Annotated in this window: 78 protein-coding genes and 1 tRNA gene; 40 read left to right on the forward strand and 39 right to left on the reverse strand. The window is 66.1% G+C overall.

What is annotated here, in order from left to right:
- Positions 1–320: 320 nt before the first annotated feature.
- From rsmB to def, 3 genes are all read right to left on the reverse strand, one after another.
- On the reverse strand, positions 321–1622 hold the full coding sequence (gene rsmB / locus V1318_RS13840; RefSeq protein WP_332940286.1) for a 16S rRNA (cytosine(967)-C(5))-methyltransferase RsmB: 1302 nt from the start codon (positions 1620–1622) through the stop codon (positions 321–323).
- On the reverse strand, positions 1619–2542 hold the full coding sequence (gene fmt / locus V1318_RS13845; RefSeq protein WP_332940287.1) for a methionyl-tRNA formyltransferase: 924 nt from the start codon (positions 2540–2542) through the stop codon (positions 1619–1621). Before fmt ends, rsmB begins: the two co-directional genes overlap by 4 nt.
- A 178-nt stretch (positions 2543–2720) precedes the next feature.
- Positions 2721–3242: a peptide deformylase gene (gene def / locus V1318_RS13850; protein ID WP_332940288.1), complete on the reverse strand. Its 522-nt coding sequence runs from the start codon at positions 3240–3242 to the stop codon at positions 2721–2723.
- 161 nt (positions 3243–3403) lie between these two features.
- Here def and V1318_RS13855 point away from each other — a divergent pair, with 161 nt between their 5' ends.
- The 10 genes from V1318_RS13855 (at position 3404) to V1318_RS13900 (ending at position 14785) form a co-directional block, all read left to right on the forward strand.
- On the forward strand, positions 3404–4567 hold the full coding sequence (locus tag V1318_RS13855) for a LysM domain-containing protein (protein WP_332940289.1): 1164 nt from the start codon (positions 3404–3406) through the stop codon (positions 4565–4567).
- Positions 4568–4656: 89 nt separating this feature from the next.
- Complete coding sequence (gene dprA / locus V1318_RS13860; protein WP_332940290.1) at positions 4657–5799, forward strand: DNA-processing protein DprA; 1143 nt, start codon at positions 4657–4659, stop codon at positions 5797–5799.
- Between the two features lie 78 nt (positions 5800–5877).
- Positions 5878–6366, forward strand: coding sequence for a DUF494 family protein (locus V1318_RS13865; protein ID WP_332940291.1), 489 nt, complete (start codon positions 5878–5880; stop codon positions 6364–6366).
- Positions 6367–6459: 93 nt separating this feature from the next.
- The gene (locus V1318_RS13870) at positions 6460–7248 is read left to right on the forward strand and encodes a pilin (RefSeq protein WP_332940292.1); all 789 of its coding nucleotides are present in this window, start codon (positions 6460–6462) and stop codon (positions 7246–7248) included.
- A gap of 6 nt (positions 7249–7254) precedes the next feature.
- Positions 7255–8187, forward strand: a complete 933-nt coding sequence (locus tag V1318_RS13875) for an RDD family protein (RefSeq protein ID WP_332940293.1) — start codon at positions 7255–7257, stop codon at positions 8185–8187.
- A gap of 204 nt (positions 8188–8391) precedes the next feature.
- Positions 8392–10947: a DNA topoisomerase I gene (locus V1318_RS13880; protein ID WP_332940294.1), complete on the forward strand. Its 2556-nt coding sequence runs from the start codon at positions 8392–8394 to the stop codon at positions 10945–10947.
- Positions 10948–11348: 401 nt separating this feature from the next.
- A complete protein-coding gene (locus V1318_RS13885; protein WP_332940448.1) occupies positions 11349–12431 on the forward strand; it encodes a lytic polysaccharide monooxygenase in 1083 nt (360 codons plus the stop codon).
- A gap of 403 nt (positions 12432–12834) precedes the next feature.
- Entirely contained in the window at positions 12835–13404 is a 570-nt protein-coding gene (locus tag V1318_RS13890; RefSeq protein ID WP_332940295.1) for a Sua5/YciO/YrdC/YwlC family protein, read from the forward strand.
- Between the two features lie 74 nt (positions 13405–13478).
- Positions 13479–14156 (forward strand): DUF4124 domain-containing protein, encoded by a 678-nt coding sequence (locus V1318_RS13895; protein ID WP_332940296.1) that lies wholly within the window; start codon positions 13479–13481, stop codon positions 14154–14156.
- Positions 14156–14785, forward strand: a complete 630-nt coding sequence (locus tag V1318_RS13900; protein ID WP_332940297.1) for a DUF4124 domain-containing protein — start codon at positions 14156–14158, stop codon at positions 14783–14785. The genes V1318_RS13895 and V1318_RS13900 overlap by 1 nt, the downstream gene beginning before the upstream one ends.
- Before the next feature lie 34 nt (positions 14786–14819).
- Here the strand turns inward: V1318_RS13900 and V1318_RS13905 are convergent, their stop codons facing one another.
- Positions 14820–15596, reverse strand: a complete 777-nt coding sequence (locus V1318_RS13905) for an SDR family oxidoreductase (protein ID WP_332940299.1) — start codon at positions 15594–15596, stop codon at positions 14820–14822.
- Positions 15597–15731: 135 nt separating this feature from the next.
- Between V1318_RS13905 and V1318_RS13910 the strand changes: the two genes are divergently transcribed.
- Positions 15732–15968, forward strand: a complete 237-nt coding sequence (locus V1318_RS13910; RefSeq protein ID WP_332940300.1) for a hypothetical protein — start codon at positions 15732–15734, stop codon at positions 15966–15968.
- A gap of 272 nt (positions 15969–16240) precedes the next feature.
- Here the strand turns inward: V1318_RS13910 and sppA are convergent, their stop codons facing one another.
- Together sppA and V1318_RS13920 are read right to left on the reverse strand one after the other, a co-directional pair.
- Positions 16241–18130, reverse strand: coding sequence for a signal peptide peptidase SppA (gene sppA, locus V1318_RS13915; protein ID WP_332940301.1), 1890 nt, complete (start codon positions 18128–18130; stop codon positions 16241–16243).
- A 105-nt stretch (positions 18131–18235) separates the two neighbouring features.
- The gene (locus V1318_RS13920; RefSeq protein WP_332940302.1) at positions 18236–19648 is read right to left on the reverse strand and encodes an MATE family efflux transporter; all 1413 of its coding nucleotides are present in this window, start codon (positions 19646–19648) and stop codon (positions 18236–18238) included.
- Positions 19649–19772: 124 nt separating this feature from the next.
- Between V1318_RS13920 and V1318_RS13925 the strand changes: the two genes are divergently transcribed.
- The gene (locus tag V1318_RS13925) at positions 19773–21266 is read left to right on the forward strand and encodes a DUF3667 domain-containing protein (RefSeq protein WP_332940303.1); all 1494 of its coding nucleotides are present in this window, start codon (positions 19773–19775) and stop codon (positions 21264–21266) included.
- Positions 21263–21574, forward strand: a complete 312-nt coding sequence (locus tag V1318_RS13930; RefSeq protein ID WP_332940304.1) for a DUF4286 family protein — start codon at positions 21263–21265, stop codon at positions 21572–21574. The genes V1318_RS13925 and V1318_RS13930 overlap by 4 nt, the downstream gene beginning before the upstream one ends.
- A 149-nt stretch (positions 21575–21723) precedes the next feature.
- On the opposite strand, the gene V1318_RS13935 is transcribed toward V1318_RS13930, so the two are convergent.
- Positions 21724–22383 carry a DUF3106 domain-containing protein gene (locus tag V1318_RS13935; RefSeq protein WP_332940305.1) on the reverse strand — a complete coding sequence of 220 codons (660 nt, stop codon included), beginning with the start codon at positions 22381–22383 and terminating at the stop codon, positions 21724–21726.
- The gene (locus tag V1318_RS13940; protein ID WP_332940306.1) at positions 22370–23398 is read right to left on the reverse strand and encodes a hypothetical protein; all 1029 of its coding nucleotides are present in this window, start codon (positions 23396–23398) and stop codon (positions 22370–22372) included. Before V1318_RS13940 ends, V1318_RS13935 begins: the two co-directional genes overlap by 14 nt.
- 440 nt (positions 23399–23838) lie before the next feature.
- On the opposite strand from V1318_RS13940, the gene V1318_RS13945 reads away from it, so the two are divergent.
- Both V1318_RS13945 and V1318_RS13950 read left to right on the forward strand, forming a co-directional pair.
- A complete protein-coding gene (locus V1318_RS13945) occupies positions 23839–26073 on the forward strand; it encodes a primosomal protein N' (protein ID WP_332940307.1) in 2235 nt (744 codons plus the stop codon).
- Positions 26074–26418: 345 nt separating this feature from the next.
- Positions 26419–26574, forward strand: coding sequence for a hypothetical protein (locus V1318_RS13950; RefSeq protein ID WP_332940308.1), 156 nt, complete (start codon positions 26419–26421; stop codon positions 26572–26574).
- A gap of 66 nt (positions 26575–26640) precedes the next feature.
- On the opposite strand, the gene V1318_RS13955 is transcribed toward V1318_RS13950, so the two are convergent.
- Positions 26641–29652, reverse strand: coding sequence for a two-component regulator propeller domain-containing protein (locus V1318_RS13955; RefSeq protein WP_332940310.1), 3012 nt, complete (start codon positions 29650–29652; stop codon positions 26641–26643).
- An 854-nt stretch (positions 29653–30506) separates the two neighbouring features.
- Here V1318_RS13955 and V1318_RS13960 point away from each other — a divergent pair.
- From V1318_RS13960 to V1318_RS14000, 9 genes are all read left to right on the forward strand, one after another.
- Positions 30507–31109 (forward strand): response regulator transcription factor, encoded by a 603-nt coding sequence (locus V1318_RS13960; protein WP_332940311.1) that lies wholly within the window; start codon positions 30507–30509, stop codon positions 31107–31109.
- A 128-nt stretch (positions 31110–31237) separates the two neighbouring features.
- Positions 31238–31894 carry a hydrolase gene (locus V1318_RS13965; protein ID WP_332940312.1) on the forward strand — a complete coding sequence of 219 codons (657 nt, stop codon included), beginning with the start codon at positions 31238–31240 and terminating at the stop codon, positions 31892–31894.
- A gap of 23 nt (positions 31895–31917) precedes the next feature.
- Entirely contained in the window at positions 31918–32886 is a 969-nt protein-coding gene (locus V1318_RS13970; protein WP_332940313.1) for an alpha/beta hydrolase, read from the forward strand.
- A gap of 67 nt (positions 32887–32953) precedes the next feature.
- On the forward strand, positions 32954–33238 hold the full coding sequence (locus V1318_RS13975; protein WP_332940314.1) for a DUF1427 family protein: 285 nt from the start codon (positions 32954–32956) through the stop codon (positions 33236–33238).
- Positions 33239–33336: 98 nt separating this feature from the next.
- Positions 33337–35196: an amidohydrolase gene (locus V1318_RS13980; RefSeq protein ID WP_332940315.1), complete on the forward strand. Its 1860-nt coding sequence runs from the start codon at positions 33337–33339 to the stop codon at positions 35194–35196.
- Between the two features lie 3 nt (positions 35197–35199).
- Positions 35200–35628 carry a DoxX family protein gene (locus tag V1318_RS13985; protein ID WP_332940316.1) on the forward strand — a complete coding sequence of 143 codons (429 nt, stop codon included), beginning with the start codon at positions 35200–35202 and terminating at the stop codon, positions 35626–35628.
- Positions 35625–37253, forward strand: a complete 1629-nt coding sequence (locus V1318_RS13990; RefSeq protein WP_332940317.1) for an MFS transporter — start codon at positions 35625–35627, stop codon at positions 37251–37253. The genes V1318_RS13985 and V1318_RS13990 overlap by 4 nt, the downstream gene beginning before the upstream one ends.
- The gene (locus V1318_RS13995) at positions 37240–38616 is read left to right on the forward strand and encodes an alginate export family protein (protein ID WP_332940318.1); all 1377 of its coding nucleotides are present in this window, start codon (positions 37240–37242) and stop codon (positions 38614–38616) included. Before V1318_RS13990 ends, V1318_RS13995 begins: the two co-directional genes overlap by 14 nt.
- A gap of 15 nt (positions 38617–38631) precedes the next feature.
- On the forward strand, positions 38632–39150 hold the full coding sequence (locus V1318_RS14000) for a DNA starvation/stationary phase protection protein (RefSeq protein WP_332940319.1): 519 nt from the start codon (positions 38632–38634) through the stop codon (positions 39148–39150).
- A 119-nt stretch (positions 39151–39269) separates the two neighbouring features.
- Here the strand turns inward: V1318_RS14000 and V1318_RS14005 are convergent, their stop codons facing one another.
- Complete coding sequence (locus V1318_RS14005; RefSeq protein WP_332940320.1) at positions 39270–39659, reverse strand: DoxX family protein; 390 nt, start codon at positions 39657–39659, stop codon at positions 39270–39272.
- Between the two features lie 15 nt (positions 39660–39674).
- Complete coding sequence (locus V1318_RS14010; RefSeq protein ID WP_332940321.1) at positions 39675–40376, reverse strand: pirin family protein; 702 nt, start codon at positions 40374–40376, stop codon at positions 39675–39677.
- A gap of 168 nt (positions 40377–40544) precedes the next feature.
- Between V1318_RS14010 and V1318_RS14015 the strand changes: the two genes are divergently transcribed.
- A complete protein-coding gene (locus tag V1318_RS14015; protein WP_332940322.1) occupies positions 40545–41459 on the forward strand; it encodes a LysR substrate-binding domain-containing protein in 915 nt (304 codons plus the stop codon).
- A 146-nt stretch (positions 41460–41605) separates the two neighbouring features.
- Here the strand turns inward: V1318_RS14015 and V1318_RS14020 are convergent, their stop codons facing one another.
- The 4 genes from V1318_RS14020 to V1318_RS14035 form a co-directional block, all read right to left on the reverse strand.
- Complete coding sequence (locus tag V1318_RS14020) at positions 41606–43408, reverse strand: ATP-binding protein (protein WP_332940323.1); 1803 nt, start codon at positions 43406–43408, stop codon at positions 41606–41608.
- Between the two features lie 53 nt (positions 43409–43461).
- Positions 43462–44151, reverse strand: coding sequence for a response regulator transcription factor (locus V1318_RS14025; RefSeq protein WP_332940324.1), 690 nt, complete (start codon positions 44149–44151; stop codon positions 43462–43464).
- 136 nt (positions 44152–44287) lie between these two features.
- On the reverse strand, positions 44288–46009 hold the full coding sequence (locus V1318_RS14030) for a VanW family protein (protein WP_332940325.1): 1722 nt from the start codon (positions 46007–46009) through the stop codon (positions 44288–44290).
- A gap of 85 nt (positions 46010–46094) precedes the next feature.
- Positions 46095–46865 carry an NYN domain-containing protein gene (locus V1318_RS14035; protein WP_332940326.1) on the reverse strand — a complete coding sequence of 257 codons (771 nt, stop codon included), beginning with the start codon at positions 46863–46865 and terminating at the stop codon, positions 46095–46097.
- Between the two features lie 149 nt (positions 46866–47014).
- Here V1318_RS14035 and tal point away from each other — a divergent pair, with 149 nt between their 5' ends.
- The 3 genes from tal (at position 47015) to V1318_RS14050 (ending at position 50844) form a co-directional block, all read left to right on the forward strand.
- Complete coding sequence (tal, locus tag V1318_RS14040) at positions 47015–47965, forward strand: transaldolase (protein ID WP_332940327.1); 951 nt, start codon at positions 47015–47017, stop codon at positions 47963–47965.
- 10 nt (positions 47966–47975) lie between these two features.
- Positions 47976–49253 carry an NAD(P)/FAD-dependent oxidoreductase gene (locus V1318_RS14045; RefSeq protein WP_332940328.1) on the forward strand — a complete coding sequence of 426 codons (1278 nt, stop codon included), beginning with the start codon at positions 47976–47978 and terminating at the stop codon, positions 49251–49253.
- Between the two features lie 100 nt (positions 49254–49353).
- Entirely contained in the window at positions 49354–50844 is a 1491-nt protein-coding gene (locus V1318_RS14050) for a hypothetical protein (RefSeq protein WP_332940329.1), read from the forward strand.
- 67 nt (positions 50845–50911) lie between these two features.
- Here the strand turns inward: V1318_RS14050 and rpoH are convergent, their stop codons facing one another.
- A complete protein-coding gene (rpoH, locus tag V1318_RS14055) occupies positions 50912–51790 on the reverse strand; it encodes an RNA polymerase sigma factor RpoH (RefSeq protein WP_332940330.1) in 879 nt (292 codons plus the stop codon).
- A gap of 774 nt (positions 51791–52564) precedes the next feature.
- On the opposite strand from rpoH, the gene V1318_RS14060 reads away from it, so the two are divergent.
- Entirely contained in the window at positions 52565–57829 is a 5265-nt protein-coding gene (locus V1318_RS14060; RefSeq protein ID WP_332940331.1) for a hypothetical protein, read from the forward strand.
- 122 nt (positions 57830–57951) lie between these two features.
- Positions 57952–59289 carry an RNA-binding domain-containing protein gene (locus tag V1318_RS14065; protein WP_332940332.1) on the forward strand — a complete coding sequence of 446 codons (1338 nt, stop codon included), beginning with the start codon at positions 57952–57954 and terminating at the stop codon, positions 59287–59289.
- 168 nt (positions 59290–59457) lie between these two features.
- Here the strand turns inward: V1318_RS14065 and V1318_RS14070 are convergent, their stop codons facing one another.
- Both V1318_RS14070 and V1318_RS14075 read right to left on the reverse strand, forming a co-directional pair.
- The gene (locus V1318_RS14070; protein ID WP_332940333.1) at positions 59458–59907 is read right to left on the reverse strand and encodes a hypothetical protein; all 450 of its coding nucleotides are present in this window, start codon (positions 59905–59907) and stop codon (positions 59458–59460) included.
- Between the two features lie 5 nt (positions 59908–59912).
- Complete coding sequence (locus tag V1318_RS14075) at positions 59913–64646, reverse strand: RHS repeat-associated core domain-containing protein (protein ID WP_332940334.1); 4734 nt, start codon at positions 64644–64646, stop codon at positions 59913–59915.
- A 433-nt stretch (positions 64647–65079) separates the two neighbouring features.
- Between V1318_RS14075 and V1318_RS14080 the strand changes: the two genes are divergently transcribed.
- Both V1318_RS14080 and V1318_RS14085 read left to right on the forward strand, forming a co-directional pair.
- Entirely contained in the window at positions 65080–65265 is a 186-nt protein-coding gene (locus tag V1318_RS14080) for a hypothetical protein (RefSeq protein WP_332940335.1), read from the forward strand.
- A 763-nt stretch (positions 65266–66028) separates the two neighbouring features.
- Positions 66029–67255, forward strand: a complete 1227-nt coding sequence (locus tag V1318_RS14085) for a hypothetical protein (RefSeq protein WP_332940336.1) — start codon at positions 66029–66031, stop codon at positions 67253–67255.
- Positions 67256–67470: 215 nt separating this feature from the next.
- Here V1318_RS14085 and V1318_RS14090 read toward each other — a convergent pair whose 3' ends face one another.
- The 6 genes from V1318_RS14090 to V1318_RS14115 form a co-directional block, all read right to left on the reverse strand.
- Complete coding sequence (locus V1318_RS14090; protein ID WP_332940337.1) at positions 67471–68418, reverse strand: TniQ family protein; 948 nt, start codon at positions 68416–68418, stop codon at positions 67471–67473.
- Complete coding sequence (locus V1318_RS14095) at positions 68418–69368, reverse strand: TniB family NTP-binding protein (RefSeq protein WP_332940338.1); 951 nt, start codon at positions 69366–69368, stop codon at positions 68418–68420. Before V1318_RS14095 ends, V1318_RS14090 begins: the two co-directional genes overlap by 1 nt.
- Complete coding sequence (locus V1318_RS14100) at positions 69361–69906, reverse strand: Mu transposase C-terminal domain-containing protein (RefSeq protein WP_332940339.1); 546 nt, start codon at positions 69904–69906, stop codon at positions 69361–69363. The genes V1318_RS14095 and V1318_RS14100 overlap by 8 nt, the downstream gene beginning before the upstream one ends.
- Positions 69896–71182, reverse strand: a complete 1287-nt coding sequence (locus V1318_RS14105; protein ID WP_332940340.1) for a DDE-type integrase/transposase/recombinase — start codon at positions 71180–71182, stop codon at positions 69896–69898. Before V1318_RS14105 ends, V1318_RS14100 begins: the two co-directional genes overlap by 11 nt.
- Entirely contained in the window at positions 71172–71672 is a 501-nt protein-coding gene (locus V1318_RS14110; RefSeq protein ID WP_332940341.1) for a hypothetical protein, read from the reverse strand. Before V1318_RS14110 ends, V1318_RS14105 begins: the two co-directional genes overlap by 11 nt.
- Positions 71673–71914: 242 nt before the next feature.
- Positions 71915–72181, reverse strand: coding sequence for a hypothetical protein (locus tag V1318_RS14115; protein WP_332940342.1), 267 nt, complete (start codon positions 72179–72181; stop codon positions 71915–71917).
- 399 nt (positions 72182–72580) lie between these two features.
- Between V1318_RS14115 and V1318_RS14120 the strand changes: the two genes are divergently transcribed.
- Positions 72581–73201, forward strand: a complete 621-nt coding sequence (locus V1318_RS14120) for a hypothetical protein (RefSeq protein ID WP_332940343.1) — start codon at positions 72581–72583, stop codon at positions 73199–73201.
- A 172-nt stretch (positions 73202–73373) separates the two neighbouring features.
- On the opposite strand, the gene V1318_RS14125 is transcribed toward V1318_RS14120, so the two are convergent.
- On the reverse strand, positions 73374–73616 hold the full coding sequence (locus tag V1318_RS14125; RefSeq protein ID WP_332940344.1) for a hypothetical protein: 243 nt from the start codon (positions 73614–73616) through the stop codon (positions 73374–73376).
- A 249-nt stretch (positions 73617–73865) separates the two neighbouring features.
- Positions 73866–74705 (reverse strand): hypothetical protein, encoded by an 840-nt coding sequence (locus V1318_RS14130; protein ID WP_332940345.1) that lies wholly within the window; start codon positions 74703–74705, stop codon positions 73866–73868.
- A 373-nt stretch (positions 74706–75078) separates the two neighbouring features.
- Here V1318_RS14130 and V1318_RS14135 point away from each other — a divergent pair, with 373 nt between their 5' ends.
- The 3 genes from V1318_RS14135 to V1318_RS14145 all read left to right on the forward strand — a co-directional run bounded on the left by V1318_RS14135 (position 75079) and on the right by V1318_RS14145 (position 81847).
- A complete protein-coding gene (locus V1318_RS14135) occupies positions 75079–75837 on the forward strand; it encodes a hypothetical protein (protein ID WP_332940346.1) in 759 nt (252 codons plus the stop codon).
- 103 nt (positions 75838–75940) lie between these two features.
- Positions 75941–80608: a hypothetical protein gene (locus tag V1318_RS14140; protein ID WP_332940347.1), complete on the forward strand. Its 4668-nt coding sequence runs from the start codon at positions 75941–75943 to the stop codon at positions 80606–80608.
- A 69-nt stretch (positions 80609–80677) separates the two neighbouring features.
- Entirely contained in the window at positions 80678–81847 is a 1170-nt protein-coding gene (locus V1318_RS14145) for a hypothetical protein (protein ID WP_332940348.1), read from the forward strand.
- A gap of 325 nt (positions 81848–82172) precedes the next feature.
- Here V1318_RS14145 and V1318_RS14150 read toward each other — a convergent pair whose 3' ends face one another.
- From V1318_RS14150 to V1318_RS14175, 6 genes are all read right to left on the reverse strand, one after another.
- Positions 82173–82610: a hypothetical protein gene (locus V1318_RS14150; protein ID WP_332940349.1), complete on the reverse strand. Its 438-nt coding sequence runs from the start codon at positions 82608–82610 to the stop codon at positions 82173–82175.
- A gap of 241 nt (positions 82611–82851) precedes the next feature.
- Entirely contained in the window at positions 82852–83379 is a 528-nt protein-coding gene (locus tag V1318_RS14155; RefSeq protein WP_332940351.1) for a hypothetical protein, read from the reverse strand.
- Between the two features lie 207 nt (positions 83380–83586).
- A tRNA-Ile gene (locus tag V1318_RS14160) sits at positions 83587–83689 on the reverse strand.
- 341 nt (positions 83690–84030) lie between these two features.
- Positions 84031–84522: a hypothetical protein gene (locus V1318_RS14165; RefSeq protein ID WP_332940353.1), complete on the reverse strand. Its 492-nt coding sequence runs from the start codon at positions 84520–84522 to the stop codon at positions 84031–84033.
- 497 nt (positions 84523–85019) lie between these two features.
- Positions 85020–86693, reverse strand: coding sequence for a phosphoethanolamine--lipid A transferase (locus V1318_RS14170; RefSeq protein ID WP_332940354.1), 1674 nt, complete (start codon positions 86691–86693; stop codon positions 85020–85022).
- On the reverse strand, positions 86690–87553 hold the full coding sequence (locus V1318_RS14175; RefSeq protein WP_332940355.1) for a phosphatase PAP2 family protein: 864 nt from the start codon (positions 87551–87553) through the stop codon (positions 86690–86692). Before V1318_RS14175 ends, V1318_RS14170 begins: the two co-directional genes overlap by 4 nt.
- A 295-nt stretch (positions 87554–87848) precedes the next feature.
- Here V1318_RS14175 and V1318_RS14180 point away from each other — a divergent pair, with 295 nt between their 5' ends.
- Entirely contained in the window at positions 87849–88556 is a 708-nt protein-coding gene (locus V1318_RS14180; protein ID WP_332940356.1) for a response regulator transcription factor, read from the forward strand.
- On the forward strand, positions 88546–89838 hold the full coding sequence (locus V1318_RS14185; RefSeq protein WP_332940357.1) for a HAMP domain-containing sensor histidine kinase: 1293 nt from the start codon (positions 88546–88548) through the stop codon (positions 89836–89838). Before V1318_RS14180 ends, V1318_RS14185 begins: the two co-directional genes overlap by 11 nt.
- A 3-nt stretch (positions 89839–89841) precedes the next feature.
- Here V1318_RS14185 and V1318_RS14190 read toward each other — a convergent pair whose 3' ends face one another.
- The 3 genes from V1318_RS14190 to V1318_RS14200 form a co-directional block, all read right to left on the reverse strand.
- Entirely contained in the window at positions 89842–90246 is a 405-nt protein-coding gene (locus V1318_RS14190; RefSeq protein ID WP_332940359.1) for a DUF3037 domain-containing protein, read from the reverse strand.
- Entirely contained in the window at positions 90224–91000 is a 777-nt protein-coding gene (locus V1318_RS14195; RefSeq protein ID WP_332940360.1) for a HipA family kinase, read from the reverse strand. Before V1318_RS14195 ends, V1318_RS14190 begins: the two co-directional genes overlap by 23 nt.
- A gap of 110 nt (positions 91001–91110) precedes the next feature.
- A complete protein-coding gene (locus V1318_RS14200) occupies positions 91111–91800 on the reverse strand; it encodes an NAD(P)H-dependent oxidoreductase (protein ID WP_332940361.1) in 690 nt (229 codons plus the stop codon).
- A 149-nt stretch (positions 91801–91949) separates the two neighbouring features.
- Here V1318_RS14200 and gcvA point away from each other — a divergent pair, with 149 nt between their 5' ends.
- Positions 91950–92846: a transcriptional regulator GcvA gene (gene gcvA, locus V1318_RS14205; protein ID WP_332940362.1), complete on the forward strand. Its 897-nt coding sequence runs from the start codon at positions 91950–91952 to the stop codon at positions 92844–92846.
- Here gcvA and V1318_RS14210 read toward each other — a convergent pair.
- Complete coding sequence (locus V1318_RS14210; RefSeq protein WP_332940363.1) at positions 92843–93241, reverse strand: 4-oxalocrotonate tautomerase family protein; 399 nt, start codon at positions 93239–93241, stop codon at positions 92843–92845. The genes gcvA and V1318_RS14210 overlap by 4 nt on opposite strands.
- Positions 93242–93370: 129 nt before the next feature.
- Between V1318_RS14210 and V1318_RS14215 the strand changes: the two genes are divergently transcribed.
- A complete protein-coding gene (locus V1318_RS14215) occupies positions 93371–94222 on the forward strand; it encodes a LysR substrate-binding domain-containing protein (RefSeq protein ID WP_332940364.1) in 852 nt (283 codons plus the stop codon).
- A 723-nt stretch (positions 94223–94945) separates the two neighbouring features.
- On the opposite strand, the gene V1318_RS14220 is transcribed toward V1318_RS14215, so the two are convergent.
- From V1318_RS14220 to V1318_RS14230, 3 genes are all read right to left on the reverse strand, one after another.
- Positions 94946–95140 carry a hypothetical protein gene (locus tag V1318_RS14220; protein WP_200943987.1) on the reverse strand — a complete coding sequence of 65 codons (195 nt, stop codon included), beginning with the start codon at positions 95138–95140 and terminating at the stop codon, positions 94946–94948.
- A 321-nt stretch (positions 95141–95461) separates the two neighbouring features.
- Entirely contained in the window at positions 95462–99178 is a 3717-nt protein-coding gene (locus V1318_RS14225; RefSeq protein ID WP_332940365.1) for a hypothetical protein, read from the reverse strand.
- 11 nt (positions 99179–99189) lie between these two features.
- The coding region (locus V1318_RS14230; protein WP_332940366.1) for an OmpA family protein at positions 99190–102435 on the reverse strand (3246 nt) is incomplete at its 5' end.

Below are 102435 nucleotides of genomic sequence, written 5' to 3' on the forward strand. Positions count from 1 at the left end.
CCGCAGTTCGCGATCGCGGCTCACGCCGCTCCCACAGAAAGCCAGCCCGTTCGGAACCAGCGACGGGGCCGGAATTCACGGTCGCGGCTCGCGCCGCTCCTACAGGGAGCCCGTTCAAGCCGAAACCAATGACGGAGCCGGAGTTCACGGTCGCGGCTTGCGCCGCTCCCACCGAAAGCGCCCCTGAGAGGAGTGGCGATATGCGATGCGGCTCGCCTGCGGCGCCGCATCCTGCGGAACGGGATCCACGCTTGGGCAAGAATGCCGGCGTGGCATGGCCACCGCTGCCGGACAGCGACAGCAGGCCGCGGCATCAACGCCTACCGCGCAGCCTTCCTCAAGCGCGAATAGAAGAAGCCGTCGTAGCCCAACTCGCCGGGCAGCCGCTGCCGGCCGACCTCGCGATCGCGCCCATAGCGCGCATCCAAGGCCTCGGCCTGCGCATCCCCGGTCCGCGCCAGAAACGCACGCACCTGCTCCTCGTTTTCTTCTTTCAGGATCGAACAGGTCGCGTACAGCAGCACGCCGCCGGGGGCCACGGTCCGCCACAGCGCGTCGAGCAGGCGCGTCTGCACCGCGGTCACCGCGGCGATGTCGGTTTCGCGCCGATGCATCAGCACGTCGGGCTGGCGGCGCACGATGCCGGTGGCCGAGCAGGGCGCGTCCAGCAGCACCGCGTCGAACGGCGTGCCGTCCCACCAGGCCGCCAGATCGGAGGCGTCGGCGGCGAGCAGGCGCGCGTCCGCGCCCAGGCGCAGGCGCGCCAGGCCGCTGCGCACCGTGTTCAGGCGCGTCGCGTCCACGTCGAGCGCGGTGAGGCGCAGGCCGGGATCGCGTTCCAGCAGATGCGCGGCCTTGCCGCCGGGCGCGGCGCAGGCGTCGAGCACGCGCGCGCCGGGCGGCGGCGCGAGCGCGTCGGCCACGCCTTGCGCGGCGCCGTCCTGGACCGAGACCGCGCCGTCGGCGAAGCCCGGCAGGGTGGCGATCGCAACCGCCTCGTCCAGGCGCAGCGCGTCGGGCAGGGCCTCGTCGATGCCGGCGGCCAGGCCCGCTTCGGCCAGGCGCGCGCGATAGGCGTCGCGCCCGCCCTGTTGGCGATTGACGCGCAGCCACAGCGGCGGCGCGCTGGTGCTGGCGTCCAGGATCGCGGCCTCGTCCTCGGGCCAGTCGCGGTGCAGGCGCGCGCGCAGCCAGGCCGGCCAGTGCGCATGCGCCTCGACCGTGGGGAAGCCCTCGCGCTGGGCGCGCCGCAGCAACGCATTGACCATGCCGGCCTGGTGGCTGCGGCCGATGGTGCGCGCGGCATCGACCGTGGCGGCGACCGCGGCGTGCGCGGGCAGGGCCAGATCGAGCTGGGCGAAGCCGACGAACAGCAGCGCGCGAAGATCGCTGTCGCGCTTGCCCAGCGGGCGCGGCATCCAGGCCTTGAGCGCGGCTTCGTAGCGGGCCGGACGGCGCAGCACGGCGAAGCAGATCGCCTCGACCAGGGCACGGTCGCGCGGATCCTTCAGCGCCGGCAGCGCATGGGCGAGTTCGGGCTTGAGCGAGCGGCCGCGGTGCAGCACCGCGTCGAGCACGCGCGCGGCGACCGCGCGGCTTTCGGCGCCGCTGGATGCGTTCACGCGCCGACCGCCAGGTCGCGGCGGCCGTTGAGGTAGTCGGCGGCGGTGATGGCCTTGCCGCCGTCGCGTTGCAGCACGCGGATGCGCAGCGCGCCTTCGCCGCAGGCGACGTCGATGCCGTCGCGGCCGGCCTGCAGCACCGTGCCGGGGCTGGCGCCGTGGGCCAACGGCAGCGCGACCGCGCCGTGCAGGCGCACGCGCTCGCCGGCGAGCACGGCTTCGGCCATCGGCCATGGATTGAAGGCGCGCACCTTGGCGACCAGCGCGGTCGCCGGCTGGTTCCAGTCCAGGCGCGCCTCGGCCTTGTCGAGCTTGTGGGCGTAGGTCACGCCCTCTTCCGGTTGCACCCACGGACGCGGATACAGCCCAGCGCGCAGCAGGCCCAGGCCGTCGCGGATCGTCTGCGCGCCGAGTTCGGCCAGGCGGTCGTGCAGTTGGCCGCCGGTTTCGCCGTCGCCGATCTCGGTGGTCTGGGCCAGCAGCACCGGGCCGGTGTCCAGGCCTTTTTCCATCTGCATCAGGCATACGCCGGTCTCGCGGTCGCCGGCCTCGATCGCGCGCTGGATCGGCGCGGCGCCGCGCCAGCGCGGCAGCAGCGAGGCGTGCACGTTCCAGCAGCCGTGGACCGGGATGTCGAGCACCGATTGCGGCAGGATCAGGCCGTAGGCGACCACGATCATCAGGTCGGGCTCGAGCGCGCGCAGCGCCTTGCGCGAGATCGCGGCCTTGAAATTTTCCGGCTGCAGCACCGGGATGCCGCGCAGCAGCGCTTCGCGCTTGACCGGCGACGGGGTGAGTTCGCGCCCGCGCCCGGCCGGGCGATCGGGCTGGGTGTACACGGCCACGACTTCGTTGTGCTGCGCGGCGGCGCGCAGGCTGGGCACGGCGAAATCGGGCGTGCCGGCAAAAACGATACGCATGGTGACTGGGATTCGAGATTGGGGATTCGCAAAAGCGAAAGGACGGCGCCGGAAGCGCCGCGGCAGAACGGTCAGATTACCCGCAAGCGGCGAACGGACGTTGCGGCGGAGCGCGGACTACGGGCACCGGCGAACCCGGCTTTGCGAATCCCGAATCCCCAATCCCGATTCCCGGCCCTTACGCCGCGTCGCCGGCGAGCTTGCGCTGCTTGGCCAGCTTCTTGCGCACCATCTCGCGCTTGAGCGGCGAGAGGTAGTCGACGAACAGCTTGCCGTCGAGGTGGTCCATCTCGTGCTGGATGCAGACCGCCAACAGGCCGTCGATCTGCAGCTCGAAGGGCTGGCCGTCGCGGCCGATCGCGCGCACCGTGATCTCGTTGGCGCGGGTCACGTCGGCGAAGATGCCGGGCACCGACAGGCAGCCTTCCTGGTAGACCTGCTCGCCGGCCTTGCTCAGGATTTCGGGGTTGATGAAGACCAACGGCCGGTCGTGCTCCTCGGACACGTCTATCACCATGAAGCGCTGGTGCACGTCGACCTGGCTGGCCGCCAGACCGATGCCCGGGGCCTCGTACATGGTCTCGAACATGTCGTCGAGCAGCGTCTGGAACGCCGGTTCGGTGACTCGGGCAGGATCGACGGGCACGGCTTTGGTGCGCAGCCGCGGGTCGGGAAATTCGAGGATCGGCAACAGAGACATGGCGTCGAAAAAAATGGGGGCGTCGGTCACATACACAAGCAAGAAGGGGATTGTAACCCCGTTTTGGGCGCTGAAAGCTTGCAAGCACAGGGTTCTTCTGGGCTATAGTTCCGAGGCCCGCAATGGGCAAACCTGCAAGGGGAATCAGGTAGATGGCCGCCATGTTTAAACCATTCCGCGCGGTTGCAACCGCCGCGTTGCTGACGATCGCCACCTACGCCCTCGCGGCGGAGATGCAGGGCGGTCACCCCGACACCTACGTGGTCAAGCGGGGCGATACCCTGTGGGACATCGCCGGTCGTTTCCTTAAGCGCCCGTGGCTGTGGCCGGAAATCTGGCAGGCCAACCCGCAGATCAAGAATCCGCACCTGATCTACCCGGGCGACGTGATCTCGCTGGCCTACCTCGACCGCCTGGGCGTGCAGCCCGGTCCGCGCGAGGAAGCACCGATCACCGGCATCCCGCTGGACCAGGTCGAGCCGTTCCTGAAGAACCTGCGCGTGGTCGACGGCTTCGAGCACCTGCCGTACGTGGTCAGCCTGGAGGAGGACCGCCTGCGCGGCTCCCAGGGCCAGGTCGCCTACATCAAGGGGCTGGAAGGCGCCCAGGCCGGGCAGCGCTACGCCGTGGTCCGCCCGACCCAGCGCTATACCCGCCTCGACAAGGAGAAGTGCTGCGACGTGAACGGTCGCGTCACCACCCTGCGCAGCCACGATCTGGACTTCAACGGACGCATCCCGCCCGGGTTCCAGGCCATGTGGAGCGACGCCACCCTGCCCCAGGGCCGCGGCGACCTGCTCGGTTACGAGCTGATGCAGCTGACCACCGGCACGCTGAGCCGCGGCGAAGTCGGCGGGGTCGGGGCCAGCACGCTGGTGATCGACGACGCCGGCCGCGAAGTCCGGGTCGGCGACCGCCTGATCCCGGTCGAAGCCCAGCCCTACGACCTGCAGTTCTTCCCGCACCCGCCCAAGCAGGAGCTGCAGTACGGTCACGCCCGCGTCCTGGCGGTGGCCGACCAGCTCACCAGCGGCGGCGCGCGCGACGTGGTCGCCCTGTCGGTGGGCCGCCTGGACGGCATCGACAACGGCACCGTGCTGTCGACCTGGCGCGTCGGCCGTAACGTGGTCGACCGGGTCAAGGTCGGCGCCGAGCGCTCCGAGGACACCGTCGGCCGCGCCAGCAAGGTCCGCGTGCCCGACGAGTACGCCGGTCACGTGATGGTCTTCCGCACCTTCGACAAGGTCAGCTACGGCCTGGTGATGGAAGGCGTGCGCCCGACCAAGGTGGGCTACGAGCTCAAGCATCCGGACGCCCCGTACTGATCGGGGCCCCGCAGGCCGGGGCGTTTTCCTACAGCACACCGCGACGGCGCCCTAGGGCGCCGTCGTCGTTTGCGGGCCAGGCTGTGCGCATGTCCGAGACCGCCGCCGACCACCACGCCCTGACCGCCCTGGTCGCCGCCAACGGCCCCTGCGCGCCGCGCCGCGGCCTGCTGGAGGCGCATGCCGGCCCCGCCGCCGCGCTCGCGGCCGGCCCCCGGGCCTGGCGCGAGGCCGGACTGGACCCGACCCAGATCGCCGCCCTGCAGGCGCCGGACGCGGATGCGTTGGCGCGCACCCAGGCCTGGCTGGCCGAGCCCGGCCATCACCTGATCGGCTGGCGGCACCCGGATTACCCGGCCCTGCTGCGGCGCGCGCCCAATCCGCCGCTGGCCCTGTTCGTGGCCGGCGAGCCGGCGCGCCTGTGGCATCCGGCGGTGGCCGTGGTCGGCAGCCGCGCGCCCACGCCGGGCGGGCGCGACAACGCCGCCGATTTCGCACGCGCGCTCGCCGCTGCCGGCCTGGGCGTGACCAGCGGGCTCGCGGCCGGCATCGACACCGCCGCGCACCAGGCCGCGCTGGCCGCCGGCGGGCCGACCGTGGCCGTGCTGGGCACCGGCCCGGACGTGCCCTACCCGCGCGCCAACGCGGCCCTGCACGCGCGTATCGCCGAGGTCGGCGCGGTGGTCAGCGAGCACCTGCCGGGCACGCAGGGCCGGCCTTCGCACTTCCCCTCGCGCAACCGCATCATCGCCGGCCTCAGCCTGGGCACCCTGGTGGTCGAGGCGGCCGAACGCTCCGGCGCCCTGATCACCGCGCGCCTGGCCGCCGAGGCCGGGCGCGAGGTGTTCGCCCTGCCCGGCTCTATCCACAACCCGCTCGCGCGCGGCTGCCATCGCCTGATCCGCGACGGCGCCGCCCTGGTCGAAAGCGCGGCCGAGCTGACCCAGGCCCTGGCGCCGCTGGCCCAGGACCTGGCCGCCGACTTGCGGCTGCGCCTGAACGCCCCCATACAGAGCGGCCACACGGCCGTCACGAGGCCCGTTCAGGATGAACGTCTCGACGATGGCGACTACCAGTCCTTGTGGAACGCGCTCGGCCACGACCCCACCGGTATGGATCGCCTGGTCGAGCGGACCGGATTGACGCCTGCCGTACTGTCCTCCATGCTGCTGCTCATGGAGCTTGAGGGTCGCGTAGCGGCGCAACACGGCCGTTACTTCCGCAACCGCTGAGCCACTCCCTGCGCAGGGGCCCAGCGGTCGTCAGCCACTCCGGACCCACCGCGCCGCATGCGGCGCAGGCCGAGGGAAATGAAAGAGAGCATCCTGGACGTCCTGCTGTACCTGTTCGAGCATTACTTCACCGACGATGCGGACCTGGTCCGCGACCGCGATTCGCTCCGCAGCGGCCCCCTGTTCGACGAATTGGGCCAGGCCGGTTTCAGTCCCGCCGAAATCAACAAAGCCTTCGAGTGGCTCGACGCCCTGGCCCAGCAGCGGCCCGACGCCAGCCCGCCGCGCGCGAACGGCCCGACCCGCGTCTATTTCGGCCCCGAGCTGGACAAGCTCGACGTCGAATGCCGCGGTTTCCTGATGTTCCTGGAACAGCACGGCATCCTCGACGCCGGCCAGCGCGAACTGGTGCTGGACCGCGCGATGGCGCTGGACCAGGACGAGCTGGATCTGGACGACCTCAAATGGGTCGTGCTGATGGTGCTGTTCAACCAGCCCGGGTCCGAGGCGGCCTACGCCTGGATGGAAACCCAGATGTTCGAGGACGAGCCCGAACCGGTACATTAAGGGCGCACGAACCAGCGCGCGGCGCCTGGGCAGGCGCCCCGCCGGCGTCCGACCTCGCGACGCCTCATCACGGACGACTCCAGGGGGAGCGAGATGGCGGATTGGTACTACCACGATGCGGCGCAAGGCCGCGTCGGACCTTTGAGCGCGGAAGACCTGCAGGCGCGCTATCGCGAACGCCGCGTCCAGCGCGACACCCTGGTGTGGCGCGAAGGCCTGCGCGAATGGCAGCCGCTGGACCGATTGTCCGAAGAACTCGGCCTGGACGGCATCCAGCAGGACACCGCCAAACCGCCGCCGCTGCCGCCGGGCGGCCCGATCGGCATCAGCGCGAACAGCGCATACGCGAACCCCGGCCCGGCCCCTGGCGCCGGCATCGGCGGCGTGCGCACCGATGTGCGGCGTGCGCCCGAGCCCAAGCGCGGCATGTCCGGCTGCCTGATCGCGTTGATCGTCGTCGCGGTGCTGGCGCTGCCGATGCTGGGCATCCTGGTCGCGATCGCGCTGCCGGCGTATCAGGACTACACCCTGCGCGCCAAGACCGCGCAAAGCTTCAACGAAGCCAATGCGGTCAAGACCGCGGTGGCCGAGCACCTGGCCACCACCGGCCGCTGCCCCAGCAACGGCGACGACGGCTTCGGCGAAGCCAGCGACTACGCCACCGCCACCACCGCGCAGATCAAGATCGGCACGATGCACAACGGACATTGCGCGCTCGAACTCGAACTGCGCGGCATCGGCCCGCGCGTCGACGGCAAGACGATCTGGTTCGAGGCCATCCCCGAGGGCGATATCGTAAATTGGGATTGCACGGGCGGCGATCTGCCCGCGATCTACCGACCCGGCAACTGCCGTCCGGGCACCTCCATCAGCAACGGCTGAACCGACATGACCGATTGGTATTACAGCGACAGCGACCGCAACCGCCACGGCCCGGTGCGCGCCGAAGACCTGGCCGAACTGCACGGCCACGGCCAGCTCTCGCCCGAGACCCTGGTCTGGCGCGAAGGCATGGAAAGCTGGCGGCCCTGGCGCGAGATGATGGGCGAGATCGTGCCCGGCGCCGGCCGCCCGGCGGTGGCCGCGGCCACCTTCGCGACCGCCTCGGCCGACGCCGCCCCGGACGCCAGCGCCAACCCCTACGCCATCGCCGAACCTGTCTCGCCCTATGCCCCGCCGCGCGCGGCGCTGGCCGAGACCGACGAGGTCGTGCTCGGCGGCGAAGTCGTCTACGCCGGATTCTGGAAGCGCGTCGCCGCCAGCATGATCGACAGCTTCGTGGTCGGCATGGTCGGCGGCGTGCTGCAGGTGATCCTGATGATGGTGTTCTTCGGCATCGGCGCCGGCCTCAGCGGCAATCCGGAGACCATGTTCGAAAGCGGCGGCGCGATCGCCCTGCTGGCCCTGGTCTACCTGCTGCCGCTGGCGATGCAGGCCCTGTACTTCGCCATGTTCCATGCCTCCGCCAAGCAGGCCACCCTGGGCAAGATGGCGGTCGGCATCAAGGTCGTCGACGACAACGGCGGCCGGATCTCGGTCGCGCGCGGCATCGGCCGATTCTTCGCCTACCTGGTGAGCAGCCTGATCCTGGGCATCGGCCTGCTGATGGCAGCCTTCACCGACCGCAAGCGCGCCCTGCACGACATGATGGCCAGCACCCTGGTGGTCGACCGCTGGGCCTACACCGCCCACCCGGAACGCCAGCGCCCCGAGCTGGGCACGGTCGCGACCGTGATCCTGGTGATCTTCGGCGTTCTGATCGCCCTGTACGTGGTGTTCCTGCTGTTCATGCTGGCCGCGGTCGGCCTGGCCAGCCGCTGAACCTGAACGGACGAAGCTGAATGGGAGCCCGGTCCTAACCGGCTCCCGGTCGCAGTCGCAACGCCCCGCGCTTGACAGCCGGGGCCGCCGCATGGTCCCAATAAAAAAGGAAACCCTGAACGCCCGCGCCTTCATTGCCGCGGGCGTAGCCTTCTTTGCGTTAGTCAGTTGCAGTGCGCCGGCAATGGCCCCTGCGGAGCTCCAATGGCCAAGAACCTCCTCATCGTCGAATCGCCCGCCAAGGCCAAGACGATCAACAAGTACCTCGGCAAGGACTTCACCGTCCTGGCCTCCTACGGCCACGTCCGCGATCTGGTGCCCAAGGAAGGCGCGGTCGATCCGGACAACCACTTCGCGATGGACTACGCCGTCATCGAGAAGAACGAGAAACACGTAGACGCGATCGCCAAGGCCGCCAAGAGCGCCGACAACCTGTTCCTGGCGACCGACCCGGACCGCGAGGGCGAGGCGATCAGCTGGCACATCGGCGAGATCCTGCGCGAGCGCGGCCTGCTGGAAGGCAAGCCGCTGCAGCGCGTGGTGTTCACCGAGATCACCCCGCGCGCGATCAAGGAGGCGATGAACCACCCGCGCGCGATCGCCGGCGACCTGGTCGACGCCCAGCAGGCGCGGCGCGCGCTGGACTACCTGGTCGGCTTCAATCTGTCGCCGGTGCTGTGGCGCAAGGTCCAGCGCGGCCTGTCCGCCGGCCGCGTGCAGTCGCCGGCGCTGCGCATGATCGTCGAGCGCGAGGAGGAGATCGAAGCCTTCGTCGCCCGCGAGTACTGGACCATCGAGGCCGAGTGCGCGCACCCGACCCAGACCTTCACCGCCAAGCTGGCCAAGCTGGACGGCAAGAAGTTCGAGCAGTTCACCATCACCGAGGGCGACACCGCCGAAGCCGCGCGCAAGCGCATCGTCGCGGCCGCCAACGGCGCCCTGCACGTCACCGACGTCGCCAGCAAGGAACGCAAGCGCCGGCCGGCGCCGCCGTTCACCACCTCGACCCTGCAGCAGGAAGCCGCGCGCAAGCTCGGCTTCACCACCAAGCGCACCATGCAGGTCGCGCAGAAGCTGTACGAGGGCGTGGCGATCGGCGACGAAGGCACGGTCGGCCTGATCAGCTACATGCGTACCGACTCGGTCGCGCTGTCGGCCGATGCCCTGGTCGAGCTGCGCGACGTGATCGCGCGCGACTACGGCACCCGCGCCCTGCCGGACCAGCCCAACGTCTACAAGACCAAGTCCAAGAACGCCCAGGAAGCGCACGAAGCCGTGCGCCCGACCTCCGCGCTGCGCACCCCGACCCAGATCTCGCGCTTCCTCGACGACGACGCGCGCCGTCTGTACGAACTGATCTGGAAGCGCACCGTCGCCTCGCAGATGGTGCCGGCCACGCTCAACACGGTCTCGGTCGACCTGGCCGCGGGCAGCGAGCACAGCTTCCGCGCCAGCGGCACCACCGTGATCGACCCGGGCTTCCTGGCCGTGTACGAGGAAGGCAAGGACACCAAGGCCGCCGAGGACGAGGACGAGGGCCGCAAGCTGCCGGCGATGAAGACCGGCGACCGCGTGCCGCTGGACCGCATCCACACCGACCAGCACTTCACCCAGCCGCCGGCGCGCTACACCGAAGCGGCGCTGGTCAAGGCGCTGGAGGAGTACGGCATCGGCCGTCCCTCCACCTACGCCTCGATCATCCAGACCCTGCTGTTCCGCAAGTACGTCGAACTGGAAAGCCGCAGCTTCCGTCCCAGCGACGTCGGCCGCGCGGTATCGAAGTTCCTGTCCGGCCATTTCACCCAGTACGTCGACTACGACTTCACCGCCAAGCTCGAGGACGAGCTCGACGCCGTCTCGCGCGGCGAAGAGGAGTGGGTGCCGCTGATGGAACGGTTCTGGGAACCGTTCAAGAAGCTGGTCGAGGAGAAGAAGGAATCGGTCGACCGCAGCGAGGCCACCGGCGCGCGCGAACTCGGCACCGACCCCAAGAGCGGCAAACCGGTCAGCGTGCGCCTGGGCCGTTACGGACCCTATGCGCAGATCGGCACCGCCGAGGACGAGGACAAGCCGACGTTCGCCTCGCTGCGTCCGGGCCAGAGCATGCACACCATCGGCCTGGAGGACGCGCTGGAGCTGTTCAAGCTGCCGCGCAAGCTGGGCCAGGACAAGGACGAGGAAGTCAGCGTCGGCATCGGCCGCTTCGGCCCCTTCGCCAAGCGCGGCAGCACCTATGCCTCGCTGAAGAAGGAAGACGATCCGTACACGATCGACTTAGCGCGCGCGGTGTTCCTGATCGAAGAGAAGGAAGAGATCGCGCGCAACCGCATCATCAAGGAATTCGAAGGCAGCGAGATCCAGGTCCTCAACGGCCGCTTCGGTCCCTACATCAGCGACGGCAAGCTCAACGGCCGCATTCCCAAGGACCGCGAGCCGGCGTCGCTGACGCTGGAGGAAGTGGTCAAGCTGATGGAAGAGACCGGCAAGCCGATGCGCGGACGCTTCGGCAAGAAGACCGCGGCCAAGAAGGACGCGCCGGCCAAGAAGGCGGCGACCAAGAAGACCGCCGTCAAGAAGAGCGCCGACAAGACCGTGGAAAAGAAGCCCGCTGCGAAGAAGGCGGTCAAGAAGGCGACCAAGAAGACCACGAAGAAAGCCGTGGCCAAGAAGGCCGCGGCCAAACCGGTCGAAAGCGCGGCGCCGGCCAGGCAGCCGTTCAAGCCGGCGGCCAAGAAGCTGGTCAAGAAAGCCACGGCCTGATCGCGCCGCAGCGACGGCGGGCAAACGAAGACCCCGGCCCGGCCGGGGTTTTTCGTATCCACGCCGCGCGCGCTTCGTCGCGGTGTGGCACACGGTGCGCACGCACGATGCGCATCGCGGCCGCCAAGGCGCGTTCCGGCGCCGATACGCATCAGCGCATAGCGAACTGCGCCACAGATTCGGCCGCGCCCGCGCCCTACACTCCGGGGCTAGAACAGATCGCGGCCAAGTCCCGCGGCGCGCGGCACGCAAGACTTCCTGACCGAGGGGCTACACCTACCCTTCCACTCTTGTCGGGAGTCGACATGATCACGTTCAACACGCGCACGCACGCCGGATGGGCCGCGGCGCTGGCGCTGGCGGCCCTGTGGCCGCAGGCCGAGGCGCAAGCGCACGGCACCATGATTCATCCCTACAGCCGCGTCTATTACTGCGCCCAGGGCAATATCGAGAACCCCACCGACCCCGCCTGCCGTGCCGCCACCCAGGTCGGCGGCACCCAGGCGTTCTACGACTGGATGAGCATCAACCAGGCCAACGCCAACGACAATCACCGCGCGGTGGTGCCCGACGGCAAGCTGTGCAGCGGCAACAACGCGACCTTCCGCGGCCTGGACCTGGCGCGCGACGACTGGCAGGCCACCGACATCGCGGCGGGCAGCTACGAATTCCAGTTCCGCGGCACCGCGCCGCACGCCACCCACGAATGGGCCTTCTACATCACCCGCGAGGGCTGGGACCCGAACACGCCGCTGCGCTGGAACGACCTCGAGCATTTCTGCAGCATCGGCAACACGCCCGTGGTCGGCGGCATCTACCGCCTGCAATGCACGATTCCGCAGCGCACGGGGCGCCATGTGATCTACAACACCTGGCAGCGTTCGGATTCGACCGAAGCCTTCTACACCTGCATGGACGTGAAGTTCGCCGGCGGCGGCAACCCGCCCCCGCCGCCGCAATGGCGCGATGCCGGGCCGTTGACCGCGCAAAACGACCACCCGATCGGCACCACGGTCAGCGTGCGCGTGTTCAACGCCGACGGCAACGACGCCGAGCGCATCGACACCGTGCTGATGGCCGGGCAGACCACGGCCTCGGCCTGGCCGCTGCGGGTCGCGCAGAACGTCAACGCCCAGGCCAGCACGGTGCGCATCGGCGTGCTCCAGAACGGCGCGATCACGCCGGTGCCCGCCGCCACCGGCAACCGCGTCTACCTCAACGGCAGCGGGCGCAGCCATCAGATCGACGTGCGCCTGCCCGATCCGCCGCAGCCGCCGGAACCGCCGGGCCCCACGCCCGATTACGACTACGTGTATCCAGCCGGCATCGGCCAGTACGTGCCCGGCCAGACCGTGGTCAAGGCCAGCGACGGCAAGCTCTACGGCTGCAAGCCCTTCCCCGAGGGCGCCTGGTGCAACATCGACGCCGACGCCTATCGCCCCGGCACCGGCTGGGCCTGGCGCGACGCCTGGATCCCGTACTGAGCCGCGCGCGACGCGGGGGCGGCACGCCCCTGCGTCGCGTTTTCGCTCCGGTATCGCGCGCTCCGCTTTTGGGTAGGAGCGGCGTAAGCCGCGATACGTATTTTCGGCCACGACGACATCGCGGCTCACGCCGCTCCCACAGAAAGCCCGAGCGCCCCGGAAGGCGTGCCCTGCCTTATCGCGGCTCACGCCGCTCCCACAGAGGGCCCGAGCGCCCTGGAAGGAGCGCCCTGCCTTCGGTAGGAGCTGCGCAAGCTGCGACCGCATAGCCGCGGCCTCCTTCGCAGGCCACGGCCCATGTTTCGCAGTCACGCCGCTCCTATCCCAAGGCCATGCAGCGGCGTTCCACGTCGGCGCCAATCCGCGCATTCCGGCCGCGACCAGGCGATGCGACACTATGCGCATGAGTTCCGTCGCGCCCCTGTCCATCGACGCCGCCGCCGCCGCGCTGCGCCGTGGCGGCGTGATCGCCTACCCGACCGAGGCCGTCTGGGGCCTGGGCTGCGATCCCTTCGACCAGGCCGCCGTGCTGCGCCTGCTGGCGATCAAGCAGCGGCCGGTCGACAAGGGCGTGATCCTGATCGCCGGCGCGCTGGACCAGTTCGACGGCCTGCTCGATTGGGAGGCGCTGGCGCCCGAACGCCGCCGGGCCGTGCACGCGACCTGGCCCGGCCCGCATACCTGGATCGTGCCCACCACCGCGCGCGTGCCGGCCTGGATCACCGGCACCCACCACGGCGTCGCCGTGCGGGTCAGCGCGCACCCGCACGTGATCGCCCTGTGCGCCGCGTTCGGCGGCCCCCTGGTCTCGACCAGCGCCAACCTCGCCGGCGCCCCGCCCGCGGCCACGCGCGCCGCGCTGGACCCCGCCGTGCTGGCCCGGGTCGACGGCGTGAGCGTGGGTGAGACCGGCGGCCTGGCTGCGCCGACCCCGATCCGCGACGCGCGCGACGGCGCCGTGCTGCGCGCCTGAACGGCGGTCAACGCCGCGGCCGGCCGCGCCTGCCCCCGCTTCCGCGTCGCCGAGCGCGGGCGCAAGATGCGCGCATGCTCCCGCGTCCGCGTCCCTGCCTGCTGTTCGCGCTGCTGGCCCTGGCCGGCGGCGCGCAGGCAGCCGAGGTCACGATCTACCGCTGCACCGATTCCCAGGGCCGGCTGAGCCTGCGCGACACGCCCTGCGCGCGTGGCGAGCAGCAGCAGACCCGGGCGATGGCGGTCCCGCGCGACCCGCCGCCGCGGCCCGCCGACACCGTCGCGCGCGCCCAGCCGGCGCCGGCCGCCGCGCCCGCGCCCCGCCCGCAGGTGATCGTGGTCAACGCGCCGCGCCCGATGTACGAATGCGTGACCCCGGACGGCGACCGCTACACCAGCGAAACCGCCGAGGGCAATCCGCGCTGGGTGCCGCTGTGGACCCTGATGCCGGTGATCGCCACCCGCAATCCGCTCGGCGACCACGTCGGCGCGCGCCGGCCGCCGCAGACCGGGTTCCGCCCCGGCCCGCCGCGTCCGCTGCCGCCCGGGGTGGGTTTCGCGTACCCTGCCGGCACCTGGGTACGCGACGAATGCCACGCCCTGCCGCAAAGCGAAGTCTGCGCGCGGCTCGGCGACCGCCGCTACGAGCTCGACCGCCGCTACAACAGCGCCTTGCAGAGCGAACGCGTGCGCATCCAGAACGAACAGCGCGGCATCGATGCGCGCATGGCCGACGATTGCGGAGCGTACTGATGCGGTTGCTGTGGAGTTTGGCTTTGCTGGCCCTGGCCGGCGCCGCGCAGGCGCAGCAGGTCACGATCTATCGCTGCACCGACGCCAGCGGCGCGCTCACCGTCCAGAACGACGTGGCCTGCCCCAAGGGCAGCAAGCAGGAAAAGCGCGTGATCGGCTCGGCACCGACCGTGGCCACGCCGCCGGCGTTCGTGACGCCGGTGGCGCGGCCGCCGCAGCCCGCGCCGGCATCGGCGCCCGCCGCCGTGCCGCAGGCGCCGACGCCGGCGGCAAGCGCGCAAACCGCGCCGGCCACGCCCGTGAGCGACCGCCTGCCGCCGCCGACCCTGTTCGAATGCCGCACCTTCGATAACGACCGCTACCTCAGCGACAAGGGCGACCCGCCCGAGCGCTGCGCGCCGCTGGCCACGGTCGGCGTCAACGGCGGCGCGGGGGCGGGCGCGGCCTGCCAGATGGTCACCGACCAGTGCCAGCGCATCGCCGACGGCGCCCTGTGCGAGAGCTGGAGGCAACGCCTGCGCCAGGCCGAGTCGCAGCTGCGCTTCGGCCCCGCCGACCAGCGCGCGGGCGCCCAGGCCGACGTCGAGCGCATGGGCCGGATCGTGCGCGAGAGCACCTGCGGCCAGTAAACCGGCGCCGCGCCTCGGCCGCCCTAGGCCCTGCTCAGAAGCCGTAACGCAGGAAGCCGCCGTCCACCGCGATGCATTCGCCGGTGATGTAGCCGGCCGCGGGCAGGCACAGGAACGCGACCGCGGCCGCCACTTCCTCGGCTTCGCCGATGCGGCCCAAGGGCGTGCGCAGCAGCACCTCGTCCAGGTAATCCGGATCGGCGAGCTTGTCCGAGGTGCGGCGAGTGCGGATGTACCAGGGCGCGACCGCGTTCACGCGCACGCCGTCCTCGGCCCATTCGACCGCCAGGTTGCGGGTCATCTGGTGCATCGCCGCCTTGCTCATGCCGTAGGGCGCGCCGGTGCGCACGTGGGTGACGCCGGACACGCTGCCGACATTGACGATGCTGGACGCGGCATGCCGGGTCAGCAGCGGGTGCGCGTAGCGCGACAGTTCGAAGGCCGAGAACAGGTTGATCTCGAACACCTGCCGCCATTCGTCCTCGGTGTAGTCGGTGGTGGCCTTGACCAGGTTGCCGCCGGCGTTGTTGACCAGGATGTGCAGGCCCTCGCCGAAGTCCTCGACCCAGTCCAGCAGCTCGCGGCGCTGTTCCTCGTCGGCGACGTCGGCGACGAAGGCCTGGACCTCGCGTTCGGGAAAGTCCTCCAGCAGTTCGGCGCGCGCGGCGTCCAGCGCGGCGATGTCGCGCGCGGCCAGCAGCACGTCGGCGCCGAAGCCCAGCAGTTCGCGCGCGATCGCGCGGCCGATGCCCGCGCTGCCGCCGGTCACCAGGGCCAGCTGTCCGTCCAGTCGCCAACGCTTGGGGTCCATGCCTGCCTCCGCTTGCGGTGTTCCGGGCCATCGCCGCAGCGGCATGACCGTTTTGGGGTGGCCTGCGCTTGTCGCGCGCGGCCGCCGGCGTAGCATAGCCGCGTCACCGACGAGGATGCCGCGATGAGGTCAACGATGTTCCGCACGACCCTGTACCGACCGGCGCCGCTGGGCGCCGCCGCGCTGGCGCTGCTCCTGCTGGCGGGCTGCTCCAAGCCGCAACCGCCGCAGAAGGAACGTCCGGTCGACCCCAAGGCCACCCAGCTGCGCGACAGCATCCAGCAGCCGATCCAGAAGGCGCAGGCGGTAGAGGCGGACGTCGACGCCGCGGCGAACAAACAGCGCGACGCGATCGAGGCGCAGGCGAACTGACGGCCGGCGATACGGTCGCGGCCCTTGCTTTGGGGTAGGAGCGGCGTAAGCCGCGACCGCGAACCTTCGGCCAGTGCGTAGTCGCGGCTCACGCCGCTCCCACAGTTGAAGCGGAACTCACGACGCGAGCCTCAGCCTTCTGTGGGAGCGGCGTAAGCCGCGATTGCGATGCTGCGATTGCCCCGCGGTCGCGGCTTACGCCGCTCCTACCCCACAGCCCAGCGCAAAAAAAACCCCGCCGAGGCGGGGTTTTTTCGTGACCGGCGCGAAACTCAGAGGCCGCAGAAGCAATACGCCAGCGACTTGACCGGCACGCCGCGGGTGGGCTGCACCGAGCTTTGCAGGAAGCGCAGGTCGGCGGCGGCCTGCGGCATGGCCTTGCCGATCAGGCCGCGGGCCAGGTCGGAATCGCTGCGCAGCCAGGCCGCGCCGATCCGGCTTTCGGCGAAGCCGGCGAAGAAGCGTTCGAACGGGGTCGCGCTCTTCTCGATGTAGCGCAGCTGGTAGCCGCCCTTTTCGAGCTTGGCGCGCTTGGCCACGTCCTCGATCGCGACCTGCAAGCCGCCGAAGTCGTCGACCAGGCCGCGCTCCTTGGCCTGCGCGCCGCTCCAGACGCGGCCGCGGGCGATGCCGTCGATCTCCTGCACCGGACGCTTGCGCGCGGTGGCGACCTTGCCGGTGAAGTCGCGGTAACCCTTGTCGATCACCGACTGGATCACCTGGCCGACTTCCGGCGCCAGCGGGCGGGTGATGTCGAACGCGCCGGCGAAACGGGTGGTGCCGACGCCGTCGGCGTGCACGCCGATCTTCTCCAGCGTGCGCGGGATGGTCGGGATCATGCCGAAGATGCCGATCGAACCGGTGATGGTCGAGGGGTCGGCATAGATCTTGTCGGCGTTCATCGAGATCCAGTAGCCGCCGGAAGCGGCCAGGTCGCCCATCGAGACCACGACCGGCTTGCCGGCGGCCTTGAGCGCGACGATCTCGCGGCGGATCTGCTCGGAGGCGAACACCTCGCCGCCGGGCGAGTCCACGCGCAGCACCAGCGCCTTGACGTTTTCGTCGTCGCGCGCCTCGCGCAGCAGCGCCGCGGTCGACACGCCGCCGACCGTGCCCGGCGGCTGTTCGCCGCCGCTGATCTCGCCCTCGGCGACCACCACCGCCACCTGCGGGCCGGTCACGGCCGCGGCCGACAGCGCGGCGTTGTTGAGATGGGCCAGGTAGCCGTCCAGCGAGATCTGCTGGAAGCCGCCTTCGGCGTCCTCGTCGGCCACGCCGCGCTCGGTCAGCAGGTCGTCGACCTGCTCGCGCGTCTTCAGGCCGTCGACCAGCTTCTGCTGCACGGCGTACTTGGCCAGGTCGCCCTGCGCGGCCTCGATCTGGGCCGGCATCTGATCGATGTCGGCGGCGATCTTGGCGGCGTCGAGCTTGCGCGCCTTGGCGATGTCGGCCAGGTAGCGCTGCCACACGTCGTTCATCCAGTACAGGTCGGCTTCCTTGGCTTCCGGCGAGGCCGCATCGAGCACATAGGGCTCGGCCGCGGACTTGTACTCGCCGACCTTGAACAGATGCACGTCGACGCCGAGCTTTTCCTGCAGGCCCTGACGGTAATACAGGCGGTAGCGGCCCAGGCCCTCGAGCATCAGGCCGCCCATCGGATCCAGGTAGACCTCGTTGGCCTGCGCGGCCAGCAGGTACTGCTTCTGGTCCATGGCTTCGCTGAAGGCGATCACCTGCTTGCCGGACGCGCGCACGCGCGCGATCGCGGCGGCGACGTCGCGCATCGAAGCCATGCCGCTGCCCTGGAGCTGGTCCAGGCGCAGCACCACGCGGTTGATGCGCTTGTCGTCCTTGGCCGCGTCCAGCGCGCGCAACAGGTCGCGCAGCTGCACTTCGCCGCCCTTTTCGCCCAGCACCTTGCTCAGCGCGCGCGAGGCCGGGTCGCTGCTGTATTGCTCGACCAGGGTGGCTTCCGGCGCGATCACCAGGGTGGTGCCTTCCAGCAGCGGTTTGATCCGCCCGGCCGAGCCCATGGCGATCAGGAACAGGAACAACAAGGTGAAGAACACCAGGTTGAAGATCAGCCGGCGGGTGAAATTCATCGCATCCCAGAGGCCGACGAAGAACCGGGCCACCGGGCCGCGACGCGAGGTATCGTTCATTGCGCACACTCCATTAGACGCTCGCAGCGTACCGCGACCGGGGGTTTTTCTTCATCCGCCATTCGTAACGCGGATTTTTCGCATACGGCCAAGAGCGGGCCCGGTTCAGGCCTCGGCCTGCAGCGCCGGGCCCTGCGGGGCCTGCCGGGCCGCCCGCTCGGCGATCCGGTGCGGGTGGCTGGAGCGCACGAAACGGCTGCACAGCAGCACCGAGGCCACGGTCAGGCCGGCGATCAGGCCGATCCACATGCCCTTCGGGCCCCAGCCCAGCCCCAGCCCCAGGCCCGCGCCCAGGGGCATGCCGACGCCCCAATAGGCCAGCGCGGCCAGCAGCATCGGCACCTTGGTGTCCTTGAGCCCACGCAGGGCGCCGGCCGACAGCACCTGGATCCCGTCCGGGAACTGGAACGCGGCCGCGTACAGCAGCAGCGAGGCGGCCAGGGTCGCGACCGCGGCGTCGGCGGTGTAGAAGCCGACCAGGAAGTCGCTGGCGCTGAACAAGACGATGCCCGACACCAGCTGGGTGCACAGCACGATCGCGTAGCCGGCCCAGGCCGCGCGGCGCACGCCGTGCAGGTCGTTGCGGCCCAGACTATGGCCGACCCGCACCGTGGTCGCCTCGGCCAGGCCCATCGGGATCATGAAGCACAGCGCCGACAGGTTGATCGCGATCTGATGCGCGGCCGCCGGCACTTCGCCCAGGCGCCCGATCAGCAGCGCGGTGACGATGAACAAACTGCCCTCCATCAGCACCGTCACGCCGATCGGCAGGCCGGTGGCGAGTAGGCCGCGGACGGTCGGCCAGTGCGGCGCGTCGAAACGCTGGAACAGCTTGAGGTCGGCGAAGCGCTTGGCCTTCCACAGCACCACCGCGAACGCGATCGCCTCCACCCACAGCATGATCGCCGAGGCGATGCCGAGGCCGCCCGCGCCCATCTCGGGGAAACCGAGCTTGCCGAAGGTCAGCACGTAGCCGATCGGCAGCAGCACCAGCAGGCCGCCGGCGCTGATCAGCATGGTCGGCAGGGTCCAGTGCAGGCCCTCGGCGAGGTAGCGCATGCAGAAGAACAGGGTCAACGCGAACACGCCCCAGCGGATGCCGTGCAGGAACTCGCGCGCGCCCGGAATGATCTCCGCCGCCATGCCCATCGGCGCCAGCGCGTGCGGGATGAAGGTCAGGAAGGCGAACAGCAGCACGCCCAGGCCCAGCGCCAGCCACAGCGCCTGGCGGAACAGCGCGCCGATCTCGCCGCGGCGGCCGGCGCCGTCGAGCTGCGATACCGACGGCGGCACCGACAACAGGGTGCCGATCGGCACCATCATCGGCAGCCACCACAGCGCGGTGCCGATGGTGACCGAGGCCAGCGTGGTGGTGCTGTGGTGTCCGGCCAGCACGTTGTCGATGAAGCCGATCAGGCCGGTGGACACGTGGCCGGCGACCAGCGGAGCGGCGAGCAGGACGGTGGTGCGGATCTCGCCCGGCAATCCGGGACGCGCGGAAGAGGAATGAGACGACATGACGCGGAACCAGAACCACGACTTCGGCCGCGCAACCGCAAAGGGCGCTGGCGCCGGGCCATGGCAGCCCGCTATCTTACGCGCTCGCCCATGAACGGCCTGGGAGCCGCAAGCGATCGGACCTATGAGCGAAGCCCTCGACCAAGCCGCGCCGACCCACTGCGAGAACTGCGGTGCGCCGCTGCAGGGCCACTACTGCCACGACTGCGGGCAGTCGGTCGTCAACCCGTTGCGCCATGCCGGGCACGCGCTGGAAGAAGTGTTCGAGTCGTTCTGGCACCTGGACGGCCGCATCTTCCGCACCGTGCGCGGCCTGCTGTCGCCGGGCCGGGTCGCGGTGGACTACCTGCGCGGCCATCGCGTGCGCTACGTGCCGCCGCTGCGGCTGTTCGTGATCCTGAGCGTGCTGACCTTCTTCATCGCCCAGTTCACCGTCCACTTCGGCGATGGCCAGGACGAGGGCCGCGATCTCGGCAACGGCGGCGAACTGACCGTGGACGGCAAGAAGGTGCGGCTGGGCGCAACCGGCGAACGGATCGGCAAGGCGCGCAGCGTGTCCGAGGTCGAGCGCGAACGCGCGCAGGCCCTGAAGGGGCTGGAGCAGGCGCGCGCTGCGATCCCGGTCGGTCTGCCCGGCGGCGCGCGCGAGGGCATCGCCGCCGGCATCAAGGAAGTCAACGCGGTCGCCGACAAGCGCGTGGCCGAGCTGCGCGAGAAGGCGCGCCCCGACGCCGCCGCCGAAGCCGCCGGCATCGTCGCGCCGGCCAACGAGGACGCCGCGATCCCGGCCACCATCGAGAACGCGACCTCGCTGGCCGAACTGGAAAGCCTGCGCGACGCCAGGCTCAAGCCGCTGCAGGCCGAGCGCGCCGCGATTCCGGCCAAGGACGCGACCGCGCTGGCGCGCAACGCCAAGGCGATCCGCGACATCAACCGGCGCGCCGGTTGCCGCGCCGCGCAGCTGCAGATCGACCACGCCATCGGCACCGAGGGCGCGCTCAAACGCAAAGCCGCGGCCGACGCGGAAACCTACGGCGACGGCGAATGCGACGAAGGCCTGACCTTCTTCGGCAACGCCCCCTGGGACGCGGAAACCAATCCGGTGGTGATGGCCGGCGCGCCCGAGTTCGTCAACCGCTGGATCAACAAGCAGATCGGCCGCGGTTACACCAACTTCAAGCGCGCCACCCAGGACCCCTCGCTGTACGAACACGCCGCGCTGAGCGCGGTGCCATCGGCGCTGTTCCTGCTGGTGCCGATGTTCGCGCTGCTGCTGAAGCTGACCTACCTGGGCTCGGGCCGCGGCTATCTGGAGCATCTGGTGGTGGCCCTGTACAGCCACGCCTACCTGTGCCTGAGCCTGCTGGCGATGTTCCTGATGTTCGGCCTGGACAACGCGATCTCGCCGCATTGGTCCGGTTTCGGTTGGATCGCCGGCATCGTCGAGGCCGCGCTGTGGGTGTGGATGCCGATCTATCTGCTGATCATGCAAAAACGCGTGTACGGCAACAGCTGGCTGGTGACCCTGCTGCGCTACACGCTGGTCGGCGGCAGCTACTTCTTCCTGCTGCTGTTCGCGGTCGGCTTCCTGATGGTCGCCAGCCTGGTGCGGATGTGAGCGCGGGCGTGGTCTACGAGGTCAACCTCGACCTCGACGCGGCCATCGCCGAGGATTACCGCGCCTGGCTGGGTCCGCACACGCGCGAGATCCTGGCCCTGCCCGGCTTTCTCGATGCGCGCATCCACACCCAGCTGGATCCGCCGGCCGAGTCCGGGCGGGTGCGCCTGAGCGTGCGCTATCGGCTCGACCGCCTGGAATCGCTGGACGCCTACCTGCGCGATCACGCGCAGCGCTTGCGCGCCGATGCGGTGGCGCGTTTCGGCGATCGTTTCAGCGCGACGCGGCGGGTGTTGCGCGAGGATTGAGGGCGCGGGTGCGGCCGCGTCTCTCCGATGCCGCTACGCCGGGCTCGGGAATCGTGTTGGCCGAGGGGCCTCGAATCCGATGCGGCAGCGCGAGCCCGACCCCGCGCCTGCCCTCGCCCCCTGTTCCGCAAGCGGGGCTAGCACGCTGATCACTGGCCCAGCTTGTGCCAGAACCAGCCATCGCGTTCGTCCCAGCGCGTCGCCAGCAGCTCGCGGCGCAGGCCGTCGCGCGCCTGCGGCGGCGTGCGCTGCACCAGCACCGCCAGGTCCCGGCGCTGCTGCGGGCTGAGCTCGCGCAATACCCGCAGCATCGGCTCATGCTGCTGCGGCGGCATCTGCGCCAGCAAGGGCTGCAGGGCCGCGTAATCGAGGCCCAAGCCGGGCCCCAGCAACCAGCCGCGCTGCAGGCTGCCGTCCAGCGCGTCGTAGCGCGCGCGCAGGGCCTGCTGCTGCTCGGGCGGCAGGCTGGCATAGCGCGCGGCCGCGGCCTGGACCAGGCCGCGCTCGCTCGCCGGCAGGGCTTGCCAGGCGGCGTAGCGTTCGCGTCGGCTCGCGCGCTCGCTCAGGGGCAGGGCGTTCCAGCGCGCGGCGCGGGCGGCGAAGGCCGCACGCTGCTCGGCGCTCCAGGCCGCCCACTGCACGGCGTTGGCCTGCAGGCGCGCGCGCGCGTCCGCGGGCAGGCGCTGGGCGAGGCGTTCGTATTCCGGCGGCAGGCCCTGGGCCGCGACCGCGCCCAGCAGCAGGCTCAGCGCCAGCAAAGCCGCGCCGCGCACCGCGGCACGAGGGCGCGCCGGCTCAGCCCGGCACATCGGCGCCCTCGGTTTCCGATTCGCTCGAGGTTTCGGTGCCCGGCGCGGCGCTGGCGCCGGCCTCGGGCGGTGCCGGCTCCGTGTTCTCGCCGGGCAGGCCTTCGGGGCCGGCGCGGTCGCGCGCGGCCAACCAGCTGTGGAAACCCAGCTCGCGCGCCGCGGCGTCGCCCTCGGGATCGGCGAGCAGGGCGAAGTCGCGGTCGCCGATCACGCCGGCCTCGTGGCCATAACGCGCGGCCGGGGCCTCGGCCGCGGGCAAGGCCTCGACCCGGATGGGCGGGCCGCCCAGCCATTCGGCGACGCCGCGCAACGGCCACCACCAGGTCGCCGCGAACGCGAGCGCGCACAGCAATAGCAAGCTCCACAGCAGCGCCAGCAGCCAGCGCGGTCGCCGCGCGGCGACCGCGGGCGCGTCGTGGCGTGGAACGGCGGCGGCGGCCGGCGTGCCGCGCAGCGCGGCCTCGCGCGCGCCGGACAACCGCGCCAGGCGTTCCGGCGGCAGGGTCTTGATGCGGCGGTGGATCTGCTCGCGCAATTGCTGCCAGGCCACCGGGTCGGCGCGGCCGTCGGCGTGGTGCGGCAGGGCGCGCTGCAGGGCCAGGCGATAGGTCGGCTGGGTCACCCCCAGGGCCGCGGCCGCGTCGGGTTCGGACAGCCCCGCGGCCAGGCGCAGCAGCAGGGCCGCGCGCGGGCCGTGGCCGAGTTCGCCGAGGCGGTCGGTGGCGTCCAGCGGGATCGCGACCCGGGTGCGCTGGTGCAGGCCGGGCTGGGCCAGCAGTTGCGCCCAGAAGCGACGCGGCCAGTCGGCCATGGGCGCGGCCTCGATGCCGTCGCGGAACGCGCGCATCGCCTCCGCCAGCGCGGCATCGCCGGCGCTGGCATCGCCGGCCTGCAGCTCGGCCAGGACCGCGCCGCGGCGCTCGACGCCACGCAGGAACGCCGACAGGGCCGCCGGCGCATCGTGGGTGTGCCCGGCCGGGCCGGAGGGTGTGGAGCCCGTTGTAACGGGGCTCATCGGAGACGCATCAGCATGGCCGCATCATAGCGAGGCCCCGGTCGCATAAAACCGCTTGACACCGCGCCAATACCTGCTCCGCGAAGCAGGACGCGGCTTGCAGGAAAAAACGGTTGTGCACAGCAGTAACGGAACCGTCATCAGGCTGAGGAGGAACCCCCAGAAGGCCTGCATTACAAGGATGTTTCACGATCAACTTATTGATTCCAAAAGAGATATACGCGTTGGCGATTTTTTCACCAACCTGGCTGCAGAGCTTATTCCAGCGTCATCGCGCAGCCCTGCCGACACGGCATGCACAGATTTATCCACAGCTCGTGTGGATAAGGGTGAATCTTCTTTAAGCACCGTCACTTGCGTGCGCTTTGTCACGGCGGGGGCAGCAATGGTTCGCAACTACGTAGCAGTCGGCGCACGACCGCGCTCGTTAGACTGAGCGCATGTCCGACGGCTCCGCTCAGTCACTTACGCACGTCTGGCGCGTGGCCCTGCCCGTGCCCCTGCCGCGCCTGTTCGATTACCGGCCGGCCGACGGCGCCGCCGCCGTGCCCGCCGACGTGGGCACGCGGGTGCGGGTGCCCTTCGGCAGCCGCGAACTGGTCGGCGTGATCGCCGACACCGGCGCCGCCGACGCCACCGCGCCCGAGCCCAAGCCGGCGCTGAGCCGGCTCGATCCGCAGCCGCTGTTCCACGGCGAGCTGCTGGAGTCGCTGCGCTGGCTGGCGCGCTACACCCATGCCCCGCTCGGCGAGGTCTTCGCCACCGCCCTGCCGGCGCCGCTGCGCCACGGCGAGGCCCTGGCCGACACCCACGCCTGGGCCTGGCAGCTGACCGAAGCCGGCTCGACCGCGCGGCCGGGGCTGCGCGCGGGCCGGCCGCGCCGGCTCGCCGACCGGCTCCAGGCCGGCCCCTGCGACGAGGACGCGCTGGACCTGGCCGAGGCCGACGGCCACGACCCCGACTGGCGCGCCGCCGCGCGCGCGCTGGCCAAGCGCGGCCTGGCCGAGCGCGTCGCGATACCGGCCAACACCCTCGCCGCCGCGCCGCAGCCCGGCCCCGCGCTCAACCCGGAACAACAGGCCGCGGTCGACGCCATCCTGGCCGTGCGCGACGCCTTCGCGCCGCTGCTGCTGGACGGTGTCACCGGCAGCGGCAAGACCGAGGTCTACCTGCGCGCGATCGCCGACTGCCTGGCGCGCGGCCGCCAGGCGCTGGTGCTGGTGCCGGAGATCGGCCTGACCCCGCAGACCCTGGCGCGCTTCCGCGCGCGCCTGGGCGTGCCGGTGCATGCGCTGCACTCGGGCCTGGGCGACGGCGAACGCGCGCGCACCTGGGCCGCCTGCCTGCGTGGCGAGGCGCGGGTGATCGTGGGCACGCGCTCGGCGATCTTCCTGCCCCTGCCCGAGGCCGGCCTGATCGTGGTCGACGAAGAGCACGACGGCAGCTTCAAGCAGCTCGACGGCATCCGCTACCACGCCCGCGACTTCGCCCTGGTGCGCGCCAAGGCGCTGAACGTGCCGGTGCTGCTGGGCAGCGCGACGCCGTCGCTGGAATCGCTGCGCAACGCCCAGGCCGGCCGCTACGCGCACCTGCGCCTGCTGCAACGCGCCGGCGACGCCAAGCCGCCGCGCGTGCGCGTGGTCGACGTGCGCAAGCGTCCGCTCGAGGCCGGTCTGTCGCCGGAACTGATCGACACCATCGCGCGCGCCCTCGACGCCGACGGCCAGGTGCTGGTGTTCAAGAACCGCCGCGGCTACGCGCCGGTGCTGATCTGCCACGACTGCGGCTGGAGCGCGCACTGCCATCGCTGCAGCACGCCGACCTCGCCCACGCCGATGACCGTGCACGCCGGCGGCCGCCGCCTGCAATGCCATCACTGCGGCGCGCGCCGGCCCGCGCCCAACGCCTGCCCGGACTGCGGCGGGCTGGCGCTGCAATCGCAAGGCGCGGGCACCGAACGCATCGAGGAAGCCCTGGCCGCGCGCTTCCCCGAGGTGCCGGTGCTGCGCATCGATCGCGGCACCACCCAGCGCCGCGACGCGCTGGAACGGCACCTGGCCGAGTTCGGCACGGCGCGCGGCATCCTGGTCGGCACCCAGATGCTGGCCAAGGGCCACGACCTGCCGCACCTGACCCTGGTGGCGGTGGTCGGCATCGACGAAGGTCTGTTCAGCGCCGACTTCCGCGCGCCGGAAAAACTCGCGCAGTTGCTGATCCAGGTCGCCGGCCGCGCCGGCCGCGCCCACAAGCCCGGCGAGGTGCTGCTGCAAACCCACCATCCCGAGCATCCGCTGCTGAGCACCCTGCTCGCCGGCGGCTACGGCGCCTTCGCCGAAGTCGAACTGGCGCAGCGCGAGCTGGCCGGCTTCCCGCCCTACGCGCACATGGCCCTGCTGCGCGCCGAGGCCAAGGAGGCCGAGACCGCCAACGCCTTCCTGCAGGCCGCGCGCATGGCGTTGCGCGAGGTCGGCGACGACAGCCTGGAGCTCAACGGCCCGGTGCCGGCGCCGATGCCGCGGCGCGCCGGCTACCAGCGCGCGCAGCTGATCCTGTCGGCGCCGGAGCGGCGCACGCTGCACGCAGCGCTCGATCGCGCGCTGCCGTCGATCCACGCCCTGCCCGAGGCGCGCAAGGTGCGCTGGTCGCTGGACGTGGATCCGGCGGATCTGTATTGACGCGCGGGCCGCGACCTCGCTCTATTCTCTGGCTATCGACTCGAAGCTCCTCGCCTGCGACCTGCCCAGCCTTCGTCTCGGAGACAACGCGTACGAGAATCAGGTGAATTCGCGGGCAGCAGTGATGCAACGAAAGACCAGGCGCCCCGTGCAGTTCGAGATCACGGAGATGAGTCGGGACGCGGTCCAGATGTGGACGCGGTCTGCAGGCCCAAGAAGCTCAGACTTCGCCTTCCCAAGGCTAACTGGTAGCTCACCACCGCATTTATCGACGCGGCAATATGCGCGGATCGTTCATCGCTGGGTCCGCGAAATCGGCTTGGACAGCTCGGCGCATGGCACTCCATGCGGCGCACGAAGGCTGCCTTGATCTACCGGCGCACCAAGAATTTACGGGCGGCGCAACTGCTGCTCGGCCACACCAAGCTCGAGAGCGCGGTCCGCCACCTCGGCATCGAGGTCGACGACGCCCTCGAAATGGCCGAGCAGACCGAGGCTTGATGGCCTGCTCTCGGCCAGAAGCGGGCTCTCCTTATGAGCAGGCCCGGCTTCGCGCGCGGTCCAATTTCACTGCGTGCGCAGCAACCAACGCGCGAACGCTTGCCAGCGCGTTTGCTGAGGGCGCGGATAGGCAGCGGCCGCAGGCAAGCGCAGGCTGACGTCTGTCCCCGAGCCTGCACGCGAGAGAATGTCGAGGTGTCCGCCGATACGCCTAGAGCGCTCGTGCATGCCACTAAGCCCCCAATGACCGGGCGTATGTGGGGCATGTCGCGGCATGCCAACGCCGTCGTCACGCACGCGCAACTTCAGTTCGCGCGCGTGGTAACCCAGTTCGATTTCGACGGCATGGGCACGCGCATGCTGCAGCGCGTTGAGCACGGCCTCGCGGCCGATCAGGTAGAGCTCCTCGGCTATACCTGGCAGCAATGGCACCGGCTTGCCTTCGACGGTAAGACGCATGTCCGGCGTCGGTTGAATGTGCAATTCGTCGCGCACATGCAACAGGGCATCGCCCAAGTCGTGCCAGTACTGCACGTCGCCGCGCAGACCGCGCACGCGATCCCGCCCTTCCGCCAAAGCACGCTCCGCCAGGTCCATCGCCTTTTCTAGATCCAGTCGCGCCGGATCATCCTCACGCAACTTCTTGCTGGTTGCGTGGAGGCGCAGGATCAATCCCTGCGTTCCCTGTAGAAGGGTGTCATGAAGCTCGCGGGCGATGCGCTCTCGCTCGTCGTAGCGTGCTTCCATGCGCAGGCATATCTGCTGCGCCACGCTACGCAGGCGCAAGAGGTACGCGATCCATGCTATTGAAAGTGTCAACAGCACGCACAGCACCCGAAACCAGATGGTCTGGTAATAAAGTGGCGCAATGGTAAGTGGCAGCGAAGCCCCCACTTCATTCCACACGCCATCATTGTTGGCGGCCATCACCCGGAACGTGTAGGTGCCCGGCCCGGGATCACTGTAGAAGGCGACGCGACGCGTTCCAGCGTACTGCCAGCCCCGATCGTACCCCTCCAGCTTGTAACGGAACCGCACCCGTTCCGGAATGGAAAGGCTCAGAGCTGTGTATGCAATCTGCAGATTCTGGGTGCCCGCGGGCAGATGCAGGTCCTTGCCGGTCGAATAGGTTTGTTTGTCCGCGACGATCGAGCGAATGTGCACAGGAGGCGGAATCGGGTTGCGCCTGACGGAAGAGGGCTCGATTCCCACTACACCTGCGGTAGTGGCGAACCACAGCCTCGCATCGTCGGTTTCCGTTGCCGTGGGGATCGGCCGGAATTGCGCCGGAACACCTGGCACTCCGTCCAGAAAATCGAATCGTTCATAGGCAGCGCCGGGGCCGGATCGATCGAACAGACGCCCCACCCTCGCATCGGACACATGGAGAATGCCATACGCGCCGTTCAACCATAGATCTCCGTTGCGGGCTTCGACTATGCCCGTGATGCCGCGAAAGTGTCCTTTCTCCGTTGCGCGGACGCTGCGCAGGCGACCGTTCGCGAACAAGGCCAATCCACGCTCGCCTCCGATCCAGATGCCCGCGCGGCCCTCGGTTAGCGCGGTTACATTGCCGACCGCTAAACCCTGTTGGGCTCCGAGCTTTCGCAGCGCACCGTCCTTCATCAAAAGAATCTCGTTGCGGGCGAAACCCAGCCAAAGCGTTGCCTCGGAATCGCATAGCATCGCAAGTGGCGAGGATCCTGCCGGCAGGCCTTGCAGATCCTGGAAGTGCCGCCAATGGTCATCAACCAGCCTGTATACGCCCGGGGTATTCAGCGAGACCCACAAGGCACCGCTGCGGTCCTTTGCAATTGCCTGGACACCCGAGTAGTTGCTTGTAGGCAACGGCGTGATCTTCGTCAGCTGCCCGTTCTGCAGCTTCCATAGCCCCTTGGGGCCTCCCAGCCACACAACGCCTTCGCGGTCACGATGGGCCGCCGTGATAGGCGGTGGCAGATCAAGCGTGGACAGTTGCTGGTCCCGCAAACGCAGGAGCGGACTGTTGCGGCTTCCTATCAGCAGCGTGCCGCGCTGTGCCGGTGCGATCGCGAAATCCTGGGCGCCGTCCGGAAGCATCACCGGGACAGCGTTCGAATGGCGAAAGCGATCCAATCCATGGCTGCTGCCGATCCAGATGTTGCCTTCGCTGTCTTCCACTACCGGTTGCACGTAGTCGGAGCTGAGGCCGTCGATCCGCCGAAACCGGTCAAAACCGTCGTCCTGCGCAGGTGGCACGGCATCTTGGGCAGACGCCGGGAACGGCAGCCGATGGAGCCCATCGCCCAGCGTCGTTGCCCAGAGCGTCCCATCGCGATCGAAGAGCAGGCCCGCCGAGGGGTACCGTAACGCTTTCGTGGAAGCTTGCTCGCCTTCCAGGGGCAAGCGCCGGACGGCGCCGTCGGCTTCGGCGATCCAGATGCCGCCATCGGGCGCTTGCGCAATCTGGCTGACCCGACCGACCCGCGTCTCCACGTTCTTGAATGTCGAATCGCCCTTGCGCAGGTAGGCGACACCACGCTCCGTGGCCACCCACAACGTGCCCGACGCGTCGACGAAGACAGTGCGGGCCTGGCGGCCGGGGAGTTGCCAAGTCGGGTCCAGCCTTTTCCAGCGATCGCCCTTGAGCCGGATCAGCCCGGTAAAGGTAGCTGCCCACAAAGTCCCTTCGCGATCTTCCGCAAAGCGGAAAACGGTGCTGGTCGGCAAGCCCTGCGCTTCGCCGTAGTGAGTGACGCTGTCGCCATCAAGAAAGCTTACTGCGCCGTAACGGAATCCGATCCAGAGCCCGCCGCTCTTCGCTGCATACAGCGTCGAAATGCTCGTAGCAGGAAAGCCGTTGGGTGGATCGAATCGTTCGAACTGCACTCCGTCGAAGCGGAACAGTCCGATCTGCGTGGCCAGCCACAAATAGCCGTCGCGTGTCTGCGCCAGTGCCGTGACTTGTCCAGGCGCCCCCTCTTTTACTGTCCAGGCGGTGTGGTGAAACTGGCCAATACGGCGCTTCGCATCGAGCGCGTATGCGTCGTTCCAGAACGTCAGCAGCAGGCCCGACAGCAACAAGACAAGCGCGTACATGCGCGTCTTCCCTGGCGTGCAAGGATCGTTGACATCCCGGGAGGGCCGAGTGTGGTCACTCGTCAGAATCGACCGCGGCGGCGTGCGAACGGCGCGATCCGCCGCCACCAGCTCGCCCGCTACCGGCGACTGCACATTACCGGTAGGCGCCGTATCAAGCTTCATTCGCAAGATTATACCGACGACAGCCAAGCCCTGCGGCAACCATTCCCGCCGAGCAATGACCCCGCCACAACAGTGTCAAGCGCACAAGCCGACTGGCCTGCTCCGATCTTCGCTCGATCTGTTCACTGGCGACGCCCTGTTCCGGGTATCCTGACCTCTCGACGACCGTACAGCGAAGCGTCCACCGAGTAGGCGCCCGGCCCAAGAAGGATGAGAGCCGCAGCTGCAAGACCAAGCAGGACTGGCAGATAAGGACTCGAAGGCGCCCAATGGGAGTACAGGTGGGCCAAAGCAAACGAAAGCGCGGCCAGCGCCGTCATGGGAGTCAAGAGTCCCACCAGAAGCCCCAGGATGACGGCGCCCTGCAGCCACTCATCGAGCCCGGCCCAAGCCTGGAACTCATGGCCTGGATTCAGTACGCCAAGAGCAACGGCCGCGCACATACGCAGTAGGATGAGACCTATCCCCGTCCGACCTTGTGGATAAAGTAGATATCGATGCCGCACATCGTCAGCCTATGGGCTCGCGCGATGGGCGCCTATCGGCAACAGAGTTGCTTTCCTATCCCACAAAAGGGGGATGCCGTCGCAAGGAATCGCCCTAGAGTCGTCGGCGGGGACAGCGAACCCCAGTACACCTTCTGAGATGGAGACCCAGGCGTGCAGGCATCCGAAAGCCCTATACGCGTAATGACGGTCGATGACCACCCCATCCTTCGCGATGGCATTGCCGGCGTCATCGAAGGCGAGAGCGACATGGTGCTCGTTGGCGAGGCCAGCAACGGCCGGGACGCGATCGAAGCATTTCGTCGTTTGCGGCCTGACATCACGTTGATGGACGTACAGATGCCCGAGATGGACGGCGTGGATGCCATCAAAGGCATACGTAGCGAATTTCCGACGGCAAAGATCATCGTACTGACCACCTTCAAAGGCGATGCGCAGGCCCTGCAAGCCATGAGAGCCGGGGCGCAGGCATATCTGCTGAAGAGTTCCCTGCGCAAGGAGCTGTTGGAAACCATCCGTGTCGTGATGGCGGGGCGCAAGCGCATTCCGCCCGAGATCGCGGCGCAGATCGCGGAATACGCATCCATGGATGCGCTGTCGCCTCGCGAGATCGAAATCCTAAAAGGGGTCGCTGCCGGGAACGCCAACAAGGCAATCGCAACGCTTCTGAACATCTCCGAGGAAACCGTCAAGACGCATATGAAGCGCATTCTGGAAAAGCTGGACGCCAAGGACCGGACGCATGCCGTGACGATCGCACTCAAGCGGGGAATTTTTTCGCTGTAGCCGGATCGCGTACCTCTAATTGGGGAGGTGAACCTCCTGCTTTCAGGTGTTCCGATCACAACAGGACGAAGGCAATCTGGATTGGCAGGCGACGCCCGTCGCTGATGCATTGTCAATCGGAGCCCCCAATGCCAACGGCCTCTCCCACCCCGGGCAGGACACTGCTTACGCCCCAGGATCACACCCTGATCCTGATCGACCATCAATCTCAAATGTCGTTCGCGGTCCGCTCGATCGACATAGGATCTCTGCGCACCAATACCGCCCTGGTGGCCAAGACGGCCGCAGGATTCGGCGTCTCCACGATCCTGACGACCGTCGCCGAGAAGTCGTTTTCCGGGCCACTGTTCCCGGAGCTCGTCGAAACCTTCCCGAAGCAGCCGGTGTACGACCGCACCACCATGAATGCGTGGGAGGACGCGCAGGTCACCGGCGCCGTCAATCGCATCGGCAAAGGGCGCATCGTATTCGCGGGCCTTTGGACGAGCGTCTGCATCGTCGGCCCGGTCCTGTCCGCGCTCGACCAGGGCTTTGAAGCCTATGTCATCGCCGATGCCTCGGGCGATGTCTCCGATGAAGCGCACAACCGTTCGATGGACCGCATGGTTCAGGCTGGCGCGCGGCCGATGACCAGCTTGCAGTATCTGCTCGAACTGCAGCGCGACTGGGCACGCACCGACACCTATGCCCTCACGACAGGAATCGCCCGCACGAATGCAGGCGGCTACGGCATCGGCATCCAGTACGCCAAGACGATGTTCGGCGCGCAGGAAGGCGGTCACTAACCCTCAGCGTCTGGAGATTTTCCATGAGCAGCGAAAACGCAATCGACGAGGGACGCCGCGCTTTGCTTGGAACCGCGGTCGCGGCCTCGGCCGTCATGGCCATTCCGCCCCTTGCACAGGCGGCCGCCAAGGCGCCGACCTTCACGAGCACCTCAACACGGAGCACACCTTTGACAACAGTGACCACCAAAGATGGAACCAGCATCTACTTCAAGGATTGGGGTAAGGGCCAGCCCGTAGTGTTCTCGCACGGCTGGCCGCTCTCCGGCGACGCTTGGGAAGCGCAGATACTGTTCCTGAGCAACCAGGGCTTCCGGACCGTTACCCACGACCGCCGTGGCCACGGTCGCTCCGGCCAGCCGTGGAACGGGAACGACATGGACACCTACGCCGACGACCTGGCGGCCGTCATCGAAACCCTGGATCTCACCAATGTGGTGTTGGTGGGCCATTCGACCGGCGGTGGCGAGATCGTGCGCTACATGGGCCGCCACGGCACCAAACGCGTTGCCAAAGCGGTTCTGGTAGGGGCGATCCCGCCGATCATGCTCAAGACCGCGTCACATCCCAACGGCGTACCGATGGACGTCTTCGATGGCATCCGCCAGGGGGTGTTGACCGATCGCTCGAACTTCTACAAGGAACTGACGACGTCATTTTTCGGCGCCAATCGTCCGGGATCGAAGGTGACGCAGGGCATGCGCGATACGTTCTGGCTACAGGGCATGCAAGGCGGCATCAAGGGTCAGTACGACTGCATCAAGCAGTTCTCGGAAACGGATTTCACCGACGACCTGAAGAAGATCAACGTGCCAACCCTGATCATCCATGGCGACGATGATCAGATCGTGCCCATCGACGCGACCGCGAAGCTCACCCACCAGTTGATCGAGGGATCGCAGCTGAAGGTCTATCCGGGTGCAGATCATGGGCTCACCTTCACCCACCAGGCGAAGTTCAACCAAGACTTGCTTGATTTCATTCGCGCCTAGCCCCCGATGTGGCGCACGCATGCCCTCCCCCAACCTTGCGCGCGCCACCTCTCTCTTTGGAGGAGTCATGAGGCCGTATCTGCTCTCCCTTGGCGCAGGTCTGCTCGTAGGCGTGGTGTATGCCCTGCTGCGCGTGCGCTCGCCGGCCCCACCCGTCATCGCGCTGGCAGGTCTGCTCGGCATCCTGCTCGGCGAGCAGATCCCGTCGTTGATCCGAACAGCGCTCGCCAGGGAACCTCAGGCCGCCGCATGGCTGCATCGCCACTTCCGACCGCACGTACTCGGGCGACTGCCGGAGTGCGATGAGCGACCACAGCAGCCGCGCGATCGCGACGGCCAGAACATGTCATGAGCGAGACTGGCGCCGGACCGGATAGAACCCGTCGGCTGATTCTCGGTGCTGCCCTTGCAGCGCCTGCTGCAGCCTGGTCAAAGTCGCGAGAACCCAACATGCATCCGGACGCCATTCTTCATCGAGGCAACTTCGTCACCCTCGATCCCCGGCAGCCGACGGCGACCGCAGTAGCCATCAGCCAAGGACGCTTCACGAAGGTCGGCCACGAGAACGAAGTGATGCCGCTGGCCGGGCCGCATACCAAGGTAATCGACCTGGACGGTCGCTGCGTGCTTCCCGGCCTGTGCGACAACCACCTGCACATCATCCGCGGTGGCTTGAACTTCAACATGGAGCTTCGCTGGGATGGCGTTCGCAGCCTGGCGGACGCGATGGCGATGCTCCGGCACCAGGTCGGCATCACGCCCGCGCCGCAATGGGTGCGCGTCGTCGGCGGATTCACCGAGCACCAATTCGCCGAGAAGCGATTGCCGACGCTGGAAGAGATCAACGCGATCGCGCCCGACACGCCGGTTTTCATTCTCCACCTGTACGACCGCGCATTGCTCAACGCGGCGGCATTGCGGGCGGTCGGCTATACCCGCGATACGCCCGAGCCGCCCGGCGGCGAGATCACGCGCGACAGCCGAGGCAATCCCATCGGATTGCTTCTGGCCAAGCCGAACGCGAACATTCTCTACGCCACCTTGGCCAAGGGACCCAAGCTGCCCTTCGAGTATCAGCTCAACTCGACGCGGCACTTCATGCGCGATCTCAACCGCCTGGGCGTCACCAGCGCGATCGATGCCGGCGGCGGCTTCCAGAACTATCCGGAAGACTATGAAGTCATTCGCAATCTGGCCGACAACGACCAGTTGACCGTGCGGCTCGCCTATAACCTGTTCACGCAGAAGCCGAAGCAGGAAAAGGAAGACTTCCTCAACTGGACCGCGTCATCCAGATATCAACAAGGCGACGACTACTTCCGCCATAACGGCGCCGGCGAGATGCTGGTCTTCTCTGCAGCGGATTTCGAGGACTTCCGCCAGCCGCGGCCGGACATGCCCGCCAATATGGAAGGCGACCTCGAGCAGGTCGTCCGCATTCTGGTCCAGAACCGTTGGCCGTGGCGCATGCACGCCACCTACGACGAAACCATATCGCGCGCTTTGGACGTCTTTGAGAAGGTCAATAAGGACATGCCCCTCGACGGCCTTCACTGGTTCTTCGACCATGCCGAAACCATTTCGGAGCAGTCGATTGACCGTGTGGCGGCGCTAGGCGGCGGTATTGCCGTCCAGCACCGCATGGCCTACCAGGGTGAGTACTTCCTCGAGCGCTATGGCCCGGCCGCAACCGAGGCAACGCCTCCTGTAAAGCGCATTCTCGAATCAGGCGTGAAGGTATCCGCCGGCACCGATGCGACACGGGTGGCTTCGTACAACCCCTGGGTTTCGCTGTCATGGCTGGTGACCGGTCGCACTGTCGGCGGCACGGCGCTCTATCCGCGCCGGAACTGCCTGAGCCGCGACCAGGCTTTGCGCATGTGGACCGAGAATGTCACCTGGTTCTCGAACGAAGACGGCAACAAAGGCCGGATCCAGGCGGGCCAGCTGGCCGACCTGATCGTGCCGGACCGCGACTACTTCTCCTGCAGCGAAGACGAGATCGCGGACATCAGCTCGCTGTTGACCGTGGTTGGCGGCCGCGTGGTGTATGCCGCGGGCGTATTCGCCTCCCACGACGTGCCGCCACCACCGGCCATGCCTGCGTGGTCGCCGGTCAGGACGTATGGCGGCTACGGCGCCTGGGCGACGCCGGAACGAATGCGCATGTCGCAGGTGAACGCCTGCGGCTGCACCCATGGGTGCCAGGTGCATGGACATCATCATGTCTCCGCCTGGTCGAGTCGTATTCCCGTCGATGACCTCAAGAGTTTCTGGGGTGCTTTGGGCTGTGCTTGCTGGGCGGTTTGAACCATGAATCCGAAAGACACGTTCGTACGAGGCTTCAGCGCCAGAACGGTTCGCTGGGTAGCGCTGTTGTTTGTCTGTGCAGCCTATCTCCAGGGTGGGCTCACCAAGGCGCTCGCCTTCAACGGTGCTGTCGCAGAAATGGCGCACTTCGGGCTGCAGCCGGCCGTGCCAATGGCGATTGCCACGATCGTCGTCGAACTGGGAGCTGCGGTGCTGATCCTCAGCGGCTACCGGCGCTGGTTCGGTGCGCTGGCACTGGCGGCCTTCACCGCAGGGGCGACGTTCGTCGCCAATCGCTTTTGGGAACTGCCCATGGCCCAGCAAACGATGGCGGCGAATACGTTCTTCGAGCACATCGGCTTGGTCGGGGCCTTCCTCCTCATCGCATGGCATGACCTGGCGGACTCCGCCCACCGGCGAGGCGCCCCATGACGCCGGCGAGCGCTCCTCCCGCAAAGCAAGCCGCGAGCGCCTTCGCGCCCTTGCGGTATCCCACTTTTGCCGTCTTGTGGTCCGCCACGATAGTGGGCAATACGGGCACCTTCATGCGCGACGTCGCCAGCTCCTGGCTGGCGACCGATCTGTCGCCAAGTCCGGCGATGGTTGCGCTCATACAGACCGCGGCCACGCTTCCGATCTTCCTGCTCGCGATTCCCGCGGGCGTATTGACCGACATTCTCGATCGCCGCCGCTTCCTCATCGTCGCTCAACTCCTGCTGATCGCGGTCAGCACGCTGCTGCTGGTCCTGGCTTGGACGGGCACAATGACGATCGAGTATCTAGTTGCGCTGACGTTCCTCGGTGGCGTCGGGACGGCGCTGGCGATGCCAAGCTGGCAGGCGATCGTTCCGGAGCTGGTACCCCACGAGTCCGTCCGGCCGGCAGTCACACTCAACTCGCTGGGCGTCAACATTTCCCGATCGATCGGTCCCGCCCTGGGCGGGCTGCTGCTGGCGAGCTTCGGCGCGTTCGCGGCGTACGCGGCCGACCTCGCCAGCTATTTCTTCGTGATCGCTGCCCTTCTGTGGTGGCCTCGCCCCCAGAAGTCTCCCGATGCGCTGAACGAACAGTTCCTCGGCGCGTTCCGTGCGGGCCTGCGCTACGCTCGCACCAGCCGCGACCTGCATCGGGTGTTGTTGCGCTCCGCCATCTATTTTTCGTTGGCTAGTTGCGTTTGGGCATTGATGCCACTGATCGCGCGCGAGCTGCTGCAGGGCGATGCGGGCTTCTACGGTGTGCTGCTGGCCGCCGTCGGAGTCGGCGCCATCGGCGGTGCGTTCCTGTTGCCGTGGGCACGCGCGCGCTGCACGGCGGATCAGCTGTTGCTCGGGGCGTCCTTCCTCGCCGCGGCCGTCCTGGCATCGCTCGCGCTCGCGCCGCCCAAGGCGATTGCGGTCGCGCTGTTGCTGATCTTGGGTGCGGGCTGGATCACGGCGCTCACCACACTCAATGGCGTGGCGCAGGGCGTGCTGCCGAACTGGGTGCGAGGCCGCGGCCTAGCGATCTATCTCACCGTGTTCAACGGTGCGATGGCCGCGGGCAGCTTTTGCTGGGGCCTGATCGCGCAGCGGACGGGACTCACGACCGCGCTCCTGATTGGCGCCGCGGCTCTCGCAGTCGCCAGCCTGGGGCTGTATCGCGTGCGGCTGCCAAAAGGCGAATCCGACCTCGAACCGTCGCATCATTGGCCCGAACCGCTAATAGCCGCGCCGATCGAACGCGACCGCGGCCCGGTGCTGGTGCAAATCGAGTATCGAATTGCCCGGGAGCAACGCGAATCCTTTCTGCAGCTGCTCGAACGGCTGTCCGAAGCTCGCCGGCGAGACGGTGCCTATTTGTGGTGCGTGTCCGAGGACGCTGCCGATCCCGAGCGGATCGTCGAGTGGTTTCTTGTCGAATCCTGGGCCGAGCATCTGCGCCAGCACCGGCGCGTCACCCACGCGGACGCGGACCTGCAGCAGGAAGTCGTCGCTTTCCACCGGGGGGCCGAGCCCGCCATCGTTCGCCACCTGCTGAACATCCGCTCCGGACGAACGCCGCCCCATGCCGCGCTTTGACGCTCCATGGGCGGCGGTCGCGGCGCTCATGACCGCGTCGTCGCCCGCAGCAGCGGCGACGGTGCGGCCCGAACCCGCCAGCAACCGATGGCAGGAGGACTGGTCCGCGCTCGCCGATCCGACGTTACGAACCGAACCGTTCGACCGACTCAAGTACATCTCCTTGCAGGGCGGCGCCTATTTGAGCTTCGGCGCGACGGTGCGGGAACGCATCGAGTTCGCCGACGGCGCGGAGTTCGGAACGCGGGCACCGTACGACAGCTATCTTCTACAGCGCGTCCAAGCCCATGCCGACGTGCATTGGAGCGACCGCTGGCGGGCGTTCGTGCAGGTGGAGGATGTGCGTACGTTCGGGAAGCAGCGCCCTACCCCGACCGATCGCAACCCGGTGGACCTGCGCTTGGCCTTCGTGGGCTATCGCAGGCAGATCCGGCATGGCACATGGATGACGCGCATCGGACGTCAGGACTTCGCCTTCGGCCAGCAACGCTTCCTGAGCCTTCGCGATGGACCCAACGTGCGGCAATCCTTCGATGGGCTCTGGGTGCGCTACGAAACCGGCGCTTGGGAAATCAGCGGGCTCGTCAGCCAGCCCGTGCGATACCGCGCCGATGAACACTTCGACGATCTGTCCAAAGGAGATCAACGATTCGGGATGCTGCGCGCCGAACGCAAGACCAGGCGCGGCACGGCGAGTGTCTTCTACGCGCGGCTGCGCAATGACAGTACGAGTTTCCTCGATGCAGCTGGCCGCGAATGGCGCGACAACCTGGATGTGCATGTGACCGGGACGCAGGGCGCGTGGGACTGGGACGCCGAGGGCATCGCGCAGAGCGGCGCAGTGGGCCATGCGAGCGTACGCGCGTGGGCCGCGGGCTTGCGCGGCGGTTACACCTTCCAGGCCCAAGCCTGGACACCGCGCCTCGGGCTTCAACTGGATGCCGCCTCTGGCGATGAGCGACCAGGCGACGCGCGACTGAATACCTTCAATCCGTTGTTTCCCAACGGCTCCTACTCCTTCACGCTCGCCGGCCACACTGGCTATGTGAACGTGATTCAGGTCAAGCCGTCGCTGAAGCTTCGCCCGACGGCGTCCATCGAAGTTTCCGCCGCGGTGGCTGGCTTGTGGCGCGAGAACGTGCATGACGCGGTCTATGTGCAGCCGGACCTTCCTCTGGCAGGCAGCGCGGCCGCAAGGGATCGCTATACGGCGAGCTATGTACAGCTGCACGCCCAATGGAACCCCACGCCGCAGTTCACCACAGTGGTTGAGCTCGTTCACTACGACGTGGGTCGCGTCGTTCGCGACGCGGGCGGGCGCGACAGCGACTACGCCGGATTGGAACTCAAGTTCTCTTGGTAGAAAGCGAGGCCTGCAATGAACGAAAAAACTGCTGTACAGGAACGCCGCAAGGCCTCCCTGGTCACGCCGACGGGGCTCGGGGCCGACGCCCGGAGCGATATATCGGCCGAACTCAATGCCCTGCTCGCGGACATCTTCGCCTTGTACCTGAAGACGAAGAATTTTCATTGGCACATGTCCGGGCCGTACTTCCGCGACTATCACCTGCTGCTTGATGAGCAGGCCGATCAGATCTACGCCACGGTCGACCCGATAGCCGAACGCGTTCGCAAGCTGGGTGGACTGACGCTGCATTCGACCGGCCAGATCGCGCGGCTGCAGCGGCTGATGGACAACGACGCCGACTACGTTACCCCAGCGGACATGCTCGCGGAGCTCCGCGACGACAACACCCGACTGACCGGATTCATGCGCACAACGCATGCGCTGTGCGACGAGTACGGCGACGTGGCGACGGCGAGCCTGTTGGAGGTCTGGATTGACGAGGCCGAGCGGCGTATCTGGTTCCTGTTCGAAGCCGGCCGTCGCGGGTAGCAATCCCGCGGGCTTTTCCTCCCGCCTGCGACGCTCCACAAGCCCCCTGCAGCCGGCTCGCTCGACCGAAACAGAAAGCCCCCGCAACGCGGGGGCTTCTTGCGATGGAACGCCTGCAATCAACTGCGGGAGTTGGCGGCCGCCGGAGCCGCCAGCAGCAGCATGCCGCCGAGGATGGCCAGGTTCTTGAGGAAGTGGGTGAGCTGATCCTGGAAGCTGGCCGCATCCGCGTTCCAGAAGGCGTGGAAAATCAGCGTGACCGGAACAATGAAGGCTGCCAGCGCCAGCGCCGCCCATCGGGTTTGCTTGCCGATGATCAAGAGCAGACCGCCACCCACCTCGATCGCGATCGTCAGCACAAGCAGCAGCTTGGCGAACGGCACGCCCGAGCTGGCCATCCAGCCAGCGACGCCGGCGAAGCTGGATATCTTGGTCAGGCCCATGATGAAGAAGATGGCGCCGAGGGAAGCGCGGGCCACGGGGTAACGCAGTTTGGACAGAGTGTTCATATGTTTCTCCGGGACTCAGCTGGGAAGATCGAACAGCAGCACCTCGGCATCCGTGCCCCGATCGAGCGTGACCTGGGTTTCCTGCTCGATCTTCACGGCATCGCCCGCCTTGAGTTCGACGCCGTTGACCTGGACCGTGCCGCGGACAACATGGACGTATCCCAGCCGCCCCACTTCCAGTTCGTGCGTAGCCTGTTCGTCGCCATCCAGTAGCCCGGCGTACAGGAACGCGTTCTGGTTCATCCGAAGCGAACCGTCGCGCCCGTCAGGCGAAACGACCAGGCGGAGTTGTCCGCGCTTGGATGTCGCATCAAAGTGCTTCTCCTCGTAGCCCGGTTCGTACCCGGCCTTGTCCGGGTGGATCCAGATCTGAAGGAAGTGCACCCGGTCGGTCGGCGAGTGATTGAACTCGCTGTGCCGCACGCCAGTGCCGGCGCTCATGCGCTGCACGTCGCCATGACGGAGCACCGAGCCGTTGCCCATGCTGTCTTTGTGCTCCAGGGCGCCATCCAGCACGTAAGAGATGATCTCCATGTCCTGGTGGCCGTGCGTGCCGAAGCCTTGGCCACCCATGACCTTGTCTTCGTTGATCACGCGCAACGCGCCAACGCCCATGTGACGGGGGTCGCGGTACTCAGCGAACGAAAATGTATGGCGGGAGCTCAGCCAGCCGTGCTCGGCGTGGCCACGCTCTTCGCTCTTACGGACCTGCATCATGGGCACTCCTCTCGCTTATGTGCGAATCTATCGAATATCGCTTCCGGTCTTTCCGTGCAGGCTTAATGCCTATATTTTCACGGCAACCTTCTTGCTTGGCGACAGTATGCGAGCAGACCTGGCGTGCTAAAAGCGAGTATTTTGCAGCCCTATCATCGAGAAATTCGAATGCTCCGACTGAGCCTGGATGCCCTGCAGATCCTGGATGCGATCGACCGCCGGGGCTCGTTTGCCGCAGCCGGCAAAGAGCTGCACAAGGTGCCGTCGACGATCTCCTACACCGTAGCCAAGCTCGAGGAAGACCTCGGCATCCGGCTCTTCGAGCGAAACGGGCCCAAAGCAACGCTCACAGACGCCGGTCATGAGCTGCTGAAGGAGGGCCGGCACCTGCTGCGCGCAGCAATCGATCTCGAACTTCGCGTGCGCAAGGTTTCGTCGGGCTGGGAGACGATCTTGGCCATCGGCGTCGACTCTCTGTTCGCTCCGTCGGCGCTCGCCGAGGACCTGAAGGCGTTCTATGAAACGACACGCCACACCCGGATACGCATCGCGCAGGATGCGCTCACAGGCACGTGGGAAGCGCTTCTGGATCGACGCGTCGACCTGCTCATTGGCGCCGCAGGCGAAGGCCCCTCGGGCGGTGGCTACCTGTACGAATCGCTGGGGAGTCTGCCGTTCGTTTTCACCGTCGCCCCCGGCCATCCGCTCGCCGGCGTCAAGCGTCGTCTCACCAAGGGGGATCTGCAGGAACATCTGGCTATCGTGGTAGCCGACTCGGCACGCAGCCTGATCCCACGCACTGTGGGCGTGCTGTTCGGTCAGGACGCACTGACCGTCCCGGACATGCGGAGCAAGTACGAGATGCAGCGGCTGGGCCTGGGCTTCGGGTTCCTGCCGGAACCCTACGCCCGGAGCGCCGTCGCGTCAGGCCAGCTGATAGTCAAAGACGTCGAGGAACCCAAAGCTGCCGAAACCTTCTATCTGGCCTGGCGCTCGGGCGAGACCGGGGCGGCGCAAGCGTGGTGGCGTGAGCGCGCCAAGCAACCAGGCTTCCTCGATCGCCTGGTATCGCTGTCCTGCTGAGGGCTCTGCCGCGATCGTGCACAGCGATTCGCAGGATTGACTTCGGCGCCATCGGTGGCGGCGCGCTTGTGACGGCAACATAAGCCAAGGCAATAGCATCCTGCTTCTGGATCGTCCGAGATGCCTCGACTTCGGTTAGCTTAGCTTTAGGTCGGCAGCGGAAACTCCAGGCGCAAACCGGTTCCGCCGGGACCGGATTCGATCTTCAGCTCGCCGCCCAGGCGCTGCGCGCGCAGGCGCATGCTGGCCAGTCCGGCGCCGCCGTCCGCGGGCGCGGCGGCGGGCGCGATGCCGTGGCCGTCGTCGTCGATGCGCAACTGCAGTCGATCCTCGACCCGGCGCAGGCCCACCTCCACGCGCTGCGCGCGGCTGTGCTTGAACACATTGGTCAGCGCTTCCTGCAGCAGCCGCAGCAGGTCCAGGCTGCGCGCGCTGTCCAGTTCGATCCCGTCCAGGCCGTCCAGCTGCCAGCGGCTGTCGATGTCGGCCGTTTCCAGCAGCCGGCCCAGGCGGTGACGCAGCGGCGCGATCTGCGCGGCCAGGTCGGCGTGCTCGCGCGCGGTGCTGTCGATCACCAGGCGCAGGTCGTCGCGCATCTCCTTGAGCACCTCGATCACCCGCGCCTTGGGCATCTCCGCCGGCGCGCGTTCGAGCTGCGCGATCGCCCCGACCAGGGTGCCGCCGAAGCCGTCGTGCAGGTCGCGCACCAAGTGCAGGCGCTCGCCGGCGCGGCTGTGCGCGAGTTCCAGCGCGTGCTGGCGCGACAGGGTCCGGGCCAGTTCGGAAGTGGCCGCATCGACCTCGCGCTTGAGCTCGAGGTTGAAGCCTTCCACCCGCCGCATCGCGGCGACGAAACGGTAGGACAGCACGAAGCCGATGCCGATCAGGGTCAGCACCGAGGTCAGACTGAGCAGGTAGGTCACCCCGTCGACCCAGCCGAAGAACAGGGCGAAATCGTAGAACGACACCAGCACCGGCAGCAGCAGGCAGGCCGCCAGCACCAGGGTGTCGGGACGGCGGTGGCGCCAGGCCTGGACCAGGAACCAGCCGATGCCGACGTAGTAGATCGCGCCGCCCAGCGCGAACCACAGATTGCGCTGCTGACCCATCCAGGCCGGCGCCAGCGCGGCCGCGATCAACGCCAGCGCCGCCACCGCGCCCAAGGCGCGCTCCAGGCGCGGGAAACGGCGCTCGCAGTAACGCAGCAGGAACAAGGCGTAGCACGCGCCCGCCACCACGTAGAAGGCGGCGTTGAAGGCCTGCCAGGCATCGGTGCTCGCGAACGGCCAGATCCCGGTGGCGATGTGGTTGTAGCCGTACAGCGAGCCGGCCAACTCGGTCAGCGCGAACCAGCCGTAGACGCTGTCCTTGCGCCGCAGCAGCCACATCAGCAGGAACACGCCGCCCAGGACCGCGGCCATGGCCAGGTTGATCAGCTTGATGTCGTAGCGCATGAAGCGCTCGCTGCGGTAGCGCTGCTGCAGCGCCCGCGGATCGCCGACCCGCACCGGCCCGGCGCCGGGCTGGTAGGCCGACAGACCCGACACCCGCAGCCACACGCTGTTCTCGCCCGTGCGCAGCAACGACGGCGGCAACAGCACGTAGTGCGGCGAGTTCCAGGTCCGCGACAGCGGCTCGACCAGGCTGGGATCGCGCGCGACGGCCTCGCCGTTGACGTAGATCGCGCCGCTCATGCTCATGTAATCGGCCAGCAGCGCGGTCGGTCGGCGCGGATCGTCCTGATGCCAATGCAGCCGGTACCAGACCACGCCGTCGTGGCCGGGCCAGCGCTTGTGCCATACGTCCAGCAGCGTCACCGGCGTCCAGCCCGCGGCCGGCGGCGCGGCGGCGTTCCAGTCCGAGCGCGCGGCCTCGGCGCGGTCGAGCAGCAGCGTGCCGGGCGCGGCCGGCTGCGCCGCGGCGCCGAACCAGACGCAGGCCAGCAGCAAGGACAGCCACCAGGCGCAGGCGCGCGCGAAGCCTGCGCCTGACCGGTTCCGGCTCAGTTGAGCAATCCCAGCGCGCGCGCCTCGAACACCGCCGCCGTGCGCGAGCCCACCGCGAGTTTGCGGTAGATGTTCTTGGTGTGGCATTCGATGGTGAGCTTGGACAGCGCCACCAGTTCGGCGATCTCGCGATTGCTGAAACCCTGCGCGACCAGGCGCAGGATCTCGCGCTCGCGCTCGGACAGCTGCGCGGCGGGCTCGGCCTCCTGCGGCGCGGGCTCGGCGCCGCCCCGCGGCGGGCGCGCCGCCGGCAGCAGGGCCAGGATCCGGCGCGCGATCAGCGGATCGATCGGCGCGCCGCCGCTTTGCAGGCTCTTCAGCGACAAGCGCAACTCGTCGTCGTCGCGGTCCTTGAGCAGGTAGCCGATCGCACCGGCCTGCACCGCCGCCAGGATGGTCTCCTCTTCGGCATAGGCCGACACGATCACCGACGCGGTCTGCGGCCGATGGGTGCCCAGCCACGCGATCAGATCGATGCCGCTGCCGTCGGGCAGTTGCACGTCGACCAGGGCCAGGGCGTAAGGATCGGCCTGCAGGCGTGCGCGCGCGGTGGCCAGATCGGCGACCGCGTCGATGCGCGCCCGCGGACCGGCCAAGGCGCGCATCAGCTCGAGCATGCGCGCGCGTGCGGTCGCCTCGTCTTCGACGATCAGCACCGTGCTCAGATCGATGGGCTGCGCTTGCATGCCTCTCTCGCGCGAGTGGTCGTAAGGACGCGCCAGTGTAGCGCCGCCGTGCGGGCCGATGGCTGCGCGGCATCGCGGCCGGGCCCGCCGTACCGCCACCGATGCCGGGGAGCGATAGCGCACTGGATCCGACACTTCAACGCGATGCCAGGGCCTCGAGCACCGCCGCACGCAGCGCCGCGACGTCGCCGGCCTCGACCCGGCGCCAGCCGGCGACGCCCGGATCCAGGCCGCAGGCCGCCGTGGCGATCACCGGCACGCCGCTGGCGAGGGCGCTCAACAGCGCGCGCGGCTGATGCTCGACCCATGCCGGCAACGCGACCGCATCGGCTTCCAGCAGCCCTTGCCGGTACGAGGCGACACGACGCAGGCTGGCGCGGCCCGGGGCCAGACCGCGCTCGCTGTCGCCGGGCGGGAGCAGGATCTCGAGGTCCTGATCGCCCAACGCGGCCAACAATTCGAGGATGCCCTTGCGGGCCAGCGGCGAGGCTGGAAAGAACACGCGCGCACGGCCGCTGCGCGGCACGCGCGCGGCCGCCGGCACAGGCTCGGGCAGGGTCCAGGCCAGCACGCGCGCACGCGCGCCGGCCAAGGCCAGGATCTGCGCATGCGGGCTCCACCAGGCGTCGGCGGCGAGCAGACCGTTCCACTCGGCGTCGATCAGCTCCGGATCGGCGCGGAAGTCGCGCAGCGACAGCACCTGCGGATGCCGCTGCGAAGCGCGGTCGAGTTCGGACTGCAGCGCGCGCATCGGCAGCGCGCTCATCATCACCGCGTAGCGGCGGCCGGCCAGTTCGCCCTCGCGCCACAGGAAAGGCAACAGGCTCTGCGGCAGGACCAGGTCCAGGTCTTGCGGCCGCAGTTGCCGCGCCAGGTCGCGCGCATGCGCGCGCAACTGGGCCAGGCGCACCTGCGGCAGCGCCTGGCCGCGCCAGCGGCCGTAGCGCCAGGCCAGGGATTGCAGCACGCGCCGCGCCGGCGCCTGCGCCGGGAAGCGGCGGCCGCCCGGGCCGAACACCCGGTCCCGTTCGTCGCGCTCCTCTTCCAGGACCGCACGGAACTCGGGCCAGGCCTCCTCCATCCACCACAGCCGCCGCAGGCCCTGCGTGTTCGGGCCGGTGTGGCGGTGGCAGGCCTGCTGGTCGCAGCTGCCGCAATCGTTGCTGGGCTCCGGCGCGCGCCGCGGCGACAGCGCCAGCGGCCAGGCCTGCGGGTCCTGGTTGCGATGGCCGCGGATGCGCAACAGCAGCCGCTGCGCGTCCATGCTCGCTTCCAGCCGCCACGCGAACGGCGCGCGCAGGCGCAGGTCGAGGTAGTTCCAGAACACGGTGGCGTCGCGATCCTGTTCGGCCAGCGAACCCGGCAGCACGCGCGAATGACGGTGGCGTTCGACGACCTCCAGGCCGGCGCGTACCGCGCCGTCGTAGAGGGCATTGCTCAGCTGGCACAGGCCGCCGCCCACCGCCGGGATCACGCAGCCCTCACGCAATTCGCGACCGACCGCGTAGCCGCGGCCGCGGGTCGCGCGTCCGACCTGTTTCCAGAAACTCAGGCTGGCGCCGGCCGGCACCTCCACGCCGTGCAGGCGCTTCAGCGCCAGGCGCAGATTCTGCAGCTTGCCCGCGACCAGCAAGGAATCGGCCTCGTCCTGCGGCCACAGCGGGCTTTCGAATTCGGCCAGCACCGGCGCCTCGCGCAAGGCCTCGGTGCGCGCGTGCCGGCGCGGCCGCCGACCGTCGAAGGCGTCGCGCAGCCAGCGCAGCGCGCGCAGGCCCCAGGCCTTGCACGCGAACACCAGCGCCTGGCGGCGCGTCGGCGGCGGCGCCGTGCGCGCGATGGCGATCGCCGCGGTGTTCATGCCGGATCCGCCCCCCTGCGAACGCGCGACCGGTCCTGACCGGCCGCCGCGGAAGCCATCCTATCCGTTCGCCGGCGCGGCTGCGCTAGGCCTTGGCCTTGGGCACCGTTTTTGCGCCGCCCTTGGGCTTTTCGCGTATCCACACGATCTGGTTGTCGCGGCGCACCTCGAACAGGCCGGTGGCTTCGATCAGATCGCTGAGCTTGCGGTAGCCGTAGTTGCGCGAATCGAACGAGGCCTGGTTGCCGATCTGGTGGCCGACCGCGCCCAGGTGCGACCAGCCGTCGTCGCCGCTGACCGCGTCGATCGCGCTGCGCAGCATCAGCAGCAGCTTGGTGTCGCCGCGCAGGTCCTTGGCGCTGCGCTGCGGCGTGGTCGCGCGCTCGCCGGCCGGCACGTCGGCGCTGGCCGGCTGGCCCAGCGCTTCGACGTAGGTGAACTTGGAGCAGGCGTTGACGAAGGGCTCGGGCGTCTTCTTCTCGCCGAAGCCGTAGACCTTGACGCCGTCGGTGAGCAGGCGCATCACCAGCGGGGTGAAATCGGCGTCGCTGGAAACGATCGCGAAGCCGTCCAGGTTGCGCGCGTACAGCAGGTCCATGGCGTCGATCACCATCGCCATGTCCGAGGCGTTCTTGCCCTTGCTGTAGGCGAACTGCTGGATCGGGCGGATCGCGTATTCGTGCAGCACCGCCTCCCAGCCCTTCAGGCTCTGGCTCTTCCAGTTGCCGTAGGCGCGGCGCACGTTGGCCGCGCCGTAGCGCGCGACCTCGGTCAGGATCACGTCGATCTTCGCCGCCGGCGCGTTGTCGGCGTCGATCAGAAGCGCGATGCGCTTTTCTTCGGTGTTGGCGGCCATGCGCGCGCTCCCGGGCCGCGGCCGGCCCTGTCGGCGCCAGCCTAGCGCAACCGCCCGCGCGGCGCGTGTCAGAAGATAGGCCGGCTTCATCACCGCCGCGCCGCGATAGGCGAGAATGGCGGCGAATCCGACGACGAAGAAACCAGCCCATGACCAGCCAACTCGAACACCTGCGGACGCTGTCCTCGGTGGTCGCCGACACCGGCGACATCGAGGCGATCGCGCGCTTCCGCCCGCTCGACGCCACCACCAACCCCTCCCTGCTGCTGAAGGCGGCCTCGCTGCCGGCCTACGCGCCGCTGATCGACGCCGTGCTCGCCCAGACCGACCGCTGGGACCACAACCGCATCGGCGACGCCTGCGACCGCCTCGCGGTCGCGATCGGCAAGGAGATCCTCAAGCTCATCCCGGGCCGGGTCTCGACCGAGGTCGACGCCAGCCTGAGCTTCGACACCGAGGCCACCCTGGCCAAGGCGCGCCGCCTGGTGCAGCTGTACGACGAAGCCGGCATCCGCCGCGACCGCCTGCTGATCAAGATCGCCGCCACCTGGGAAGGCATCCGCGCCGCCGAGCAGCTCGAGCGCGAGGGCATCCACTGCAACCTGACCCTGCTGTTCTCCTTCGCCCAGGCCGTGGCCTGCGCCGAGGCCGGGGTGTACCTGATCTCGCCCTTCGTCGGCCGCATCCTCGATTGGCATCTGGCCAACGGCATGAGTCCGCCGGCCACGCCGCAGGACGATCCGGGCGTGCAATCGGTCACGCAGATCTGGCGCTATTACAAATCCCTGGGCTACAAGACCGTGGTCATGGGCGCGAGCTTCCGCAACGTCGGCCAGGTGCTGGCGCTGGCCGGCTGCGACCGCCTGACGATCTCGCCGGACCTGCTGGGCGAACTGGAAGCGCGCGACGGCGACGTGCCGCGCGCCCTGGTCGACGACGGCGAACGCTACGAAGGCCCGCGCCCCATGAGCGAGGCCGAGTTCCGCTGGCTGCACAACCAGGACGCGATGGCCACCGACAAGCTCGCCGACGGCATCCGCCGCTTCGCCGCCGACCAGCACACGCTGGAAGACCTGCTGCGACAGCGTCTGGACGGCTGAGGGCGCGCGCATGAATCACGAACCTCCAGACGCGGGCCGCGCGCGCGTACCGCACATCGTCATCGTCGGCGGCGGCTTCGGCGGCCTGTGGGCGACGCGCGCCCTGGCCTCGGCCGACGTGCGCATCACCCTGATCGACCGCCGCAACCACCATCTGTTCCAGCCCTTGCTGTACCAGGTCGCGACCGCCGGGCTGTCCTCGCCCGACATCGCCGCGCCGCTGCGCCACATCCTGCGCGACCAGCGCAACGTCGAGGTGCGGCTGGGCGAAGTGGTCGGCCTGGACGCAGCCGCGCGCCAGGTCGAACTCGCCGACGGCGAGCGCATCGGCTACGACACCCTGCTGCTCGCCAGCGGCGCCACCCACGCCTATTTCGGCCACGACGATTGGGCCGACGACGCCCCCGGCCTCAAGACCCTCGACGACGCCCTGCACATCCGCCGCCGCCTGCTGCTCGCGTTCGAACGCGCCGAGGCCAGCGACGACGAGGCCGAGCGCGCCGCCTGGCTGAGCTTCGCCGTGGTCGGCGGCGGCCCGACCGGGGTCGAGTTGGCCGGCACCCTGGCCGAGATCGCGCGCAAGACCCTGCGCCGCGAATTCCGCCGCATCGACCCGGCCCAGGCCAAGGTGCGCCTGATCGAAGCCGGGCCGCGGGTGCTGTCGAGCTTTCCCGAGGCGTTGTCGGAGAAGGCGCGCAAGCAGTTGCAGAAACTCGGCGTGGAAGTGGTCACCGGCACGCCGGTCAACGCGATCGACGAGCGCGGCTACACCCTGGGCGACACCGTCGTGCCCGCGCGCACGGTGATCTGGGCCGCGGGCGTGGCCGCGTCCAAGCTCGGCGCCCTGCTGGATGCGCCGCGCGATCGCGCCGGCCGGGTCCAGGTGCTGCCCGACCTCAGCGTGCCCGGCCATCCGGACATCTTCATCGCCGGCGATCTGGCCAGCGTGCAGCAGGACGGCAAGCCGGTGCCGGGCGTCGCGCCCGCGGCCAAGCAGATGGGCGCGCACGTCGCGCGCGCGATCCGCGACCGCATCAAGGGCCGGCCCACCACTCCGTTCCGCTATCGGGACTACGGCAACCTGGCGACCATCGGCCGCATGGCCGCGGTGGTCGACGTGCACGGCTTCAAACTCTCGGGCCTGCTGGCCTGGTGGTTCTGGCTGGCCGCCCACGTGTTCTTCCTGATCGGTTTCCGCAACCGCGTGATCGTGCTGATCAACTGGGCCTGGGCGTACTGGAGTTACCAGCGCCACGCCCGCATCATCCTCGGCGACCGCGACGACTGACCGTCGCGGCAAGCGCCAGGGCCGGCGGCAGGCGCCCCCCGCGTCGGCGATGCGCTAGCATCGCCCCACCGAGGCCCGCCTCTCTCATCGCAAGGACGCCATGAGCCGCACACCGCCACCGATCTCTGCGGCGATCCGGCCGCGCCGCAGCGCGCTCGCCCCTGTCCTGTTGATGCTGGCCGCCTGCTCCTCCGACGACGCGCCCAGCGCGCCCGCGGCCGCGGCGCGCGCGCCGTTCGCGGACGCGGCCAAGAGCGAGGCGTCGCCGGCCAGCGCCGCCGCGACCGAGGAGTTCCTGGAGCAGGTCCGCGTCGAAAGCGACGCCGCCGACGCCCGCGACAAACAGCAAGGCGCCCTGGGCTATTCCGGCCGCCTGGCCGAGGCCATCGCCAGCGAAGTCGCCTACGCCGAAAATGGCGGCGCCGCACGCCGCTTCGTGGTCGCCAACCGGCTATGGGCGCTGGCGCCGACGGCTTCGGAGCGACTGCACCGCAGCGCCGACGAGCTGCTACCGGACCAGCCGCTGATCGTCTACGAACTGGCCTTGCACTACACCCGCAACGACGACTGCCCGCGCGCGCTGCCGCTGTGGAAGCGGCTGAAGACCGTCGGCGTGTCGCCGCCGCAGGCGACCTTCCTGTCCGCCTACTGCCACCTCGTCACCGGCGACGAGCGCGGCGCCTACGACCTGGTGCAGGCCTCCGACGTGCGCGAGTCGCATGTCGGCGCCGAGAAAATGTCCTACGCCGTGTTCGGCGGTACCGACTACCTGACGCTGCACGACGAGGACTACCGCAAAGCCGAAGCCGGCGACCGCGTCGCCCTGGATCGCGCGCTGGCGCGCGCCTTCGACTGGCGCAGCGATTGGTGGAACTACGGACAGAACACGGCCGCGCGTGACGCGTTGCACGACCTGATGGCGCGCCTGTGGTCCGCGCAGAAACGCGAACGCGCCGAATGGGACTGCCTGTGGCCGCTGTTGATCGACAGCGAGCGCAAGCTCGGCGTCGCCGACCTCGATCGCTGCCAGCTCCTGGTCGGTGCGCATTCCTATCCGGCGAGTTCGGCGCTGGGCCGGATCGTGCTCGGGCGTCTGGCCGCCGACGCGGAGGACGAACTCGACTTCTCCGGGTTCCACGCCCGCCACGCCGCGACCCTGCGCGAACGCGCCTACGGCAGCGCCGGTGATTTCGAAGCCCTGCGCGTCCTGGCCTTTCTGCAGCAGAGCGTCGGGGACGAAGCCGGCTTGGCGCAGACGGACGAACTGGGTTGGAAACGCTACCGCGACGAGGCCTTCGCGCGCAGCCGCATCGAACATGCCCACCTCGCCTCGGGGCAGACGCCGGATGCCGCGTTCCGCGCCATGCTGCAACAGGCGATGCGCGATTTTCCGCACGTGCCGCGCTTCATCCTGATCGATGCGGTCTACCGGCATCCGGATGGGGAGCTGCCGGTCGCTGATCTGAGCCGTCTGCTGCAGGCCGAAACCCGCGACCTCAGCCTCAGTCAGGGCGAAGCCGGCATCCGCTCGTCCACGCAGTTGCTGTCGATGTACCGCCGCCTGGGGCGCGCCTTGAACGCGGCGCCCTGACGCGGCGCCCAAAACAAAACGGCCCGGTTTCCCGGGCCGTCGTCGTCGTTGCCGGCGTTCGCGCGGATCAGGCCGCGAACAGCGCCCGCATCTTCTTCAGCGCATTGGCTTCGATCTGGCGGATGCGCTCGGCGCTGACGCCGTACTCGTCGGCCAGCTCCTGCAGCGTGATCTTGCTGTCGGCATCCAGCCAGCGGCGCTTGACGATGTCGCGCGAACGCTCGTCCAGGCCCGACAGGCCTTCGCGCAGCAGGGCGAGCTGGTTGTCTTCCTCGTCCTCGCGCTCGTAGCTCTGCGACGGGTCTTCGTCGTGCGCGCGCAGGTAGGCGGCCGGCGACGGCGGCGCGTGGTCGTCGTCCTCGTCGGCCGGCGCGTCGAAACCGACGTCGCGGCCGGACAGGCGCGATTCCATTTCCAGCACTTCGCGCTCGGAAACGTTGAGGTCCTTGGCGACCTGGCTGACTTCCTCGGCGTTCATCCAACCCAGGCGCTTCTTGCTCTTGCGCAGGTTGAAGAACAGCTTGCGCTGGGCCTTGGTCGTGGCGACCTTGACGATGCGCCAGTTCTTGAGGATGAACTCGTGCATCTCGGCGCGGATCCAGTGGACCGCGAACGAGACCAGGCGCACGCCCTGTTCCGGGTCGAAGCGCTTCACCGCCTTCATCAGGCCGATGTTGCCTTCCTGGATCAGGTCGCCGATCTGGAGGCCGTAGCCGTTGTAGCCACGGGCGACGTGCACCACGAAGCGCAGGTGCGAATGCACCAGCTCGCGGGCGGCGTCGAGGTCTTCTTCGTCGCGGAAGCGACGCGCCAAACTCTGCTCGTCTTCGACGGTCAGCACCGGAATGCGGTGCACCGCGCCGATGTAGGCGTCCAGCGAACCGAGCGCGCTGGGCACAGGCAGGTTGTTGGCGACTAGGGCGTTGGAGAGGGTGGTCTGGGTCATGGCAGCCATCTTAGCAGTCGGGGTCTAGGACTGCTAAAGACCCCGGAAGTTCCGCAGTGTTGCGTGGATAGAACGAATCCCGCCCCGCCACGGCCGTCCGAATGTCGAGCGCACTAAACGCTGTCAGTAATGACTTTATGCGTGTCAGTGGCGCGTAACCATGTCAGCAATAGCGGAAAATACTCAATTAAATCAATAACTTGACTTCTATTGAGCGCGAGCGGCCAGATGTCGAGCGCGCCAAACATATGTCAGCACTGGTCAATTCAATGTCTGCCGCCATTAAGCATGTCAGCACGGCAACAACAACCCATATAAATCAGCAACTTATCTTGGCGATCAGTCGAGTTATCCAAACCGATCCGGCTGCTGCGACCGCTCCCATTTTCTGACGATGTCAGCCCACCTGAGACCGTTCACCGCCCCCTTGGAATCGTCGTCACCCTCGGCCAACCCCCATTTATCCAGCCCGTCCTTGCAGCACCAGGCCTAATTCACACAAATTGACCATGAAGAGCTTTGGCTATGGCGCCGGGGAACACAAATATTGCTTTAGCCGACAGCAGACTTTCGGCGGGTGAGCGGGCGCTGGCGGTGCCGTTGGCTTCCGGCCCTTTAGGACGTTCCGGAGTGTTCGCGAGCCTCGGTGCTCAGCTATAAAACGGGGACCTGCGATGCTCTTCAAGCCCACCGAAAGATTGCGGGGAACCTGCACCCCTGCTCCTCGCTGACAGATATGGCAATAATCCAGAGTTCAGGAGCATTCGGAAGCTGATGGTTCCATCTAAAACCACATCGAACCCGAAGGCACCTCGCGGCGGCAGCGCGAAACATACGCCCGCGCCGCTGCGTTCAACGAGCGGCGCCGGGTTTGAGTTCGAGGACCTGATTAGTGCCTGGCAACTGGTGAAGGCCCTCTCGGGTGAGCAAGCACCGGGGGTCGGCCACGTCGTTACGCAGGTTCAAGCCCAAGTTTCGGACTTGCGCTGGTACATCGACGACCTGCTGCTGACGGCGCAGGCGACCGGTGCGCCGCGGCGGCTAGCGATCTCGGCTAAGGGGAACTTGCAGGTAACGGCGGCAGGCCTCCCCGCTGACTTCGTGAAGCGCGCCTGGGCACAGTGGCGTGACTCACAGGGGCCGTTCAACCGCGCGACCGACCAACTGGCCTTGGTGACGCTCGGCGCCCATCAGGTGTTCGACCCTGCGTGGCGAGAAGTGAAAAACGCGTGCAGCGGCACGGATACAGCGCTCACGATGAGCCGCATCCGCAGTAACAGAAGGCAGTCGCGTGTCTTCGACAGCGTCCAGAAGCCCGGCGGCGCGTCCGACGAAGAGACAATCGAGCTCATTCGTCGCCTGCACGTGCTGCCGACGGACTTGCAGTTCGCGCACTCCGACAACGAGACCCAGGCTATCGCGCAATGCCGTCGCTTGCTCGCGTCGGGCCGTGACGACGAAGCAAAGACTCTCTGGGAGGGGCTCCTGAGCATCGCGAAAGAGGTACGCGTTCGCAGCGGGACTATCACCGTGCTAGACCTGCTGTCCTTGCTCCGGGGCCAGTTCGGCCTCCGTCATCACCCAGACTTTGAACGCGATTGGGAGACGCTCTCCAACATCACCGCGGACCACAAGGCGCGAATAGAGACGGAGCTACCCTCAGGCTATGCCGTGCCTCGCGGAGAGGAGAAAACGTCGCTCCAGGCAGCGGTCACCGACAATCCGGTCACGGTGGTCTTCGGGGAGTCTGGCTCAGGCAAGTCGGCGCTTGTCAAGTCGGTATTGGACGGCGCGCACCCCTCTTGGAGCCAGGTGTGGTTTGACTCGGAACACCTGAAGACGGCGCTTAGTGCGGCGCGCCGCAGCACCCTTCCCCTGACGCACGAACTTTCGATTGTTCTGAACGCCGCGGTGAAGCCGCAGAACGTGCTGGTTATCGACTCCGCGGAGCGCATCGAGGCCGGCGAGTTCGTCGTCATCCGCCAGCTACTTCGAGCCATCCTGCCGGATGACGGTGAAGAGACTGAAAGTGCGTGGCGGGTCGTCATCGTTACGCAGACGCAGAATTGGGGCGCTGGCGAGGAGACGATATTCGGCGGACGGAAAGCGCGTCTGGTCGAGGTCGGGGCGCTCAAGGGCGATGCTGCGAAGTTGGCGCTCCTCCCATCGCCCGCGTTGGGCTGGTTGGTCGCGCATGACGACACCATCGCGGCGCTGACGAACCTGCGAACACTGGCGTGGGTCATTAAGGCCGGCGCTGCGCTCGGATCGAACGCCGGTGGCCTAGCGTCCCACACCGCTATCGCCGACAGCCTTTGGAAGTACTGGACGAAGGACCACGCTGACGTACAGGCACTGATGATGCGCCTCGCCCAGCGAGAAGCATCGTTCGAGCGCAGCTTCGCGCTGACCTCCTTGGAACCGACGGATACGGCAACATTCACGCAACGGCCCCAGGAGCTTCCACTGCGCCTGAACGAGCGGACCAACAGGATCGAGTTTGAGCATGATCTAGCAGCGGATTGGGCGCGTTTCCAGTTCCTGAAACAGACGGACACGCCGCAGTGGGTCCCACTGGCGGGCAATCCGCTATGGACGAACGCCCTCCGGATGCTGGGCCAGTTCCTGCTTCGACAGGCGGCCGAGACTGCCACAGCCTGGGACGTCGCCTTCGGAGCCGCGGAGGCCGCGAAGAACGAACTGGCGGGCGATATCCTCCTTGACGCTCTCTGTTTGGACCCCGATGCCGAACGCTTCCTGACCGAGCGCGTCGACCTTCTCCTCGATAACGACGCGAAATACTTCACGCGGCTGCTTCTGCGCTTCCACTACATCGCGACGGTGCCGACCGGCGGCGGAATGGGACTGAGCGCGGCGGCCGGCTTGTACATAGAGGCGCAGTACCGCTCGATTGTCTTTGGCCGGTGGCCGCCCATTCTCCGCTTCCTTATCGCGCAACGGGAACGACTAGCTGGACTGGTTTCCCCCGCTCTCGCAAGGGTCATCGAGACCTGGCTGACGAAGACACCACAAACGCTGAGCAACGGCAATCTGATGCCCTTCCGTCTGGAGATGGCTGAGCTGGCGCTCACCATGGCTCGGACCGTGCAAGTTGAGAAGGGCCACGGCGTGATGTATCTGACGCATGAGCCTTTGCTGTACACCGCGCCACTGGCTGGCGCGGCCGACCTGCCGACCGCGATCAGGAACTGGGCGCTCGAACTCGCCGGACGCCGAGAGATCGACGCCGATGTCAGACGACGAATCGCCGAGGCTCAACTTAATAAGGCGAATGCGCACGCCAAGCGCCTGAAGACCGATGCCGAATACAAGGCACGGCACGAAGAACGGATGCAGGTTCCACCCACCCTCAGGTCGTTCCGCGAGCGTTTGCCGCCTTGGCCGCTGGGGGCCAGCGGCAAAGTCGACATGGACTTCCGGACCGCCTGCATCAAAAAGAACGGCATCCATTCTCTGATGCGTTCGCAGCCTGAGCTGGCCGCCGAAATCCTGCTCGCGCTCATCATCGAAGACCAGCCGGAACGAGAGTACGGGGCCGACCAGTTCGAAATGGACCTCGGCCTCGACTACCCCGAGGATGCATCCCCGACGATCTTCTGGAAGAGCCCGTTCTTCACCTTTTTCCAGTTGGCCCCGGAAACGGCGCTTACGTCGCTCATAGCGCTAGTGAACTTCTGCACAGAGCGCTGGGCTGCCGAGGTAATGAAACGTCGCTCCTGTGAGGCTCCCGGGGTGACACTGCAACTCGCGGACGGGTCGATTAAGACCTTCCCCGGCTGGTGGCAGGTTTTCGGCTGGCCGCAATCCAATGACTCGCGGAACGGAAGCCTGTTCTGCGCTCTAGATGCGCTAGAGCGCTGGCTTACGCTACGGATCGACGCGGGTGAAGACATCACCACTGATATCGAGAAGATACTCCGCGAGGGGAACTCCGCGGCACTAATTGGCGTGCTCCTCAATGTCGCCAAGTATCGGCCGTCGTTACTGACAGGACCTCTCGCCGCTGCGCTGACATTCCCAGCCTTGTTCTTTTGGGACAGCGCCCGCGTGAAGCAGGTTGGCGATAACTTCATCGGTTGGAGCTTGCTCCAGGATGGCCAGGCGATGTTTGACTTCGCCCGTGACTGGGCCTTGGCGCCCCATCGCCAGCGGAAGTTCCTCGATGTCGTTGTGGAACTCCTGTTGGCCAACGACGAGATCGCGCGGCGTCTTCAAGCATTGCTGCCGACCTGGGCGCTGCCTGAAGACCCGAAGGAGGCACTGGAGTTCAAGCTGCTCTTTGCCGCGCTCGACGAGGCCAACTATCAGGCCGTCACCGAGCCGGCGACGGGCACGGAAACCAAGGCCTTCGTCTGTCCTAACGAGCTGATTCTCGAGGTACAGTCGTGGCAGGCCGATAACACGCCAACCCTTTCATACCTTCTCGTACCGGACCGATGCGAGCGGCGGCTTCAAAGTGGTCAACCGATCACCGAAGATGAGGCCAGGTACCTCTTCAATCTGCTCCAGGAATGTGAGTCCAGAGCAGAAGGCGATGATGAGGATGTGAAGTCAAAGTGTCGTTTCGCCGCAGCCGGCACGCTCGTCGCGTTGGGCGGCGCTTGGCTCGCCCATAACCCTGAAGCGCAAAAGCACGCGCTCGAAGTCGTATGCACCGGTGTGGCGGAGGTCGCGTCGACAGGAGAAGAGATTCGCGGGCGGCTTGTGGGGAGCCTCCACGACGAACTGAAGTTCGTCGCCTACGCGGTCATGCACCTGTGGCTCGCCGATGGCGATGGCATTCAGGAATGGGAGCCCGCCGTCCTGCGTCTTCTAACGAGCGGCGACACGCGAGCGACCGCCGTTGTGGTCGGCGTCGCCTACGCCAATCGAGAGCAGCTTGGCACCGCGTGGTGGCGGCTGCTCCGCGCCGGGCTGTTCTGGTCGGGCCTCGCTCTGCTCGCCCCGCACCACGGCGATGGCAAAGGCGCAGAGCGCGCCTGGAAGGCGTGGCTCGCTCGGCTGCGGCGCTTTCCGCTCCGTGGACCGACCGCGACGCCGGATGACCTTGACTTCAACCGGATCGTCGTGGGCCGAGAACGCTTAGACTTCCAGCGTCGGATTCGGCTCTACAGGGCAGGCGAACAGACTTGGCGCGGGGAACCGGAGCGTAAACGGGGCGGTTCGCTAGACCATCATTTCCTTGGGGTCCTGTTCAGCTGGCTCATCAAAGGCGACGGTACTGGCGACCGCGACCTCGATACGCGCTTGGCGCTGCGCATCTGGGACTATGACGCCGCCCGCGCTCAGGCACGCGAAAAGAAGAAGTACGGCGAGTACGACCTGCCAAGCCAAAACATCGGCTACGACATCCTCCTGAAGCTCGGAGCCCTGTCGCTTGTGGCGCCCGACGGGGAAGCGCGCGCGGTTTGGGAGCCTGTTCTCTCCCACGGCCCAGCCGCGCACTACGCGCTGCAGCATTTCATCCGAGGCTTATTCCTGCGCCTCGGGAAAGGTGACGACCCGGTGATATTTGAGCGCGTCTGGCGGACTATCGTGGAGTACGGCCTCACAGCCGATTGGTCTAAACCCGGCCTCTGGTTTTACGGCGAGCACTTAATTTGCGACCTACTTGGCTTCGGCAATGAAGACGCACTGTCCCGACTGAGCTTTGGCGCGCCCCTGCGGATGAAGGACATCTACGAGCGCTGGGCCACCACGCACCTCACCCGCGACGAGGAATCCGTAACGCGCTTCTGCCAGTTCCTGATGACGAACTTCGGAGCCCCCCTTCGCCTTGACGGACTTCGCTGGCTCGCCACCACTCTGAAGGAACGCGAGCCGTCCAGCCTCTGGTACCGCGAGGGAACGGGTGACGCATTGGTGGAGCTGGTGGCGGCGGCGCTGAGCTCTGATTCGCGAGCACTATCGCAAGACGCTCAAGCGCGGCAGGCGCTTGTTGAGATAGCCGCAGCCCTCGCAGCCAAGAATATCCCAACCGCCCTAGCTCTCCAAGAGCGCATTAGGCAGCTGCGATAGCGATCAAGAACCGGCTTCACATGCTCGGTGTGAGGAGACGCCGTTAGCGGTTCCTATCCATCGTGTCAGCAATAGACCGCTTCCAACAGCCCTTTCCACCGTACTCCCGCGAGGACGCGCCGTTGGCCCAGATCGCCGCACAACTTCAATCGCTAGTAGACGATCCGCGGGAAGCGCTGGGCATCGAAGTCAAGCGCTGGCTGGATTTGACCGTCAAGGCCGATCAAGCGGTTCTGGCCAAAGCGGCTATTGCGTTAGCAAACCATGGCGGCGGATTTATCGTACTCGGGTACGAGGAACTCACAGATGGGGCGTTTGAATGCCACCTGCCGCGTCCCACGAACTTGGATGCATACAGCCAGGACGTTATTGCACGAATCGTCGCCACCTATGCGGAGCCCGCCTTCCAGGTCCAAGTCTCCCGTGTTGTACGACAAGCAGATGGCGCCACGCACCCGGTCATACAGGTGCCTGGCGGGCACCGTACTCCCGTCATGGCGAAAAAGGGCAGCCCCGACCAGAAAACACTGATCTCCGGCCGGGTGTACATCCGGCGCCCGACGCCGGAAAGCGCTGAGCCCGGCTCGGCTGTCGAGTGGCGAGACCTGCTTGATCGTTGCGTCCGAGCCGGCCGAGACGATCTGCTGGATGCGATTCGCGGCGTGCTGGACGGACGTGGCGAGCGATCGCCGCCAGCCGAACCGACGAACCTAGAGCGTCTGCAAGCTTGGGTCGAGGCAGGTATGGCCCGATGGAAGGCATTGGCGCCCCCTGCGAAAGATGGTGAGCCGGGCGATCCACCCGGCATCTATACGGTGGCCTATCAAATTGAAGGCAACGATCTTCCATCGCGTGCGCCTAGCGAAATGCTTAATTTGTTGCGTGATGTTCCCGGTTATACAGGTTGGCGACCTTGGTGGGTTCCCAGCCGCGACGGGATCCGGCCGTACCAATTCGATGGTGTCATCGAGTGCTACCACGGCCTCGACGGAAACAAGCGGATAGTTGATCCGGCCCACGCGGATTTTTGGCGTGTGAACACGCAAGGACAACTACTGCTGATTCGCGGGTTCGATGAAGATTCGGGCTCAGAGCGCGCTGCTCCCGGGACCGCATTCGATCTGACGCTTCCAGTGTGGCGCATCGGCGAATGTCTGATGCACGCAGCCACGCTAGCACCGCGCCTGACGGGAGAGTCGCGACCGATCACGTTTAGCGCAAGCTGGTCGGGACTGCGCGATCGCGAGTTAATCCATCTGGAGCGGCGGTACGTGCTCCACGCCAGCCATATCGCAAGACAGGACAGTTTTACTGCGGCGTTGACCGTGGACAGCAATCAAATTTCCGATAGCCTGCCAGAGATTTTGCACAGTCTCTTGCATCCCCTATACCAGCTATTCGACTTCTTTGAACTCCCGAAAACACTGATCGACAAGGAGGTGCAAAGAATGCGCAGTTAGCCAGCCCCGCTACTGTTATCAGACCTTTCACACACGAAACAAAGCATCACCCAAAAAACAGCAAAGACAGTGTAGGCATGGCCACCTATTTATTTGCAACACTTGCAGGCATTCTTCGGTAATGCGGCCCACTGCGTTGCGAGTAAAAAGTAACATGAAGCTTAGCAATCAATTCCTGCTCCGGAGACTTGCTGACATGTCACCGATTAAAGAATTGAAATCTAAATTCGGATAGAACTTCATGTTTTCCTGTATTACATTCGCGGACACCAGTATCTCATCAACAATGAAGCCTCGAAACTCCTCTGGCGACATCAATCTAATGGCATCGTAGTTCGGCTTTATATCATACTGCGCCACATTATTAATAACTTCAGACCTCCCTCCCAAAAGATCTCTGACCTTCAAAGTCTTCTTGAACTTGAACGGACGACGGCTATGCAGGCCAGCAGGATCGCCACCAGTCATGATTAGCCCCACATAAACATGATCAAGCCCCTCGCCATAATCCTTATTCAGCAAGCCTCTTTCGAGGCATTGATTTATCTCAGCTATCACTGAGGATAAATGTGTCACCTCTTGCGAAACCTCTAGGGCAATTGCAAATATCATAGCCATCCTGGTTACTTAAATATTCTATTACCTGGCGGGAGACTACCGTGAGTGGCGTAGTACCCAATCAGCTTGTATTTTTCTTGCAGCAGGGCCTCGCGCTGAGTTCCCTTGAACTGAGTTTCATACTTCAAACCAATCCGCGCCAACTCCGCAGCCGAATATCGCTCGCTTCCGTGAATGCTTTGGCCATATTTCCAAACATCACCTGGGGCAAGCATTACCTTCCCTCCACGGACATCTGGGTAGTATCGGTCCCACATCGCTACTAGCGCATACTGCTCGGCCTGCGGCCCATCCCATCGCTGCTTTATAGCCTCAATCTGCTCTGCGAGCCGCTTTTCTAAAGCTCCACCTGCCTGGCCGAGAGTTTCTCCGACTTGTGAAGGCGGCGGAGCAAGACCACCCAGGCCCGGTACACGGATAGGAATCGCACAAAGCGTAGCAAGCCCGAACGGATCCAAAGCAAAGGTAGGCGCGCCGACCGCATATCCATAGGTGCTTATTCCACCGTCGAGCCCAATCGGATCGCTCTGCACATACCGCCCACTCCCCGCATCGTAATCCCGGAAGTAGTTGTAGTTCAGCCCTGTAGCCGCGTCATAGCGCTGCCCCGGGAACCGCATGTCGAACACGAAGTTCGTGCTGTCCAGGTCCGGGTCTTGGTTCGGGGGGCTGTTGCCGAACGCTTCGCCCTGTAGCGCCCAGGTCCAGATGGCGAGGTTGCGCGTGCGGTCGATGACGGCGCGTGGGGTGCCCAGGTGGTCGGGTTCGATGTAGTGCAGTTTCAGGGTTGCATCGGCGCCAGCCAGTAGCCCCACTGGCAGGTTGTCCATCCAGATCACCTGCTGCAGCGGCTGGCCGTTGTCGTTGTAGTCGCCAAGCCATTGACCCGACTCGTCGTAGACCGCGTGCGTGCTGGCGCCGGTCGCCGGATGGGTCGACTGCACGCGCTCGCCTAGCGCGTTGTACTGATAGCTCCTCAGCACCGTGCTGCCCTGCCGCACTTGGGTGAGCCGGTCGAGGTCGGTGTAGTCGTACTCCTTGGCGCCGCCGTCGATGGAGACGGTGTTGCCGGCGCCGTCGTAGGTCCGCGCCTGACCGCCTACCGAAGCCAGGCGATGGCTGTTGCCGGGATATGTGAAGCTGGTGGTGGTGACGCCGTGCACCAGGCTGGTGCGGTTGCCGGTGGCGTCGTAGGCGTAGGTCTCGATCGGGGTGCTGCTGGGGCCGTCGCGCAGGATCGTCAGGCGCCCGAGGTTGTCGTAGTCATAACGCGCCAGGAACGCGCTCTGCAGGCCGTCCTTGAGTTCGGTGAGCTGACCGGCCGCGTCATATCCATAGTGCAGCGACAGGCCACCACTGGCGCCATCGAGGATGGTCTTGGGGCGGTAATCGAGATCGTGATCGCGCAGCAGGCTGCGGCCGTTGCCGTAGTTCCAGCCGCGCGCCGGGCCGAAGGGCATGTAGGCGGCCTGTGTCAGCACCACGGTGCGCACGCCGGCCAGGGGGTTCTGGCCTTCCTCGCCGCCGGCGGTCACTGCGACCTCGCTGACCCGCCCCTGTGCGTCGCGCACGTAGTCGACCAGCGAGCCGTCCGGGTAGGTGATGGCTTGCAACTGTCCTGCCGGCGTATAGGCGTAACGCAGATTCAGGGACGTCGAGCTGGTCAGCATCTGCCGCTTGCGCACGACCTGACCGAAGCGGTCGTAGCAGTACAGCGTGGGCCGGCCGTTGCGGCCGGTGACCGAAGTAAGCCGGCCCTGCGCAAAGGTCTCACCGCTCGCGCAGAAGCTATGCACGGTGTCGTAGGCATAACTGTTGCCGGGGCCGGTCGCCGAGTCAGACAACCAAGTCAGACGGTTGAGTGCGTCGTAAAGATAGGTCCGCGGCTGGGTGTCGTTGCCGTCGAGTCTGGTACTGAGATTGCCCGCGCTGTCGAACCCATATTGAGTCACGCCGGTGTCCGGGCTGGTGAGCTGGGTCACGTCGCCGAAGCCGTTGTAAGCGTAAGTGGTGTTCAACCCCTTGGGGTCGGTGACTTGGGTTATTTGGTCGAGCGCGTCGTACTGATAGAGGGTTTCCGCCGCGACGCCGCCCGGGTCCTGCAGGGTGCGCGAGATACGATTGAGCGGATCGTAGTCGTGATCGACCACGCGACTGAGTGGGTCGGTGACGACGTTGGGGTTGCCATCGGCGTCGTAGGTGCTGCCGGTGATGTGATTGCTAGCGTCCTTGTGCTGGGTCTGCTCGCCCAGGGTGTTGAAGGTGCGCGCCAACTGCCGGCGCAGCACGGCGCCGTTGTCCTTGGTTTCTTCCTTGGTGCGGTTGCCGGTGGCGTCCAGGGTGTAGTGGATGGTGTTGCCGGCGTTGTCGGCCACGTCCGTGAGGCGCTGGGCAGCGTCGTAGGTAAAGGTCATGTAGCTGCCGTCGGGCTGGGTCAGGCGCTGGACCAGGCCGGTGGGCTCGTAGATCGCCGTGGTGGTGCGGTCGTCGGCTTCGCTGGCGTTGTTAGGGCCGCGGACCTTGGTGGCGGTCAGCCAGCCACGCGGGTGGTACTCGTAGTCGGTGACCACGCCGGCGATGTCCTTGACGGACAACACCCGGCCCTGGGCGTCGTACTGCAGCACCTCGGTGACCTGCCCCAGCGCGTTGGTGGTCTTCCACAGGTCGCCCTTGCGGTGCGGACAAGCCGCGGAGGCGGACGCGCAGCTGACGTCGTCGCTGGGGTAGTAGGCGTAGGTGGTGACGTCGTTAAGGTCGGTGCGCGGGCCGTCGACGGACTTGAGCAGGCCCAGCAGCGGGCAGGTGCTGTTGCTGGCGGCCACGTCGGCGGCTTCGCAGTAGGCATAAGCCGTGGCGCGGGTGGCGTTGGTGACGGTATCGCGCATGATGGCTGTGACCGGCTGCAGGCGCGCGTTGCGCACGATGCGGGTTTCGCGGTTGCCGGCCAGGGTCATCAACACCCGGTTGGTCGCCACCTCGTCGCGTTGCTCGACGGTGCGCGCCTGTGCGGCCCCCTGCGCTTCGATCACGGTATGCGCGCTGACGGTCAAGCCGCTGGGCGTGTCGGTGAGTTCGGCGTACTGATGCTTGGTCACCGTGCCGTTGCGGTCGGTAACGGTGTCGACACGGCGGCGGAAGTCGACGGTTTCCGGGTAGTAGGTGTAGCTGAGCGTGCCGGCGCTGTTGGCGATCGAAGCGATCTTGCGCGGCGCGCCGCTGGGCGGTGTCGCGGTGAGCGTGTAAACGTTCTGACGGCCCAAGGCATTAGTAGCGATGGCGGTACCGGCCGCCGAGTAGGTCATCGACAATCCGCCCGAGATATCTCCCAGGGTGCGCGATTGCACACGCGCCTTTTCGTCGTAACCATTGGTGCTCAAGCGCCGGTTGTCTTCGGCGGTCACACCGGTCAGCAGCATCGGAATACCGGAGACGCCGTAGTGGTAGCGGCGCTGCCCGCCGCCTGCGTAGGTCGCGGTTTCGACCTGCCCCAGCGACGTGTAGGTGTAGCTTACCAACACCGTGCCGGCGGAACTGATCGACGCGACCGGCGCACCGCCCTTGCCGCTGGCATAGGCGAACTCCAGCACACGCCCGCCGCTGTGGGTGATTGTGCTCAGCCGATGCAAGCTGTCGTAGCCGTAGTTCAAGGCCGTGCCGTCTTCATACGACTGCTGCAGCAAACGCCCTTCGGCATCGAAGCTCAGGCTACGATCACCGCGGTACACGACCCAGTTCGCGCCGGAGGCGACCAGCCGGTCGCCGCTGCCGTCGCTGGCCTCGTAGGCTGCGCCCACGGACTTGAAGGCCGTGTGCCGGCCGTCCGCGTCCACCAAGCCGTAGTGCAAGGTCGAATTGCCGCTGGCCGGATCGGTGCCGATGGCCAGGCGGATATTGTGCGAGTTGGTCCAACCCCCGCCGAAGCCGCCACCCGCGGCGGAACCGCCCGATTGATAGCTGCGCTGGAACGACACCCAGCCCAGGTCGAAATCGTGAGTGGTCTCGGCCAGGGTGCCGCTGCTGGTCTCGCAGTTTTCTTCCGTCGGGCAGGTCCGCACCGGCACACTGACGTAGGTCATCTCGGACCCGGGCACACCCGCACACGCCTGCTTGGCCGCGCTCCAGGTATGCACCGTGACGTTGGGGCACTGGATAGACCGGTTGCGCGAGATCGATGAGTTCTCGTTGGTGCTGCTGCAGCTGCCGCCCGCGAACACCGCGTAGCTGGCCGTGTAGCCGGTCAGCTCGTTGATGCTCTGGCCGTTGTCCCAACTGCTTTGCACCTGCCAGTTGGGCGACACCGTCACCACGGTAGAGGCCGGGCAGCCCTGCCCTGTGCTTTCCGCGTCCAGGCGCTGCTTGATCTGATCGACCACCATCTGCAGGGTCGCGTTGGCCTGCGGCGGGTCGAAGGTGCCCTGGTGGCTCCACTCGCCCACCACCGGCGGCACGCGCTCGAACTCGTATTGGTAGATCGTGCGATCGCTCAGCACGGTCTGCTTGGTGACTTCGAAACTGAAGGGGCCGTAGGGCAGCGAGAAGTCATGAAGACTTTCCATGTCCCGCTGCACTGCGCGCTCGGTGAGGTGCGGCCCGTTGAAAGCGAAATCGCTGACCCAGACTTGCCCGATCTCCTGCGCGGAGGCCGCGCCGCTCAGCAGCGCCAGGGACCACAACGCCGCCGCGAGCGAGCGCCCGCGCACAGCGGTGGAGCGGCGGCGGTTCAATCCTTCGTAAGCCATACCATCCCCTTTTCGAGTTGTACTGCACCGGACCGGCGGCCGGCCGCAGCTACCACATTGGCTCGCACGGCGATCACCGCGCACGCGACGCTATTGCACGGCTTGTCCGTCGCCGCAATTGCAACAGGCTGGGGACGGAATCGAACAAAACGGTGACAGTCCGGCCGCGTGCGTGGGCGATGCACGGCTCTTGTTCGCACAGGCCTTGAGCTGAGGCGGTGCGGGACCTACACAATCCATGTGCATCATTGCCACGCTCCATGGTGGACTACAGAGGGGCGGCTAGCCGCCTCCGACGGATGTCGGCGGGTTCAGACTCTGCGATACCCGCCTCGCCGTCAAGCGCTCGTCCACTGCCCCTCACGGACCTGCAGGCATTGTTACAGTCGCCATACCAGCTCGACAGGATTGACGCCGCTATCGCGGAAACCCCATGAACATCCACCCTATCCGCACCGAGAACGACTACAAGGCCGCGCTGCGCGAGCTGGCCGCGTATTCTGACAACGAGCCGGCGCCGGGCACGGAGGAAGGCGGCCGCTTCGGGATTCTGGTTACGTTGGCCGAGGCGTACGAGGCCACGCACTTTCCCATCGAAGCCCCGCCTCCATCGAAATGATCCACTTCCGCATGGAATAGGCCTCCCGACGGTGAAAGACTTGGCGCCCTTTCAAATCAGTGGTTCCCTTATCGCGATCGTTGTGATGCGCTGGGTCTTGGCAGAATCAGAAGGCGGCGCGAAGTGCGTGGCCTTCTCGTAACAAGCCTCATAAATTGACAGCGAACCAATTTCACACCAACTCGGCGGCGATGATCATTGTGCCCTCTAGAGACTCGAAGCAATCAACATGAGCCTAGTTGACTTGTCATCATGTGACGTAGCTCGATCGCCGCGCGCCGAATGGATGCTTCCGAGGCGCGCTGGCTCGTATCTCGGCACCTAACCCAGTTTCCCTAATCGGCACCGCCGCCCACCCGATATCGCTTGTGGCACGAAGGTTTGAGCTGCAAAAGCTTATGACACGCTGCGGGCAGAATCGAACAGAACGGTGACAGACCAGGCACGGGTAATGAGCAGCGCTTCGGGGCGGCTCGAATTGCAGCGGCAGCAGACCGCCACATTTTATGCGCTTCACGCCACGCACCCTGACAGAGTTGATAGCCAGCCCTAGGCAGGCCGTAGAAGTGGCAACGTTTCGGTCGCCCCGCTCACGCCTATATAACCAGAAAATTCTTCTCCGCCCCACACGACGAGGCGTGACTCTGATTTATACCTGTTAGGGTACTAGCGCGCTGAATGACTCAGCCTTGGCAGCGGTGAGCACAGCGTGTTGGACCGATAGCTATCAGTCAGAAGCTTTCTCATAAAAAAAGGGGGCAGGATGCACCGTTTACTACGAGCAATCATCTCAATAGCTTTTCTCGCAATTATGACGGCACCAGCCGCAGCCCAGGACCTGTGCAATGACGTCCTGAAAGATGGCCCTTACGCCTACCAGCAGTACAAGGATGACAGCTACTTTAATCAAATTGTTTGGTCGCGATTTCTTAAGTCTACTTACCATAGCTCCCGCACCGATACAGCAGGAGGCTTCGGAGTACCGGTTGGTGAAGTCGTACTGGGCGGGAACTATTCCGAGGAGCAATACAAAGCAAAGAAGGCGCAGATCCAAAGCGAATACTTCAACGAGATCACCAGCACGAGAGAAATCGACATCGCACTCATGTCGGGAGATGAGAGCATCTTGTCCGCATGGACCGCCTGCATGAAGAACCGAGGAGGGGGATTAAGTGTCCGCTTCGAACCCGTGTCTGCTGTGGACGTATTTATGCACATTGAGTACTTCAATCAGGGCATAAACAACGAAACCAGGATAGCCAAGAATGTGTCTCTAGGCGAAGACGTTCTCGCAACGGACCAGGAAGGGTGCTTAAAAAAGGGCTACAAACTGATCAATGGAAAATCTTGCATTGTCCGATTGAAGCTTAAGTCAGCCCTAACGCGCATTATCGTCACTGTTGAATCGAAGCACAGCACGGCCCGGGCATGGCTACCAGCTAGAATTCAATTAGAGCGACTCACGAAACCCTATGAATTTTCGCAAGCTGATCGGCTCTACGATTGGGCCCGCAAAAGAACGTCCAATCATGCCAAATACATCGAGCTAACCCCCGCTCAAGTCGCTTATGGGTGGACTTTTGACTCCAGCGAAGCCCGGACCGGTCTGCGGGTCGTGTCAGTTAGGAACTCCAGAAACAAATGCCACCGAGAATGGAAACAAGTCACTGATACGACATTTTCTTACGGGTATACAATCTATGCTGGCAATCGTGACCACGGCACTAGTGGGCACATCGCGTGCGAAATGACCCCTTACATCCTTATGCGCCTAAGCAGATGGGTTCCGATGAGGGATGAAATTGAAACGGCTAATCATTCGCCATCCACAGGCGCCGCTAACGCGATACTCAGTAGTGCTGCGATAGTGCCGGCAGTATCTAACGCGAGTATGCGCACTGCGCCTCCTGGCGGACGCACCCAAAAGGAATCGCCGGTGGTTCAGTACGAAGAGGTTTTAAACAGCAAACCTGTGTTCTCTGACCGCTAAGAACCACCCGCTTCTTTTGCTGAAAGATCAAGTCCTTTATGCAGCGCACATAGATGACCAAAGATACGAAGCGGAGTTGGCCAGCCTAGCCGCGGCCGAATGGATGCCTCTGAGGCGCGCTGGCTCGCATCTCGGCACCCGGCCCAGCTCCCCAAGTGCCATCCTTTAATTGAAGGCCCGCCGGCTCGGCGGGCCATTCTTTTATTGGACGTCGCCTAGGCGTGGCCCAGCTTTGGCACCGCTGCCCACCAGGGATTGCTTGCACCTTGCCCGTACTGGGGCGCGAAAGCCTGAGCCGCAAACAAGAAGTAACTTCGGCGCCACCCCAAGTCCCATGCGCGACGCAACGCACTGTTGAGGCATGAGCCGCGGACACGTTCCGGGTATTCGACAAAGGGGTCGAACCATGCCTCGAACGTTTCATCCATCGTGGCCGGGCGGGTACGGTTCACCATCTGTTGACGCCAGAACCTCATCGTCGAAATTATCATCTCGTATCCCAGCTCACGCAGTCTCACAGCTGGATCGTCATCGGAGAGGACGAGCAGATCGTCTTGCGACTGCTTCTCCATTAAGCGCTGAAATACGTCCAAGCTGTCTAAAGCAACTGAAATCCGGGCGCAGGTGCCGGCGGCAATGCCCTTGAGAAGGTCATCGAGCTTTCGCCGATGCTCCAGGAAGAAGGAAGGTGCTGCATCTTCCGCCTCCGTTTGCTGGACCCATGCTCGCGGCAACCGACGCATACCTCCTGAGCTGACGTCCAGCCAGTTGAACAAAGGAACTCGGTGCTTCCAGCAACTAGTCACGAGCACGGGCGCCCAATCCAGGCGGAAGTAGGGTGTCCTCCCAAGCGCCAAGTCCTCCTCGAAGCAACGAACACAGTAGGAGGTGCGATGAGAAGATCCCAATACCCAGTGATGGAAGCCCCGGTGGCCGTCCACAGGCGAGCGCCAGTTCGGCACAGCATCGCCTATGCAAGACTCGATCAGCGGATGAGGGCGAAAATCCAAGTCATAGGTCCGATACGAGGATCCAGCGGGTCGACCGAGGTCGGCTAACAGCGCCATCAGCGGCGTGCCATAGAACTGCGCCGCGCGCCCGATGACCGAGGACAAGCTTTCACCCTCGTAAGGCGGGTCCACCCGTAACGTGAGCCCACCCATCACAGCCTCCCCTGCGGGCGAATCGCGCAGCGCGTCGGGCGCATATCCGCGGCCTCCAGCCGCGACATTGACACGGAGCCCCCCTCCTCACACAGAGCTCCCAATGCCGCATTCTGGAGTCGAGTAACGATTTTCCCCAAGGTCCCAGCACCCACCTTAGCCATGTACTTGACGACCTCCTCGCGCCCCAGGTGAGACGGCTCGGGAAACGGGAGGCACCGCTCGTAGGTGGCGAGAAAGTTCGCGAGAGTACTGTCCGCCTTCCAGCGGGGCAGGACGAACTCCGTAAAGCGAGCCTCCAAGTGCGGATCGCTGGCCAGCCCCTGGAACGCTTTGTCGGTGCCAAAGCCCAGCACATGCATCTGCAGCTCGTTCATCAGGAATTTGATGCCTTCCAGCGCCCGCTGCTGCTCGCGTTCATTACCGAGCATGATGTCCTGCACCTCGTCCAGCACTAGGAGGCGACACCCCACGCTGCGTAGCAGGCGGCTGACGAGTGTTTCCCGGTCACTCACTCGGTGGGAAATCCGAGCCGGACTTCCCAGGCTTTCCAGGATGCGGCCATAGACGGTGCGCGCATCGCGCGCGCCCGACATGCTGATCTCGACCACGAACGGTCGATCGAGGTTGCATCGGTCGTTGTACTGGCGATTGATAATGTGGGCCAACGTCGTCTTGCCGTTGCCACGTTCCGAGCTCACGACGATCCCACGCGCCCGAGTTTGCCTCGGCTCGTAGATGAGCCACTCAGCTTGACTCTTTACCGCATCGAAGGCGGGGTATCGGACGAGTCGGTCTTGCAGCACGTGCTGGATACGCACGTCCAAGGGTGCGTCCAGAAGGGCCTGCGTTGCCGGCTCTAAACGTCCAGAAACGGGCCCGCCCCGATCGGGATGCCCTGCAGGACGCGCGTCGTCATCGGGGGATACAGTGGTGTCGAAGTTAGTCATAGATATCGATCTCATAGATCTGAATTGGAGTTGTGCCACCGACCGGCTTGGACTCGGGGACAATGTGAACGGCGGTATTCGAAAGCAGAGAGGACTCCGGTGTAGGATCCGATGGGCCGCGGAATCGGTCGCCCGCGGCCTGTGTCGCGCGCCGACGGCGCACGCGCCTAGAGGCCTTGGCCTCCGCAACTCGCTCATCGTTACGGCGCATGCTGGCGTGCTTCCTGGCGACACGCTCCGGGTCTTTCCCAAGACTGTTCTCGTAGCGGCGCCTGGACTGCCACTCGGCCAACGAGATCGCCGCTATGCCCGGGGTAGTCACCGAACAGCGAACCAACACGCCGCCCGGCGTACGGGTGTAGACGGACGTGATGTCCCTGGGGTCGTAAGTCACCATGACCTTCTTATGCTGGCCAACCCATGGAGATAAGGTGTCTGACCAGTACTGAAGGTTGTTGATCTCTACGCCAGTTCGGGTAAGCACCCGATAGTCACCAGGCAGAAAGGCTGCCAGGAACTCCAAAGGATCATGCTGCACGCTCGGCCTCCATGGCGCGTTTCCACGCGACTTCCGGAGGGACGCGCAGCATGCGATGCGGCGCCAGGTGGTACCGGCCCAGCAATTGCTCCACAAACCATGCGCGTGCTTGACTGAGGGTTAGTGCGGCATGCTTGACGCTGTCGTAGTCGCGGCGCGCCCTGACCGAGTTCTTGGTGGTTCCTGGGAGCAGGTGACACTGCCCTATCGCCGTCCCAATCAGACGTTCTATGGTCCCGCCGTAATGCGGACTGCCTCCCGGGCGGTACTCGAGCAGGATCCCGTACTGCTCGCAGCCACGCCGAAACGCGGCAGAAACGAAGTCGCTTCCGTTATCCACGACGATCCCCCGCGGTAGTCCATGCATGTCCCAGTCCAACGGCACGCCGAACTCGGCGGCCGGCGACTTAGGCAGCACGACGTGGGTCACGCACAGTGCGACCGACAAAATGGATGGCGCCTCGAAGCCGATGTGAATTCCGAGGACGCAACGGGTGTACACGTCGATCGCGACCGTCAGCCAGGGACGACCCACGTAATCGCAGTAGGGATCGTCGGAGCGCACCATCACGTCCAATGGCGAGTGGTCGATCTCGACGCGCTCCAAGGGCCGGCTGACGTCGACATGGCCTGGCATCGGCCTATATCGATAGCGAGCAGCCTTGGCCCCGATCCGCCTACGTTGCGACTCGAAGTTCCGATAAGCGTCAGTTCTCGACGCAACCGTCTTGTACGACGGCGGCCTAATTCCCTGTCGCTTGCACTCCGCCACGACACGTTCGTGCAGCGCTGTCAGAGTCCAGCGCTCAGGCTGGAGGAAGTGCTTTTCGATCATCTCGGCGATCACCCGTTCGGCCTCGATGGACAGCACCTTGGCACCGGGCTTGCGGCCGCCGCTCTGGCAAACCAGGCCGCTGGTGGTCTCATGCTGTCGAAAGTCGCGGATCAAGCGCCACAAATGGCGCTCGGACATGCCCAGCTTGGAGGCGGCAGCTTCAACGTCGCGGGTAATCGGGGAGCCGTCCGCGATCAGGCTGCGGATTGTGGCGGCTCGAGCAGCGGCCTTTTGCCAGTCTTGGTTGGAGATGCGCGAAAGGCTTGAGCCGGCCAGAGCATCCTTGGCCGGCGCTATGGCGACCACTTCATTGCAGCCGACGGCCACAACCCCCGCCTCGCCCAGATCAATGAGGACGGTGTTGTAACTGGATATCTCCAGCACCGAAGCGCGCAGGCCCTGATAGAGGACCGTCTGCCCTACCCTGAGCTCAAGGGCCATAGCGGTGCTCCTGGCCCTCGTCGGCCGGCAGGTCCCAATCCGTGATCAGCGCCATGGCGTGACCGGTGGCTTGCCGCACCACGCTGAACTGGCGCCGGAGTGTTTGCTCCGCTTCGATTGCGCGGCGCTGGGGCTTGACCTCAACGTAGGTCAGCGCCTCGAAGCCCAGCGCCGCCAATGCGGCGGGCACCTCAGAGAGCTGCACCAACAGATCCGGGGTATAGCGGTGCGCACGGCCATCGTGGCGATACAAGATCGTTACCGGCTGGGTCTTGATCCACACCAGTTGCCGGTACCGAGCCAGTGCCGAAATGGCACGGCGCTCCAAATAGGACTCGAACGCGACCGCCGGATGCCCCTCCCGAACCGGGTGCCAGCCGCGTACATGCGTGCTGTGGGAAAGAGGAATGCGGCGGTGGTCAGGGACGATCCCTTCGATTTCATAAGGGTCGGTGGTGGGCACAGCCAAGCGGCCGCGCAAGTCGGTCATGCAGCACATGAGTACACCTCAATCCTAGGGTTTGAATGGATTGAGGCCCTGGCGCAGCTGTGTCCTGGGCCGAGCGCCATACTCGCCCCTCTCTTGACGCACGAGGGGCGGGCATGGGAGGCTAAAGGCGTCGAGACCGTCAAGTTCGACCGCTGCACCGAAAAACGAGATACAAAAGGGACCCAAGCGTGGCTGCGCTTGGGTTTTCTCGTTTCTGGGCCTCGTAACGGAAAACGATTGACTCAGTTGTCGGGCATGGCCTCCTTGGGCTGCATGGAATGTTCGATTTCGTCCCGGTCGAGGCGATTCAGATAAAGAGCAACGGCCCGCGCGGTGACAAACCACCCCCGCCTGCCGGGCAGTTCCTGGGCCGGCAACCCTAACGTTCCTCGTTGGCGCGCCTTTTGAACGGCCTGGACGCTGCGAAAGCGCAGTGCTTCGGCCACATCGGCCAGACTCAGCAGCTCGCCGTATTTCTGCCGGAGGGAATGTTCGCGATCATCGGGCATGGCTGGGGCTATCCGTTGACGTCTCAACGCCACGGTCCACTTGTGTGCTGCTCAGTAGGATAGGCATCCTGCGCAGGAGGAAGGCCGGTCAATCTATTGGCCATTCAGACAGAGGGAATCTGACTCATGGACCCCGCCCCCCCGCAGGACGCTTTAAGGCGCCTGAACGCAAGCCACCCCCAGCGCTCTCAGCGAACGCCATGGAGGGCGCTACGCGGCTGCTTGTGGTTGCACCATGCTCTTCACTTAACCGGCACGACCCCAAAAGAGTTCGCGCGTCGCTTCGTCGACGCCCGTCCACAAGGACCTAGCACTTCGCGAGACCCATCCAGCCGCCCTAAGCCCAAGGCGAATTCCGGCCTGGTTCGAAAGTGGATCAACGGAAAAGCGCAACCTACGTTGCTCTCTGCTCGATCGCTGGAAAGGCGCGTACCTGGTACATCAAAGTATTTCCAGTTGCCCTTCTACGAGCTGATGGCAAATGAACCCACGTCTGTTCGTCACGTGCGGCGCATCATTGACCGCTACCGGTCACGCAGCACTGGCGGGCACGTGTGGAAGTTTCCAGACGGAGCCGAGACCTTCACCATGCTCCGCGACGACACGGGGCCGTTAGTCGCACGAGGTGACATCTGGGGATTCTTCGGCATCGTCGCACTCGTAAAACTTGCGGAGGCCAACTCGGATGCCATCGCACACGCGGAGCGCTGCAAAGACTTGTATCGGGCGATGCCTGCCGTCCTTAAAGCCCCCTGGACAGCCCCCGCGAGAGAGCTCTTGAGGCAGTGCGTCGAGGGGATGCAAGCAAGGATGCCGCTATCTCTGCTGCTCTTCGATGTCGACTGGGAAATCATCGACGCGCTTGCGGCCAATCCCATGTATCAGCCAGCACGCGAGAAGCGATCGCGAGATCCAGAAACCCTGCGGTTTGTAGAGCACGACGATCCAATACTGGATTCCGTCTGGATCAGCGGCCTCTCCGCCAGGGAGATAGCACGCCAAATGCAGGCAGCGGCGTGACCCCTCCGTTTCGTCGTTCAAAGTTGGCGACCCGCCCTCTATTGCCGCCACCTCAGAACGCGCAAACTGGAAACCAAGTCCGCGCGGCGCATTTTTTCTGAAGGTCCTTCAGGCTGCAGGAATAGAATCCCAATCCACACCAACAATAACGAGTGCTTATACGGACCCAGGGTCAACCAGGCTGCCTACCCATTTCCCACTGACGCAGCCGATAGAAGATTTCGATCTTCTCTTCTGTGTGCGGAGCGATATCACCCTCGCGCCAATCGGGCATTCGTACTTGGTCGGCTTTGATGCCTGCCTCGCGTAGCTGGTCGGCCATCGCGGCGGCTGTATCGGCACTAAGCTCACGGCCATCGGTGAACTTGGCCACCAAGTGGTCACCGGCCGCTTCAACTGTGACTAGAAATACCATGGCGATAGTGGTGCCCCCGTTCGGACTCGGACCGACACCGGCCGCTTACCTGGCGCTACGGGATATAAATCCGCTGCTCTAACCGTCTACGGGGGCGCGATCGTTGCGATCACGCCGGTATTCGATGGATTGGAATTGGCCCGCTCGTATACATCTATAGACCCGATCGCAGGGTGCCACGTACCGGTCATCGTCGCAACAGGCCGACCACAGAAGAAGCAGCACGCGAAAGATAGAGGCATATTCAGATCAGTGCTGACCTCGATCCTCGGCACTTCGAGTCGGCCGCGTTTCGGGAGGAGGTAGCTCTTCAGCTTGAGCCACCAATGCGCAAGCTTTCCGTAGAAACTTCGGCCCATCGCTAGTCAGGCGACCAACAATGACTAGATCATTGTTGATACGCGTGATGCGATCGTTTTCTGCTGTGGAGCAGCTCGGGTCCCGATGCATATCGAGGCTATAGGCTGCACGTGCGGCTAGGGGTCGCATCACAGTACCGTAGGAACTCGATGCAGCCCATGACGCTAATAGAAGAAGGAACAGGTAGCCAAGCATCCTGGCAAAAAACATCCAAGCGCCGCCGCCCGCTTTCTGTGTAGCAAGCTTAGTCCCGGCAAGCGAAAGAAAGAGCGGCATCGCGACAATGCCGCACACTATTACTGCCAAGCCCAAAATCGGCATAAACGACAGAGGCGTCAGGAACGTGATCGTTGTCTTGAAGTGAGACGGATCCTGGCTAGTTGCCTCGGAAACCGTCCACGCACTACCACCAGCCGCAGCGGTCGCCGCCATCACGCCCAGGATGCTGGAGACGACCTTCATCAGGTGTGGGTTGAGCCGGCGAACACCCCAAAGATAGGTGTCAACGACAAAACCAATGGCGCAGCACGCCATGCCCGTCATGAACACCACGTCCGACACAAAATCTACGCCATGTACGGCCATCACCACGACACCAGCCACAGCCAACACCCAGCCAGCGCAGTACAGACGCGCCGGTCCGGCCATACCGCCCCACCAAGCCCGCAATCTCTGTAGCCTCTGAGACGAATCCAAAAGATGATCTTCGAGGGGATGAGCGGTCTGCATGGGCTACAACCTGTCGATGGAAATGGAGGCCATCGGCATGCTGGAGACCTCCCGTCTCAGCCAGTGAGATTCCCAGAGGAGCGCTGCCGGCGTTGGCTGCTGACTAAAAGCAGCCGACGCCGGCAGCGCACTCCGGGACTAGAGAGGCCGACTCTAGCCGACTCCCTGTATTGTGTTCTCTAACACATCTGGGGGTTCGCATCTTTGGACGATCCTGCTCGATGAGCCCGCTCCGCTCCAAGCGTCGCGCACCTTATCCGCGCGGCAAGCAACAACGTGAGACCGCTGACCTTGAGCACGACATTCAGACCACCTGCGTTCGAGCTCTAGCAACAAGAGCTAGCCACTTGAAACAGCCAAATTATTATTCGCCATGCCTGACGCGTTCCTGCCCGCCATCAGTATTGAGCATGCATTCGCCGATTTTGTTCGTGCCTTTGGCGGAGAGGTACTAGAGGACACCCTAGGCACGGGAGTCAGCTTCAAGAACGCAGACTACCTATTCCAGCAAGTCGGCGTTATTGGGGAGCTGAAACGGCTCGTTTCCGACACAACCGACGATGCAGGAATCCAGCGAAAGATCCAAGAGAAGTTTGATCGATGGATGGCGGATGGGAGCATAGGGCTCGCCTATGGACAAAACCGAATTAACTCGCGCCTACTTCCAGAGCATTGCCAGCGTGAACTCATCGACATATTTCGCCCAGCGATCCAGCGTCGGATCGTAGAAGCCAATAAGCAGATCCGCAGCACCGCAGCGGAGCTTGGAATTGAAAATGCAAAAGGGCTATTGCTCATCGCCAACGACGGAAATTTCGGCCTAGAGGCGGACGCGGCCCGTTACTTGATTGCGAAAGCAATAGGGAATTCGTGCAGCTCCATACACTCGATCATCTACTTCACGGTAAACATGCGGGCCTCCAGCCCCATGACGGACAAGGACGCACTGGTGTGGATGAACCTCAACCGTCGCTCAATACTCGCCCCTGTCGATCCAGACTTCCTGAAGCAGCTCTTCGATGGCTGGCTTAAATATCTTGAGAGCATGCTGAGTGCCGCGATCGACAAGATCGAGGCAGACCGCGCGGATCTAGACACCATACGGCTCATCCGTCCCCAACTGAAGTCGTGAGGGGTTGGGAGAAACTTGGTATTGATTCACGGACACGGGAACCGGCACCCCGCCCGGCCCTAGTTCAACCATCTCCGTGGGGCGACGGCAGACAGGTGCGACTGTGAGCGATTCCTTCATCGAACTGGACCGGACCTTCCACCTGAGCGTCGCGACCGGCGCAAAGAACGACGACGTCGACCTGACGCAACCGTTTGGTCGGCGTGGCCAGATGACGTGGGCCGATCTGCTCGCCCATCCGCGCGTCGTGATTCTGTCCGGCGGCGGCGCGGGCAAGACCTTTGAAATTCGACATCGCGCCAAGCTCTTGCACGCCGAAGGCCGGATGGCCTTTTTCCTGCGCATCGAAAACGTACTCGCCGAATTTGCCGGCGCGTTCGACAAGGCCGCTGGGAACCATGAGCAGTTCCTGCAGTGGGTCAAGTCTGGCGACGAAGGTTGGGTATTTCTGGACTCGGTCGATGAGGCCCGACTGAAGAGCCCGAAGGAGTTCGAGCGGGCGATCAACTATGTTGGTCGCGCACTCGAGCCCGTCTTGCAGCGGGTGCACATCGTCATCACTGGACGGGAAGCCGCGTGGCGAGCGCGCACGGATCGCGAGCTGATTCGCGAACACTTGCCCTACGAATCATCGACACCGGCGGTCACGCAAGCCCAGGGCGAGGAGCCGCCGGCGCCGGGGGGCGACAACGAAGCTTTTGAAACCGACGAAGGGATGGTCGACGAGCTCGACACAGAGGATGACGATTACGAAGCAATGGGCGACTATGCAACCGAAGAGACCATGGAAGAAAAGGAAGCCGATGCGCCGGAAGTGGAGTCGAACTCGGTCCTGATCGTTGGTTTCGACACATTAAACGACAAGCAGATCGAGACTTTCGTGCGCGCCAAGAAGGTCGCCGATGCACCCGGCTTCATGAGGGCAGTCGAACGCAAACAAGCGCAATCTGAGACCGCTCGTCCACTCGATCTGGAAGGCTTGGTCGACTACTGGAATGCTAACGGTAAGATCGGCGATCAATTTGAACTCACGGAAGCCACCATCACCCGTCGCCTAGCCGAAGTCGACCCGGACCGAGCGGAAGCGACCACGCTGACCCGTGATCAACTGCGCCAGGCAGCACGCACTCTCGCTGTGGCAAACATGCTGATGCAGGCGCCGGAGATTCGCCAGCGGGATGCCCCCGTCGAGCTGCGCGGCGTCGAACCCGGCGACCTCCTCGATTGGTCGGAAAAGGATATTCGCACGCTGCTGATGCGGCCGCTATTTGTAGCCAGCCAGTTCGGTGCCGTTCGCCTGTACGTGCAGAAAGCCCGTGAGTTCTTGACCGCGGAGTGGCTGCAGAGCCGCCTCGTCGACCATGCCTCCCGAGCCCGAATCGAAGCACTACTTTTTCGAGTTCAATACGGTCAAGAGGTTGTCGTGCCGGCGATGCGTGGCGTCTTGCCGTGGCTCGCCTTGCACGACCCCGACATACTGGCACGGGTTCGCCGCGTGGCGCCCGAGGTCATGTTTGAAGGCGGCGATCCGAGTCGACTTCCCCTCGACATGCGCCGCGACTTGCTCAGCAAGGCGTGCACCCAGCTGGCGAGCAACCCTGGACGCAGTTCCCTGACCGATTTCCAAGCCGTTCAGCGGTTCGCGGCGCCGGATCTTGCCGATCACATTAAGGCGCTGCTGGCCGCCCATCGCGACAACGACGATGTCGTCTATTTCCTGATTCTCATGGTCTGGCAGGGTGAGATTGCTGGGGCTCTCGACGAAGCCAAGCAAATCGCCAGTGGCGCGGCCGACTTCAATGTGCGTCTGATCGCCCTGCGCGCGATCGCGGTGCTTGGCACGGACGTCGATCTAGCGTCAGTCCGAACGGCCTTATTAAGCGGCACCACGCCACCCGACCGTGAGTTGGTTGCCGAGGCCATCGAGACGCTGCCTTACGATGCTGCCGGCGTCACTTGGTTGCTGGAGGCCTGCGTTGGCGCAAAACCTAGGCAGCGCCACAGCATCGACCCGTTACCTGACGCTGTGGAGGCTTACGTCGCCAGTATGCCGTCCGAGCTACTTCCGCAACTCGTCGAAGGCCTCCAGACATTGATGACGCCAGCTGTGGACCCCGACGACGACGATGGTCGGGGACGCCTGTCGTACAGCTGGTTGACGGGCGCGGCCATCGCCGCACTGGATCGACTCGTGCAGGCCAAGGACCCCGTCACATTGCAAGCACCGGCGATGGCCTTGCTACTACGGATTCCAGCCGCGGTGCGGTTGGGCGACAGCGGCGACCGCGAAGACAGTGCGCGCCTGGCGGAACACGTGAGGGCCTGGGCAGCGATCAATCGCGCTCTGTTCTGGGCGGACGTGGAAGGCACTCGTGCGCGCCGGCTAAAGAAGTCGGGTGAAGCGTTGGTTAACTTCTGGGCAGTTGGTATCTTCGGGCATTACTGGAGTCTGACCACTGATGACTTTGACTTCATCGAAGGGGAAATCGGCGATCGGCCCCTGCTGGAAGATCGTCAGGTTGCCTTGTCCGCAGCTTTCATCCTATATCGGGACAATGGCCGCCTGCCCCACTGGCGCCAGCGCTTGCGCCGTCGCGTCAAGGGCGTGCTTGAACTCGAGGCCGCGCTGGCGGTCATGTTCGGCCCTCAATCCGAGGAGATTAAGAAGTGGCGACGGCAAGAGGCGCGGTGGAAGGAACGCTCTGCACGCAAGGCCGCTAAGCTCGACGCTAATCGGAAAGAGTGGCGCGAGTATCTGAAGGCGAACGTTGACACTTTGCGAACACCTCCTACAGGTGGCGGCATTCGCAATAGTCAGCACTACTTATCTACACGGATGCGCGAGTTCGACAAGAACTCGTCACGCTGGACTGATGGCAAGTGGCGATCGCTGATTCCCGAGTTCGGCAACGACGTCGCCACAGCGTTTCGCGATGGCGCGATTGCTTTCTGGCGAACAAACACGCCAAAACTGCTTTCAAATGGGGCAGAGGCTAACAGCACACCGGGGACCACCGTGTTTGGCTTGACCGGTCTGCTGCTTGAGTCGCGCGAGTCGCGCGACTGGGCAATGCGCTTGACGCCGGACGAGGCCGACTTGGCTACGCGTTATGCGGCACACGAACTGAACGGCTTCCCGCCGTGGCTGCCGCAGCTCTTCGCAGCCCACCCGGAACCGGTGCTGCGGGTCGTACTGGCCGAAATCGACTACGAACTTGGCGCAGCGGTCGCGATCGACAGTCCCAGCCACTACATGCTGAGTGACGTCAGCGGCGTCGGTAATTGGTTGTGGCCTCGTCTCGCGCGCGAGTTGCTTAAGCGCCTAAACTCGCCAGTGCCAAGCGCGACGCACTTGCGCCAGATCCTGATCATTCTAGCCGGGTCGGATGTGGCTGATGCGGAAATCGCAGCACGCGCGAGGAAATACACCACAAGCATGGAAGGTGAGCTCGCCGCAATCTGGTTTGGGGCCTGGATCGGCGTGGAGCCCGAGCAAGCGCTGCCGGCGCTGGCGGCCCGTCTTGCGTCTCTCCCCGACAAGGCACAGCAGGTCGAGTTTGCTATGCATTGCCTTACCTCGCTCGCCGGTGGGCATCGTAAGCGCCGTGTCTCGCGCGAGGCTTACCACACCGTCCCTCATCTGACGACGCTGTTCCTGCTAATGCATCAGTACATTGTCGAAGACGAAGATCTGCAGCGGGCTGGCAAAGGCGTCTACAGTCCCGTCCTGCGCGACGATGCCCAAGAGGCGCGCGACGCGCTGCTCGCTCCGTTGCGCGACACGCCTGGCCAGGACGCATACTTTGCGCTCCAACGAGTCGCCAGCGAGCATCCCTCCAAGCGCGGTCGCGACTGGGCCGCACGGCTGGCGCGGGCACGAGCCGCCGCCGATGCAGACCGTCCCGGCTGGCTGGGCAGTCAAGTGCGCGAGTTCCAGCAGAGTTTGGAGCGCACACCGCGCACTCCCCAGGAGTTGTACGATCTAGCGATCGATCGTCTTCTCGATCTCAAGCACTCTCTCGAGCACGGCGAAACCAGCATCGCAGCGGTGCTGCTCGCACCCGAGGAAACCGCGGTCAGAAATGTCGTCGCTGATTGGTGCAAGACCCGAGGACTGGGGCGTTACCAGATCGCGCAGGAGGAAGAATTCGCGGACAAGAAGCGCACCGACGTCCGCTTTCTTGGAATGAATTTCGACAACCCAGTGCCCGTCGAATTGAAGCTGGCCAATCTCTGGACAGGGGCACAGTTGGCCGAGCGGCTCGAGAACCAGCTTTGCAACGACTACCTTCGGGATCAACGGTCCAGCCGCGGCATCTTTCTCCTGATGCATCAAGGCGATCGCCTCTACTGGGACCTGCCCGACGGCAGCCGCGTCAGGTCGGTCGAGGCGCTCTCGGAAGGACTGCTTGCACATTGGGCGAAGGTCGCGCAGAACTTTCCACACGTCCACGCGGTGCACGTCATAGGGATCGATCTCACCTTGCGCTCCAAGCCGAAAGGACGAACCGCGACCAAGAAGCCGGCTAAGAAGACTGGAAAGACAACCGCGAAGAAGTCCAGCAAGAAGGCCGCAAAGAAGATCACGAAGAAGGCGGCAGAAGAATCAGTAGCAAAACCCAATGAACAAAAGGCTACCGCGAAGGCGGTGAAGCCGGCAAAGAAGGCGATTACCGCAGCCCAAAGAAAACGTGCCAGCGCAGCTCGCAAACCCGCCAGGGAAGATGGGAAACGCTCGCCGGCCTCGCGACCTCGTAATCGGCGTGCGTAGCCGGCCGCGAACTCCAGGCACAAGCTCCATGTACTGATTCTCACAACTACTGACGGACGCCAGGGAACAATGGCACATAAGGCCGAACTAGACTTTTTTAACGTGCTCGTGTCTGCCCTACAAGAACCCGCGCAGACCAGAGAAAGCTTGATGGCGCGAAAGATGATGGCGCGCGTCCTGACTGAAGGATGGATCTACCGAGCAGACGCGGAAGACTTACTCCTAGCGCTGGATCATCGCCTAAGCAGCCACGGCGCCGGCGACGCGGTTGCACTCGCCAGCTTGTTCGAACTCCCATTCTACTCAGTCGGCACCGTGCCGAAGGTACGTGCCAACTCTGTGGCCATGTTTGACGCGCTGGGCGCGGCAGATCTCGCTCAGCTGCTAATCCAGCTTGAACGCCTAGGGTTCAGCACTGATCCGTCCACCTTAGTTGATGGCTTACTTCCCGCTATTCGTGGCAAATCACTTATCACTTCCGCGGAGCTAGACATCCTTTGGTTTAACCGACGTCGCTGGAAGGGAGCCCCCGCCGTTGTAGTTGCTCGTGATGAACGATATAAGCCACGAGTCGGGCGCAAAACATGGGTCTCTGCAACCGGCTACAAGACCGAACTATGGTTCGACCAAGACGACAATCCCATTGAGCTCGTGGTTCGCGGCCCTAAGTATCGCGCCCAGCCAGAACCATTTGAGATTGTTTGCTCGGAGTGTGGTGATCGTTATTTACGCAGAGATCCGGATTCCAGCGCCCGACACCGGAAAGAGCATAAGGAGCGGATGCACTATTTGCGTCCACAACCACTCCCAAAAATGCTTCGAGCGTTGTCGACTGAGCAGGACCCTGAATTGGTAACAAAGCACTCTTCGCGCTGGAAGCATCGAGAGATTTATTTGCGAGCGCGAGCGTTCCGCCGCGAATTCCACTACGACTTCGTGCAGTGGCAGTCATTGCGTGGGAATGACGACCCCAACGTATGCGGCTATCTATTCACAGACACCAACGGGGCAATTGTTGGCGCTTGCGCTTTTTTTCTGCACGAACAGGAGGATGCATCGCGGCGCTGGGGGCTTCAATGGATATGGATATGCCCCGACGAACGTCGGCGCGGGCACTTAGATCGCCGCTGGGCGTTCTTTAGGAAAAAGTTCGGTGATTTTGAGATCGAAGGGCCGGTTTCAGATGCCATGCGACAGTTCGCGCAGAAGCACGGCGATAGCCATCTGATCGAGGGTTAGGGGCTCTTGTAGGTAGAGAGCCTCGAGCAGTGCACGGCACATCGGCCTTTAGCCACGCCAGCAATTGACCGGTCTTCCCGGCAAACGAAGAGCGCCGCCCTCAGAAAACTCTCACCAATAAAATATCTTATCGACAAAGAGAGCGGCTGACGGTGTTATCTGCTCTCGACAGAAGCCGATGATGTTTACATTCGTGAGAGTGACGATACGTCTGTAAAACTGAAACAGCTCATTCTCGAGACCCCAGAAAACGCACACCGACTCTTGGATCTACTTGCCCGCGTAGCAACGAACCTTCACGACGGATTCCACTCGATAATTTCCGTTACACCATACCCCTTGAGTGGGCCAGAAAGCGAGGCGCTTTAAGCCGTAAGTAACCGAAGCCTGCGTTAGCAGGCGCGCGACACTCGTAACGCCACAATCGCATGAGTGCGCAGAAACGAGAACCCAGTGCTAATGAACTACTCGCGCCCTTCAGTAGCGACCGATGCTCGGATTCACCGAAGGAAACGAGCGTCAATCGGACCCCCTCCCCATCGTCCCAATGACACAGCCGATAGAAGATTTCGATCTTCTCCTCCGTGTGCGGGGCAATATCGCCCTCGCGCCAATCGGGCATTCGGATCTGGTCAGCTTTGATACCAGCTTCGCGTAGCTGGACAGCCATCGTGGCGACGGTACCGGTCCTAAGCTCACGACCATCGGTGAACTTGGCCACCAAATGGTCGCCGGCCGCTTCAATCGTGACTAGGAATGCCATGACTATAGTGATACCCCTGGTCGGACTCGAGCCGACACCGGCCGCTTATCTGGAGCTACGGATATAAAATCCGCTGCTCTAACCATTGAACTACGGGGCGTGATCGTTGCGATCACGCCGGTACTCGATGCGCTAGCTAGTTGGCATGCATCTAGGCGACCAGTATTCCTCTTGCGAGCATCACTATCCTCCTGATCTGGGCGGTCGAGTACGCAGTGCGATCGCCATGCCAGCGAACGTATCAGCCCGCCTGCTTGCGCACCTCGAAGTCCCGGGACGTGGCAGGCCGCATGCGGACAAAGTCCGCTTCCGATAGGACGCTAAACGCCTGAGTAAACGGCGCGTAGAGAAGGATACACCAAGCCCCACTCGTCAATTCCGCAGCGTAGGGATGATGGATTTCGCCGTGGGCATCAACGCGATCGATGCGGAGCAGTCGGGGCCGTGGATAGTGACGAGTGTCTTCGGACCGCCGCGCCCTCATCATCGTGTGGACGACCACATGGGGGTAGCCTGGATGCAGGCCGCGATCGGCCTCTGCCAGCGCATCTCGAATGGCGTCCTCGTGACTTTGGAACGCGGCTGCGATGGCCTGTTCGTCGAAGATTACTTCCGGTACCGAATAGGGCGGACCGCGGAACCATGGCGCGTCCAGCTCAGGTCGCAACTCGATCGCCACAATAGAACGCTGACCGATATCGGTGCAGCGCCAGTGTTGGCCGGTGCAGGTTTCAAATTCGGTCCCAATAGAAAAGTCGGCGTGCTTCATCGCTGCTCCTGGCGATGCACTCATCGGTGTCGCGGCTCTACGATCAACGGGCGAATTCTAGCGCCTCGTCGACGGGATCGTACCGGTGCATCGAGCTCAATCGTTCGAGAGGCACTGTCGCGAGCAGCTCGGACCGCGTTTTTCCTATCCGTGGCGACGACGTACTCGCCCCGCTCCACGACGGCACCTTGCGTGGGTCACGGACGATGGTGCCCCTGGTCGGAATCGAACCGACGTGGACGCGCTTATCTGGCGCGTGCTCTCACCGGAGTATAAGGCCGGCGCTCTGACCAACATGAGCCACAGGGGCGTGATCGATTCGTGCGATCACGCCAATATTCGGGAGTCGAGGTAGTAGGGGTGGGTCATGAGCGCCTACGTTAACGACACGCAAGCGATCCAGCAAGCGCGAGCGGACTGCGACACCCTGGCTGCAGGGAGAAGGCAAGCTAGACGAAAGTATCGAGCCAAGACAACTTTCCTTTATGCACGCTGCATAAAACGAGCCGCCAGATTGCGCAGCGCTCAAATCACGCCAAATGATGACAAGTCAACGAAGCCCTCGTTTGCAGTTCCACTGCGAAGTTGATCTTGGCGCCGCCTGGCACGCGCGAGGCGACCACGATGGTCTATAGGAAAGTCGATTGCTCGTTACTTGTAGCTCAATTGGAGTAGGTGCGCGAGCTTAGCCTTGAGCGCGCTAATTCGCCGACTATCGGGGAGTAAGCCCGCGAGCATGACGTCTAATTCAGAGGTCTCCGCGTATGTGGGAACCAGGATCATGTTGGGGTTGCGGCGCTCCTCAAGGCCCGGAATCGATGCCTTGAGTCCCTCCATAGCTTTCCCAGACCGAAGGAATCCAGCACGTTGCGTTGAGTTCCATTCGTGGATATGCGCATCCCATTCAGGTCGCCCATCAATCGGCTCGGCCAAGAAGACGAGTTCGAGCGGGCCGTGATCCCACCGGTTCACTTGCGTGACTTCGGCCTGATGGAAGTGCGCGTTGGACATGTGTCGCATAGATAGATAGCTCGGATAAGAAGTACCTATATCCGGCAGCAGAACGCCGGATTGTGTCTTTACCGGACCACCGATGATCGCTTTATCCGATTTCTGGGGCTTGTCCCACGCCGGGCCGAGCACCGCCTCAATCGAGCATGGGGCGACTTCAGCCCGAAACAACTAAGCAGTTGTCTGTGTCAGTGCGCGCCATATCGGCGTTTAACCAGGTCAGCAACTGAGCAATCTTCCTGGCAGGAGACGAGTCGCCCCTGCAGAGAACTCTTGTTGATCAATCAATTGGGCGAGAAGGCGGGACGCTGACGCGATTAGCTGCCCTCGACACCGAAGGCCCGGTCGCCGTCGCAGGGGGAGCAGAAAATTAACAAACCAAATCAAGCACTTATTAGACCAAACCAGGCGTGTCCGGGGAGTGAACCACGGTGAACACCCCCGCCGCTAACTGAACGGCTTTCCGTGGACATGGGGCTGCGCCCCGACGCCCCAAGCCCTGACCTTCGGCAGGGGTGATAACGCTTACAGGCTAGCCGCCGCTCATTACAGGAGCGTCTCGCCGGCGCGGGTCGGCGGCGGCGCCAGCCCCCCACTCCGCGCCCCCGCCCGGCTAGGCCGCAGGCGCCCTAGCCCGGGCGCTCGCAGCGCCCGAACAGATCGCGCCCGGGGTCGTACACCGAGCTGCGCACCTGCATCAGGCCCAGCACCGAATGGAACAGGTTGTCGTGGCTGGCCGGCCGCCCGGCCTCGCGGCGCAGGCAGACGGTATCGACGCCGCGGCTGGCGGCGAAGCCCGGCGACAGCCACATCACCATCGGCACGCGCAGCTGGGTCTGCGGCGCGATCGCGTAGGGCACGCCATGCAGGAACAGGCCGTTCTCGCCCAGCGATTCGCCGTGGTCGGACAGGTAGATCATCGCGGTGTCGCGCCCGCTCTGCGCGGATAGGAAGCCGATGGTGCGGGCCAGGAAATCGTCGGTGCCCAGCACGGCGTTGTCGTAGGCGTTGACGATCTCCGCCGGCCAGCACTGGCCCAGGTCCGCGGTCTCGCACACCGGCGTGAACCTCTTCAGGCGCGGCGGATAGCGCTTGTAGTACGCCGGGCCGTGATTGCCCAACTGGTGCAGCACCACCACCACGTCGCCCGGGCGCTTGGCCAGCTCCGCGTCCAGGCCCTGCAGCATGACCTCGTCGTGGCAGCCTTCGGCGGTGCAGAACGGCGCCTGTGTGGCGTGCTCGAAGGACTCGAAGGCCAGGCCGTCGCAGACGCCCTTGCAACCGGTCTGGTTGTCGCGCCACAGGGTCTTGAGCCCGGCGTACTCGAGCACGTGCAGCAGCGACTGCGAATGCTTGATCCGGTCCCTGTCGTAATCGGCGCGGCCCCAGGGCGAGAACATGCACGGCACCGAGACCTCGGTGCTGGATCCGCACGCGGTGACGTCGGGAAAGTTGATCGGATCGATCCTGGCCAGCTCCGGCGTGGTCTGGCGCGCGTAACCGTTCAAGCCCCAGTTCTGCGCACGCACGGTCTCGCCGACCACGATCACCAGCAGACGCGGCTTGGCGCCCGCGGGCCGGCCGACGACCTTGGCGTCCTGGCCGATCGGCGCGCGCGCGCGGCCGTTGGCGGATCGGTCCTCGAAGGCGACCCGCGCCAGCGACATGACGTAGTTGCCCGGCGTGATCAGATGCCGCAGCTCGCGATGGTTGCGCATCAGCGACGACAGATTCTGGAACGACAGCAGGGCGGCGGCGCAGGCCAGCGCGAGCGCGCCGACCAGGCAGGCGGCGCGGATCAGGACCGCACGCTTGAACGTGCGCGGCTTCAGGCGCACGCGCCAGACCAGCAGCGACGGCAGCACGCCGTACAGGAACAGCGACGGCAGCAACCGCCACGAAATCAACTCGCCCGACTCCTTGCTGTCGGTGTGCAGGATGTTGCGGATCATGTCGGTGTCCAGGTACACCGTGTATTCGCCCATGTAGCGCACCGCCATCGCCGTGGTCAGCAGCAGCACCACCAGCAGCGGCTTGGCGATCGGCCGGTACAGCACCAGGCACAACAGCAGCATGTTCAGCGCCGCGACCATCGCGAACAGGCTGACCGCGCTCAGCCAGCCGCTCGGCCCGTGCAAGGCGCCGGTCCTGGCCACGGCGGCGAAGAAGGAGCCGTTGCAGAACACGGTGAAGAACAGGCTGGCCACCAGCGCCAACGCTTCCAGGCTCAGCTCCGGGCGATAGGACAGCAGCGCGCTGCGGCTATCCGGCTGGGCGGCGCGCGGCCGCGCGATCGCGCTCACGAAGCCTGCTGCCGACGGGCGCCGAGCGGGTCGGCCTCGATGCCGCTCCCGGCACCGGGCGCCGCGAGCGCATCTGGCTGGCGCGCCACGGCGTTGCGCCAGAACAGCCGGTACATGCCCAGCGCGCTCAGCCAGCAGATCGTCGCCGTCCACAGATCGTGCGAGAGGAAATGCGCGCCGCGCAGCTGCTGGCCGATGCCGAACAGCAGGCCGGCCGCCACGCCGATCGCCAGGCCGAGCCAGCGCAGGCGCGGGCGCACGGTCAGGAAGAAGAAGTACAGGGCCATCCAGGCGTAGCCGCCGCTGGCGTGGCCGGCCGGAAAGCAGACGCCGCGCGAGAGGCCGACCGGGCGCAGCCCGAGCAGGCCGACGTAGGGCCGGTCGCCGCCGTAACGCAGCAGGTCCCAGGGGCAGTCCATGTTCGACCAGGACTTGACCCAGGCCACCAACGCCGTCGCCAACAGGGTCGAAAGCAACAGGTAGGCCAGCGGCTTGCGCAGCGGCGCCAGGCCGGCGCGCAGGCGCGCCACCGCCCAGGCCACGGCCACCGCCAACCAGACCGCGGCGCTGAGGTCGCGGCCGCCGATGTGGATCAGGACCTGGGTCGCGAACGCGTCCTTGAGCGCCCAGCGATGGCCTTGCCAGGCATACAGCCGGTCGGCCACCCAGGTGTCGCCGTGCAGCAGCATCAGGCCCACCGCGAGCACGGCGAAGGCCAGCATGGGCAGCCAGAAGTGCGTGAAGTAGAAGCTTTCGTCGCGCGCCGAAGGGCCCGCGGCGATGCGGTCCAGGCCGGGGTGGCGCGCCGGCCAGGACGCGCCGCCGTGCATGCTGTGCTTGGGTGCCGCGGGAGATTTCATCGAAGGCCGCCGGTGCGAACCGGCGCGGAGTGGAGGCCGCGGCGATGATCGGAAGGCAGGTGTCGGAGAGCGGTCGGAAGCTGATTCGCTCTTCGTTAAACGCGGACGTCCACGCCCCGCGCAGCTAAACGCCGGCTGACCGCAAGCGCCGAATGCCGCCGGTCCGCACGACGGCGACAGCTCCGTCGGTCCTGCGCGCGAGGGAGTATCGTTCTATCCGTTCCGACATCGTTCCGACGCGACTTTGCCGACACTGATCAATCGGTCGCGATCCGCGCAAGGAGAATCCGCAGGTATGCGTGTGTTGGTGGTGGAAGACAACCGGAGCCTGGTCGCGAACCTGTTCGAGTACTTCGAGGCGCGCGGCTACACCCTGGACGCCGCGCCCGACGGCGCCACCGGCCTGCACCTGGCGGTGACCCAACGCTACGACGTGATCGTGCTGGACTGGATGCTGCCGCGCCTGGACGGCCACGGCGTGCTGCGCGGCCTGCGCGACGCCGGCAACGAGGTGCCGGTGCTGATGCTGACCGCGCGCGACGAACTGCCGGACAAGATCGCCGGCTTCCGCGCCGGCGCCGACGATTACCTGACCAAGCCCTTCGCCCTGCCGGAACTGGAAGTGCGCCTGGAGGCCTTGATCGCGCGCGCGCGCGGACGCGGGCGCAGCCGCGTGCTGCAGGTCGCCGACCTGCGCTACGACCTGACCACCTTGGAGGTCAGCCGCGACGGCCGCGCCCTGCACCTGTACCCGGCCTGCCGCAAGCTGCTGGAAGTGCTGATGCAGTCCAGTCCCGCCGCGGTCACCCGCGAACGCCTGGAGCATGCCCTGTGGGGCGACAGCCCGCCCGACGGCGACATGCTGCGTTCGCATATCTACGAACTGCGCCGCAGCGTCGACGGGCCCTATCCGAACAAGCTGATCCAGACCCTGCCGCGGGTCGGCTACCGCCTGGCCGAAGTCGCCGCACCGGACATGACCGAGGGCGCCCATGGAGGCTAAGAAGAGCAGCCTGCGCCGGCGCATACTGCTCAGTCTGCTCGCCTTCGCCGCGTTGCTGACGGTCGCGGTGATAGCGCAGGGCATCATCGTCAACGAGTATGTGGAGCGCCTCGTCTGGCAAACCTTGCTGGAATCCGAACTCGACCACTTCAGCGAGCGCAGCCGGGTCGATCCGAACTACCACTGGACCGACACCGCCAGCATCAGGCTCTACGACGGCCGCGATCGCGCGCGCATACCGGCCGAGTTGCGCGACCTTCCACCCGGCGTGCACGACGACATGCTGGTCGACGGCATCGAGCACGTCGCCTTGGTGCGCGACATCGACGGCCGCAGGATCACGCTGTCGCTGGACATCAGCGACCTGGAGACGCGCGAGCTCGACATGGCGCTGACCATCGCCGGCGCGGCCATCACCACCTTGGTGGCGCTGTCGCTGCTGATCGCACTGGGCGTGAACAGGTTGATGCAGCCCTTGAGCACCCTGGCCGAGCGCATCGCGCGCCTGCGCCCCGACCAATCCGGCCAGCGCGTCGACGTGCCGCACGCGGCCAGCCGCGAGTTGGTGGTGATCGCCGACGCGCTCAACGACTACCTGCAGCGCAACGAGCGCTTCGTCGAACGCGAACGGGTGTTCATCGACAGCGCCAGCCACGAACTGCGCACGCCGATCGCGGTGATCGCCGGCGCCACCGAACTCGCCCTGGACCAAGCCGACGTGCCCGCGCCGGTGCGCCACCAGCTCGGCCGGATCCGTCGCACCGCGCAGGACGTGGAGCGATTGATCTCGCTGCTGCTGGCCCTGGCCAAGGACCCGGCGCGCCTGGCCAGCGTCAGCGACCACGTCGCGCTCGACCAGCTGCTGCCGGAGATCGTCGAGGACCACCGCCAGCTCACCCTGGACAAGTACCTGCGCCTGAGCCTGGCGCCGCTGCCGCTGCCGCCATGCGAGATCGTCGCGCCGCTGCCGATCGTGCAGGCCGCGATCGGCAACCTGCTGCGCAACGCGATCGAGAACAGCGACCGCGGCGAAATCCGGGTGCGCCTGGAAGCGCCGGCGACCGTCGTCATCGAAGACCCGGGCCACGGCATGACGCCGGAAGAGATCAGCGCGATCTACGCGCGCATCGCCCGCGGCGGCGGCGATCGCGCGGGCGGCGGCATCGGCCTGGACCTGATCTCGCGCCTGTGCGAGCACCTGGGCTGGACCCTGAGCTTCGAGTCCGCCGTCGGCCGCGGCACCCGCACCACGCTGGTGCTGGGCGGTCGCGACGCCGGCTAGCGCTCAGCGCGGCTGCGGCGGGATCGGGCGCACCATGCGCGCGAGCAGATGATCGAGGACGGCCTGCGGCTGCAGACAGCGCCCGCTGTGCACCGGCGACATCTGAATGATGGAGCTGCGCTGCGCGGTCAGCCAATGGAAACGCGCGCGCGCCGGCAGCTCGCCGATCGGCCCGGAGCCCGGACCGCCGCGGCAGATGCGCTCGATCGCGGCCAGGTGCGCGCGCAGCGAGTCCAGGTCCAGGTTCGGATCCAGCGCCAGCACGCGCGCCTCGTCCAGTTCGATGCCGGCCTGGAGCAGGCCGGCGCCCGGGCACGAGACCAGCACGCCGACATTGACGAACTCGCCGCGCTCCACGCGCGGCACCACCCGCACCACGGCGTAGTCATAGGTAGCGCGATTGGGCACGGACGGCCTCCTCGACGAAGCCGGCGCGCTCGGCGACCCGGCACTGGAGATAGTCGGCATAGCCGCGACGCAGGGCCTGCGCATCGGCGAAACCGGGTTCGTCGCCCAACCAGGCATCGGGCAGCAGGCCGACGACGCGCTCGATCAACGCCGGCGTAAGCCGCGGCGCGAGCTCGGCATCGGCCTGGCGCAGCTCGCGCGCCAACGGCAGCAGCACATGGTCCTGCACCTGCGCGAACACGCCGGCGCTGGCGCGCTGCGCGCTGTCCCAGTCGTGATGGAAGTACAGCGCGGCGCCGTGGTCGATCAGGTGCAGGCGGCGGTGCCAGATCAGCAGATTGGTGTTGCGCGCGGTGCGGTCGACATTGCTCAGGTAGGCGTCGAACCAGACCACGCGCGAGGCCAGCGCCGGGTCGGGCTGGTCCACCAGCGGGTCGTAGTTGACCGCGCCGGGCAGGTAGTCCAGCGCCAGGTTGAGGCCGGCGCTTGCGCGGATCAGGTGCTGGATCTCCGGATCGGGTTCGGTGCGCGCCAGCTCGGGGTCGAGCTCGGCCAGCACGATCTCCGGCATCGGCAGGCCCAGGGCGCGCGCGAGCTCGCCGCCGATCAATTCGGCGATCAAGGCCTTGCGGCCCTGGCCGGCGCCGCGGAACTTCAGCACGTACAGGCCGTCGTCGTCGCCTTCGACCACGGCCGGCAGCGAACCGCCTTCGCGCAGCGGCGTGACATAGCGGGTGGCGGACACGGTTCTCAAAGGCGTGGTTCTCAGTCGCGTCGCGATCGCTCGGCCGCGGGCGGCGGCGTGGGCCGCCCACATTAGGTGGCGCGCGCGCAAAATCAAAGCGCCGTGCGCGCGGGCACCGCTCAGGCCGCGTCGCGCAGGCTGCGCGCCGCCGCCAAATCGTCGACCAGCGCATCGACGCGCGCCTCCGCGTCGGCGATCGACGCGGCCAGGCGCGCATCGGCGAACTCGTCGTACTCGATCGCCACGCCGTGCGCGTCGACGATGCCCAGATAGCCGAACGCGGTGCGCACGCTGGCCTCGCCGTGATTGAGATGGCCCAGGCGCGGCCCGTCGTAGCCATAGTCGCCGCGCGAGCCCAGCAGGACCAGGGTCTTGCCGGCTTCGGCCAGCAGCGGCCAGTAGGGTTCGGCGCCGCGGCTGCGGTCGAAGCCGAAGGTGCGGCCGACCCGCACCACGTTGTCGACATAGGCCTTGAACTGGGCCGGGACGTTGAAGTTGTACATGGGCAGGCCGACCGCGATCACGTCGGCGGCGATCAGCTCGTCGACCAGGGCGTCGCTCTCGGCCAAGGTCTCGCGCATCCACGGCTCGCGCGCGGCGGCGGGCGTGAACGCGGCATGGATCCAGGCTCCGCTGACCGGCGCCGGCGGCGACTGGCCGACATCGCGGTAGACCACCGGGTCCTGCGGCCGCAACGCCTGCCAGCGCCGCACGAAACGCGCACTGAGGCGGCGGCTGTGCGAGCCGTGGGCGTGGCTGTCGGAACCGTGGGGACGGGCACTGGCATCGAGGTGGAGCAATCGGGTCATGGCGGCATGTCTCGGGTTGGCACCGGAATGCATGAGCGATCCTCATTGATACCAGGATCGTCCTGCGCGGCTGATGAGTCCATTTGACGCGCATAGCCCGCGAGCGACAAACTCCGATTCCTCAGGCATCAGATGAGTTTTATGCATCCATGAACCCGCGCCGCCTGCCTCCGCTGGGCGCCCTGCGCGCCTTCGAAGCCGCCGCCCGCCTGGCCAGCTTCAAGCGCGCCGCCGACGAGCTCGCGGTCACCCCGACCGCGATCAGCCACCAGATCCGCTTGCTCGAGGAGCAACTGGGCGTGCGCCTGTTCGAACGCCGCACGCGCCAGGTCGCCCTGACCGCCGATGCGGCGCGCCTGTACCCGGTGCTGCGCGAGGGCTTCGACGCCTTCGCCGCCGCGGTCGCGGCGATCGCCGCGCGCCGCGCACGCCGCGCGATCACGCTGTCGGCGACGGTGTCGTTCACCGCCAAATGGCTGGTGCCGCGCGTGGCCGCGTTCCGCGCCGCCTGGCCGGAGTTCGACCTGCGCCTGCACGCCTCCGACGATCCGGTCGACCTGCTCGCCGGGGTCGCCGATGCGGCGATCCGCTACGGCCAGGGCCCCTACCCCGGCCTGGTCTGCCTGCCCCTGATCGAGGACCGTTTCGCGCCGGTGTGCAGCCCGCGCCTGCGCCTGCACGCGCCGGAAGACCTGCGCGCGCTGCCGCTGCTGCACGTGGAGTGGCGCCACCCGGCCGCGCGCACGCCGAGCTGGCGCGGCTGGTGCGAGCGCGCGGGCGTGGACGGCGTGGCCGTCGATGCCGGCCTGCGCTTCACCGACGACAGCCACGCGATCCAGGCCGCGATCGCCGGCCAGGGCGTGGCCCTGCTCAGCCTGGCCCTGGTCGCCGACGACCTCGCCAGCGGCCTGCTGGTGCAGCCCTTCGGACCCACCCTGGAAGGTTATCGCCACAACCTGGTGTATGCCGACAACGGGCCGCCGGGCGCGGAAGTCGCGGCCTTGCGCGACTGGTTGCTGGCGCAGATCGCGGGCGAGGCCGGCTAGCGCGCGGCCATCTGGTAGCGCCGTTCCTGGGTCAGGCCGCCATAGCCGTAGGCGGCGGCGCGGGCGTCGATGATGTGGATGTAGGAGGTCGGATGCAGATCGCCGATCAGTTCGGCCATGCGCGCATACACCTGTGCCAGATAGCGCGCCTTCTCGGCCTTGGTGTTGGTTTCGTCGGTGATGCTGATGTCGAGCTGGAACGCGTTGCGGCCGGACTCGCTCAGCGGCTGGCCGTCGATGATCCACTGCGCCGGGTCCAGGTACTGCAGGCTCAGCGCGATCAGCTCGCGCGGCTTGCCGAGCACCTCGACGGTGAGGTCGGCGATCGCGGCCGCGACCGAGCGGGTGAGCGCGGCGTCGGGCTGTCCGGAAATCGTCAGGGCGATGTGCGGCATGGGCTTGTTCCGATGAAGGGTGTGGGATCACACTAGCGCCGCGCCATCCACCGGAATAGCGGGATTATCGGATGGTTTCCATCGGAAATTCCGATGGTGACGCCATCCACGCCCCAACCGGAACCGCCCATGCGCAGTCTGGACCTGGAACAGCTTCGCTCCTTCGTCGCCGTGGTCGACGCGCGCAGCATTTCCGGCGGCGCGGCGGTGGTGTTCCGCTCGCAGTCGGCGATCAGCGAGCAACTGCAGAAGCTCGAGGCGGTGGCCGGCGCGCCGTTGCTGCTGCGCTCGCGCGCCGGAGTGCGGCCGACCCCGGCCGGAGAACGCCTGCTCGCGCACGCGCGCCAGCTGCTGGCGATCGGCGAGCTCGCGCTGCGCGATGTGCAGGAGCGCACGCCCGCCGTCGAAGTGCGCCTGGCGATCAGCGACTACTTCCGCCCGGCCGAGGTCGCCGCGCTGTTGCGCCATGTCGCGCGCGCCTGCCCGCAACTGCGCCTGCAGGTGACGGTGGGCCAGAGCGCGGCCCTGGCCGAAGGCCATGCGCGGCGCGACTACGACCTGGCGCTGGTGATGGAGATCAAGCCCGGCCGCGCCGGCGCCCGTCCCCTGCGGCGCGAAGCGCTGTCCTGGCTGGCCGCGCCGCACTTCCGCCCGCACCCGGACGAGCCGCTGGCGCTGGTGTTGCTGCCCGACAGCTGCGCAGTGCACCGCACCGCGGTACGCGCGCTGCAGCAGCGCGGCATCGCCCACGTCGTCGCCCACACCTGCAGCGGCGTGGCCGGCCTGCAGTCGGCGATCGCCGCCGGGCTGGGCGTGGGCTGCCTCAATGCTTCGGCGATCGTCGACGGCCTGGTGCCGGCGCCGCGCTCGCTGCGCCTGCCGCCGCTGCCGGCGATCGCATTCCGCCTGCTGGCGCCGCCGCGCGGCGCGCCAGCCGCCATGACCGAAGCCGACACGGTGCTGCGCGCCCATTTTCGCTAGCGCCGCGGGCGCGGCGTTTTGCCGCATCGGCAGCGTCCATCGCCCTGCCCAGCAGGGTCGGCTTCCTCGTCATCGGAACGCACGGCTTCGCCGCGCTCGCCGTCGCGATCGGCCTGGCTGCCCAGCCTGCGAAGGCGGTCAGTGCCAGGGTGTCGACCGCCGCCGCGGCGTCAGCGCAGCCCCATCCGCCGTGCCGTCGCCATGCGTGGCTGGTCAGGTTGAACGCCTGCAGCGGCGGCGCCGGCGAGGCCAGGCCCACGCGTTGAACCATGAACGCGATCGCCAGGCCCGCCTTACACGGTGACGGGTACGCGCGGGATACGGCGCCGATCGCGCGCCCGGCCTTGCGCGGGATGGACAAAACCTCACAGGCGCCGCTGTCGCGACGCCGCCCAGACGTATTCGTGTTCTCGCGACAGGCGGGTGTCGGGTGGTCCAGGCTTGACGGCCTGAAACCAGCCGTTGCGGCTGGGCTGGTCATTGCGAGCCTGGGCCCGGTCCGGACCAGGCCGCCCCGTATCGCGTTCGTGCGCCGATACGATGTCCGCCCTGCTCACGCACGGCGGGGCGGGTTGTCACAGAATCGGCGCGTTCCACGCCAACGCGTCGATCGCAGCCCCGCGCGTCGTTCATGCGTCCGTGCTCCGCGGCCGTGGATCGACGTGCGACGGGATTCGACGAGTATCCCTGCCGCACGTCTCGCGAAGCGCGCTCATGAGCGCACTAGAGCAGCATCAGCTCGGATCGCTCCTTGGTGGCGCCATCGACGAAATACAGCTTCTTCCCCGAATCGACTCGGTCTTCGACTACCTGATACAGGCGCAAGGCCTGGCGGATCGCGGCCGTCTTGCTGACGCCCTTGCGCACGCACAGATCCTCCAGGAACTGCATCTCGGTCCCGGCGAGATTCAGCGTCATCCTACGTCTGGTTTCCTTCATATCGCACCTCGAATAGAAAGTTGATTACGAATGCAGCAACGGCGCGCTTTCGCTTTGTAGTTGTCGCGCGCCGAATCATTTGCAGCGTTCCTTGTTGTTGTTTGACGTTCCTGTCGGTGTTGCTTGTTGCCGCTGTGTAGCCCTATCCATGGCGTGCGCCGTTCCGGCCGCACCCAGCGAGCGCCGCCGGCCTTGCCGGCCCGCATTGCCCTTCCGAAAACCCGTCCGCGCGGTGCGGTCGGGTCGCGGTATCGCTGCATTCGCATTCGGTGAGCTAGCGCCGAATACAACGCAAGATCGTCAGTAGCTCCCCACCAGGTTGAGAAACCAGCCTTTGTGGTCGTAATCGAAATCGGTCAGGTCGTCGCTGAATTCGGTGAAGTTGTAGCCGACGCCGACGCGGAAGTTGCGGCCCACATCGCGATCCACGCCGAGCAGGACGCCCTGACGGTCGCCGCCGTCCTTCACGCCCAACCAGCGGTACTCGGCCAGGCCGTGCCAGACTTCGTCGAGCTCGTAACGAACCTGAACGGCACCGAAGGTCGCGGAAGAATCCGCCCATTCGCCTTGCAGGCGCCCGAAGCGCACGCTGCCTTCGCGTCGCGCCAGCTTGCCGGCGAACTCCCAATGGTGGTCCGGGTTGTAGACGCCTTCCAGCGCCAGCACCTTGCTGCGCTGGTCGTAGGTGGCGACGTTGGCGCCCACCTGCGGCAGCGAGGACACGTCGTACAGGTAGGTGAACTTGCCCAGCAGCGCCCAGCGCGTGGTGTCGTAGGGACGCCAGGCGAAACCGGCGTTGCCCTCGACGAACTTGGCCCCGGCCTCGGCGTTCAGCTGATCCTTGGTCTCCGAGTAATTGAAGCGGCCGGCGATGCGGAAGCTGTCGCTGAACTTGTGCAGGTAGCGGTTGGTGGTCACCCACTGTTCGCGGCGTTCGGCCCCGGTGTCGCGGCGCCATTCCAGCTTGCTCTGCCACTGGGTATCGACCGAGCTGCGGCCGCCGTTCAGGCTGATCGCGCGGCGATCGACCTGGCCCAGGTTGAGGTCGCGGTCCAGCGTCGCGTTCTGCAGGGTGAAGCCCAGATTCCAGCCTTCACCCGGGTAGAAGTCCATGCCGAAGGTGTGGGCCAGGCCCGATTCGTTGGGCTGCTTCAGGAACTGGCTTTCGTTGAACAGGTTGACCTGGTTGGACAGGCGCCAGCGCTGGCCCAGGGTCCAGCCGCCGTTGATGCGGTCGCCGAACAAGGGGTCGTAGTCGCTGCGGTCGGTCGAGTAGGTGTAGGCGCCGTAGACGGTGTGCTCGGGATTGAGGCGGTACTCGGCATCGATCTTGGCGGCGTCGCCGCGATCGCCGCTGGTGAGTTCCGCGCCGATGCTGGACAGGTCGCCGAACAGATACTTCGCGCCCACGGAGTAGGCATCGTTGTCGGCGTACTTGCCGCCGTCGTCGTCCACGGTGAGCTGGGCGGTGCCGAACAACTCCAGTTGGGTGCCGACGCGCTGCTTGTACTGCAGCGCCGCGAGCGTGCCGATCGCGTCGCCGCCCAGGCGCTGTTCGTCGACCCGGCGCAGCTCGGCGCTGAGGGTGGCATCGTCGTTGAGCCGCCATTCGCCGGTGAGCTGGGCCTGGGTGAGCGATTCCGGGCCGCGTTCGGCGATCGAATAGCGCCCGAACAGGCGCACCGCCGGCCCCAGCTGGCCCTGGAATTCCACGCCGCGCTCTTCGATGTCCTCGCCCGCGCTCAGGCGCGAGATCGAATAACCTTCGCCGACGCGGCGCCACCAGGCGCCGACCGCCCAGTCGTCCTGGGTCCAGCCCAGTTCCTTGAAGTTGGCCCGCGCCTCGACCGATTTGGCTTCGCCCGAACGCGCGCCCAGGCCGGAGTCGATCTGGGTGAAGCTCAGGCCGCCGTTGTCGGAATAGAAGATCGGCGCGCTGTTGGCCTCGGTGCGGCTATGCTCCAGCTTGAGATAGGTGCCGCGGCCGGCCTGCAGGGTCAGGTCGGCGCCGCGCAACGAATAGTCTTCGCCGGCGCGGTTCTCGTCGACATAGGTGGCGCCCACCGCCACGTGCTCACCGAACCAGTGCTTGCCGCGGAAACCGAGGGTGAGTTCGTCGGGGTCGAAGTCCGTGGGCACGAACTCGTAATCGACCAGCAGCATCTGCGCGTAACCGTCCAGCGGCGTGTCGCGGGTCAGAGTGCGCAGGTTCTCGCGCGTGACCTGGGCCAGCGGACGCGACAGCAGCAGGCGGCCCTGCAGTTCGTCGATCTCGTAATCGGCGCCGCGCGCCAGTTCGACCCGGTTCTCGACCCGGCCGGTGGTGAGGTCGCGGATTTCCAGCACGACCTTGTCCGAACCCGGCAGCACGTCGGTGTGCTTGAGGTAGTACAGGCTGCCGCCGGTGCCGACGAATTCGCTATGCCCGGGCGCGGACTGCGCCTGCGAACCGAAGCCGCGCAGCTCGGTGCCGGGTTCGCCCAGGCCGGTGGTGCGGCGGCTGCGCCAGGACAGCGCGCCGCCGTACAGCGAGCGGCTGTACTGGCCGTACTCGGTGCCGGTGATGCCGGTATCGAAATTGCCCCACAAGGCCTGGTTCTTGTCCCAGTCCAGGCGCAGATAGAGCCGGCCCTGGGTGTCGACATCGCGGTAGGTGGTGGAGTCGTCGCCGTAGACCGGGTAGTACTGGTCCGGATCGAGGCGGCGGAACACGTCCTGCGGATCGGCGTTCCAGAAGCCGTCGAACAGCTCGCTCACTTCGCGTTCCTGGGTGTCCGCCTGCGCGGTGACCAGGTACTTGCCCTTGATCTTGCCCTTCAGATAGAACGCGAGCCGACCTTCGAGCAGGAAGCCGTCGTCGAAGCGATCGTCCGCCGCCAGCGGCTCGATCGAGCCGGACACGCTGGTCTTGGAGGCGGTCAGATCCGCCAGCGCGACCGCGAACATGTAGCGGCCGGTGACGTCGATTTCCAGTTCCTGATGCGAGCCCTTGCCCGCGCCTGCGCCGACCTCGACATCGAAGCGGTGCTTGCCGACCGGCACCAGGTACTCGGCCACCATCTTGCGTTCCAGATCGATCGGATGGCTCTGGCCGTTGATCTTGAGCGTGTAGCCGGTGGGGATGTTGCGGCCCTGGATGCGGATGCGCGAGCCGTACACCGCGATGTTCTGCTGGCGCAGGCTGTTCTCGCCGAACACGCCGTCCAGCAGGCTGCGCTGCTCGGCCTCTTCGACGCCGAAGCTGCTGCCCAGCCGTTTCTCGACCGAATCGCGCAGCAGCCGCGCGCCGCGCTCGGCTTCTTCCGGCCGCACCAGCTGGAAGCGGCGCGGGTAGGTTTCGTCGTAGCTGCCGTCGGCACCGTAGGCGCGCACGATGTAGATCAACTCGTCGCCGGTGCGCAGTTCCAGGTCGCTGGGCAAAGCCCCGTCCCAGGCGGCCTCGGTGACCGCGGCGGTAGGCAGCGCGACGCTGGCCAGCGGCGTCACCATATCGCTGTCGCTGGCGCGGTAGATCAGCACCTCGGCGCGCTGGATGAAGGCCGCGTAGTTGCTATAGGCGTAGAAGCGCACCGGCTTGACCACGCGGGTGCCGTCGTAGGCCAGCAGCGACGGCGCCGAAACGTTGAACTGCGGCTGGCCGAGGTTGGGATCCTCGGTCGCCCAGACCACGCCGCCGCCGGGCAACTGCAGGGACCACTTGCCGATCGCGACCGCCTGTCCGGGCGCCAGGGCGTCCTTCCAGGTCGAACGCGATTCCTCCACTTCCACCGACACGCGGCGGTCCGGCTGCAGGGTCTGCGAGCTGGAGGCGTCGCTGGTTCCGTGGGTCACCGGCTGCCGTTCGCCGCGCGTGCGCAGTTCGAACAGCATGCCGTCCTGGCTGCGGCAACCTTCGTCGCCGCAATCCAGGTCGGCCGCCTGCGCGGGTTCCGGCGCCTTCGCTTCCTGCGCGGAAGCCACCGACGTCAGGCCGGCGAGGATGCCGATGAGGGTGTAGTCGAGCAGTTTCATCTTCATGGCATCCCCCTTCACTTCTTGGCTTCGCCGGCAGGGGCGGCCGGATCGTTGCTGAGATCGACACGGAACGTACGGCGCAGCTCGGGGCTGATCTTGGCCGCGATGGCGTCGTAGACCGCCTTGGCGCGGCGCATGCCGAGAGCGACGTTGTAATCGTCCGAAGCGCGCTTGTCGGTATGACCGGTGATGACGATCCGGGTCGAGCGCATCTGCTCGATCGCGGCGGCCATCTTGTCGATCAACGGCCGGTACTGCGGCTTGATCGTGCTGCGGTCGGTGTCGAACAGGACCTCGCCCAGCAACGGCCACTCGGCGAAGCCGACCACGATCGACTCCGGCCGCTCGGCCTCGGTGCGCACGCTGACCGTCAGCGCCCTGAACTGCTCCGGCGTCAGCATGTCCTCCAGCGCCTTGCGCACCGCCAGCGCCCGATCCATCGCCAGGGTCTCGTATTCGCCCTGGGCGACGATCACCACTTCGCCGCTGCCGTACTCGCGCACCTTCTCGGCCATCTTCTCCACCGCGGGCAGGTACTGCGGGGTCACCGCCGCACTGCCCGGGGCGAAGAAGACTTCCCCTATCCGCATTTCGACCTGTTCCTTGGCGCCCGGGATTTCGCCGGGCGGCAGGCGCACGCCGAAGTCGAAGCGCACCGGCAGGCCCGGCGTCACACGGCGCACCACCGGGTTGTCGGTGGTGAACACGCTGCCCGGAGGCAGGGTGGCCGGATCGACCTTGAGGATGAAGTTGCGGCCGCGTTCCCACGGTCCGCCGGCCACGCCCTCCAGGTGGTAACGGCCGAACTGGTCGGTTTCGATCAGCAAGCCTTCCACCGAGGCGATCCGCACGCCCGGGATGCCCCGCTCTTCGACACCGGCATTGCTGACGATGTAGTCGACGCGGTAGCCGCCCTCGACCTGGGCCACGCGGCGCTCGACCTTGGGATCGGCACCGGTCAGGCCCTTGGCGGCGTCGCCGCTGCGCTCGACGCGGCTGTTGCCGGCCTTGTCCATGCGCACGGTCAGGCCTTCGGCGGTGGTCAGCGCGAAGCCGTCGTCGAAGTCCAGCGCGCTGAGCGTCTGGCTGACCACCACGCGGTGCGCGGCGATCGGATCGGCGTCCGACTGACGGGCCGCGATCGCGCCCAGGTCGATGCCGTGCAGCAGCGGCGAACTCGCGTCGGCTTCCGGCGCGGGGCCGTTGCCGCGATCGACGGTGGTCGAGTTGGCGACGTAGGCGCCCGGGGCGAAACCGCCCTGGATGCGGATGCCGCTGAGGCCGGCCGGGTCCTGCCAGCCGTCCTGGTCGCGGTCGTCGAACACGGTGCCGATGATCAGGGACTCGTCCAGCAGCGGATCGGCGACCATCTGCACCTGCGCGGTGGCCACGTTCGAGCGCACCCCGTTGTCCTCGGCGAACACGCTGTTCACGTGCACGCCGGGCCGCACGCCCGCACCGACCCGCAGCAGGTAGACCAGGGTGGCGCGGCCGCCCGCGACGATGTCGACCTGGTCGACCCGCACCGGGAACGTGCCCACCAGGCGGCCGGCGCCATCGGTGTCGGCGACCTGCAGGCTGTTGTCGACGTAGCTGAAGCCGGCGGGCGGCGTATCGATCACGCTGACGTCGGCCGCGTCGGCCCGGCCCGTGTTCTCGATCGTCACCGTATAGCGGACCAGGTCGCCGACCTTCACGTCGCGCGGATTGGCCTGCTTGCTGACCCGCAGCACGGTCGCTGCCGGCTCCACGGTCACGACCGCGGTGCTGGTGGCGGTGACCGTCGCGGTCTGGGTGGACGTGGCGTGGGTGCCGGTGGCGACCACGACGTTGTCCAGGGTGCCGCCCGCGTTGGCTTCGGTTTCGGTGATGGTGTGCGAGTAGCTGTTGCAGGTAGCCATGGCCCCCGGCGCCAGCGTCGTCGGCGCGCAGTTCAGCGTGGTCGGCGTGCCGTTCTCGTAGGTGTCCAGCGTGGTCAGGTTGACCAGGGTGACATTGCCGGTATTGGTGACGGTCACCGCATAGGTGATCACGTCGCCGGCGTTGCCCACCCCGGCCGTACCCAGATCGGTGGTCAGCGTCGCGGTCTTGGTCGCGGCGATGGCCGGACGGCCCTGGATCGGGACCGTCACCGTCGGGTTGCACTCCGGCGCGGTCGAGCCCGGCGGGCAGGCGCCCGGCGTGCTGGTCGTGACCACGGCGGCGTTGAGCACGCTGCCCGCATCCACATCGGCCTGGGTCACGCGGTAGGTACCGGTCAGCACGCAGGTGCCGGCCGGCGCCACGCTCGCGCAGGCGATCGTGTTCGGGGCGATCTTGTTGTCGGTCACCACCACGTCGGTCAGCGTCACGTTGCCGGTATTGGTCACCGTCACGGTGTAGGTCAGCGTGTCGCCCAGGCTCACGGCGCCGTTGCCGTCTTCGTCGGCGTTGCCGGTCATGGCCTTGACCGAGCTCAGCGCGGGCGTCTGGACCACCGGCACGGTCACGGTCGGGTTGCACTCCGGCGCGGTCGAGCCCGGCGGGCAGATGCCCGGCGTGCTGGTCGTGACCACGGCGGCGTTCACCACGTTGCCGGCGTTGGCGTCGGCCAGCGAGACCCGGTAGGTACCCGTCAACACGCAGGTGTTACCCGGCACCACGCTCGCGCAGGCGATCGTGTTCGGCGTGATCTTGTTGTCGGTCACCACTACGTCGGTCAGCGTCACGTTGCCGGTGTTGGTCACCGTCACGGTGTAGGTCAGGGTGTCGCCCACCGTCACCGTGCCGCTGCCGTCCTCGTCGGCGTTGGCGGTCATGGCCTTGGCCGATGTCAGCTCAGGCGCCTGCGTCGCGTTCACCGTCACCGTGTCGGTCGGCGACGTCACGCCGTCTACCGTCGCACTGGCGATGTTCACCACGCTGCCGCTGTTCAGGTCGGCCAGCGTCACCGTGTACGTCGCCGTACAGGTCACCGACTCGGCCGGATCCAGTTCGCCGTCCAAGTTGCCGACCGTCGTCACCGCCGGGCAGCTCACCGTGGTCTTGTCGTCCGCCACCGTCACCGGGCCGGTCAACGACACGTTGCCGGTGTTGGTCACCAGGTAGCTGTAGCTGATCGTGTCGCCCACGGCGGCGTAGTTCGCCGTCGTCGTCGACTTGTCGATCGTCAGCGCGGGCGCGGGCGCCAGCGGCGTCTGGGTCGTGTCCGGCGGACTCGTCGTCGGCGGACCCACCGGCGGCGTGCCGGTCGCGGTCGCGCTGTTGTTCGACGTACCGGC

It is taken from the genome of Lysobacter sp. CCNWLW3 (assembly GCF_036697405.1).
GTDB lineage: Bacteria > Pseudomonadota > Gammaproteobacteria > Xanthomonadales > Xanthomonadaceae > Lysobacter.

Excerpts from the sequence above, each read along its gene's own strand:
- fmt (WP_332940287.1), bottom strand. The coding sequence starts at position 2,542 with ATGCGTATCGTTTTTGCCGGCACGCCCGATTTCGCCGTGCCCAGCCTG.
- def (WP_332940288.1), bottom strand. The coding sequence starts at position 3,242 with ATGTCTCTGTTGCCGATCCTCGAATTTCCCGACCCGCGGCTGCGCACC.
- V1318_RS13855 (WP_332940289.1), top strand. The coding sequence starts at position 3,404 with ATGTTTAAACCATTCCGCGCGGTTGCAACCGCCGCGTTGCTGACGATC.
- dprA (WP_332940290.1), top strand. The coding sequence starts at position 4,657 with ATGTCCGAGACCGCCGCCGACCACCACGCCCTGACCGCCCTGGTCGCC.
- V1318_RS13865 (WP_332940291.1), top strand. The coding sequence starts at position 5,878 with ATGAAAGAGAGCATCCTGGACGTCCTGCTGTACCTGTTCGAGCATTAC.
- V1318_RS13870 (WP_332940292.1), top strand. The coding sequence starts at position 6,460 with ATGGCGGATTGGTACTACCACGATGCGGCGCAAGGCCGCGTCGGACCT.
- V1318_RS13875 (WP_332940293.1), top strand. The coding sequence starts at position 7,255 with ATGACCGATTGGTATTACAGCGACAGCGACCGCAACCGCCACGGCCCG.
- V1318_RS13880 (WP_332940294.1), top strand. The coding sequence starts at position 8,392 with ATGGCCAAGAACCTCCTCATCGTCGAATCGCCCGCCAAGGCCAAGACG.
- V1318_RS13885 (WP_332940448.1), top strand. The coding sequence starts at position 11,349 with ATGATTCATCCCTACAGCCGCGTCTATTACTGCGCCCAGGGCAATATC.
- V1318_RS13890 (WP_332940295.1), top strand. The coding sequence starts at position 12,835 with ATGAGTTCCGTCGCGCCCCTGTCCATCGACGCCGCCGCCGCCGCGCTG.
- V1318_RS13895 (WP_332940296.1), top strand. The coding sequence starts at position 13,479 with ATGCTCCCGCGTCCGCGTCCCTGCCTGCTGTTCGCGCTGCTGGCCCTG.
- V1318_RS13900 (WP_332940297.1), top strand. The coding sequence starts at position 14,156 with ATGCGGTTGCTGTGGAGTTTGGCTTTGCTGGCCCTGGCCGGCGCCGCG.
- V1318_RS13905 (WP_332940299.1), bottom strand. The coding sequence starts at position 15,596 with ATGGACCCCAAGCGTTGGCGACTGGACGGACAGCTGGCCCTGGTGACC.
- V1318_RS13910 (WP_332940300.1), top strand. The coding sequence starts at position 15,732 with ATGTTCCGCACGACCCTGTACCGACCGGCGCCGCTGGGCGCCGCCGCG.
- sppA (WP_332940301.1), bottom strand. The coding sequence starts at position 18,130 with ATGAACGATACCTCGCGTCGCGGCCCGGTGGCCCGGTTCTTCGTCGGC.
- V1318_RS13920 (WP_332940302.1), bottom strand. The coding sequence starts at position 19,648 with ATGTCGTCTCATTCCTCTTCCGCGCGTCCCGGATTGCCGGGCGAGATC.
- V1318_RS13925 (WP_332940303.1), top strand. The coding sequence starts at position 19,773 with ATGAGCGAAGCCCTCGACCAAGCCGCGCCGACCCACTGCGAGAACTGC.
- V1318_RS13935 (WP_332940305.1), bottom strand. The coding sequence starts at position 22,383 with ATGTGCCGGGCTGAGCCGGCGCGCCCTCGTGCCGCGGTGCGCGGCGCG.
- V1318_RS13940 (WP_332940306.1), bottom strand. The coding sequence starts at position 23,398 with ATGAGCCCCGTTACAACGGGCTCCACACCCTCCGGCCCGGCCGGGCAC.
- V1318_RS13945 (WP_332940307.1), top strand. The coding sequence starts at position 23,839 with ATGTCCGACGGCTCCGCTCAGTCACTTACGCACGTCTGGCGCGTGGCC.
- V1318_RS13950 (WP_332940308.1), top strand. The coding sequence starts at position 26,419 with ATGCGGCGCACGAAGGCTGCCTTGATCTACCGGCGCACCAAGAATTTA.
- V1318_RS13955 (WP_332940310.1), bottom strand. The coding sequence starts at position 29,652 with ATGTACGCGCTTGTCTTGTTGCTGTCGGGCCTGCTGCTGACGTTCTGG.
- V1318_RS13960 (WP_332940311.1), top strand. The coding sequence starts at position 30,507 with ATGACGGTCGATGACCACCCCATCCTTCGCGATGGCATTGCCGGCGTC.
- V1318_RS13965 (WP_332940312.1), top strand. The coding sequence starts at position 31,238 with ATGCCAACGGCCTCTCCCACCCCGGGCAGGACACTGCTTACGCCCCAG.
- V1318_RS13970 (WP_332940313.1), top strand. The coding sequence starts at position 31,918 with ATGAGCAGCGAAAACGCAATCGACGAGGGACGCCGCGCTTTGCTTGGA.
- V1318_RS13975 (WP_332940314.1), top strand. The coding sequence starts at position 32,954 with ATGAGGCCGTATCTGCTCTCCCTTGGCGCAGGTCTGCTCGTAGGCGTG.
- V1318_RS13980 (WP_332940315.1), top strand. The coding sequence starts at position 33,337 with ATGCATCCGGACGCCATTCTTCATCGAGGCAACTTCGTCACCCTCGAT.
- V1318_RS13985 (WP_332940316.1), top strand. The coding sequence starts at position 35,200 with ATGAATCCGAAAGACACGTTCGTACGAGGCTTCAGCGCCAGAACGGTT.
- V1318_RS13990 (WP_332940317.1), top strand. The coding sequence starts at position 35,625 with ATGACGCCGGCGAGCGCTCCTCCCGCAAAGCAAGCCGCGAGCGCCTTC.
- V1318_RS13995 (WP_332940318.1), top strand. The coding sequence starts at position 37,240 with ATGCCGCGCTTTGACGCTCCATGGGCGGCGGTCGCGGCGCTCATGACC.
- V1318_RS14000 (WP_332940319.1), top strand. The coding sequence starts at position 38,632 with ATGAACGAAAAAACTGCTGTACAGGAACGCCGCAAGGCCTCCCTGGTC.
- V1318_RS14005 (WP_332940320.1), bottom strand. The coding sequence starts at position 39,659 with ATGAACACTCTGTCCAAACTGCGTTACCCCGTGGCCCGCGCTTCCCTC.
- V1318_RS14010 (WP_332940321.1), bottom strand. The coding sequence starts at position 40,376 with ATGATGCAGGTCCGTAAGAGCGAAGAGCGTGGCCACGCCGAGCACGGC.
- V1318_RS14015 (WP_332940322.1), top strand. The coding sequence starts at position 40,545 with ATGCTCCGACTGAGCCTGGATGCCCTGCAGATCCTGGATGCGATCGAC.
- V1318_RS14025 (WP_332940324.1), bottom strand. The coding sequence starts at position 44,151 with ATGCAAGCGCAGCCCATCGATCTGAGCACGGTGCTGATCGTCGAAGAC.
- V1318_RS14030 (WP_332940325.1), bottom strand. The coding sequence starts at position 46,009 with ATGAACACCGCGGCGATCGCCATCGCGCGCACGGCGCCGCCGCCGACG.
- V1318_RS14035 (WP_332940326.1), bottom strand. The coding sequence starts at position 46,865 with ATGGCCGCCAACACCGAAGAAAAGCGCATCGCGCTTCTGATCGACGCC.
- tal (WP_332940327.1), top strand. The coding sequence starts at position 47,015 with ATGACCAGCCAACTCGAACACCTGCGGACGCTGTCCTCGGTGGTCGCC.
- V1318_RS14045 (WP_332940328.1), top strand. The coding sequence starts at position 47,976 with ATGAATCACGAACCTCCAGACGCGGGCCGCGCGCGCGTACCGCACATC.
- V1318_RS14050 (WP_332940329.1), top strand. The coding sequence starts at position 49,354 with ATGAGCCGCACACCGCCACCGATCTCTGCGGCGATCCGGCCGCGCCGC.
- rpoH (WP_332940330.1), bottom strand. The coding sequence starts at position 51,790 with ATGACCCAGACCACCCTCTCCAACGCCCTAGTCGCCAACAACCTGCCT.
- V1318_RS14060 (WP_332940331.1), top strand. The coding sequence starts at position 52,565 with ATGGTTCCATCTAAAACCACATCGAACCCGAAGGCACCTCGCGGCGGC.
- V1318_RS14070 (WP_332940333.1), bottom strand. The coding sequence starts at position 59,907 with ATGGCTATGATATTTGCAATTGCCCTAGAGGTTTCGCAAGAGGTGACA.
- V1318_RS14075 (WP_332940334.1), bottom strand. The coding sequence starts at position 64,646 with ATGGCTTACGAAGGATTGAACCGCCGCCGCTCCACCGCTGTGCGCGGG.
- V1318_RS14080 (WP_332940335.1), top strand. The coding sequence starts at position 65,080 with ATGAACATCCACCCTATCCGCACCGAGAACGACTACAAGGCCGCGCTG.
- V1318_RS14085 (WP_332940336.1), top strand. The coding sequence starts at position 66,029 with ATGCACCGTTTACTACGAGCAATCATCTCAATAGCTTTTCTCGCAATT.
- V1318_RS14090 (WP_332940337.1), bottom strand. The coding sequence starts at position 68,418 with ATGGGTGGGCTCACGTTACGGGTGGACCCGCCTTACGAGGGTGAAAGC.
- V1318_RS14095 (WP_332940338.1), bottom strand. The coding sequence starts at position 69,368 with ATGACTAACTTCGACACCACTGTATCCCCCGATGACGACGCGCGTCCT.
- V1318_RS14105 (WP_332940340.1), bottom strand. The coding sequence starts at position 71,182 with ATGGCCCTTGAGCTCAGGGTAGGGCAGACGGTCCTCTATCAGGGCCTG.
- V1318_RS14110 (WP_332940341.1), bottom strand. The coding sequence starts at position 71,672 with ATGACCGACTTGCGCGGCCGCTTGGCTGTGCCCACCACCGACCCTTAT.
- V1318_RS14115 (WP_332940342.1), bottom strand. The coding sequence starts at position 72,181 with ATGCCCGATGATCGCGAACATTCCCTCCGGCAGAAATACGGCGAGCTG.
- V1318_RS14125 (WP_332940344.1), bottom strand. The coding sequence starts at position 73,616 with ATGGTATTTCTAGTCACAGTTGAAGCGGCCGGTGACCACTTGGTGGCC.
- V1318_RS14130 (WP_332940345.1), bottom strand. The coding sequence starts at position 74,705 with ATGCAGACCGCTCATCCCCTCGAAGATCATCTTTTGGATTCGTCTCAG.
- V1318_RS14135 (WP_332940346.1), top strand. The coding sequence starts at position 75,079 with ATGCCTGACGCGTTCCTGCCCGCCATCAGTATTGAGCATGCATTCGCC.
- V1318_RS14145 (WP_332940348.1), top strand. The coding sequence starts at position 80,678 with ATGGCACATAAGGCCGAACTAGACTTTTTTAACGTGCTCGTGTCTGCC.
- V1318_RS14150 (WP_332940349.1), bottom strand. The coding sequence starts at position 82,610 with ATGGCATTCCTAGTCACGATTGAAGCGGCCGGCGACCATTTGGTGGCC.
- V1318_RS14155 (WP_332940351.1), bottom strand. The coding sequence starts at position 83,379 with ATGAAGCACGCCGACTTTTCTATTGGGACCGAATTTGAAACCTGCACC.
- V1318_RS14175 (WP_332940355.1), bottom strand. The coding sequence starts at position 87,553 with ATGAAATCTCCCGCGGCACCCAAGCACAGCATGCACGGCGGCGCGTCC.
- V1318_RS14180 (WP_332940356.1), top strand. The coding sequence starts at position 87,849 with ATGCGTGTGTTGGTGGTGGAAGACAACCGGAGCCTGGTCGCGAACCTG.
- V1318_RS14185 (WP_332940357.1), top strand. The coding sequence starts at position 88,546 with ATGGAGGCTAAGAAGAGCAGCCTGCGCCGGCGCATACTGCTCAGTCTG.
- V1318_RS14200 (WP_332940361.1), bottom strand. The coding sequence starts at position 91,800 with ATGACCCGATTGCTCCACCTCGATGCCAGTGCCCGTCCCCACGGTTCC.
- gcvA (WP_332940362.1), top strand. The coding sequence starts at position 91,950 with ATGAACCCGCGCCGCCTGCCTCCGCTGGGCGCCCTGCGCGCCTTCGAA.
- V1318_RS14210 (WP_332940363.1), bottom strand. The coding sequence starts at position 93,241 with ATGCCGCACATCGCCCTGACGATTTCCGGACAGCCCGACGCCGCGCTC.
- V1318_RS14215 (WP_332940364.1), top strand. The coding sequence starts at position 93,371 with ATGCGCAGTCTGGACCTGGAACAGCTTCGCTCCTTCGTCGCCGTGGTC.
- V1318_RS14220 (WP_200943987.1), bottom strand. The coding sequence starts at position 95,140 with ATGACGCTGAATCTCGCCGGGACCGAGATGCAGTTCCTGGAGGATCTG.
- V1318_RS14225 (WP_332940365.1), bottom strand. The coding sequence starts at position 99,178 with ATGAAGATGAAACTGCTCGACTACACCCTCATCGGCATCCTCGCCGGC.